Source organism: Streptomyces sp. NPDC058773, from assembly GCF_042746015.1.
Taxonomy (GTDB): Bacteria; Actinomycetota; Actinomycetes; order Streptomycetales; family Streptomycetaceae; genus Streptomyces.
Genome location: NZ_JBHYPE010000012.1, coordinates 1 through 86,463 on the forward strand (window position 1 = coordinate 1; position 86,463 = coordinate 86,463).

The 86,463-nt window shown below is 71.8% G+C and carries 71 protein-coding genes, 1 tRNA gene and 3 pseudogenes; 37 read left to right on the forward strand and 38 right to left on the reverse strand.

All coding sequences use genetic code 11. The features are described 5' to 3' along the window. Positions 1 to 263: 263 nt before the first annotated feature. The 7 genes and pseudogenes from ACFW5B_RS13245 (at position 264) to ACFW5B_RS13275 (ending at position 5,833) form a co-directional block, all read left to right on the forward strand. On the forward strand, positions 264 to 1,505 hold the full coding sequence (locus ACFW5B_RS13245; RefSeq protein WP_386437823.1) for a DNA polymerase III subunit delta': 1,242 nt from the start codon (positions 264 to 266) through the stop codon (positions 1,503 to 1,505). A gap of 274 nt (positions 1,506 to 1,779) precedes the next feature. Beyond that, complete coding sequence (locus ACFW5B_RS13250; protein WP_386437825.1) at positions 1,780 to 3,372, forward strand: alpha/beta hydrolase; 1,593 nt, start codon at positions 1,780 to 1,782, stop codon at positions 3,370 to 3,372. A 102-nt stretch (positions 3,373 to 3,474) separates the two neighbouring features. Beyond that, positions 3,475 to 3,548: transfer RNA gene (locus ACFW5B_RS13255), tRNA-Thr, on the forward strand. Between the two features lie 233 nt (positions 3,549 to 3,781). After that, a pseudogene (locus ACFW5B_RS13260) lies at positions 3,782 to 3,922 on the forward strand (IS481 family transposase); the annotation flags it as partial. 206 nt (positions 3,923 to 4,128) lie between these two features. Next, complete coding sequence (locus tag ACFW5B_RS13265) at positions 4,129 to 4,494, forward strand: hypothetical protein (RefSeq protein WP_386437828.1); 366 nt, start codon at positions 4,129 to 4,131, stop codon at positions 4,492 to 4,494. 3 nt (positions 4,495 to 4,497) lie between these two features. Further along, a complete protein-coding gene (locus ACFW5B_RS13270) occupies positions 4,498 to 5,550 on the forward strand; it encodes a caspase family protein (RefSeq protein ID WP_386437830.1) in 1,053 nt (350 codons plus the stop codon). Next, positions 5,543 to 5,833, forward strand: coding sequence for a hypothetical protein (locus tag ACFW5B_RS13275; protein WP_386437833.1), 291 nt, complete (start codon positions 5,543 to 5,545; stop codon positions 5,831 to 5,833). The genes ACFW5B_RS13270 and ACFW5B_RS13275 overlap by 8 nt, the downstream gene beginning before the upstream one ends. A 31-nt stretch (positions 5,834 to 5,864) precedes the next feature. Here ACFW5B_RS13275 and ACFW5B_RS13280 read toward each other — a convergent pair. The 3 genes and pseudogenes from ACFW5B_RS13280 to ACFW5B_RS13290 all read right to left on the reverse strand — a co-directional run. Then, positions 5,865 to 6,095, reverse strand: a pseudogene (locus ACFW5B_RS13280) (GNAT family N-acetyltransferase); the annotation flags it as partial. A 33-nt stretch (positions 6,096 to 6,128) separates the two neighbouring features. Then, positions 6,129 to 6,293 (reverse strand): hypothetical protein, encoded by a 165-nt coding sequence (locus tag ACFW5B_RS13285; protein ID WP_386437836.1) that lies wholly within the window; start codon positions 6,291 to 6,293, stop codon positions 6,129 to 6,131. After that, positions 6,290 to 7,045, reverse strand: a complete 756-nt coding sequence (locus tag ACFW5B_RS13290) for a class I SAM-dependent methyltransferase (RefSeq protein WP_386437839.1) — start codon at positions 7,043 to 7,045, stop codon at positions 6,290 to 6,292. The genes ACFW5B_RS13285 and ACFW5B_RS13290 overlap by 4 nt, the downstream gene beginning before the upstream one ends. Before the next feature lie 131 nt (positions 7,046 to 7,176). Between ACFW5B_RS13290 and ACFW5B_RS13295 the strand changes: the two genes are divergently transcribed. The 3 genes from ACFW5B_RS13295 to ilvA all read left to right on the forward strand — a co-directional run bounded on the left by ACFW5B_RS13295 (position 7,177) and on the right by ilvA (position 10,549). After that, positions 7,177 to 8,313 carry a sensor histidine kinase gene (locus ACFW5B_RS13295; RefSeq protein WP_386437842.1) on the forward strand — a complete coding sequence of 379 codons (1,137 nt, stop codon included), beginning with the start codon at positions 7,177 to 7,179 and terminating at the stop codon, positions 8,311 to 8,313. Next, positions 8,310 to 8,960, forward strand: coding sequence for a response regulator (locus ACFW5B_RS13300; RefSeq protein WP_386437845.1), 651 nt, complete (start codon positions 8,310 to 8,312; stop codon positions 8,958 to 8,960). The genes ACFW5B_RS13295 and ACFW5B_RS13300 overlap by 4 nt, the downstream gene beginning before the upstream one ends. A gap of 338 nt (positions 8,961 to 9,298) precedes the next feature. Further along, positions 9,299 to 10,549 carry a threonine ammonia-lyase IlvA gene (ilvA, locus tag ACFW5B_RS13305; protein WP_386437848.1) on the forward strand — a complete coding sequence of 417 codons (1,251 nt, stop codon included), beginning with the start codon at positions 9,299 to 9,301 and terminating at the stop codon, positions 10,547 to 10,549. 89 nt (positions 10,550 to 10,638) lie between these two features. On the opposite strand, the gene ACFW5B_RS13310 is transcribed toward ilvA, so the two are convergent. Further along, positions 10,639 to 11,847 carry an erythromycin esterase family protein gene (locus ACFW5B_RS13310; protein WP_386437851.1) on the reverse strand — a complete coding sequence of 403 codons (1,209 nt, stop codon included), beginning with the start codon at positions 11,845 to 11,847 and terminating at the stop codon, positions 10,639 to 10,641. A gap of 102 nt (positions 11,848 to 11,949) precedes the next feature. Between ACFW5B_RS13310 and ACFW5B_RS13315 the strand changes: the two genes are divergently transcribed. Further along, positions 11,950 to 12,801: a TioE family transcriptional regulator gene (locus ACFW5B_RS13315; RefSeq protein ID WP_386437854.1), complete on the forward strand. Its 852-nt coding sequence runs from the start codon at positions 11,950 to 11,952 to the stop codon at positions 12,799 to 12,801. Here ACFW5B_RS13315 and ACFW5B_RS13320 read toward each other — a convergent pair. Then, positions 12,714 to 13,913, reverse strand: coding sequence for an FAD-dependent oxidoreductase (locus ACFW5B_RS13320; RefSeq protein ID WP_386437857.1), 1,200 nt, complete (start codon positions 13,911 to 13,913; stop codon positions 12,714 to 12,716). The genes ACFW5B_RS13315 and ACFW5B_RS13320 overlap by 88 nt on opposite strands. A gap of 244 nt (positions 13,914 to 14,157) precedes the next feature. Here ACFW5B_RS13320 and ACFW5B_RS13325 point away from each other — a divergent pair, with 244 nt between their 5' ends. Continuing rightward, the gene (locus ACFW5B_RS13325; RefSeq protein ID WP_386437860.1) at positions 14,158 to 14,934 is read left to right on the forward strand and encodes a thioesterase II family protein; all 777 of its coding nucleotides are present in this window, start codon (positions 14,158 to 14,160) and stop codon (positions 14,932 to 14,934) included. Here ACFW5B_RS13325 and ACFW5B_RS13330 read toward each other — a convergent pair. The 7 genes from ACFW5B_RS13330 to ACFW5B_RS13360 form a co-directional block, all read right to left on the reverse strand. Further along, positions 14,874 to 15,650: an aspartate/glutamate racemase family protein gene (locus tag ACFW5B_RS13330; RefSeq protein ID WP_386437862.1), complete on the reverse strand. Its 777-nt coding sequence runs from the start codon at positions 15,648 to 15,650 to the stop codon at positions 14,874 to 14,876. The two genes, ACFW5B_RS13325 and ACFW5B_RS13330, sit on opposite strands and share 61 nt — an antisense overlap. Then, complete coding sequence (locus ACFW5B_RS13335; protein WP_386437865.1) at positions 15,647 to 21,316, reverse strand: amino acid adenylation domain-containing protein; 5,670 nt, start codon at positions 21,314 to 21,316, stop codon at positions 15,647 to 15,649. Before ACFW5B_RS13335 ends, ACFW5B_RS13330 begins: the two co-directional genes overlap by 4 nt. Further along, positions 21,316 to 29,205 (reverse strand): amino acid adenylation domain-containing protein, encoded by a 7,890-nt coding sequence (locus ACFW5B_RS13340; protein WP_386437868.1) that lies wholly within the window; start codon positions 29,203 to 29,205, stop codon positions 21,316 to 21,318. The genes ACFW5B_RS13335 and ACFW5B_RS13340 overlap by 1 nt, the downstream gene beginning before the upstream one ends. An 88-nt stretch (positions 29,206 to 29,293) precedes the next feature. Beyond that, positions 29,294 to 37,513: an amino acid adenylation domain-containing protein gene (locus tag ACFW5B_RS13345; RefSeq protein ID WP_386437871.1), complete on the reverse strand. Its 8,220-nt coding sequence runs from the start codon at positions 37,511 to 37,513 to the stop codon at positions 29,294 to 29,296. 191 nt (positions 37,514 to 37,704) lie between these two features. Beyond that, positions 37,705 to 37,902: a DUF397 domain-containing protein gene (locus ACFW5B_RS13350; RefSeq protein WP_386437874.1), complete on the reverse strand. Its 198-nt coding sequence runs from the start codon at positions 37,900 to 37,902 to the stop codon at positions 37,705 to 37,707. Between the two features lie 81 nt (positions 37,903 to 37,983). Further along, entirely contained in the window at positions 37,984 to 38,187 is a 204-nt protein-coding gene (locus ACFW5B_RS13355) for a DUF397 domain-containing protein (RefSeq protein ID WP_386437877.1), read from the reverse strand. Then, complete coding sequence (locus tag ACFW5B_RS13360) at positions 38,184 to 39,020, reverse strand: Scr1 family TA system antitoxin-like transcriptional regulator (RefSeq protein WP_386437879.1); 837 nt, start codon at positions 39,018 to 39,020, stop codon at positions 38,184 to 38,186. The genes ACFW5B_RS13355 and ACFW5B_RS13360 overlap by 4 nt, the downstream gene beginning before the upstream one ends. A 377-nt stretch (positions 39,021 to 39,397) precedes the next feature. On the opposite strand from ACFW5B_RS13360, the gene ACFW5B_RS13365 reads away from it, so the two are divergent. The 4 genes and pseudogenes from ACFW5B_RS13365 (at position 39,398) to ACFW5B_RS13380 (ending at position 41,321) form a co-directional block, all read left to right on the forward strand. Further along, entirely contained in the window at positions 39,398 to 39,676 is a 279-nt protein-coding gene (locus ACFW5B_RS13365; RefSeq protein WP_386438267.1) for a hypothetical protein, read from the forward strand. After that, entirely contained in the window at positions 39,657 to 40,175 is a 519-nt protein-coding gene (locus ACFW5B_RS13370; protein ID WP_386437882.1) for a DUF6879 family protein, read from the forward strand. Before ACFW5B_RS13365 ends, ACFW5B_RS13370 begins: the two co-directional genes overlap by 20 nt. Positions 40,176 to 40,187: 12 nt before the next feature. After that, positions 40,188 to 40,682 (forward strand): annotated as a pseudogene (locus tag ACFW5B_RS13375) (DUF5753 domain-containing protein); the annotation flags it as partial. Positions 40,683 to 41,144: 462 nt separating this feature from the next. After that, entirely contained in the window at positions 41,145 to 41,321 is a 177-nt protein-coding gene (locus ACFW5B_RS13380; RefSeq protein ID WP_235468077.1) for a hypothetical protein, read from the forward strand. Between the two features lie 57 nt (positions 41,322 to 41,378). On the opposite strand, the gene ACFW5B_RS13385 is transcribed toward ACFW5B_RS13380, so the two are convergent. The 13 genes from ACFW5B_RS13385 to ACFW5B_RS13445 all read right to left on the reverse strand — a co-directional run bounded on the left by ACFW5B_RS13385 (position 41,379) and on the right by ACFW5B_RS13445 (position 58,231). Continuing rightward, positions 41,379 to 42,137: an ABC transporter permease gene (locus tag ACFW5B_RS13385; protein ID WP_386437885.1), complete on the reverse strand. Its 759-nt coding sequence runs from the start codon at positions 42,135 to 42,137 to the stop codon at positions 41,379 to 41,381. Beyond that, a complete protein-coding gene (locus ACFW5B_RS13390; protein WP_386437888.1) occupies positions 42,134 to 43,105 on the reverse strand; it encodes an ATP-binding cassette domain-containing protein in 972 nt (323 codons plus the stop codon). The genes ACFW5B_RS13385 and ACFW5B_RS13390 overlap by 4 nt, the downstream gene beginning before the upstream one ends. Before the next feature lie 39 nt (positions 43,106 to 43,144). Beyond that, positions 43,145 to 44,128 (reverse strand): TauD/TfdA family dioxygenase, encoded by a 984-nt coding sequence (locus ACFW5B_RS13395; RefSeq protein WP_386437891.1) that lies wholly within the window; start codon positions 44,126 to 44,128, stop codon positions 43,145 to 43,147. Then, entirely contained in the window at positions 44,128 to 44,364 is a 237-nt protein-coding gene (locus ACFW5B_RS13400) for an MbtH family protein (RefSeq protein ID WP_386437893.1), read from the reverse strand. The genes ACFW5B_RS13395 and ACFW5B_RS13400 overlap by 1 nt, the downstream gene beginning before the upstream one ends. Then, positions 44,361 to 45,356 carry a 2,3-diaminopropionate biosynthesis protein SbnA gene (gene sbnA / locus ACFW5B_RS13405; protein ID WP_386437896.1) on the reverse strand — a complete coding sequence of 332 codons (996 nt, stop codon included), beginning with the start codon at positions 45,354 to 45,356 and terminating at the stop codon, positions 44,361 to 44,363. The genes ACFW5B_RS13400 and sbnA overlap by 4 nt, the downstream gene beginning before the upstream one ends. Before the next feature lie 15 nt (positions 45,357 to 45,371). Next, complete coding sequence (sbnB, locus tag ACFW5B_RS13410) at positions 45,372 to 46,409, reverse strand: 2,3-diaminopropionate biosynthesis protein SbnB (protein ID WP_386437898.1); 1,038 nt, start codon at positions 46,407 to 46,409, stop codon at positions 45,372 to 45,374. Positions 46,410 to 46,473: 64 nt separating this feature from the next. Beyond that, positions 46,474 to 47,469, reverse strand: a complete 996-nt coding sequence (locus ACFW5B_RS13415) for a TauD/TfdA family dioxygenase (protein WP_386437901.1) — start codon at positions 47,467 to 47,469, stop codon at positions 46,474 to 46,476. Then, positions 47,453 to 49,957, reverse strand: coding sequence for an amino acid adenylation domain-containing protein (locus tag ACFW5B_RS13420; RefSeq protein ID WP_386437904.1), 2,505 nt, complete (start codon positions 49,955 to 49,957; stop codon positions 47,453 to 47,455). The genes ACFW5B_RS13415 and ACFW5B_RS13420 overlap by 17 nt, the downstream gene beginning before the upstream one ends. A gap of 215 nt (positions 49,958 to 50,172) precedes the next feature. Then, on the reverse strand, positions 50,173 to 51,555 hold the full coding sequence (locus ACFW5B_RS13425) for a cation:proton antiporter (protein ID WP_386437907.1): 1,383 nt from the start codon (positions 51,553 to 51,555) through the stop codon (positions 50,173 to 50,175). Then, positions 51,549 to 52,127, reverse strand: coding sequence for a flavin reductase family protein (locus ACFW5B_RS13430; protein WP_386437910.1), 579 nt, complete (start codon positions 52,125 to 52,127; stop codon positions 51,549 to 51,551). Before ACFW5B_RS13430 ends, ACFW5B_RS13425 begins: the two co-directional genes overlap by 7 nt. A gap of 143 nt (positions 52,128 to 52,270) precedes the next feature. Beyond that, positions 52,271 to 53,815: a tryptophan halogenase family protein gene (locus tag ACFW5B_RS13435; RefSeq protein ID WP_386437913.1), complete on the reverse strand. Its 1,545-nt coding sequence runs from the start codon at positions 53,813 to 53,815 to the stop codon at positions 52,271 to 52,273. Between the two features lie 113 nt (positions 53,816 to 53,928). Continuing rightward, the gene (locus ACFW5B_RS13440; RefSeq protein ID WP_386437916.1) at positions 53,929 to 55,140 is read right to left on the reverse strand and encodes a cytochrome P450; all 1,212 of its coding nucleotides are present in this window, start codon (positions 55,138 to 55,140) and stop codon (positions 53,929 to 53,931) included. Between the two features lie 121 nt (positions 55,141 to 55,261). Then, complete coding sequence (locus tag ACFW5B_RS13445; RefSeq protein ID WP_386437919.1) at positions 55,262 to 58,231, reverse strand: BTAD domain-containing putative transcriptional regulator; 2,970 nt, start codon at positions 58,229 to 58,231, stop codon at positions 55,262 to 55,264. 557 nt (positions 58,232 to 58,788) lie between these two features. On the opposite strand from ACFW5B_RS13445, the gene ACFW5B_RS13450 reads away from it, so the two are divergent. The 4 genes from ACFW5B_RS13450 to ACFW5B_RS13465 all read left to right on the forward strand — a co-directional run bounded on the left by ACFW5B_RS13450 (position 58,789) and on the right by ACFW5B_RS13465 (position 62,260). Then, the gene (locus tag ACFW5B_RS13450) at positions 58,789 to 58,941 is read left to right on the forward strand and encodes a hypothetical protein (RefSeq protein ID WP_386437922.1); all 153 of its coding nucleotides are present in this window, start codon (positions 58,789 to 58,791) and stop codon (positions 58,939 to 58,941) included. 226 nt (positions 58,942 to 59,167) lie between these two features. Continuing rightward, positions 59,168 to 60,163: an alpha/beta hydrolase gene (locus ACFW5B_RS13455; protein ID WP_386437925.1), complete on the forward strand. Its 996-nt coding sequence runs from the start codon at positions 59,168 to 59,170 to the stop codon at positions 60,161 to 60,163. After that, on the forward strand, positions 60,156 to 61,460 hold the full coding sequence (locus ACFW5B_RS13460) for an acyltransferase (protein WP_386437928.1): 1,305 nt from the start codon (positions 60,156 to 60,158) through the stop codon (positions 61,458 to 61,460). The genes ACFW5B_RS13455 and ACFW5B_RS13460 overlap by 8 nt, the downstream gene beginning before the upstream one ends. 95 nt (positions 61,461 to 61,555) lie before the next feature. Beyond that, a complete protein-coding gene (locus tag ACFW5B_RS13465; protein WP_386437931.1) occupies positions 61,556 to 62,260 on the forward strand; it encodes a class I SAM-dependent methyltransferase in 705 nt (234 codons plus the stop codon). A gap of 108 nt (positions 62,261 to 62,368) precedes the next feature. Here ACFW5B_RS13465 and ACFW5B_RS13470 read toward each other — a convergent pair whose 3' ends face one another. The 5 genes from ACFW5B_RS13470 to ACFW5B_RS13490 form a co-directional block, all read right to left on the reverse strand. Further along, the gene (locus ACFW5B_RS13470; RefSeq protein ID WP_386437934.1) at positions 62,369 to 62,944 is read right to left on the reverse strand and encodes a hypothetical protein; all 576 of its coding nucleotides are present in this window, start codon (positions 62,942 to 62,944) and stop codon (positions 62,369 to 62,371) included. A 130-nt stretch (positions 62,945 to 63,074) separates the two neighbouring features. Further along, positions 63,075 to 64,277 (reverse strand): ATP-binding protein, encoded by a 1,203-nt coding sequence (locus ACFW5B_RS13475; protein WP_386437936.1) that lies wholly within the window; start codon positions 64,275 to 64,277, stop codon positions 63,075 to 63,077. A 5-nt stretch (positions 64,278 to 64,282) separates the two neighbouring features. After that, entirely contained in the window at positions 64,283 to 64,960 is a 678-nt protein-coding gene (cseB, locus tag ACFW5B_RS13480) for a two-component system response regulator CseB (protein WP_386437939.1), read from the reverse strand. Between the two features lie 11 nt (positions 64,961 to 64,971). Further along, positions 64,972 to 65,415: a hypothetical protein gene (locus ACFW5B_RS13485; protein ID WP_386437942.1), complete on the reverse strand. Its 444-nt coding sequence runs from the start codon at positions 65,413 to 65,415 to the stop codon at positions 64,972 to 64,974. Positions 65,416 to 65,430: 15 nt separating this feature from the next. Continuing rightward, the gene (locus ACFW5B_RS13490; protein ID WP_386437945.1) at positions 65,431 to 65,922 is read right to left on the reverse strand and encodes a hypothetical protein; all 492 of its coding nucleotides are present in this window, start codon (positions 65,920 to 65,922) and stop codon (positions 65,431 to 65,433) included. A 558-nt stretch (positions 65,923 to 66,480) separates the two neighbouring features. On the opposite strand from ACFW5B_RS13490, the gene ACFW5B_RS13495 reads away from it, so the two are divergent. The 3 genes from ACFW5B_RS13495 (at position 66,481) to ACFW5B_RS13505 (ending at position 70,243) form a co-directional block, all read left to right on the forward strand. Then, positions 66,481 to 67,365, forward strand: coding sequence for a glycerophosphodiester phosphodiesterase (locus ACFW5B_RS13495; protein ID WP_386437948.1), 885 nt, complete (start codon positions 66,481 to 66,483; stop codon positions 67,363 to 67,365). A gap of 302 nt (positions 67,366 to 67,667) precedes the next feature. Next, entirely contained in the window at positions 67,668 to 68,966 is a 1,299-nt protein-coding gene (locus ACFW5B_RS13500) for an acyltransferase family protein (RefSeq protein WP_386437951.1), read from the forward strand. A gap of 257 nt (positions 68,967 to 69,223) precedes the next feature. Next, on the forward strand, positions 69,224 to 70,243 hold the full coding sequence (locus ACFW5B_RS13505; RefSeq protein WP_386437954.1) for a hypothetical protein: 1,020 nt from the start codon (positions 69,224 to 69,226) through the stop codon (positions 70,241 to 70,243). A 188-nt stretch (positions 70,244 to 70,431) separates the two neighbouring features. On the opposite strand, the gene ACFW5B_RS13510 is transcribed toward ACFW5B_RS13505, so the two are convergent. Both ACFW5B_RS13510 and ACFW5B_RS13515 read right to left on the reverse strand, forming a co-directional pair. After that, entirely contained in the window at positions 70,432 to 70,815 is a 384-nt protein-coding gene (locus tag ACFW5B_RS13510; RefSeq protein ID WP_386438270.1) for a RidA family protein, read from the reverse strand. 728 nt (positions 70,816 to 71,543) lie between these two features. After that, positions 71,544 to 72,269, reverse strand: coding sequence for a spheroidene monooxygenase (locus ACFW5B_RS13515; RefSeq protein WP_386437957.1), 726 nt, complete (start codon positions 72,267 to 72,269; stop codon positions 71,544 to 71,546). A 100-nt stretch (positions 72,270 to 72,369) separates the two neighbouring features. On the opposite strand from ACFW5B_RS13515, the gene ACFW5B_RS13520 reads away from it, so the two are divergent. After that, on the forward strand, positions 72,370 to 72,999 hold the full coding sequence (locus ACFW5B_RS13520; RefSeq protein WP_386437960.1) for a TetR/AcrR family transcriptional regulator: 630 nt from the start codon (positions 72,370 to 72,372) through the stop codon (positions 72,997 to 72,999). A 209-nt stretch (positions 73,000 to 73,208) separates the two neighbouring features. Here the strand turns inward: ACFW5B_RS13520 and ACFW5B_RS13525 are convergent, their stop codons facing one another. Continuing rightward, complete coding sequence (locus ACFW5B_RS13525; RefSeq protein ID WP_386437963.1) at positions 73,209 to 74,240, reverse strand: alpha/beta hydrolase; 1,032 nt, start codon at positions 74,238 to 74,240, stop codon at positions 73,209 to 73,211. A gap of 123 nt (positions 74,241 to 74,363) precedes the next feature. Then, positions 74,364 to 76,040, reverse strand: a complete 1,677-nt coding sequence (locus ACFW5B_RS13530) for a bifunctional 3'-5' exonuclease/DNA polymerase (RefSeq protein ID WP_386437965.1) — start codon at positions 76,038 to 76,040, stop codon at positions 74,364 to 74,366. Positions 76,041 to 76,506: 466 nt separating this feature from the next. Here ACFW5B_RS13530 and ACFW5B_RS13535 point away from each other — a divergent pair, with 466 nt between their 5' ends. The 8 genes from ACFW5B_RS13535 to ACFW5B_RS13570 all read left to right on the forward strand — a co-directional run bounded on the left by ACFW5B_RS13535 (position 76,507) and on the right by ACFW5B_RS13570 (position 82,049). Further along, on the forward strand, positions 76,507 to 76,752 hold the full coding sequence (locus tag ACFW5B_RS13535) for a chaplin (RefSeq protein WP_386437968.1): 246 nt from the start codon (positions 76,507 to 76,509) through the stop codon (positions 76,750 to 76,752). A 240-nt stretch (positions 76,753 to 76,992) separates the two neighbouring features. After that, positions 76,993 to 77,391 carry a rodlin gene (locus tag ACFW5B_RS13540; protein ID WP_386437970.1) on the forward strand — a complete coding sequence of 133 codons (399 nt, stop codon included), beginning with the start codon at positions 76,993 to 76,995 and terminating at the stop codon, positions 77,389 to 77,391. Between the two features lie 365 nt (positions 77,392 to 77,756). Then, positions 77,757 to 77,990, forward strand: coding sequence for a chaplin (locus tag ACFW5B_RS13545; RefSeq protein ID WP_386437973.1), 234 nt, complete (start codon positions 77,757 to 77,759; stop codon positions 77,988 to 77,990). 271 nt (positions 77,991 to 78,261) lie between these two features. Then, a complete protein-coding gene (locus ACFW5B_RS13550) occupies positions 78,262 to 78,549 on the forward strand; it encodes a hypothetical protein (protein ID WP_386437975.1) in 288 nt (95 codons plus the stop codon). A gap of 195 nt (positions 78,550 to 78,744) precedes the next feature. Beyond that, positions 78,745 to 79,143 carry a rodlin gene (locus ACFW5B_RS13555; RefSeq protein ID WP_386437978.1) on the forward strand — a complete coding sequence of 133 codons (399 nt, stop codon included), beginning with the start codon at positions 78,745 to 78,747 and terminating at the stop codon, positions 79,141 to 79,143. A 454-nt stretch (positions 79,144 to 79,597) separates the two neighbouring features. Beyond that, entirely contained in the window at positions 79,598 to 79,993 is a 396-nt protein-coding gene (locus tag ACFW5B_RS13560) for a rodlin (protein ID WP_386437981.1), read from the forward strand. A gap of 139 nt (positions 79,994 to 80,132) precedes the next feature. After that, positions 80,133 to 80,807, forward strand: coding sequence for a chaplin family protein (locus ACFW5B_RS13565; protein WP_386437984.1), 675 nt, complete (start codon positions 80,133 to 80,135; stop codon positions 80,805 to 80,807). Between the two features lie 396 nt (positions 80,808 to 81,203). Next, positions 81,204 to 82,049 (forward strand): nitrilase-related carbon-nitrogen hydrolase, encoded by an 846-nt coding sequence (locus ACFW5B_RS13570; protein ID WP_386437987.1) that lies wholly within the window; start codon positions 81,204 to 81,206, stop codon positions 82,047 to 82,049. Positions 82,050 to 82,078: 29 nt separating this feature from the next. Here ACFW5B_RS13570 and tatA read toward each other — a convergent pair whose 3' ends face one another. From tatA to rpmB, 3 genes are all read right to left on the reverse strand, one after another. Next, positions 82,079 to 82,291, reverse strand: a complete 213-nt coding sequence (gene tatA / locus ACFW5B_RS13575; RefSeq protein ID WP_386437990.1) for a Sec-independent protein translocase subunit TatA — start codon at positions 82,289 to 82,291, stop codon at positions 82,079 to 82,081. A gap of 107 nt (positions 82,292 to 82,398) precedes the next feature. Further along, entirely contained in the window at positions 82,399 to 82,704 is a 306-nt protein-coding gene (gene rpsN, locus ACFW5B_RS13580; RefSeq protein ID WP_386437993.1) for a 30S ribosomal protein S14, read from the reverse strand. Continuing rightward, entirely contained in the window at positions 82,704 to 82,940 is a 237-nt protein-coding gene (gene rpmB, locus ACFW5B_RS13585) for a 50S ribosomal protein L28 (protein WP_042150378.1), read from the reverse strand. The genes rpsN and rpmB overlap by 1 nt, the downstream gene beginning before the upstream one ends. Before the next feature lie 74 nt (positions 82,941 to 83,014). Here rpmB and rpmG point away from each other — a divergent pair, with 74 nt between their 5' ends. The 5 genes from rpmG to ACFW5B_RS13610 all read left to right on the forward strand — a co-directional run bounded on the left by rpmG (position 83,015) and on the right by ACFW5B_RS13610 (position 85,504). After that, positions 83,015 to 83,179, forward strand: a complete 165-nt coding sequence (gene rpmG, locus ACFW5B_RS13590; RefSeq protein WP_018536469.1) for a 50S ribosomal protein L33 — start codon at positions 83,015 to 83,017, stop codon at positions 83,177 to 83,179. Between the two features lie 8 nt (positions 83,180 to 83,187). Further along, positions 83,188 to 83,442, forward strand: coding sequence for a type B 50S ribosomal protein L31 (locus tag ACFW5B_RS13595; protein ID WP_386437998.1), 255 nt, complete (start codon positions 83,188 to 83,190; stop codon positions 83,440 to 83,442). Next, the gene (locus ACFW5B_RS13600) at positions 83,442 to 84,590 is read left to right on the forward strand and encodes a CobW family GTP-binding protein (protein WP_386438001.1); all 1,149 of its coding nucleotides are present in this window, start codon (positions 83,442 to 83,444) and stop codon (positions 84,588 to 84,590) included. Before ACFW5B_RS13595 ends, ACFW5B_RS13600 begins: the two co-directional genes overlap by 1 nt. Before the next feature lie 58 nt (positions 84,591 to 84,648). Continuing rightward, complete coding sequence (rpsR, locus tag ACFW5B_RS13605) at positions 84,649 to 84,885, forward strand: 30S ribosomal protein S18 (protein WP_386438004.1); 237 nt, start codon at positions 84,649 to 84,651, stop codon at positions 84,883 to 84,885. 379 nt (positions 84,886 to 85,264) lie between these two features. Next, entirely contained in the window at positions 85,265 to 85,504 is a 240-nt protein-coding gene (locus ACFW5B_RS13610; RefSeq protein ID WP_362825758.1) for a DUF397 domain-containing protein, read from the forward strand. A 113-nt stretch (positions 85,505 to 85,617) separates the two neighbouring features. Here the strand turns inward: ACFW5B_RS13610 and ACFW5B_RS13615 are convergent, their stop codons facing one another. Beyond that, a complete protein-coding gene (locus ACFW5B_RS13615) occupies positions 85,618 to 86,100 on the reverse strand; it encodes an ATP-binding protein (protein ID WP_386438007.1) in 483 nt (160 codons plus the stop codon). Positions 86,101 to 86,463: the final 363 nt, after the last annotated feature.

Consider the following 86,463-nt stretch of genomic DNA (forward strand, 5'->3'; position numbering starts at 1 on the left):
GGGGGGGGGGGCGGGGGCTGGGGCCCCCCCCCCCACCCACCACCGCGGGGGGGGCGCGCGCCGCTACCGCCCCCCCCACGGCCGTTTTCCGCTTCCGGAGCGGCCGTCCGGGCGCCCGGCGCCGGCTTCAGGGATTCGTTTGTCAGTGGGTTGCACCACAATGGGTCGGGCGCGGCACACACCGCGCGGTGTGCGGGGCCGCACCCGCACCCGCGCCGGCCGGGCGGCACGGAACGGATCGGGAACAGGAACGGCGGACAGCGATGGCGGTATGGGACGACGTGGTCGGCCAGGACCGGGTGACGGCGCAGCTGGCCGCGGCCGCGCGCGATGCGGACGCCCTCGTCTCCGCGGAACAGGCGGGGCAGGAGCCCGGTGAGCGGCCGGAGCCGGTGTCCGTGGACCACGGCGCCTCCCAGATGACGCACGCCTGGCTGTTCACGGGCCCGCCCGGCTCCGGCCGGGCCACCGCGGCCCGCGCCTTCGCCGCCGCCCTCCAGTGCGTCAGCCCGGACCGCGCGCTCGGCGGCGCCCCCGGCTGCGGCTTCTGCGACGGCTGCCACACCGCCCTGATCGGCACCCACGCCGACGTCGAGATCGTCCGTACGGACCTGCTGTCCATCGGCGTCAAGGAGACCCGCGACCTGGTCCGCCGGTCCTCGCTCTCGCCGTCCGGCGGCCGCTGGCAGGTGATCGTCCTGGAGGACGCCGACCGCCTCACCGAAGGCGCCGGCAACGTCCTCCTCAAGGCCGTCGAGGAGCCCGCGCCCCGTACGGTCTGGCTGCTCTGCGCGCCCTCCGTGGAAGACGTGCTCCCCACCATCCGCTCGCGCTGCCGTCTGCTCTCGCTGCGTACGCCGCCGGTCGGCGCGGTCGCCGACGTCCTCGTCCGGCGGGACGGCATCGAGCCCGAGGCCGCCGACCGGGCCGCCCGCGCCACCCAGGGCCACATCGGCCGGGCCCGCCGCCTCGCCACCGACGAGCGCGCCCGCGCCCGCCGGGCGGCCGTACTGAAGCTTCCGCTGCGCGTCGACGACATCGGCGGCTGCCTCAAGGCCGCCCAGGAGCTGATCGACGCCGCGGGGGAGGACGCCAAGCAGGTCGCCGAGGAGGTCGACGCCAAGGAGACCGAGGAGCTGCGCGCCGCGCTCGGCGCCGCCGCCGGCACCGGCGGACGGATGCCGCGCGGCACGGCGGGCGCGATGAAGGAACTCGCGGACAAGCAGAAGCGCCGCTCGACCCGTACCCAGCGCGACAGCCTCGATCTCGCCCTGGTCGACCTCACCGGTTTCTACCGCGACGTCCTCGCCCTCCAGATGGGCGCCTCCGTCCCTCTCGCCAACGACGAGGTGCGCGACAGCGTCCAGCGCATCGCCTCCGCCTCCACCGCCGAGCGCACCCTCCGCCGGATAGAAGCCGTCATCGCCTGCCGTGAGGCCCTGGACCGCAATGTGGCCCCCCTCCTCGCGGTCGAGGCGATGACGGTGGCACTCCGCGCCGGCTGACCCCACCCACCCGGGGCTCCTGCCCACCACCGCCCATCCGGGGCTCCGACCACCGCCACCCACCAGCCCTCCCACACCAAGAGCCGCCCACACCACGCCCTCACCCGGATACTCTCCGTGCGGGACCCTTCACCCGCCCGCTCCGTGCCCGCCCGCTCTTCACGCACCCACCCACCCTTCACCGCCCGCCGCCACCCTCACCACCTCCAGGGACCGACACCGCGCTCCACACCCCGCACCCCACGCTCCAGGGACCGAGACCAAGGGACCGCCCATGGCCACCAGCCGCCCGTTCCGCACCTCTGCCGCCGCTCTCCTCGCGGCCACCGCTCTGCTGATCTCCGGCTGCTCCTCGGGGAGTTCGTCCCCCGGCAGTGCGGCGTCCCCGGCCGGCCGGACGGAGGCCGGCGCCCAGCGCCCCGCCGAGGACGCCACCCTCGCGCCCCTCCCGGCTTCCACCCCGGCCGCCCTCCGCCCGTATTACGACCAGAAGCTGAGCTGGCACCCCTGTGGGGTGGCGGGCTTCGAGTGCGCCACGATGCAGGCCCCCCTCGACTACGCCAAGCCCAGCGCGGACACCGACCTCAAGCTCGCGGTGGCCCGCAAGAAGGCCACCGGCCCCGGCAGCCGGATCGGCTCCCTCCTGGTCAACCCGGGCGGCCCCGGCGGTTCGGCGATCGACTACCTCCAGCAGTACGCGCCCCAGCCCGCCCAGGTCCGCGCGCGCTACGACATGGTGGCGATGGACCCGCGCGGCGTGGCCCGCAGCGCACCGGTCGAATGCCTCACCGACAAGCAGATGGACCGCTACACCCAGACCGATATGACCCCGGACTCACCGGCCGAGGTCAACCGGCTCGTCAGCGCCTACCGCAGCTTCTCCAAGGGCTGCGCGTCCCGGGCCGGCGCGCTGCTCCGGCATGTCTCCACCATCGAGGCCGCCCGCGACATGGACGTGCTGCGCGCCGTCCTGGACGACGACAAGCTCAACTTCGTCGGCGCCTCCTACGGCACCTTCCTCGGCGCGACCTACGCCGGCCTCTACCCCTCCCGCGTCGGCCGCATGGTCCTGGACGGCGCCATGAACCCGGCACTCGACTCCCGCCGGGTCAACATCGACCAGACCGCCGGCTTCGACACCGCCTTCCGGGCGTTCGCCGCGGACTGCATCAAGCACAAGGACTGCCCGCTCGGTACCACCGGCGTCGACGACGCCGGCCGGCAGCTCTCCGCCCTCTTCAGGAAGCTGGACGCCCATCCCGCGGCCACCGGCGAGGAGCGGAAGCTCACCGAGTCCCTCGCCACTACAGGCGTCATCGCCGCCATGTACGACCAGCGCGCCTGGCCCGTCCTGCGCGAATACCTCGCCCAGACCGAGGCCGGTAACGGCCGCGGGCTGCTCACCCTCTCCGACAGCTACTACGAGCGCGACCCGAACGGCACCTACGCCAACCAGATGTACGCCAACCCCGCCGTCAACTGCCTCGACCTCACCTCCGCCTTCACCAGCCCCGCCCAGGTCCGCGCCGCCCTCCCCACCTTCCGCAGGGCCTCCGCGGTCTTCGGCACAAACTTCGCCTGGACCGCCCTCAACTGCGCGTACTGGCCGGTCAAGCCCACCGGCACGGCCCACCGCATCGAGGCCAAGGGCGCCGCCCCGATCCTCGTCGTCGGCACCACCCGCGACCCTGCCACCCCCTACACCTGGGCCAAGGCCCTCGCCGCCCAGCTCTCCAGCGCCACCCTCCTCACCTATGACGGCGACGGCCACACCGCCTACGGCCGCGGCAGCGCCTGCATCGACCGAACGATCAACAACTACCTCCTCAACGGCACCGTCCCCCCCAAGGACAAACACTGCAAGTGACCCACACCACACCCACGCCCTCCCGTCCCGCAGCCCCCCTGCCCCCTCCCGAACTGGTTACAGAGCACCCCTCCACGATGTGTAGACTGGGCCGCGCACCAAGCCGCCTTAGCTCAGTTGGCCAGAGCAACGCACTCGTAATGCGTAGGTCTCGGGTTCGAATCCCGAAGGCGGCTCAAGGAAAGTCCAGGTCACATAGCCCGTGACCTGGGCTTTTTCTTATGTCGAGACCTTGCGGGGATGGAACGCGATGATCTTCGCTCCCTCGTGCGTGGCCATTGTGTGGCCATTGGACGTTCCAACCGTCTTGCACGAGCTGCGTAGCGATGGTGAGAGACCGTATGCGGCGGTTGCGGTCGCTCCACCGGACTCCGCACGTTTCACCGCCCCGCGAGGGCGTCGCCGCTTCCGGGCCTACCGCTCAACCTCCGAGCGGACCCAAGCCCTGGCAGACTTCCTCCACACCTACAACCACCACCGCTGCCACACCGCACTCGGCGGCCACCCGCCGATCAGCCGCGTGAACAACGCTCCAGGGCAGTACAGCTAGATCGGTACCGCGGCGGCAGTGCCGCCCGTCCTGACCTGACGTCGTGTCGGCCCGGCCAGGTTCACCGTGCTGTGGACACTCTGCGGAAAGCCACCTGTGCGTGCCAGGCTGAGTTCCTACGATGGTTCATCGCTGTAGATCAGGAGAAAGGCGGCGAGTTGGTGGCGGTCCATCCGACATTCGCAGACAGTACGGGGGGCACGGCCGTGGAGGGCATCAACCTCGTCGGCAATGCCGCGTCGCTGTGCCGTTGGCTGATCACTGATCCTGAACTACGTGGCCTTGCTGAGGTGTCCATCGCCCCAGTCCATCCGGGCCAGGGGCATAGGCGCGGGGCGCTGGAGCTCGTCAACGTCGCACTGGGCAATGCCATCGCCCTCAGCAACATCCTGGTCGCTGTGGCGGCCTGGCGCGAATCACGTCCACACGAAGCCCAAGTACGGCTCGAAAGCAACGGTGTGATCGTCACCCTCCAGGGCACCTCGCCCGAGGTGGTTGATCAGATCCTCGAGAGCCGAGATACCGACGACTCCGGCAGGGGGCCAGAAGCAGACCGCGGAGACAGGGACTAATCGGTGCCTGTACTGCCAGACCCCAACCGTTCCGAAGCGCTGTTGATCGGGGTGCACACCTACACGGCGCTGGACGACTTACCTGCCGTCTCCGGCAATCTGGATGGCCTGCGAGAGGTATTGACCGACCCCACGGTCTGGGGACTGCCGACAAAACAGTGCACCGTTCTCTCCCAGCCGGACAGCGCCCGCCGTGTGCTTGACGCCGTGCAGGACTCTGCGCGCCGGGCCCAGGACACACTGCTCGTCTACTACGCCGGGCATGGCCTAACCGATCCCTACACCGACGAGCTGTATCTGGCCTTGCCGGATTCGGACCGCGAACACGAGTACACGGCTCTGCGGTACGAGTATCTACGCCGGTCCGTTCTGCACCCTCAGGTCGGTGCCCAGCGCATCGTGGTAGTCCTGGACTGCTGCTACAGCGGACGTGCTTTGGTTGGCAAGATGAGCGCGAGTGATCATATCGCCGAACACGCCATGGTGGAGGGGGTCTGCCTCCTTACCGCCTCGGCTGAGACACGGCCGGCGTTGTCCCCACCTGGAGAGACCTACACGGCGTTCACCGGTGAACTGATCGCCGCGCTGACCGAGGGCATTCCGGGGGCCCCGGACCCCATCGACATGGACTCTCTCTACCAGCACCTTCACCGCGCCCTGGCGTCGAAGTCCCGTCCCCTGCCTCAGCAACGCAACCGCAATGCAGGGGGCCTCATCGCCCTCGGACGCAACCGCGCTGCCACGGTCAAAACCACTGCGCCTCAGCACGACCCCACGCCGCCACCTGCACCGATCCACAGGAGCCAACCACCGGCACCAACAGGGGAGCAGTCGCCCCCACCATCCTCCAGTCGTCGCGACGAATCGATCACGGGCCTTCCGGCCAGCTATTACCGGGAACCCATCGGTAGTTACGACTACTACCATAACGAACATCACCAACCACTTTTCAAGGATGGGCGGCTCAACCCACGTCACCGCGCCGGATGTGTCGGGGTCATCGGAATGTTCGCCTGGCTGGCTTTTGTGCTGGTTATCCTCTACAAGTTTGGCTGATGGGCTGCGGGTTACTGAGACGCGTCAGCCGGAGGCTATGGCGACCGATTGCAGAGCCTGCTTTGCCGGCCCCGAGGCGGGAAGAGACGGCGGCCTTCCGCACGTGGTCGAGGAAGCGCAGCCGGTCAGATTCGGGCAGTTCGACCGCGGCGTGCGCGGAAAAGACGTCTATCTGCTCACTGAGCAGGGCGGGGCATCGGTCGAGCTCGATTTGCCAATGGTCGACCTCGCGGTCGACGACGAGAATTCCGCAGACAGTGCTGGCAGATGTCCGAAGGAGTAATTGTCAAGAGTTGTGGATCACCGGAGAGCTTCTATTGGCGTTGCTCCCACGCGGTCCGGGTGACCTCGTAATCGACGTCGCCGTGCTCCGATCCCGGGATCGGTTCCGGCCAGTCCCCGGCGAAGCTCCGTAGGAAGGACAGGCCGGCCTTCTCCATCACTCGGCGGGAGCCAGTGTTAACCGCCATGGTGTGCGCGATGACCCGCCTCACCCCGAGCTCCGTGAACCCCTTGTCGATCAGGGCCCGTGATCCCGGCGGCGCCGGCCGCGGCGCAGGTGATGACGGCGGGCAGCGTCAGCGTGCCCGCGTACGCGAGGCCGCCGCGACCGGCAGCAGTCCGAGGGTGGGCACGAACGGGCCGAGGAAGAGCACCGACTCCAGAACCACCAGCGCGGTGATCACGGGGTACGCGGCTGCTCGCGGCACCGTCGTCAGCAGGTCGCCGGGCGTCATCGTCATCGCCGGCGGAGGGAGTCCGGGGCCGTGATGCCTGCAGACGGCTGGGGTGCTCTCAGGTGGGAAACCCGGGCGGGTGGCAGGTTTCGCCATATGACGCTGCCGGCATTCCCGTTGCCGTAGTGGGCGGAGAAGTCGGCCAGTACGGCCGCCACCGCGCGGTACCGGGCGGCTTCGGTGCGAGGGGCGAACCGGGTTCGTAGGGGCAGCGTGCCGAGATAGCTGAAGAAGGTCAGGTGGCCTCCGGGGACCAGGGCGGTCATGTACCGATCCAGCAGGGAGCGGACCATGTCGGGGGCAAAGTTCATGAAGGGCAGGGAAGAGACGATCATGTCGTAGCCGTGCACGGGCAGCGGTGTGCGGCAGATCGACTCCGGGACGATCCGGATGCGGCCGGACGCGGCGGCCAGCACCGGGTCCGTCCGCAGCGCCTCGGTCAGCAGCTGTACGAACCGGGGGTTGATCTCAACGGTGTCCAGCCGGTCGCCCGGCCCGATGCGCTCGGCCAGCGCGCGGGTGACCGTACCGGTGCCCGCGCCGACCTCCAGGACGCGCAGTGGGCTGCGACCGCGGGGGGCGGGCAGCGGCGCGGCGAGCCGCCGGGCGAGCGGGGAGCCGCTCGGGGCGACGGCGCCGGTGGTCTGCCGGGAACGGGCGGCCTCCCGGAAGAACGCGACGGCATCCTTGCGCTGTTGGGGGCCGGGCAGGGCGGTGATCGCGGGAGCGGGTGCGGCAGTGGCCGGTGTCTGGTCCATGGCCGCAACGCTAGGGAGCGGCCGAATCTGTTCCATCGGCCGTTCCGCCGCGGCCACCCCGTACGAAAGTAGGGGGTGACGATCGCCAACTGGCCGAGGTGGCAAGGGTGTTGCGTGCTTATGTTGGCCTGGTGAACAAGGCGAGGGGCCGGGCCTGGCCGTGGTGGGCCGAGGCGCTGATGACCTGCGTGGTCGGAGCGGGGACGGTACAGCAGGCGTATGTAGGTGCGGGTGGCACGCTCCTCAGCCTCCGTGTGGGGTTGGCCGTGGTGCTGACCCTTCCGATCCTGCTGCGACGCCGGAAGCCGGTGTTCGCCGTAGTGAGCACCACGGCCGGCGCGGTGCTACTGGGATCGTTCTTCCCGCTGCTGGTCGTGCTCTTCCATCGCGCCGCCCGGGGCCGGTTCGTCTTCGAGGGGCTGTGCGTGGTGGTCGCGATGGTCGGCAGTTCGCTGGCGCATCCGGGGGCCAGCCTGTGGATGACCCGTAAATACGGGCCGCTGGTGGTGCTGCTGCTCGTGGTGGTCATCGGACTGTGGACGGGTAACCGCCGCCGGCACGTCGCTTCGCTCGCCGAGCAGGTCAGTCGTCTGCGGGTGGAGCGCGAACTCCGGGCCGAGCAGGCCAGGTTGGAGGAACGCACCCGGATCGCCGCCGAGATGCACGATGTGCTCGCCCACCGGCTCACGGTCATCGCCCTGCACACCGGTGCCCTCAAGCAGCGGGCCGCCGACCTGCCCGAGCCGGTGGCCAACCGGATCGGCCTGCTGCGCACCGCGTCCACCGACGCGCTCGGGGATCTGCGGGACGTACTGGGAGTACTGCGCGGCCACGACACCGGGGAGACACCGGCCTCACGGGCACCCGGTCTGCCGGAACTCCCGACGGTGATCGACGAGGCGCGGGCGGCCGGACAGTCGGTCGAAGCGGTCGTCGAGGGCGACCCCGGCTCCGTACCGGCCAGCCATCGGCTCGCCATTCACCGACTGGCACAAGAAGCCCTGACCAACGCCCGTAAGCACGCCGCCGGGGCGACCGCACAGCTTGAAGTCCGCTACGGTCCGCCGCGGTCCACAGTGGTGATCCGCAACCCGGCCGGAGCCTCGTCCGAGGCCGCATCCGAGGGTTCCGGCTACGGCCTGGTCGGACTGGCCGAGCGGGTCGCCGCGCTCAACGGCCAACTGGAGTACGGTCCTACGGGATCGGGAGGCTGGCGGGTGGCCGCCACCATCCCGCTCGATGACCAGCGCAGCAGGGGGGCGGCGTGATCCGGACGATGATCGTCGACGACGACGGCCTGGTGCGGCTGGCGCTCGCCGACATCCTTCAGGACGCCCCCGGCATCGCCGTCGCGGCACAGGCCTCCGACGGCCGGGAGGCGCTCGAACGGGCTGCCGTACAGTGCCTGGACGTCGTGCTGATGGACGTGCGGATGCCGCACATGGACGGTATCGAGGCCACCAGGCGGCTGAGCGCGCTGGCCGAGCCGCCCAAGGTCGTGATGCTCACGACGTTCGACCTGGACCAGTACGTCTACGACGGGCTGGCGGCCGGCGCGGTCGGCTTCCTGCTCAAGGACACCGAACCCGCGGAGATCATCCGGGCCGTCGAGGTCGTCGCCGACGGGCAGGCGATGCTGCACCCCTCTGCCGCCCGGCGACTCATCGCGCACCATCACCACACGACGCACGGCGGCTCGGCCGCTGCGCGGGCCCGGATGGAGCGCTTGACGCCGCGCGAGACCGACGTGCTCGGGCTCTTGGCCGGCGGCGCGTCCAACGCTGAGATCGCCACCGGTCTGGGGATGCGGGAGAGCACGGTGAAGGCGCACGTCAGCCGCATTCTGGCGGCCCTTGAGGTCGACAACCGGGTGCAGGCCGCGCTGTGCGCGAAGGACGCCGGGTTGGCGCGCTGAGGCCGCCGCGACCGCGAAACGGCGACCGCGCCGTGCAGCTCGGCACGATCATGATCGACCTCGTCATGCGGGGGTCTCGGGGTTTCGCCCAGCGTGCCAGGACCGAGGCCGGTCGGTGTTGGAGAGGGAGCGGCACTGTCAGCGCCGCTGGGCTTTCCGGCGGGGAGTGCTGCGCCGGGAGGAGCTGACCCATTCGCCGCGATGTGCGCTTCGGGAATTCGGGGCTCAGAGGACTTCGAGCAGTGGCGACGTGCACATGGTGACCAGGCAGGTGAGTCCGGGTGTCCGCATTGTGGTCGGTGGAAAGGGGCGGCGGCGTGGAGCGTTAGCATTCCGAGATGCCAGCCACGTTGAAAGCAGCGGAAATTGAACAGGCGGCACGGCGGCTTGAGCCGGTGGTGCGGCGTACTGCGCTGGAGGGGAACGATCGGCTGTCGGCGCTGCTCGGGAGCCGGGTTCTGCTGAAGCGGGAAGACAGTCAGGTGTGTCGCTCGTACAAGGTGCGTGGCGCGTTCAATCTGATTTCCTCGCTCACGGCGGAGGAGCGGCGGCGCGGTGTCGTGTGCGCGAGCGCGGGCAATCACGGGCAGGGGGTCGCCTTCGCGTGCAGTCGGCTGGGCATACGGGGCCGGGTGTTCGTGCCGTCCAATACTCCGCGGCAGAAGCGGGAGCGGATCGCGGCGTTCGGTGGGGACGCGGTGGAGCTGGTGGTCGTCGGCAGTACGTATGACGAGGCCAGTGCTGCCGCGCACTGGGACAGCGAGGAAAGCGGCGCGGTGTATGTCCATCCCTTCGATGATGTGCGGACCATGGCGGGGCAGGGCACGGTCGCGCATGAGATCACCGGGCAGGCCGATGGTGCCGTGGACACGGTGGTGGTGCCGGTCGGTGGGGGTGGCCTGATCAGCGGGATCGCCGTATGGCTGCGGGAGCACTCGCCGCGTACCCGGATCATCGGTGCCGAGCCGGCCGGGGCCGCCAGCATGCGGGCCGCGCTTCGGAACGGCGGGCCGGTGGCGCTGCCCGAGCTCGACTCCTTTGTCGACGGGGCGGCCGTGGGGAAGGTGGGTGCGCAGGCGTATCCGCTGGTCAAGGAGCTGGTGGATGAGGTCGTCGCGGTGGACGAGGGGGCGTTGTGCACCGAGATGCTCGATCTTTACCAGACCGACGGGATCATCGCCGAGCCTGCCGGGGCGCTGGCGAGTGCGGCGGCCCGGGAGGTGCTGCCGGGGGCGGAGCCGGGCACCGTGGTGTGTGTGGTGTCCGGTGGCAACAATGATGTGAGCCGCTATGCCGAGGTGGTGGAGCGCTCACTGGTGCATGTGGGGCTGCGCCACTACTTCCTCGTGACGTTCCCGCAGCAGCCGGGTGCGCTGCGGCACTTCCTTGATGAAGTGCTCGACAAGGGCGAGGACATCGTCGCCTTCGAGTACGTCAAGAAGAACAACCGGGAGACGGGGCCGGCCCTCGTCGGAATTGAATTGGAGCGTCCGCAGGACCTCGACAGTCTGTTGCGGCGGATGAAGGACAGCCCGCTGTTGATCGACCGGATTTCTCCGGGATCGCCTTGGTTCTCCTTTCTTCTGTGAAATCCGGGGGAGTCGCTCCGGCGGTATTCTGGACGCTGTGACGATCATTTTCGGCCGGGAAAGCGGGGTGCTTTCCCGGCCGTCGTGCGTCAGAGGCGCCGGAGGGGTACGAGGGGCTCTTCCCGTTCGGTCCGGGACTGCTCAGCGCCCGGTGAGGACGGGCCGGCGTCGAGGTGGAGGATCGCGTCGGAGCCGTTGAGGGCGGCCCGGTCCAGGGGGAAGTAGCCCTGTTGCGGGGTGGTGTCGGTGCGGGTGCGGGCCGGGGAGACCGCGGCGGACGGGGTCAGGTACCAGGGGGTGGTGGCGTGGCGCTGCAGGGAGCCCTCGTAGGTGTCCGGGGCGGGCTCCTGGAGCCGGAGGGCTTCGCTGCGGCCCAGACTGCCGGCGATCACGGTGTACCGCTCGCCCAGCAGCGGCCCGAGGATGGCGCCGGCGCCGGACCAGCGGAGGTCCAGCGCGTCCGAGGACCAGTGGCCCGCGGCGCGCTGGAGGTGGAGGTTGTGGGCGAAGACCAGGGTCGGGCCCCGTTGGGCCTCGATGTCGCGGATGTCGAGGAGGTTCTGGGCCATGAGGACGTCCCGGGTGGCCAGCAGGCGGGAGACCCGGGCGCTCTCGTCGAGGCGCTGCGCCGACTGCTTGTGGTAGCGCAACAGGCCGAGACCGGCGGTGAGATGGGTCCTGGCCCGGAACCACGCGGCGTGTGACGTCGTCGCGATCAGCTCCGGTGCGCGCGCGAACAGCAGGGTGAGCATGTCGTCCGCGAGTGTGCGGAGCTTCTCGGCCTCGGGTGCCGCGCCGGGCGACGCGGCCGGGTCCATGACCGCCTCCGTACGGCTCCACCGTTCGTCGTCACCGGTGAGCTCCGCGAGGTCGAGGCCGGGGTCGAAGTCCAGGTAGGCGCGGGTGTGTTCGAGGTACGGGCGCGGGCTGGGGGCGCTGTAGTTCTCGGTCGGGGCGTCGAAGCCGTGGAACGTCAGCCGGTCCTCGGGCGGGCGGGTCCGGTTGGATGCGCGTAGCCAGGTGACCAGTTGGCGGTTGGCGGCCTGGGCGTCGAAGCCGTGGGAGAAGCCGTCGCGCAGGACGGTGTCGAGGTCTCCGGCTCCGCCCTGGACGTAGTCGTCCACGGTGAGCGCGGCGACGCGGTCGGTCTCCAGGGCGATCGAGCGGAAGCCGTGGTCGACCAGCCGGGCGAAGAGTTCGTTGCGGACCCGTCCGAAGGCCGGTTCCTGGTGGGTGGGTTCACCGAGCGCCAGCAGGTTGGCCGAAGCGGGCACGAAGTCGTGGATGTCCTGGGTCATGCGCCTCAAGCGTATCTTTGAAAGCTCGGTTGAGGCTTTTGGTGGGCTGGGTGCGGAGTTTCTGGCTAGAGTCTGTGGCAAGGTTTCCAATAGGTGAGAGGTATGCGACCAGCTGATCTCGCGCGTGAGCACGGCATCTCGGCCCAGGCGGTCCGCAACTACGAGCGCGACGGGTGCCTTCCGCCCGCCGAGCGCACCCCCAGCGGGTACCGGATCTATACCGAGGCGCATGCGGCCGCGCTCCGCGCCTACCTCGCGCTCATTCCGGCGTACGGCCATGCGGCGGCCGGCCGGATCATGAACGCGGTGCACGCGGACGACCTCGGCGAGGCCCTGGCGGTCATCGACCGCGGGCACGGCCAGTTGCTCCGCGACCGGGAGACCCTCGATGCGGTGCGGAGCGCGGTGGAGCACCTGATGGGGGAGGCTGTGGAGGGGGAGTCCGACGCCGCTTCGGCCCCCGTGGCGGACCGTGCGCCCCGTACGGCCTCCTCCGCGGCGGACCGTGCACCCCGGACCGTCGGTGAACTCGCCCGGCGGCTCGGTGTCACCCCGGCGACACTGCGCAACTGGGAAGACGCCGGCATCGTCGCCCCCGTACGGGACCCCCGTACGGGATACCGCGTCTACCGCGCCGACGACATCCGCGACGCCGAACTCGCGCATCTCCTCCGGCGCGGGGGCTATCCGCTGGAGCACATCGCGACCGTGGTGCGGCAGATCCGCACCGTCGGCGGCACCGGCACACTGGCCGGTGCCCTGGACGACTGGCGGCGGAAGCTCACCGCGCGGGGTGTGGCGATGCTCGACGCGGCGGCTCGGCTCAGCGGCTATCTGGGCCTGTGCGAGCCGTCTTCGGACACGCCCTACGGGTGCGTGAGTTCCGCGCGGGCGTGGAGGTCGGGGGTGAAGAATTCCTCCACGCCGATGACGCCTGCCAGGGTGGCGAAGTAGCGGTCCATGAGGTTCTGGTCCCCGGCGACGGTGCGCAGCATGGCGAGGCGGTGTTCGGCCACTTCGAGGGCCGCGACGGACAGCGTCGAGTGGTAGGCGTCGATGAGGAGTTCATCGCGCTGGTAGGCGTACTCCTCCAGCCCGTCGAGCAGCTTCTCCGGATCGCGCAGATCGGTGCCGACGCAGTCCACCAGCAGCTGTGCCTGGCGGAAGGCGTCGGTGATGCCGCGGGCGGTGATCGAGTCCTTGTGGTGTCCGGCGTCGCCGACCAGGGCCCAGCCCAGGCCGGCCGGCTCGCGGAAGAAGTTCCGCTGGTCGCCGGTGCCGTGCAGCCGCTCCAGCGGGTCCTTGGACTCGATCTTCGTGTACAGCTCCGGGGCGGTGGTGCGGACCGCCTCCAGGTAGGCGTCCATCGCGTCCTTGCGGACCCGCTCGAACTCGGACTGCGGGAAGTACGCCGCGATCAGCGTGGCGTTGTCGTTCGTGGGCACCGTGCCGACCCAGCGGCCCGGGGCCTCGTAGAGCTCGAAGCGGTCGGTGACGCCTTCCCAGTACGTGTAGTAGGCGCAGGTCGCGGCCGGGTCCTCGGTGGTGATGCGGGAGTCGACCATGGTGGCGAAACGGGAGCGCATCCCGTCGGCGCCGACCACCAGCCGGGCGTGCTCCTCCGTGGTGGTGCCGTCGGCGGTGCGGCAGCGCACCCCGATGGCCTGGCCCTCGTCGTCGGACAGCACCTCGGTCACCGTGCAGCCCTGGCGGAACTCCGCGCCCGCGGCGACCGCGGCGTCCGCGAGGATGCCGTCCAGCAGATAGCGGCGCGGCGCGTACGCGGCGCGGTGGCCGTCGACCGGGAGCGAGCAGCCCTCGATACGGATGTCCGCGATCCGGTAGACCGCCCGGTCCAGCGGCGGGCAGCCGGTGGCGAGCACCTTGTCGAGCAGCCCCCAGCGCCGCAGCAGCGCCACACCGGGCTGGTGGATGTAGAGCGTGCTGAGCGTGTCCCGGGGGAACTCGGCGCGGTCCACCATGAGCACCCGATATCCGGCGCGTGCGAAGAGCATGGCTGTCGAAGCCCCGGCGCAGCGCGCCCCGACCACGATGACGTCGTACACAGTCGACTCCCTGAACCCGCTCGTGCTGAACCCGCTGGTGACCCGCCCGGCGGGCCGTCCATCTGCTGGCGGACGTTAGGGAGGGCGGCAATCGCGGCGTCATTGTGTCGTTATCGCCCGCCCGGATCGGTGGGTTGCCGCCGGTGGATCGATACGGCGTCGATAGGGGTGTCCGCTAGCGTCCGGGCGGAGTCCGGCCCCGGGTCGTACCTCCCCCGTACCGTCTCTCCCCGAAGGGTTGACCATGACTGTTTCCCGCGCCGCGAACGGGCCGCTCCGGGCCCTTGACCAGGAGTGGTTCCGCCGGCCCCGGCCGGTGCCGGACGCCCGGCTGCGGCTGGTGTGCTTTCCGCACGCGGGCGGTGCGGCCAGCTTCTTCCGGGACTGGCCGCAGTGGCTGCCGGCGGACATCGAGCTGGCCGCGGTCTGTTATCCCGGCCGGGAGGACCGGATAACGCAGCCCGCCGTCGAGGTGATGGATGAGCTGGCCGACCGGATCGCCGAGGCGCTGGCGCCCGCCGTGGACCGGCCGCTCGCCTTCTTCGGGCACAGCATGGGTGCGTCGGTCGCGCATGAGGTGGCGCTGCGGATCGAGCGGCGGCACGGGCGGGTGCTGCGCCGGCTGCTGGTCTCCAGCCGCAGCGCACCGTCCCGGCTGCGGCCTTCCGGGATCTCCCGGGAGAGTGATGAGGTGCTGGTGGGGGATGTGCTGCGGCTCGGTGGGACGTTCTCCGCCGCGCTGGAACACCCGGATCTGCGGGAGCTGTTGCTGCCCGCCCTCCGCGCCGACTACCGGCTGATCGACGACTACGAGCCGTCCGGTCCGCCGCCCCGTCTCACGGCGCCGGTGACCGGTTTGCTCGGCGACCGTGACCCGCATGTCCAGGAAGCGGACATGCGGGCCTGGGCGGAGGTGACCGAGGGGGACTTCGGGCTGCGGGTGCTGCCCGGTGACCACTTCTACCTGCTGGAGCAGGCGCCCTCCCTGGTGGCCGAGGTGGGCAGGCTGCTGACCAGCTGAGGGGCCGGCAGCCCCGCCGGGAACCGGACGGCGAGGGTGCGCAGGGCGTCCACCGTCCGGTCCGGGCCGTACCGTTCCGTCAGCTCCCGGGACACCAGATGGAATTCGGTGCAGCCGAGGACGACGCCGGTGCAGTCGTGCCGCCGCATCAGGCGGTCCACCTCCGGCAGCGCCTCCTGGGGCAGCGGGCCGTGCCGCTTCATGCGGTAGATCAGCCGGTGGACGCGGGCCTGCTCGTCCTCGTCGGGGCGGACCACCCGGTGGGCGACGGATTCCCAGCCGGGCTGCGACTCGAAGATCCGCGCCCGGCGGGTGCCCTCGGTGGACAGCATCAGGAAGCGGCCGGGGGCGGCGGTCAGTTCCGCGGTGGTGGTCTCCACCAGGGACACCACCCGCGCGCGCAGCACCGGATCGATCAGCGGGAGGAAGTGGTGCGCCGTGAAGCACACCACGACCACCTGGTCGGCGCCCCGCTCCAGCAGCTGTGTCAGCCGGTCCGCCAGCCGCTCGCTCATCTCCCGGGTCCTGCCCTGCCGGATGGCCTCGGTGCGGTCCGGGAAGGCCGGGTCGGAGTCCAGCAGCACCCGCGGGCGGGACTGTTCGGGCCCGTGCCACTCGCCCGCGTACAGCGTCCGCAGGAACTCCGCCGAGGCCAGCGGGCCCATCCCGCCCAGGACGCCGAGGACCGCCGCGGCGGGCAGCACCGGGGTGGTCATCGGGCGCTGCCCACGATCACACCGGCCGTGGCACCCTGCGGCCCGGCGATCCGCGGTGCGAGGACGGCGCAGAGGTCGGCGGCCGGCTCCGGCTCCAGCATCCTGGCGTGCTCACAGTCCACCTCGTGGATCTCCAGCTCGCCGTCCAGGAACTCCTTCCAGGCCTCGGGGCTGGTCCACTCCTGCTGCTTCCGGGTGGCCACCACCAGCAGCATCGTGCCGCGGAAGCGGTCGAGCCGGCGGGCGTTGGTGAGCGTCACGTTGTTCACCATGATGTCCAGCGCCACGGCCCGCTGGGCGTCGTCGAGATGGCGCAGCTCGCTCTCGCCGCGGCCCAGCCAGTCGGTGATCCGGGCCCGCATCACGTCCGGGTCCGGCAGCTCCGGCGAGGCGCCCTCGGGCAGGCCGTAGATACCGGCGTAGCCCTCGTACATCTGCGTGAGGATCTCCGCGGGGCCGCCGGTGCCGGGGCCGTCGGCGGGTGCCGGGTAGGCGTCGAGCACGGCGAGCAGCGCCACCTCCTCGCCCTGTGCCTGGAGCGTGGTCGCCACCGCGTGCGCCATGATCCCGCCGAGCGACCAGCCCAGCAGGTGGTACGGCCCCTCCGGCTGCACCCGGCGCATCTCGCGGACGTAGTCCTCGGCCATCGCGTCGAGGGAGCGGGCGGGCGGCTCGGTGCCGTCCAGGCCCCGGGACTGCAGGGCGTACACCGGGTGTTCGGTGCCCAGCGCGCCGAGCAGCGCGGAGTAGCGCCAGCTGAAGCCGGCGACCGGGTGGACACAGAACAGCGGCGCGGTGCTGCCCGCCGTGCGCAGCGGCAGCAGCACCTCGAACGCGCTGCTGCCGCCCCCGGCGAGCTGCGCGGCGAGCCGGGCCGGGGTCGGCGCGGCGAAGACGTCCCGCAGCGCCGGGGTGCCGCCCAGCAGCGCCGCGAGCCGGCTCACCAGCCGGGTGGCCAGCAGCGAATGCCCGCCCAGCTCGAAGAAGTTGTCGTCCACGCCGACCTGTTCGGCCCCCAGGACCTCCGCGAAGAGCCGGCACAGCAGCTCCTCCTGCGGGGAGGCCGGCGGCCGGGTGGACCGCCCGGTGACCGGGGCGGGTGCCGGCAGCGCCCGGTGGTCGAGCTTGCCGTTCGGCGTCAGCGGCCAGCTGTCGACGACGACGAACGCGGACGGGGTCATGTACGAGGGGAGCCGCTCGGCGGTCTCGTCCCGCAGCGCCGCCGCGTCCAACGGCGGTGCGCCCTGCGCGTGTTGGACGTACGCCACCAGCCGGCGGTCGCCCGGCCGGTCCTCGCGGACCGTCACCACGGCGCGGCCCACCCCGGCGCACCGGCTCACCGCCTCCCGCACCTCCCCGAGTTCGATACGGAAACCGCGCACCTTGACCTGGCTGTCGGCCCGGCCGCAGAAACGGAGCTGCCCCTCGCCGTCCCAGTACGCCAGGTCCCCGGTGCGGTACATCCGGGACCCGGGAGCGCCGAACGGGTCGGCGACGAAGCGGTCCGCGGTCACCGCCGGCTGGTGCAGATAGCCGCGGGCCACCCCGGTGCCGGAGACGTACAACTCGCCGACCACACCGGCCGGTACCGGCTGCAGGGCCGGGTCGAGCAGATACACCCGGGCGCCGTCGACCGGGCGCCCGATGACCGCCGCCCCGTCCGCGGCGAGCGGGTCGCGGACCGCGAAGCTGACGTCGCAGGTGGCCTCGGTGGGCCCGTAGGCGTTGATCAGCATCCGGTCCCGGCCCCAGAACGCGGCCAGTTCGCCGGGCAGCACCTCGGCGCCGGTGATCATCACCCGCAGCTCCGGCAGCTCGGCACGCGGCACCTCGGCCAGCACCGACGGCGGGATCATCAGATGGCTGATCCGGCGCTCCCGGAGGACCTCGACCAGCTCCGCGCCCGTGGGCGTCGCCTCCGGCACGACCAGGCATCCGCCGCACAGCAGCGACCAGAAGAACTCCGCCACCGAGACGTCGAAGCTGGGCGAGGCGAGCTGGAGCGCCCGGCTGCCCTCCTCGATGCCGTAGTGCGCGGCCTGGTTGGCGGCGAACGCGGCCAGCCCGGTGTGGGTGACCACGACGCCCTTGGGGCGGCCCGTGGTGCCGGACGTGAAGATCGTGTACGCGGGGTGGCCCAGCCGCAGCGGGGCGGTCCGGTCCGCGTCGGTGAGGTCCGCACCGGACAGTCCGGCGCAGGCGTCCGCGACGGCGGCATCGTCCATCAGCAGCACCGGCAGCGCACCGGTCTCCGGCAGCCGCCCGGCGAGCGGGCCGGTGGTCAGCAGCAGGACGGGGGCGGCGTCCGCGACCATCGCGGCCAGCCGCTCCGCCGGGTAGCCCGGGTCCAGCGGAAGATAGACCGCACCGGCCTTCTGCACCGCGAGGACGGCCTCCGCCAGGTGGCCGGACGGCGGCAGCGCGACCGCGACCGCCCCCTCGGGGCCGGCGCCGCGCGCGACCAGCAGCCGCGCCAGGCGGTTGGCCCGCTCGTTGAGTTCCGCGTAGCCGAGGACGCGGTCGGTCTCCAGCGCGGGGCGGTCCGGGGCGCGGCGGACCTGGCGCTCGAACAGCTCGGGGAAGGTGGCCGCCGGCGGCGCGGTGCGCCGGTGCGGCCCGCTCTGGAGCAGCGCGTCCCGCTCGTCGGCGGAGAGCACCTCCAGGCGGCTGACCGGCAGGTCGGGGCCGTCGCAGGCGTGGGCCAGCAGCCGCGCCAGCCGTTCGGTGAGCAGCCGCGCGGTCGCCGGGTCGAAGAGGTCGGCGGCGAACTCCAGCTGTCCGCCGATGCCGGCCGGGCGGCCCTCGGAGGTACGGGACTCGCTCAGGTTGAACGCGAGGTCCACCTTGGCGGCCGCGTCGGCCTCGCCCTCGAAGGAGACGTCCAGGCCCGGCAGTTCGAGCCGGGTGGCGCCGGTGTTCTGGAGGATCAGCGCCACCTGGGCGAGCGGCGCGTGGGACAGCGTCCGGGTGGGGTTGACCGCCTCGACGACGCGCTCGAACGGCACGTCCTGGTGCGCGTACGCGGCCAGGTCGGTCTCCCGGACGCGCCCCAGCAGCTCCAGGAAGGTCGGGTCGCCGGACACATCGGTGCGCAGCACGAGGTTGTTGACGAAGTAGCCGACCAGCTCCTCCAGCGACTCGTCGGTGCGCCCCGCCACCACGGTGCTGACCGGGATGTCGCTGCCCGCGCCGAGCCGCGACAGCAGCACCGCCAGCCCGGCCTGGAGCACCATGAAGACCGTGGCGTCGGACCGCCGGGCCAGGTCGGTCAGCCGCTCGTGGGTGGCGGCGTCCAGGGTGAACGGCGCCGTCGCGCCGCGGTGCCCGGCGACCGCCGGGCGGGGCCGGTCGAGCGGCAGGTCCAGCACCTCCGGTACACCTGCCAACTGCTCGCGCCAGTAAGTGAGTTGGCGCGCCAGCAGGCTGTCCGGGTCGTCCTCGGAGCCCAGCAGCTCCCGCTGCCACAGCGCGTAGTCGGCGTACTGCACCGGCAGCGGCCGCCACCGGGGCGCACCGCCCCGCAGCCGCGCCCCGTACGCCACGGACAGGTCCCGGACCAGCGGCGCCAGCGAGGAGCCGTCGCTGACGATGTGGTGCATCAGGAGCAGCAGGACGTGCTCCTGCGCCGCCACCCCGTCGGCCGTGGCCGGTGCGTCGAGCTGCAGCAGCGTCACCCGCAGCGGAAGCTCCCCGGCCAGGTCGAAGCCGCGCCCGGTCCGCTCGGCCAGGGCGGCGGCCAACTGCTCCTCGCTGTCGACGCTGACGAACTCCGGCTCCGGGCGGGCCTCCTCGGCGGGGACCACGATCTGGCACGGCACCCCGGCCACGTCCGCGAACCGGGTGCGCAGCGCCTCGTGCCGCTCGGTCACGTCCCACACGGCGGCCCGCAGCGCGTCCCGGTCCAGCGTGCCGCGCAGGCGCAGCGGCAGCGGGATGTTGTACGTCGGTCCTGTCCCCTCCAGCTGGAAGGCGAACCACAGGCCGCGCTGGGCGTACGACATCGGCAGCCGCTCCGGGCGCACGGCCGGGGCCAGGGCCGGGCGGGTGGTGTCCGCCTGCGTCAGCCGGGCGGCCAGCCCGGCCACGGTCGGCGACTCGAAGACGGACCGCACCGGCAGCTCCACACCGAAGGCGGCACGGATGCGGCTGAGCAGCCGGATCGCGGTGAGCGACTGCCCGCCCAGCGCGAAGAAGCTGTCGTCCACCCCCGGGCACGGGTGGCCCAGCACGCTCTCGAAGAGGCCGCGGAGGATCTCCTCGGTGGCCGAGAGCGCCGTCCTGGTGACCGGGGGCAGCGCCCCGGCCGGGCCGGTCTCCGTGGCCGGCGTGCCGGAGCCCAGCCGCCGGAAGGCATCCGGCAGCGGGCAGGCCAGGCCGGCCACGGGACGGCCGGGTCCGGCGACGATCTCGCCCAGCACCCCTTCCAGCGCGCCGAGTACGGCCTCCGCCTCGTCCCGGTCGAAGAGGTCGGGGCGGTACTCCAGCTCGACCTGGAGCCGCTGCCCGGTGAGCCCGGCGACCACCCGCAGCGGGTAGTGCGCGGAGTCATGGCCCTCGGCGACCTCGACCCGCACCCCCGCGTACGAGGGCCGGGTGCCGTCGTCGCCGGGGGCGTTCTCGAACACCACGAAGGTGTCGAAGAGATCGCCGTCCCCGGCCTGCCGCTGGATGCGTGCGAGACCGAGGTGGTGCCGGCTGAGCAGCGCGGTCTGTTCGTCCTGGAGCCGGGCCAGGTTGTCCGCCACCGGGGCGTCCGGGTCGAGCCGCACCCGGACCGGGACGGTGTTGATGAACATCCCGACCATCGATTCGATCCCGGCGACCTCCGGCGGGCGGCCGGAGACCAGCGTGCCGAAGACCACGTCGTCGCGGCCGGTGAGCCGGCCGAGGACCACCGCCCAGGCCCCCTGGACCAGGGTGTTCACGGTCAGCCCGCGCTGCCGGGCGCAGCGGTCGAGGTCACCGCCGAAGCCGTCGGGGAACGCGGCCACCACCCGCTCCGGGGCGACCGGTGCCCGGCCCGGGTCGGCGGGCGCAACCAGCGAGGGGCCGGGCAGCCCGTCCAGCGCCTGCTGCCAGGCCCGTTCGCCCGCGGTGTCGTCCTGGGCGGCCAGCCAGCCGAAGTAGTTGCGGTGCGGGACGGCGGGCGGCAGGGTCCGGTCGTCGCCCCCGTGCTCGTAGAGGGTGAACAGCTCCCGTACGAGGATCGGGGTGGACCAGCCGTCCAGCAGCAGATGGTGATTGGAGAGCACCAGCCGGTGCCGGTCCGGGCCCAGCCGCACCAGCGTGAACCGCATCAGCGGCGGACGGTCCAGCGGGAAGCGGCGGGCGCGGTCGGCGGTGAGGAACTCCGCCAGCCGCCGCGGGGCGTCGTCGTGCCCGCCGAGGTCGAGCTCCTCCCAGGGGAGCGGCACCTCGCGGTGGATCACCTGGAACGGCTGGCCGTTGGCCCGCTGCCGGAAGCCCGCCCGCAGGTTGGGGTGGCGCTTGAGGAGCGCCGCCACCGAGGCCCGCAGCAGGTCCGGGCGCAGCGGTCCGTCGAGGGCGAGGACCATCTGGACGCCGTAGACGTCGACCGCCTCGTCGTCGTACCAGGAGTGGAAGAACATGCCTTCCTGGAGCGGCGTCAGCGGAAGGACGTCTTCCAGCGCGGACTGCTTCGTCATTAGAGCATCCCCAGTTCTGCTTCAAGTGCGTCGATCTCGTCCTGGGAGAGCCCGAGGGAGAGATCGGAGGGTGTGTGGCCGCCGGTCCCGGTGCCGGCGGTGTGGGCGGTCAGGGCGTCCAGCGCCTCGAACCAGAGCCCGGCGAGCTCGCGCACGTCCGGCTCCGCGAGCAGGCCGGCCGGCCAGGACCAGGTGGCGTTCAGCCGCGGACCGCCGGGCAGGTCCTCGGTGAGGGCGTTGACCTCCAGCGCGTGCGGGACCGCGGCCCCGGCGTCGCGCGGGGCGGGGGACGGCAGACCGCTCGCCATGGTCCACAGGCCGTCGCCGTCCCCGCCCGCCGCCGCGAACCGCCCCAGGTAGTTGAACCCCAGGCAGGGGGTGGGGAGTTGGGCGAGGACGGGCGCGGTGCGCGGGTTGAGGTAGCGCAGCATGCCGTACGAGACACCGTTGCCCGGCAGGGCGCGCAGCTGCTCCTTGACCGTCTTCAGCGCGGCGCCCACTCCGGGGCCGCCGGCCCGCAGCTCCGCCCAGTCGAGGGCCGCGGGGGCCAGCAGCGCCGGGTAGAGGCTGGTGAACCAGCCGACGGTGCCGGACAGGTCCGCGCCGTCCACGATGTCCTCGCGGCCGTGGCCCTCCAGGTCGACCAGCACGCCCGCCGCCGCGTGGTCGCCCCTCCGGCGGCGCCACTCCAGGACGGCGAGGGCGAAGCCGGTCAGCAGGACGTCGTTCACGTTCGCGTGGAAGGCGGCCGGGACCGTCGTCAGCAGCGGTTCCAGGCGCTCCGGCGGCAGGGTCAGGGTCAGATGGCGCACGGTCTCCGCGGTGTCGGTGCGCGGGTCCGGTGACCGTACGCCGGGCAGGGCGGCGGCGGCCGACGGGTCGCCGAGGACCGTGGTCCACTGCGTGAGGCCGTCCTCCCAGCGGGGCTGCTGCGCGCTCTCGGTCAGCTGCCGGGCCCACTGGCGGAACGAGGTGCGTACCTCGGCGAACGCCGGGGCCCGCCCGTCCGCGGCGGCCTCCCAGGCGGCCTGGAGATCGGGCAGCAGGATGCGCCAGGAGACGCCGTCCACCGCGAGGTGGTGGATCAGGACCTGGAGCAGCCCCGGTGTCGCGTCCCCGGCGTCGTACCAGACGAGCTGGACCACGCACCCGTCGTGCGGGGAGAGCCGCAGCCGGGCCTTCTCGCCGTGCTCGGCCAGCGCCAGGTCCCGTTCACCGGCGGCCAGTCCGGCGGTCGCCACCCGGCGCACGACGGAGTCCGCCGCCACCGATCCGGGCGGGCCGACCACCGGCCGTCCCGTGCCGTCCTCGTCGCGTGCCATCCGCAGCCGCAGGATGTCGTGGTGGTCGAGCCAGTGCTGTACGGCGTCGGTGAGCCGCCCTTCGCCGAGACCGGCCGGGACCCGGACCGTCACGGACTGGTTGAAGCCCGCCGTGGGGCCGTCCTGTCCGTCCAGCCAGTGCATGATCGGCGTCATGGGGAAGCCGCCCACGCCGTCGTCCGCCGGGCGGGCCGTGGCGTCCTGGGTGACCTCCGTGGCGACGGCGGCGAGCGCGGCGACCGTACGGCACTCGAAGACCTGCCGGACCGTCACCTCCAGCCCCGCGGCGCGTGCCTGGGAGACCAGCCGGATGGAGCTGATGCTGTCCCCGCCGAGCCCGAAGAAGCTGTCGTCGATGCCGAGGTGTGCCAGGGCGAGCACCTCGGCGAAGACCCGGCACAGCGTCTCCTCGCGGGCGGTGCGCGGGGCCCGCCCGGTGGTGCTGCCGGTGTATTCCGGGGCGGGCAGCGCCTTCTGGTCGAGCTTGCCGTTGGCCGTCAGCGGCAGTGCGTCCAGGGCGACGACGGCGGCCGGGAGCATGTGGTCGGGCAGCGTGCCGGAGACGTGCTCCCGCAGTTCGCCCGCGGCGGGCAGCCCGCCCGCCCCGGCCTCCGGGACCGCGTAGGCCACCAGCCGCTTCTCCCCGGGCGTGTCCTCCCGGACCACGACCCGGGCCTGCGCCACCGCCGCGTGGGACTCCAACGCCGCCTCGATCTCGCCGAGTTCGATCCGGAAGCCGCGCACCTTCACCTGGTCGTCGGCGCGCCCGAGGTATTCCAGCTGCCCGTCGGCCGTCCAGCGCGCCACATCCCCGGTGCGGTACATCCGGGCGCCCGGCGGGCCGAACGGGTCGGCCACGAACCGCGCGGCGCTCAGCGCGGGCTGGTGCAGATAGCCGCGGGCCGGTCCGGCGCCCGCCACATACATCTCACCGGGCACGTTCGGCGGCAGCGGCTCCAGCCGGTCGCCGAGCACATAGACCCGCAGGTCGGGGATGCCCCGGCCGATCAGGCTGCGGGTCTGTCCGGCCACCGCCCGCTCGTCCAGCGGCAGATGGCTGACGTGCACGGTGGTCTCGGTGATCCCGTACATGTTCACCAGGACCGGGGCGGTGTCCCCGTGCTGGCGGTACCACTCGGCCATCCGGCCCAGGTCCAGCGCCTCCCCGCCGAACACCACCCGGCGCAGGGCCAGTTGGCGGCCGAGCTCGGGCTGTTCCGCGTCGGCCTGCATCAGCTGGTAGAACGCCGACGGCGTCTGGTTGAGGACCGTCACCCGCTCGGTGACCAGCAGCCGCAGGAAGTCCTCCGGGGAGCGGCTCACCGCGTACGGCACCACCACCAGCCGGCCGCCGTACAGCAGCGGCCCCCACAGCTCCCACACCGAGAAGTCGAAGGCGTAGGAGTGGAACAGCGTCCACACGTCGTCCGGGCCGAACCCGAACCACTCCTCGGTCGCCGCGAACAGCCGCCCGACATTGCGGTGCGGGACGACGACGCCCTTGGGGCGGCCCGTCGAGCCGGAGGTGTAGATGACATACGCGGCGTTCGACGGCGACAGCGGGCCGCCGCGGTCCGCGTCGGTCAGGTCGCCGGCGGCGTACCCGGCCAGTGCGCGGACCGTGCCGGGGTCGTCCAGCAGCAGGGCCGGGGTCCCGGACTCCGGCAGTCCGGCCGCGGCGCCCTCGGTGCTCACCAGCAGCGCGGGGGCGGCGTCGGCGAGCATGTACGCGGTCCGGTCCGCCGGGTAGGACGGGTCAACCGGCACATAGGCCGCCCCGGACTTCACCACCGCCAGCAGCGCCACGACCAGGTCGGCGGTCCGCGGCAGCGCCAGCGCCACGAAGCGTTCCGGGCCGGCGCCGTGCGCCACCAGCAGCCGGGCCAGCCGGTTCGCCCGCGCGTTGAGCTCGCGGTACGTCAGCGACGTGCCCTCGTACACCACCGCCACGGCCTCGGGGGTACGCGCGGCCTGGGCCTCGAACAGCTGCGGCAGCGTGGCCGGGGCCGCCTCCTCGGCGTCGCCGTTCCACTCGACCAGCAGCCGGTGCCGTTCGCCGGGCGCCAGCAGGCCGATCTCGCCGACCGGGCGGTCCGGGGCGGCCGCGGCGGCCGTCAGCAGCCGCACCAGCCGGTCGGCGAGGGCCTGCGCCCCGTCGCGGCCGAAGAGGTCCTCGGCGTATTCGAGGGTGCCGGTCAGTCCGGCGGGCCGGCCGGATGCGGTGAACCGCTCGCGCAGGCCGAAGGACAGATCGGACTTGGCCGCCTCCAGCGTGGTCGGCTCGGTGGCCATCCGCAGACCGTCGTGCAGGCTGCCCGGCGCGTCCGCGGTGTTCTGCAGGTGCAGCATCACCTGGGCGAGCGGGATGTGCGAGAGCACCCGGGAGACCTGGGCCGCCTCGACGACGCGCTCGAAGGGGACGTCCTGGTGGGCGTAGGCGGCGAGGTCGGTCTCCCGGACCCGGGCGAGGAGTTCGCGGAAGGTGGGGTCGCCGGAGACATCGGTGCGCAGGACGAGGGTGTTGATGAACAGGCCGACGAGGTCGTCGAGGGCGTCGTCGGTGCGTCCGGCGACGGCGGTGCCCAGGGGGATGTCGGTGCCCGCGCCGAGCCGCGACAGCAGCGCGGCGACCGCCGTGTGCAGCACCATGAACAGCGTGGCGTCGGTGTCCTGCGCGAGCGCGGCCAGCCGCTGGTGCACCTCGGCGTCGACGGTCAGCTCGACGGTGCCGCCCCGGTGGGAGGCGACGGCCGGCCGCGGATGGTCGAGCGGCAGCTCCAGCAGCTCCGGGGCGCCCGTCAACTGGTCGCGCCAGTAGTCGAGTTGCCGGGATATCAGGCTCTCCGGGTCGTCCTCGGAGCCGAGGACCTCCTGCTGCCAGAGGGTGTAGTCGGCGTACTGGACGGCGAGCGGCCGCCAGGCGGGCGGGGTGCCGCGGTGGCGCGCGGTGTAGGCGGTGGCGAGGTCGGTGAGGAGCGGGCCCATGGACCAGCCGTCGCCCGCGATGTGGTGCATCAGGAGCAGCAGGACGTGGTCCTGCTCGCCGAGGCGGTAGAGCGTGGCGCGCAGCGGGTTCTCGTGGGTGAGGTCGAAGGCGTACGCGGCCTGCTCGGCGAGGCGGTGGGGGAGCTGGTCCTCGGTGGTGGGGACGAGGGGGAGGCCGGGGCGTGCCTCGTCGGCGGGCAGGACGGTCTGCCGCGGCTCGCCGTCGTGCTCGGTGATGCGGGTGCGCAGGGTCTCGTGCCGCTCGGTGAGATCGGCGAGCGCGGCGGCCAGGGCGGAGTGGTCCAGCGGCCCGGTCAGACGCAGGGCGTGCGGGATGTTGTAGGTGGGGCTGGGGCCTTCGAGCCGGTAGGCGAACCAGAGGCGGCGCTGCGCGGGGGAGAGGGGGAGGTGCTCCGGGCGCGGCGTGGTGGCGGTCAGCGGCGTGCGTGCGGTGCGCGCGGTGCCGATCCGGGGCGCGAGCGCGGCGACGGTGGGGTGCTCGAAGAGGGCCCGCAGCGGGAGTTCGGCGTGCAGGGCGGTGCGGATACGGCTCAGCAGGCGGGTGGCGAGCAGCGAGTGTCCGCCGAGGTGGAAGAAGTTGTCGTCGATGGTGACCGCGGGCAGGCCCAGGACCTCGGCGAAGAGCGCGATGAGGGTCTCTTCGGTGGCGTCGCGGGGCGCCCGGCCGTCGCCTTCGGCGTGCGAGGCGTAGTCGGGGGCGGGCAGGCGGTCCCGGTCCACCTTGCCGTTGGGGGTCAGCGGCCACTGCTCCAGGACGACGACGGCGGACGGGACCATGTAGTCGGGCAGCGACTCCGCGACCAGCTCCCGCAGCGCGGCCGGCTCGGGGGCCTCGGCGCCGCCCGTCCCCGTCGCCGTCCCCGTCACATAGGCGACCAGCCGGCGCCCGGCGGCAGCGTCGTCATGCACGGTGACCAGCGCCTCCGCCACCAGTCCGGTGGCGCTCAGGGCGGCTTCGATCTCGCCGAGTTCGATCCGGAAGCCCCGGATCTTCACCTGGTGGTCGGTGCGCCCGAGGAACTCCAGCTGGCCGTCGGCCCGCCACCGAGCCAGGTCGCCGGTGCGGTACATCCGGCTGCCCGGTGCGCCGTACGGGTCGGCGACGAAGCGTTCCGACGTCAGGCCCGGCCGCCCCAGATACCCCCGCGCGAGGCCCGGACCGGTGACGTACAGCTCGCCCGCGACCCCCGTGGGCACCGGGCGCAGCGCCGCGTCCAGGACGTAGACCCGGGCGTTGTGGATGGGGCCGCCGATCGGCGGTACTTGGGCGCCCGAGAGCGGTGCGCTCATGGTGGCGCACACCGTGGCCTCGGTCGGCCCGTAGGCGTTCACCATCCGGCGCCCGGCCGACCAGCGCCCCACCAGCTCCGGGGCGCAGGCCTCGCCCGCCACCACCAGCGTCATCCCGTCCGGCAGCGCGTCCGGGCCCAGTGCGCCGAGCGCGGCGGGCGGCAGCGTGGCGTGGGTGACCCGCTGTTCGGCCAGCAGCCGGGCCAGCGGCGCGCCGGGCGCCAGCCGGTGCGCGGGTGCCACCACGAGCGCGGCGCCGGTGGTGAGCGCCATGATCAGTTCCCAGGCCGCGGCGTCGAAGCTCAGCGAGGCGAACTGGAGCACCCGGGACCGGGGTCCCACCGCGAACGCCTCGGCGTGGGTGGCCGCCAGCGACGCCACTCCGGCGTGGGTGACCTCGACGCCCTTGGGGCGGCCGGTGGAGCCGGAGGTGTAGATGACGTACGCGGGGTGCTGGAGTGAGGCGCGGGCGTCGAGGGGTGTGGCGGGCCGGCCGTCGAGGTCGGCGGCCACGGCGGGGTCGTCGAGGAGGATGCGTGGGCAGCCGCTCTCGGGGAGGGCCACGCCGCCGACGGTGAGCAGGCAGGCGGGGCGGGCGTCGTCGAGCATGTACGCGATCCGCTCGGCGGGGTACTCCGGGTCGACGGGCAGATACGCCCCGCCCGCCTTGTGCACCGCCAGCGCCGCGACCACCATCTCCGGGGAGCGCGGCAGGGCGAGCGCCACCACCCGCTCCGGGCCCACGCCCCGCTCCACCAGCAGCCGGGCCAGCCGGTTCGCCCGCTGGGAGACCTCCGCATAACTCAGCACCCGGTCCTCGAACACCACGGCGGGCGCCTGCGGAGCGCGGTCCGCCCAGGTCTCGAAGAGCTCCGGCACGGTCGCCGCCGGAACCGTGCGCCCGGTGGCGTTGCGCTCCACGACCAGCTGCCGGTGCTCGGCCGCGTCGAGCACCGGAGCCTGGCTCACCGCGCGGTCCGGGTCCGCGGTCACCGCGTCGAGCACCCGGATCAGCCGCTGCGCCAGGACCTGTGCGCTCTCCTCCCGGAACAGGTCCACGGCGTACTGGATCTCGCCGGTCATGCCCGCCGGGGCCTGCTCCGGGGTGTACCGCTCCTCCAGGTAGAAGGTCAGATCCGTCTTGGCGACCCCGGTCGCCACATCGCCGAACGAGGCCTCGACGCCCGGGAGACAGAAGGTGCTGCCCGCGTTGCTCTGCAGGGTCAGCAGCACCTGGAAGAGCGGGGTGTGGGACAGCGACCGGTCCGGGTTGACGGCCTCGACGACCCGCTCGAACGGCACGTCCTGGTGGGCGTAGGCGGCGAGGTCGGTCTCCCGGACCCGGGCCACCAGCTCCCGGAAGGCCGGGTCGCCGGAGACATCGGTGCGCAGCACCAGGGTGTTGACGAAGAAGCCGACGAGGTCGTCCAGGGCCTCGTCGGTACGGCCCGCCACCGCGGTCCCGACCGGGATGTCCGCGCCGGCCCCCAGCCGCGACAGCAGCACCGCCAGCCCGGCCTGGACGACCATGAAGACCGTGGCGTCGCAGGCGCGGGCCAGCTCCACCAGCCGCCGGTGCAGACCGGCGTCCAGGGTGTAGCGCACGGTCGCGCCACGGTGGCTCGCCACCGCCGGGCGCGGGTGGTCCAGCGGCAGTTCGAGCAGCTCCGGCGCTCCGGCCAACTGCCGCTGCCAGTAGCCGAGTTGCTCGGACAGCAGGCTCTCCGGGTCGTCCTCGGAGCCCAGCACGTCCTGCTGCCACAGGGCGTAGTCGGCGTACTGGACCGGCAGCGGCTCCCACTGCGGGGCGGTGCCCGCGCACCGGGCGGCGTACGCCTCCGACAGATCGCGGGCCAGCGGTGCCATCGACCAGCCGTCGCCCGCGATGTGGTGCATCAGCAACAGCAGTACGTGCTCCCGCTCGGCGACCCGGTAGAGCGTGACCCGCAGCGGCACCTCGGCCGTGAGGTCGAAGCAGTACCGCGCCTGCTCCGACAGCGCCGCGGTCAGCGCCGCCTCCCCGTCGAGCTCCACGAACCGGACCTCCGGCCGCCCCTCCTCCGGCGACAGCACCACCTGGCGGGGCTCACCGGCCTCCTCGGCGAACCGGGTCCGCAGCACCTCGTGCCGGCCGGTCACCTCCCCGACCGCGGCGACCAGCGCGTCCCGGTTCAGCTCGCCCGACAGACGCACGTACAGGGGGCAGTTGTACGTCGGGCTGGGTCCCTCCAGCTGGAACGCGAACCACAGCCGGCGCTGGGCGAACGACATGGGGAACAACGGGACTCCTTCAGGGACGTGCGACGAAGAGGGATGGCCGGGCGGACGGCTCCGCCCGGCGGACGGCACCGCCGGTGGTTCAGGACGACGGCCTGCGGCGCATGGACCGGAGCGACGGACGGGCCTTGCGGGCGCCGTCGAGTTGCTGCGCGAGCTGGGCGACGGTCGGATTCTCGAAGATCGTCCGGACCGTGACCTCGGCGCCGAGCGCGGCCCGGATGCCGCTGATCAGCCTGGTCGCCAGCAGGGAGTGCCCGCCCAGCCGGAAGAAGCTGTCGTGGATGCCGACCTCCGGCAGCCCGAGCAGCTCGGCGAAGAGGGTGCAGAGCTTCTCCTCGCGCGGGGTGCGCGGCGCCTCGTGCCCGGCGGACGGCGCCGGACGGCCCGGCGCGGGCAGCGCCTTGCGGTCGACCTTGCCGTTCGGCGTCAGCGGCCACCGCTCCACCACGACGACCGCGGACGGCACCATGTGCCGGGGCAGGCTGCCGGAGATCTGCTCCAGCAGCTCGTCGGCGGGCGTCGGTCCGGACAGCTCCGGGAGCAGTTCGGTGTACGCCACGATGCGCCGGTCGCCGGGGGTGTCCTCGCGGACCAGCGCCACCGTCTGCTTGACCCGCGGGTGGGCGTCCAGCACGGCCTCGATCTCGCCGAGTTCGATGCGGAAGCCGCGCACCTTCACCTGGGCGTCGGTCCGGCCGACGTACTCCAGCTCGCCGTCGGCGCGCCAGCGCACCAGGTCCCCGGTGCGGTACATCCGCTCGCCGGGCACCCCGTACGGGTTCGCCACGAAGCGCTCCGCGGTCAGCGCCGCCCGGTTCCGGTAGCCGCGCGCGAGGCCGTGCCCGGCGAGGTACAGCTCACCGGGGACCCCGGCCGGCACCGGCCGCAGCCCCGCGTCCAGCACGTACACCCGGGTGTTGGCGACCGGGACGCCGATCGGCGGGACGCCCTCGCCGGACAGCGGGCGGCTCATGGTGGCGGCGACGGTGGACTCGGTCGGACCGTACGAGTTGATCATGCGGTGGCGGGTGGCCCAGCGGCCCGCCAGCTCCACGCTCACCGCGTCCGCGCCGGTCACCAGCGTGCGCAGCTCCGGCAGTTCGCCGTCCGGGACGGTCGCCAGCGTGGCCGGCGGGATCAGGGTGTGGGTGATCCGCTGGTCCCGCAGCAGCGCGGCCAGCTCCTCACCGGCCGGCGGCGGGCCGTCCGGGACCACCAGGGCGGCGCCCGTGGTGAGCGCCATGACCAGTTCGATCACCGAGGCGTCGAAGCTGGGCGAGGAGAGCTGGAGCACCCGGCTGTCGCCGTCGAGGAGGTAGTTCTCCCGGGCGGAGGCCGCCAGCGACGCCACTCCGGCGTGGGTGACCTCGACGCCCTTGGGGCGGCCGGTGGAGCCGGAGGTGTAGATGACGTACGCGGGGTGCTGGAGTGAGGCGCGGGCGTCGAGGGGCGTGGCGGGCCGGCCGTCGAGGTCGGCGGCCACGGCGGGGTCGTCGAGGAGGAGGCGGGGGCAGCCGGTCTCGGGCAGGGCGGTGCCGGTGAGGGTGAGCAGGCACGTGGGGCGGGCGTCGTCGAGCATGTACGCGATCCGCTCGGCCGGGTACTCCGGGTCGACCGGCAGATAGGCGCCGCCCGCCGTGACCACGGCCAGCATCGCCACGATCAGGTCCGCCGACTTCGGCAGCGCCAGCGCCACCACGTGCTCCGGGCCCACGCCCCGCTCGACCAGCAGCCGGGCCAGCCGGTTCACCCGCTCCGCCACCTCCGCGTAGCGGTACGTCCGGCCCCGGTGGACCAGCGCCGCGGCGTCCGGGGCCCGGTCCACCCGCTCCTCGAAGAGCGCGGGCAGGGTCGCGGCGGCCGTGCCGCGGGCGGTGTCGTTCCAGCCGGAGAGCAGCCGGTCGCGCTCCTGCGGGGCGAGGATCTCGAACGCCCCGACCCGGCGGTCCGGGTCGGCGACGGCCGCCCGCAGCACCCGCAGCAGCCGGTCCGCGATCTGCACCGCGGTCCCGTGGTCGAACAGGTCGGTCGCGTACTTCACTTCGAGACCGATCCCGTCCGGGGCCAGCTCCGCGTCCTGCCGCTCCTCCCAGAAGAAGATCAGGTCGAACTTGGCGATCTCGTTGGTGACCTTCGGTGCGGTCGCCTCCGTGCCGGGGAAGTCCAGGGCGCCCTGCCGGTAGCTCTGGAGCGTCGTCACGACCTGCACGAGCGGCGAATGCGACAGCACCCGGTCCGGGTTGACCGCCTCGACGACCCGCTCGAACGGCACGTCCTGGTGGGCGTATGCCGCCAGGTCGGTCTTCCGGGCGCGGGCCAGCAGCTCGCGGAACGTGGGGTCCCCGGACAGATCGGTGCGCAGCACCAGGGTGTTGATGAAGAAGCCGACCAGCTCGTCCAGCGCCTCGTCGGTACGGCCCGCCACGGCGGTGCCGACCGGGACGTCGGTGCCGGCGCCGAGCCGCGACAGCAGTGCGGCGATCGCCGCGTGCAGCACCATGAACAGCGTGGCGCCGGAACTCTGCGCCAGTGCGACCAGCTGCCGGTGCAGCTCCGGGTCCAGCTCCAGCTGCACACTGCCGCCGTGGTGGCCGGCCACCGCGGGGCGGGGCCGGTCCAGCGGCAGATCGATCAGCTCGGGGGCGCCGGCCAGCTCCCGTTCCCAGAACGCCAGCTGCTGGGAGATCACGCTGCCCGGGACGTCCTCCGATCCCAGCAGCTCCCGCTGCCACAGCGCGTAGTCGGCGTACTGGACGGGCAGCGCGTCCCGCGCCGGGCTCCGGCCCGCGAGGCGCGCGCCGTAGGCCTCCGACAGATCGCGGGCCAGCGGCGCCATGGACCAGCCGTCGCTGGCGATGTGGTGCATCACCACGGCCAGCACATGCTCCCGCTCGTTCAGCGAGAACACACTGACCTGAAGGGGGAGTTCACCGACCAGGCCGAACGGGTGCAGCGCCGCCTGCGCCAGCGCGCCGGCCAGCTCCGCCTCCCCCGCCACCGGGGCGAAGGTCACTTCCGGCGTCAGCGCGCCGACGGGCAGGACCTGCTGGTACGGCTCACCGGCCTCCTCCGGGTAGACGGTGCGCAGCACCTCGTGCCGGGCCACCAGGTCCGCGACCGCGGCCCGCAGCGCGTCCTGGTCCAGCGGGCCGGTCAGCCGTATCCAGGTGGGGATGTTGTAGGTGACGCTGGAGCCCTGGAGGCGGTGGATGAACCACAGCCGCCGCTGGGCGAACGACAGCGGTACCCGCTCCGGGCGCTCGGCCGCCACCAGCGCGGGTCGGGCCCGCTCCGCCTCGGCGAGCCGGGCCGCCAGCCCCGCCACCGTGGGCGTCTCGAACACCGCCCGGATGGACAGCTCCACGCCCAGCGCACCGCGCAGCCCGGCGATCAGCCGGGTCGCCAGCAGCGAATGGCCGCCCAGATCGAAGAAGTTGTCGTCCACGCCCACCCGCGGCAGGCCCAGCACCTCGGCGAACGCGCCGCTCAGGATCTCCTCCCGCGCGGTGCGCGGGCCCCGCCCGGGGCCGCGGGCGGCGCCGTAGTCGGGCACCGGCAGCGCCCGGCGGTCCAGCTTCCGGTTGACCGTCAGCGGCAGCCGGTCGAGCAGCACGAAGGCCACCGGCACCATGTAGTCGGGCAGTTGCGCGGCGGCGTACCGGCGCAGCTCCGCCGGGTCCGGGGAGCACCCGGGAGCCGGGACCACGTAACCGGCCAGCCGCTTGTCGCCGGGCCGGTCCTCCCGCACGATCACCGCGGCCTGGGCGAGTGCGGGGTGCGCGCCGAGCACGCCCTCGATCTCGCCGAGTTCGATCCGGAAGCCCCGGATCTTGACCTGGTCGTCGACCCGGGCGATGAACTCCAGCTGCCCGTCCGCCCGCCACCGGCCGAGGTCGCCGGACCGGTACATCCGGCTGCCGGGCGGCCCGAAGGGGTTGGCGACGAAGCGGGTGGAGGTCAGGTCGGGGCGCCGGTGGTAGCCGCGGGTCACCAGGTCCCCGGCGATGTACAGCTCTCCGGGGCTGCCCACCGGGACGGGCTGCAGCCGCGCGTCCAGCACGAACATCTGGGTGTTCCAGACGGGCCGGCCGATGGTGACGACACCCGCCGGGACGGTGTCGCCCGGCTCGATGCGGTACTCCGAGCAGCCGACCGTGGCCTCCGTCGGACCGTACTCGTTGATGACGGTCGCGCCCGGGTGCCGGGCCCGCCACTCGTCCAGCACCTCGCCCATCAGCGACTCCCCGCCGAGCACCAGCTGCTCGTCGGGCGAGAACGCGTCGGGCAGCTCGATCAGCAGCGGCAGATGGCTCGGGGTGGCCTTCACGAAGCTGGGGCTTTGCTCGCCCTCGGCCGCCGCGCTCGACGCGTCCAGCTCGATCAGCCGCACACAGCCGCCCGAGGTGAGCGGGGCGAACAGACCGGTCGCGGTGAGGTCGAAGGCGACCGGCGAGTGCACCAGCGCGGTCCCCGCGACCCCGGGGTAGGCGGACCGGGTCCAGGACAGATAGCCGTCGAGGGAGCGGTGCTGGACCGTGACGCCCTTGGGGCGGCCGGTGGAGCCCGAGGTGAAGATCACGAAGGCGGCGTTGTCCAGCGACAGCGGGCCGTTGCGGTCCGCGTCGGTGAGGTCGGCGGCGGACCGTGCCGCCACTCCGTCGGCCGTGGCGGGCTCGTCGAGCCGCAGCAGCGGGCAGGGGGCCGGGACCTCCTCGACCACTCCGCGCCCGGTCAGCACCAGCACCGGCGCCACATCCGCCAGCATGAAGCCGAGCCGCTCCGCCGGATAGGCCGGGTCCAGCGGCAGATACGCGCCGCCGGCCTTCAGCACCGCCATCAGCGCGACCACCAGCTCCACCGACCGGTGCATCGCCACCGCGACATAGCTCTCCGGTCCCACGCCCCGCGCGACCAGCTCCCGGGCCAGCCGGTTGGCCCGCTCGTTCAGCTCCCGGTAGGTCAGCGCACGGTCGTCGTGCACCACGGCGACGGCGTCCGGGTGCTGCGCGGCCCGGTCCTCGAACAGCTCCGGAACGGTCCGCCCGGACAGCTCCCGCCGCTCGCCCTGCCACGCGTGCAGCAGCCGGTCCCGCTCGCCGGAGGTCAGCAGGTCCAGCTGCCCGACCGGCAGACCGGGCCCGGCGACGGCCGCGCCGAGCAGCCGGACCAGCCGGGCCGCCAGCGCCTCGGCGGTGGCCGCGTCGAAGAGGTCGGTGGCGTACTCCAGCAGTCCGTCCACCCCCGCCGCCGCACCGTCGGCGGCCTGGCGCTCCCAGGTGTGGAAGGACAGGTCGAACCGCGCGGTCCGCCGCGGCACGTCCTCGGTCACCGCATCGAGACCGGCCGGGCCGGGGCCCCCGTCCAGGACGTTCTGCGAGGTCAGCATCGTCTGGAACAGCGGGGTGTGGGAGAGCGTACGGGCCGGGTTGACCGCCTCGACGACGCGCTCGAAGGGGACGTCCTGGTGGGCGTAGGCGGCGAGGCCGGTCTCCCGGACCCGGGCGAGGAGTTCGCGGAAGGTGGGGTCGCCGGAGACATCGGTGCGCAGGACGAGGGTGTTGACGAAGAAGCCGACGAGGTCGTCGAGGGCGTCGTCGGTGCGTCCGGCGACGGCGGTGCCCAGGGGGATGTCGGTGCCCGCGCCGAGCCGCGACAGCAGCGCGGCGACCGCGGCCTGGAAGACCATGAAGACCGTGACATCGCACTCGCGCGCCAGCCGCACCACGCCCTGGTGCAGCCCCGCGTCCAGCGCGAAGCGGACGCTCGCGCCGCGGTGCGAGGCGACGGCGGGCCGCGGCCGGTCGAGCGGCAGCTCCAGCAACTCCGGCAGCCCTCTCAACTGGCCCTGCCAGTAGTCGAGTTGGGTGCTCGCAAGGCTGCTGGGAACGTCCTCTGTGCCCAGGATCTCCCGCTGCCAGAGGGTGTAGTCGGCGTACTGGACGGCGAGCGGCCGCCAGGCGGGCGCGGTGCCGTCGCGGCGGGCGGTGTAGGCCGCGCCGAGGTCCTTCAGGAGCGGGGCCGTCGACCAGCCGTCGCCCGCGATGTGGTGCATCACCAGCAGCAGCACGTGCTCCTGCTCGCCCAGGCGGAAGAGGGCGGCGCGCAGCGGGTTCTCGTGGGTGAGGTCGAAGGCGTACGCGGCCTGCTCGGCGAGGAGGTACGGGAGTTGGTCCTCGGTGGTGGGGAGGAGAGGGAGCTCCGGGCGTGCCTGGTCGGCAGGTTGGACGGTCTGCCGGGGCTCGCCGTCGTGCTCGGTGATGCGGGTGCGGAGCGCTTCGTGCCGCTCGGTGAGGTCGGCCAGCGCGGCGGCCAGCGCGGCGTGGTCGAGGACGCCGCCGATCCGGAACGCCTGCGCGAGGTTGTAGGTGGGGCTGGGTCCTTCGAGCCGGTACGCGAACCAGAGGCGGCGCTGCGCGGGGGAGAGGGGAAGGTGCGCCGGGCGAGGATCGGCCGGTGTGAGCGGGCGGCGGGCGGTGGGCGCGCCGGGGAGCCGGGGCGCGAGCGCGGCGACCGTGGGGTGCTCGAAGAGGTCGCGGACGGTGAAGTCGGCGTGCAGCGCGGCGCGGACCCGGCTGATGAGGCGGGTGGCGAGCAGGGAGTGTCCGCCGAGGTGGAAGAAATTGTCGTCGATGGTGACCGCGGGCAGGCCCAGGACCTCGGCGAAGAGGGCGGCGAGGGTCTCCTCGGTGGCGTCGCGGGGCGCCCGGCCGCCGGTCTCGGCGTGCGAGGCGTAGTCGGGGGCGGGCAGTTGAGCCCGGTCGACCTTGCCGTTCGGGGTCAGCGGCCACTGCTCCAGGACCACGATGGCCGACGGGACCATGTAGTCGGGCAGCGACTCCGCGACCAGCTCCCGCAGCGCCGCCGGCTCGGGTGCCTGGGCATCGCCCGTCCCCGTCGTTGTCCCCGTCACGTAGGCGACGATCCGCTGATCGCCCGCACGGTCCTCGCGGACCAGCACCACGGTCCGGGAGACCCGCGGGTGCCGCATCAGCGCCGCCTCGATCTCCCCGGGCTCGACCCGGTGGCCGCGCACCTTCACCTGGTGGTCGGTGCGGCCCAGGAACTCCAGCTGCCCGTCGGCCCGCCAGCGCGCCAGGTCGCCCGTGCGGTACATCCGGCTGCCGGGCGCGCCGTACGGATCGGCCACGAACCGCTCCGACGTCAGCCCCGGTCGCCCCAGATACCCCCGCGCGAGCCCCGGCCCGGCGATGTAGAGCTCACCGGCGACACCCTCCCCGACCGGCCGCAGCGCGGTGTCGAGGACATAGCCGCGGGCGTTGTCCATCAGCCGGCCCAGCGGCAGCACCCCGTCGGGGGTCGGCTCGCCGGGTTCGAGCCGGAACTCGGCCGCGTTGACGGTCACTTCGGTCGGCCCGTAGACATTCAGCACGGTGGCCGCCGGGTTGCGCCGCCGCCACTCGTCCAGCACGGAGCCGATCAGCGCCTCACCGCCGAGCATGAGTTCCTCGGTGGGGGAGAAGCCCGCCGGGAGCACGTCGAGCAGCGGCAGATGGCTGGGGGTGGCCTTGAGGAAGGTGCACTCCGGCGTACCGCCGAACGCGTCCTCGTCCAGCGGCCCCGCCAGCACCCGGCCGCCGGTGACCAGCGGCACCCACAGCGAGGTGACGGTCATGTCGAAGGACACCGACGAGTGCCACAGCGAGGTGCCGCGGACGCTCGGGTAAGTCTGGCGCGACCAGCCGAGATAGTCGGCGAGCGCCCGGTGCTCGATCACGACGGCCTTGGGCACGCCGGTGGAGCCGGAGGTGTAGATGACATAGGCGGGATGTGCCGGACGCAGCGGGCCGGTCCGTTCCCCGTCGCCGAGGTCGGTCTCCGCGGCCCGCGACAGCGCCTGCGCCACGTCCGGAGCGTCCAGCAGCACGGCCCGCCCGTCGAAGTCCTCCGTCGTCGCCCCGGCCCCGGCCGTGGTGAGCAGGCAGGCCGGCCGCGCGTCGGCCAGCATGAAGGCGACGCGGTCCGCCGGGTAGTCGGTGTCCATGGGCAGATAGGCGGCCCCGGTCTTCGCCACCGCCAGCAGCGACACCACGAGATCGACGGACCGCGGCACCAGGACCGCCACGATCCGCTCGGGCCCCACGCCCCGCTCCGTCAGCAGCCGGGCCAGCCGGTTGGCGCGGGCGTTCAACTCCCGGTAGCTGAGCTGCTCGTCACCACAGCCGAGCGCCGGCGCGTCAGGAGTACGCCGCACCTGGTCCTCGAAGAGCTCGGGAAGCGTCAGCGCGGCGAACGTCCGCTCCACTCCCTGCCACTGCGCCTGGGCCTTCGGACCACTCATCGGGGAACTCCTTGTGCATCAGCAGAAACGCGGCACATCACCGACGGGAGGCTAAGAACCTCGGGTTTCAGTGCGCTATTGAAGCCATTTCGCTTGCTGAGCTGGGGTTTTCCGCGAGGGCGGAGGTCTGCCGACATGACAACGGCCCCCGCCGTGTGGCGAGGGCCGGTTACTCAGGGTCTGCTGCGGGTTCAGGCGGGGAATTCCCCACCCTTGACGGCAGCGACGAACGACGACCAGCCGTTCGCGGAGAAGCTGAGCGCCGGGCCGTTGGGGTCCTTGCTGTCGCGGACGGGTATGGCGCCGGGGATGTTGGCGGCGACCTCGATGCACTGGCCACCGTTACCGCTGTAGGAGGACTTGAACCAACGGGGGGATTCGGTCGTCACGGTGTGCCCTTTCGTAACCTGCTGATCATCGCCACGGCTGCCGCTTGCCACAGCGCTTCGGCCTCAGGGTCTGCTATGGGTTCAGGCAGGGAACTCCCCACCCTTGACGGCGGCGACGAACGACGACCAGCCGTTCGCGGTGAAGGTGAGCGCCGGGCCGTGCGGGGCCTTGCTGTCACGGACGGGAACGACGCCCGGGATATTGGCGGCAACCTCGATGCAGTCGCCGCCGTTCGCTGGGTTGCTGTAGGAGGACTTGAACCAGCGGGGGGAGTCGGTTGTCACGGGGTGCCCTTTCGTACCTGCTCGATCATGGCCACGGATGCCGCCTGCGATAGTGCTTCGGCCTGCAATTGATGGTATGCCGTCAACATGGGCACCACGGAGGTACTTTCCCGGTCCAGGTTTCCTTGCGCCTGAGATTCGGCGTAGCAAACCAGGGACCGGTCCGGCAGCGTCAAGAGGTTGACGGGCAGGTCAAACGTGCGGCGCTCCCCTATGTCGTACGGCGCCACCTGCAACAGCGTGTTCGGAAGGTCAGCAAACTCGACCAGCCGCGCCAACTGCGCGTCCATGACAGTGGAGCCGCCGACCGGCCGACGAATACAGCTTTCGTCCAGGGTCACAAACACCATGGGCGGCCGTGGCCGCTCCAGCGCCGCCTGACGCTCTGCCAGAAACGCGACACGTTCATCCGCCTGTTCGGGCGCGACGGCGCCCCGCCGCACGGCGCTGTCCGCCAGCACGCGTGCGTACTCCGGTGTCTGCAAGAGACCGGGGATGGTCCCAATGTTGTAGAGCCGGATCTCTACTGCCCGGCCCTCGTACCCGACGTACTCCGGAAATCCTTCCAACAGGCTGCCGTGTTTGATCTCGCGGTACGCACGCTCGAACGACTCCGCTGTGCCCTCAAGGCCGAAGACACGGTCCACGCTACGCGAGAACCGGAGGGTTGGAGGCTTCCGACCATTTTCGACTGCTGAAACATGCACACTGGAATACTCCGCACGTTCGCCCAGCTCCTCCTGCGTCCAGCCACGCGCCTCTCGCAGACTGCGCAATCGCGCTCCGTAGGCCGCTTCAGGGGAGGCGTCCGGGTTCAAGTCGTTGCGATTCAAAGGGCCTTCACTGTCCTTCCGTCCGCACGTGACACGTTGAATGGTCCCTGACTGTAGGCCACGCTGAGGACTCCTGGTAGTGGAATCACTACGGAGAGGAGTGGTCGTGTCCGGCAGTCTGACCCCACCCGTACATCTCGGCGAACCCCGGCCCGCCCCGAAGCCCGCGGCGGAGTGCGATATCTGCCAGGCGCTGCTAAACGAGCGGCAGTTGGCAGAGGCACGGGGTGACAAGAGCAAAGTTGTGGACCTGAACATCGAACTCAGGAACCACCCGAGTCACGCGGAACAGCAGCAATGACGGCCGAAGTGCGCAGGGGTGGTGGCCCTCTTGACGGCCTGCCCCGGTGGGGCGATGGTCGTGCAATTGGGCGCAATTGTGTCGGCAGGGGAGGACGGCATGTTTCTTAGGAATCATTCCGAACACGCCAGTTGACGACTCTCCAACCATCTGGCTCGACAAGGACAGCGGAGATCTACTGATCCAGTCCTATAAGGCCACAGACGACGAGGTCGCGGCGTGTCAGGAGATCGGTTCGATTCCCGGCCACTCCACGGACGTGCCGGATCACGAGACGATCATCCGGTTGCCGGCCGTGATGCTCCAGTACATCCCCCGACCGGAGGTAGGAGACGGTGAAGCACCCGGTACGTGACGGACTCGCCAAGGCGCAGCACTCCGCGGTGCACTTGGAGATGCGTGACATCTACACCCCGGACGACCCGGAATTCGCGCGTTGGCGGGCAGGGCACCGGTACGACAACGACCCGACGAAGCTGCCGGACTACTGGGGGGCGTGGGGTGACCTGGTGACCGAGACAACCAGGCGCGGAGTCGTCATGCGGCGAGCCCGCATCATCTCGGAGCCGGTGACCGACTACATCAAGTATGAGCACGATCTGACGTTCGCCAATGTGGCTGTCGGAGAGCAGGTCCGATGGCTGTCCCGCCGCAACGCCGCGGACCTGTCGCTGCCCGGGACCGACCTGTGGATGTTTGATGGGTCGTCGGTCCTGTTCACCTACTTCTCCGGCGTCGGTGAGGTCGTCGACCGAGAGTGGCGTACGGAACCAACCGTCACCGCGTTGGTGAGTTCGGCATTCGAAGCCGTGTGGGAGCGGGCTACCCCGCACGAGGAGTACAAGCTCGTCTGATCCATGGCAGCTTCGTCATGGCTTGTGCCTGGACTGCTCCAGACCTACAGCTATACGGAAGACGTCTTGCGGGCCGTTCAGCGAAGGCGGGTCGCGATTGATGACGTAGCCGATGCTGTCGCCGCTCGCATGGACCGTCAGCGGGTCCTGTACGAAGGCCAGAAGCGGTTCGCCTTCTTGATCGAGGAGTCGGTGTTGCACAACGGCCTTGGCAGCGCCGAGACGCAGAGGGAGCAGCTTGAGCACCTGCTGATGGTCGGCACGTTGCCCAACGTGAGCCTCGGAGTGATCCCGGCCAGGACCGGACGGGCCCGTATGCCGGTGGAAGGGTTCTGGATCTCCGACAGGTCTCAGGTCAACGTAGAGCTTGTCTCGGGCTATCTCACACTCACGCAGCCCAGTGAAGTAGGTGCCTATGCCGACACGTTCACCATGCTGGCCGACCTCGCCGTCTACGGTGCCAAGGCTCGTGCGCTGATCACATCGGCTATGGCCTCATTGAGGTGATTGCCCTGCAATCACGCGCAATCGACTGTGAGTTGAGCCCGACCTCTTCCTAGCGTTGTCGTCACCGAGATGACGCGCGAGGCGAACGGTGTGGAGGGTTCATGACCAGCCCGATTCGGTACAGCCAACCGCCCATTGAACTACCGCTGGACGGATGGCTACTCGATGGCGAGCCGGCGCCCGGCTGCAAGGTGTGTGGAGCCCTGGACCTCCAGCGGAGCCAGGCGCGGAAGCGAAACGACTGGGCGGCAGCATGCGCTGCTGCTCGGGAGATCCGGAGCCACGGCCATCGGCACGTAGAGGCGTCATGAGCGGCCCGAAGACTCCCGCCCCGGCGGCGGAACCTGGACAGTCGAGCAGCCGGGACGGGTGACCAACCGCGGAGGAAAACCTCTGCGGCCCTACGGGTCATGCCCTCGACGGTACGGCGGCATGGCCCCTTGCGAAAGAGGAGGCTGGTAGATGAGCGCCTTGGCTGTCGAGACCTATGAGACGCGCACGCCCGACGCGGAAGGCTGGCGCGGAGTCCCGTTCATGCACCCCGCGGACATGGAGGCGGACGGCGGCAAGCACGACGGCGGGCCCATGCCCCCGGAGGCCCCGCGCGAGCCGCAGCCGCAGGGCGGGGACGGCAAGTAGTCCCTGTGCGGGCGGGCCGTCGCCGGCCGGCAGCCGGCGCGGCCCGTCCGCCCCCCCTCACGTCCGAGCCCGGTACTTCCACACAGACAGCGGCAGGAACACCGCGATCAGCCCCGCGATCCACAGCAGGGCGCCCTGGGCGGAGGCCGCGACCGGGCCGCCGATCATCAGGTTGCGGGAGGCGTCGACGACCAGGGTCATCGGGTTGTGTTCGACGAAGACCCGTAGCCAGTCGGGCATGGTGTTGGGCGCGACGAAGACCGAACTGCCGAACTGGAGCGGGAGCATGGCGATGGTGCTCACGCTCTGCACCGTGTCGATGCTGCGGGCGGCCAGGCCGATGAAGGCGTTCACCCAGCACAGCGCGATGCCGTACAGCAGCAGCAGACCGAAGGCGGCGAGGGTGGGCAGCAGGCCGTTGTCCGCGCGGAAGCCGATGAGCAGGGCGAAGGCGAACACCGCGAGCTGGCTGATCAGCAGCCGGACCGAGTCGGCCGAGACCCGGCCGATGAGCACCGCGGAACGGGCGACGGGCATCGACCGGTAGCGGTCCATCACCCCGGAGGAAAAATCGGTGTTGAGCGCGATGCCCGCGGTGCGGGAGACGATGGTGTGGTTCAGGGCCATGATTCCCGGCATCAGATACTGCCGGTAGTCCGCGCTGTTGCCGGCGATCGCGCCGCCGAAGGCATAGATGAAGATGACCGACAGCACCACCGGCATCAGCGCGGTGTCCAGCACCTGCCCCGGGCTGGCCAGCGACTTGCGCAGATTGCGGCGCGAGAGCGCCAGCGAGTGACGTACCAGTGAACTCATGCCGCGCTCCTAGCGGCGACGGGTTCCCTGGCAGCCGCGGGTCCGGTGAGCTTGAGGAAGACCTCGTCAAGGCTCGGGATATGGGTGTCCAGTGAGGCGAGCGGGATACCGGTCTCGCCGAGGGTGCGGACCACGGCGGTGAGCTGGCTTCCCCCGCCGGTGAGGGGCAGTTGGAGCCGTCCCTCGTCCGTCATGACGGTCGCCTCGGTGTGGCCCGCCGTCACCAGGACCTGGCAGATCCGCGTCAGATCGCCGGGCTTCTCGGGCTGGATGCGGAGCATCTGGCCGCCCAGGCGCGCCCGCAGCTCGGCGGTGGAGCCGGAGGCGATGACCCGGCCGCTGTCGATCACCACCAGGGCGTCGGCGAGCGCCTCAGCCTCCTCCATGTACTGGGTGGTGAGCAGCACGGTCGTGCCCTGTTCCGCGAGCCGGTTCACCTCCGCCCAGAGGCTGTTGCGGCTGTGCGGGTCGAGGCCCGTGGTCGGTTCGTCGAGGACCAGGACGCGGGGGTCGCCGGTGAGGCTGGCCGCCAGGTCGAGCCGCCGGCGCATGCCGCCCGAGTAGCCGCCGACGGGCCGTTTGCCGGCCTCGGTGAGGCTGAAGCGTTCCAGCATTTCGTCGGCGCGGGCCCTGGCCTTGCGCCCGCGCAGATTGAACAGCCGGGCGATCAGATAGAGGTTCTCCCAGCCGGAGATGTCCTCGTCCACCGAGGCGTACTGGCCGGTGAGTCCGATCAGCGGGCGCACCTTGGCGGCCTCGCGCACGACATCGTGCCCGTGCACCAGGATGCGCCCACTGTCCGGCCGGATGAGCGTGGAGACCATGCGCACCAGCGTGGTCTTGCCGGCGCCGTTGGGGCCCAGCAGTCCGAGCACCCGGCCGGCCGGAACCTCCAGGCTGACCCCCCGGATCGCGGCCGTACTGCCGAAGTTCTTCGCCAGATTCTCGATCCGGATGGCAGGGGTCATGGGTGCCGGGTCCTTTCAGGAGTTGCGGTACGGAGGCTGTCAGTCAAGGACGTAACCGTCTCCGGACCGGGACCCGCGGGAGCGGCGCAGATCGGTGAGGACGAAGGTGCGCTGAAGCCAGCGGTCGCGGCCGTCGTAGCGCGGCTGGAAGGCGCTGCGCCCATGGGTGGTGACCCGGTTGTCCACGATCGCCAGATCGCCGGGGGCCAGCACCGTGCTCTGGCCGGTCCGCTCGAAGGCGTCGCCGAGCTCGTCCATCGCCCGGCGGGCCCGGTCGGTGACCGGCTCGGTGGCCGCGAAGTCGATCCGCAGATCCGGGTCCTCGGGTGCCCCGAAGATCACCGGGTGCGGCTCGGTGCCGCCGTCCGACCCGCCGAAGGACGGCGGGGGAGCGGTGACGAACTCCGGTGCGGCCAGCGCCGCCCGGGTCTCCTCGCTCAGCAGCGGCATCGCCGCGCGGATACCGGCGGTGCGCAGTGCGGCGACCTTCTCGTGGTCGGCGCGCAGGCACAGCAGCATGACGAAGTCGGGGCGGTGCGGATGGAAGGCGTTCTCGTTGTGGAACGTCAGCAGGACCGAGCCCGCGTTGCCCTGGAACTCCTCCTTCCCCGGCACCGGCACCACGTCCTGGACCAGGGCGCCGGTCTTCTCCGGCCGGAAGGCGGCCGGGTCGCCGAGACCGCAGGCCACCATCGTCAGCACCGCGGCCGAGACCGAGCCCGCCCGCTGCACGGAACCGGCGCCGGACGGGGTGTCCGGCAGCGCGGCCTCGTCCACCGGCAGACCGCGCAGCAGCAGCACGCCGCTGCGCCCGGAGTCACGGCGGAAGTCGTGCAGCGGCCGGCGCAGCCCGAGCGGCAGCTCCGACCAGCCGGAACGCGCGGCATCGACCCAGTCGGCGCTGTCCACCAGGGCGGCACCGGAGGCCACCACCCGGCGGGCGGCCTGCTCCGCCGCCACGGATTCGTCCGGGGTGAGCGACGTGACCCGCGCCGCCGCCCCGGTATCGAGGGTCACGGTCATCAGGAGGCCGCCTTCGCGGTACCGGCGGAGCCCTCCATCGCACGGACCAGACTCAGCGGACGCATATCGGTCCACTGCGCGGCGATGTACTCCAGGGCCTCGGCGCGGCCGGTCTCCGGCAGGGCGGCCTTCCAGCCGTCCGGGATCTCGGCGAACGCCGGCCAGAGGGAGTACTGGCCCTCGTCGTTGACCAGCGCCAGGTAGCGGCCCTCGGCGTCCTCGAACGGGTTGGTCATCGTAGTGCCTCTCTCGTCTCAGGGCTGGGGTGCGCGGGCCGGAGGGTGTCCTCGCCGTAGACGCCCTGCACCCAGTTGGTGTGGTAAACGGTGTCGAGATAGCGCTCGCCCATATCGGGCGAGAGGGCGACCGAGGAGAGCCCCGTCCGCCCGCCGTGCCCGGACAGCCAGCGGTCGGCGCCGCTGACGACCGTCCCGGTGGAGCCGCCGAACAGAAAGCCGCGCGCGGCCAGCCGGTGGCACATCCGCACGGTGTCCGGCTCCGGGACGAGCACCACGTCGTCGACGTAGTCCTCGTCCAGCAGCGCCGGGCGGACCCCGGACCCCAGGCCCGGGATCATCCGGGGCGCCGGCGGGTGGCCGAAGGCGACCGAGCCGACGCTGTCCACGGCCACGATGCGGACCCCGGGCCGGTGCTCCTTGAACCAGCGGGCGCAGCCCATCAGGGTCCCGGTCGTTCCCGCCCCGACGAAGAGCACGTCCAGGCCGGGGTGGCTCCGGTGGATGCCGGGCGCCGTGTGCCGGTAGTGCGCACGCCAGTTGGCGGGGTTGACGTACTGGTTGAGCCAGACGTACCGGGAGTCCTCCGCGCACAGCTGGCGTACGTGGGCGATCCGCGCGCCGAGGAAGCCGCCCTCGGGCGCCGGCTCGGTGATGGTGTGGACGGTGGCGCCGAGCGCCTCCATCAGCCGCTTGGAGGCCAGATTGCACCGGGAGTCGGTGACGCAGACGAAGCGGTAGCCCTTGCTGGCCGCGATGACGCTCAGCGCGACGCCCAGATTGCCGGACGAGGATTCCACCAGGACGGAACCGGGCGACAACTGCCCGGCCTCCTCGGCGGCCTCGACCATTTCCCGTGCGGCCTTCTGCTTCACCGACCCGGTGAAATTGAAGCCCTCGCACTTGAGGTGCAGCGGGATACCGAGGACGGCGTCGAGATCGACGTACAGGTCTTCCTCGTTGAATTCCTGGGGAGCCGAAATAGTCGGCACGGGTGGCCTCCCGCCCTAGCCGTAACGGCGCATCTCGTGGAAGAAATCGTCGACGACCCGCAGCTCGCCGGATTCCTTCACGGATTCGTAGACATGCCGGCCGAGCGCCAGGTCCAGCACCCCCAGGCCGAACGGGGAGAAGATCACCGGCCGGCCGGCGGGCGGCTGCACCTTCCCGGTCAGGACGTCGTGCAGGGTGCCGTCGAGGAAGTCCCGGTGGCCCACCCGCTGTTCGGCCAGGTGCACCGAGGTGTCCGCCTTGAGGCAGTGCTCCACGTCGTCCACGAAGTTGGCCGCGCCGAGCACCACCTCGGGCGACAGATCCCGCAGCGAGACATGCAGCACGAGCGGGTTGTGCGCGAACCAGCCGGGCTCGGTGACATGCGGGGTGCCCGCGACGGTCGCGAAGACCACCAGGTCGCAGGAGCGGATCAGCTCCTCGGCGGAGCCGTGCACGGTGACCGTGCCGGGCTCGCCGGACTCCCGGAGGTAGTCGGCGAAGCCGCCCGCGTGCGCCGCCGACAGGTCGTGCACCCCGATCTCGTCGAACCGCCAGCCGGTGCGCGCCAGATAGGTGTGGATGTAGCGGGCGATCAGCCCGACGCCGAAGAAGCCGATCCGGGCCGGCCGGCCGCCGCGGCCGGCGCTGATCCGGTCGGCGGCGAGCGCCGCGGACGCCGCGGTGCGGGCGGCGCTGATGATGGAGCTCTCCAGGCACGCCAGCGGGTAGCCGGTGGCAGGGTCGTTGAGGATCAGCACCGCCGAGGCGCGCGGAATGCCGGCCTCGACGTTCTCCGGGAAGCTGGAGATCCACTTCAGGCCGTCCGTGGGCAGCTCGCCGCCGATCGAGGCGGGCAGCGCGATGATCCGGGAGGACGGGCGGTCGGGGAAGCGGAGGAAGTACGACGGCGGGTTCACCGTCTCGCCTCCGCCGTGCAGCCGGTAGGCCGTCTCGATCAGGTCGACGACGCCCTGGTGGTGCGCGTCGAGGACCTGGTGCACCTGGGCTCCGGAGATGACGGAGAACGAAGGCGCGGCGTGCTGCTGGGGCATGGGAAGCTCCGTGGAACCGTAGAGGAGGGGGAGGGGCCGGTCGTTTCCGGACCGGCCCGGCCGGTCAGCCGGCGGCGGGCAGGACGTGCCCGGCCAGGCGCACCGGGTCGCCGAAGAGCGCGACGATCTCGCGGTCGCCCTCGTACGCCTCGCGGCTGTGCGCCGTCCGCAGGTTGTCGACCACGAGCAGATCGCCCGCCTGCCACGGCTCCCGCACGGTCGCCGCCGTGTACACCTCGTTGATGACCTCGACGACCTGCGCCGGGACGGGCTCGCCGTCGCCGTGGAAGGTGGTGAACGGCAGCGCGTTGGGCCCGTACAGCGACACCAGGTACTCGCGCACCGCCGGGTCCATGGTCAGCTCGTTGAGGAAGGCGATCTGGTTGAACCAGAGCCGCTCGCCGGTGGCGGGGTGGCGGACCACCGCCGCGCGGTGCTGCACGGTGCGCAGCGAGCCGTCGGGCAGCCAGGTGTGCTCCAGGGCGTGTGCCCGGCAGTACGCCTCGACCTGCCCGGCGTCGTCGGTGCCGAACGATGCGGTCCAGCTCACGCCGATGTCGCGGTAGTTGCGGGCCAGCCGCCAGCCGTCCCGCTCGAAGCGCGCCACGAGGTCCGCGGGCAGCGCCGCCAGCACCGTCCGGGCGTCGGCCACCGCGGTCGCACCGCCGGAGCGGGGCGCCGTCAGACAGCCGAACAGGGCGATACCGGGCACCTCGTCGCCGTAACTCCGCTCGTGGTGCATGCACATCGGCTCGTCGGCCGGCCACTCCGAGGCGCCGTACACCCCGTCGCCGAAGTCGGTCCGGCCGGTGAAGCCCTCCCGCTCGGTCATCGGCGTCACCCCGAGCGCCGCCGCGGCCCGGCCCAGATCGGCCGGTGCGGTAAGGCCCAGGCCCCGGACGAGCAGGGCGCCGTGCCGGCCGAGCAGGGCGCGCACGGTCTCGCCGGGGAGGTCCGGACCGGGCACCCGCAGGACCGGGGTCCGGCCTTCGGCGAGGACCAACTCGACGCCGTCGCCGAGGTTTTCGGATACGGCCGGGCCGTCACACGTGGCTGTCAACTGGCTGCCTTCCTGGATTCGGAGCCCCGGCGGCCCGGCGGTCGAGCAACGCCGCACAGTCCGCGAGAACAGGGTGCTGCTGGAGTTCGGCGGGCGTCAGCGCACGGTCCAGCGCGATCGCCAGCCGCAGCAGGGACAGCGAGGTCCCGCCGCTGTCGAAGAAATGGGAGGTCCGGCCGATCCGGCCGGCCGGCACCTTCAGGACCCCGGACCACAGCTGTGCGAGCCGCCGTTCGGTGTCCGTGCGCAGGTCCGCGCCGTCGCCGGCGGACTCCTCCTGCGCGGCGAGCCGGGTCAGCGCCTTGCGGTCGATCTTGCCGTTGGCGGTGAGCGGCAGTGCGTCGAGCCGGCGGAACCGGCTGGGGATCATGTAGCCGGGCAGCGCCGCGCCGAGCGACTCCAGGAGCTGCGCGTCGGACAGCTTCTCGCCGCTGTGGAAGGCCACCAGCTGCCGGCCCTCGCCCTCGCCGGTGACGACGACGGCGCTGTCCCGCACCCCGGCCACCCGGAGCAGCTGGTTCTCCACCTCGCCGATCTCGATCCGGAAGCCCCGGATCTTGACCTGGGCGTCCCGGCGGCCGAGGAACTCCAGCCGCCCGTCCGGCAGCCAGCGGCCGAAGTCGCCGGAGCGGTAGCTGCGTTCACCGGGCAGCAGGGGGTCGGGCAGGAACGCGGCGCGGGTGCGCTCCTCGTCGTTGACGTAGCCCCGTCCGACGCAGACGCCGGAGAAGAGGATCTCGCCCGGCGAGCCCAGCGGCACCGGCCGCAGCCGCTCGTCGACCACATGGATACGGACGTTGGCGACGGGGCGGCCCAGCGGCACCGAGGCCTGTTCCGGCACCCGGCGCATCACCTCGTGGTTGGTGTCGTCGGACGTCTCGGTCAGGCCGTACGCGTTGACCAGCGCGACGTCGGGAAACGTGGCGAACCAGCGCTCCACCAGCTCCTTCTTGAGCGCCTCGCCGGTCGCCGACACATGGCGCAGCCGGGGCAGCGCACGCGGGCTGCGCTCCAGCTCGGTCAGTACCACTTCGAGGTAGGAGGGCACGGCCTGGAGCACCTCGACGCCGCCGGTGGCGAGGGTGTCGAGGAAGCGCGCGGTGTCCAGGATGTCCGGCTGCCCGATGATGAGCGTACGGCCGCCGACGGCCAGTGCGGCCACCAGCTGCCACAGCGAGATGTCGAAGCACTGCGGAGCGGTCTGGGCGACCACCCGGCCTTCGGCGATCTCCAAGTCGTCGATCTTGGCGAGCAGATGGTTGAGGAAGCCCGCGTGCTCGCACACCGCGCCCTTGGGCGCACCGGTCGAACCGGAGGTGAAGTAGATGTACGCGCTCTGGCCCGCGGCCACCGGGACACCGGGGTCGGTGACCGGGTGGTCCCCGGCGAGCAGGGTCTCCAGCTGCTCGGCGCGCACCCCGGGCAGCGCGGTCAGCGCCTCGGCCAGGCCCGCGGAGGCGTCCCGTTCGGTCAGCACCCGGCGGCAGCCGGCGCGCTCCAGCATGCCGGTGATCCGGTCGGCCGGGAAGTGCGGTTCCACCGGCAGATAGACACCGCCGGCCTTGAAGACCGCCAGTACGGCGACCAGCCAGTGCAGCGTGCGCCCGGTGACCACCGCGACCACGTCCTCGTCGCGCAGTCCGCCGTCGCGCAGTGCGTGGGCGACGCGGTTGGCGCGCTCGTTGAGCTCGCGGTAGCTCCAGGACTCGGTGCCGTGCACGGCGGCGATGTCGTGCGGCCGCAACCGCACCTGGTCCTCGAAGAGTTCGTGCACCCGGCGGTCGGGCAGCTCCCGGTACGGGCCCGCGAACTCCGTCAGCTGCTGCGCCACCTCCCGCTCCGGCACCGGGGTCCACTCCTGGTGGTCCGCGTCGGGCCGCTCGGCCACCTCGGCCAGCGCGGCGAGCAGATAGCCGGCGAACCGGCCGGCCTGCGCCTCGTCCACGGCGCTCTGCCGGTGGCTCAGCACCAGCTCCAGCCGGCCGCCGGTCCGGGCCAGCCCGGCGGCGAGCACGGTGCCGTCCGTCAGGTCCTCGGGACCGGCCGCCCGCCCGGCGACCAGGACGGTGTCGAACAGCGGCGCCGTCCGCCCGGTCCCGGCACGCAGCGCGTCGAGGTCCGTCACGGAATGCCCCTGGACCTCGTCCGCGAGCCCGGCGGCCTCGGTGACCAGCTCCGCCCAGGAACCGCCGGACAGTGCGGCCCGCAGCGGCAACGGGCTTTTCCGCGTGGCCTTTTCGGGCAGAAATCCGGTCACCACGGCGGAGTCACCGGTCACCGCTGCCAGCACCCGCAGATGAGCGGCCAGCAGCAGGGTGTCCGGGGAAAGGCCCTGCCGTTCCGACCGGCGCAGCAATTCTCCGGCGGGGCCGGCCGGAATCGCGGTGCGGTGTACGGCGGGGAGGTCCGCCGGCGTCCCCGACCAGCGGGGCAGCGGTGTGAACCCGCCGCCGAGAACTCTTTGCCAGAATGCGCGGTCCGCAGCCATCACACCGCAACCTCCTTTGGGGCCAAGCCGGTTGTTCTCACGAACCGGTGCTGTTCATGAGCGAACAAGACGGTAGGGCGGCGGCTTATTGGCCAGATATCGCGCCGTCGGTGACCGGCGATAGTCCGTATTGCACGGGCCCTTGCGTGACCTCTCGCATGGCTTATTGCGGGGGCTATTGCAGGGCTTATTGCATGCCGGGGGTCACCCCGGGCTCAGGCGTCCGCCCGGACCGGAGCGCCCCGTGTGGCGGCGCCCGGGGAGCCGTCGGCGCCGCCCGGCGCGGGCTCCGGCGGCTTCGTGCCCAGCAGCTTGAGCATCGGGCCGGTCATCGCGGTGGTGCCGACGGCCATCAGGACCAGCACCGTCAGGCCCGTCGTGCTGATCAGATGGCGCTGCCAGCCGATCCCGGCCACCACCAGCTCGGTGACCCCGCGGCAGTTCATCAGCGCGCCGAAGCGCAGCGACTCCTTCGGCGGATGCCCCATGAGCCGGGCGGCGCCGCCCGCACCGACGAGCTTGGTCAGGGTCGCCACGATCACGACCCCGGCGAGCACCAGCCAGTGCCACGGGTCCCGCCCCAGCGCGCCGACCGAGACATTGAGCCCCACACCGGCGAAGAACAGCGGCAGCAGCACGGTCAGCGTGAAGCCCTGCAACTGCTGGTTCATCCGGTCGGTGACCGTGGAGTCCCGCGGGATCGCCGTCCCGAACAGGAATGCCCCGATGACCGCGTGCAGCCCCAGCAGATGCGTCAGCACGGCGTAGCTGATCGCGCCGACCAGCAGCAGCGGCAGCAGCGTCCCCTTGCCGGGCCGCTGCTCCGCCCGCCGCACCGCGGTCGCCAGCAGCGGACGCACCACGAGCACGGTGAACACCACCAGGGCCAGCACCAGAGCGATGGTGCTGCCCATGCCGATGGCGTCGCCGGACCCGGTCGCCGCGAGGATGACGGTCAGCGCGAGCCAGGCGATCCCGTCTCCCACCGCCGCGCTGGCCAGCGCGAACTGGCCGACCGGGGTGCGGTCCAGCCGCAGGTCGGTCAGAATCCGGGCGAGCACCGGCAGCGCGGTCACCGACAGCGCCAGCCCGAAGAAGCAGAGGTAGCCGAGGGCGTGCGGGGTCGAGCCGCGCAGCATCTCGGGGGCGGCCGCGGCGAGCCCCAGCCCGGCCACGAACGGCAGTCCCATCGCGCCGAGCACACTCACCCCGACCGTCCCGAGGGCCTTCTTCGGGTTCTCCAGACGCAGTTCGCAGCCGAGCAGGAACATGAAGACGATCAGCCCGAGCTGGGCCACCGTGTTGAGGGCGGAGACGACCTCGGGGGAGAGCAGCCAGGCCTGCCCGGACGGCCACACCCAGCCCAGCAGCGAGGGGCCGAGCAGCAGCCCGCCCAGGATCTCCCCGATCACCAGCGGCTGCCCGAGCCGGCTCAGCAGCGCACCCAGCAGATGGCTGAGCAGAATGATCACCATGACGGCGAGCAGGAACCGGGCCGTGGTGTCGACCTCGGCCGACGAGCCCCCGGAGCCCAGCCGGCCCCACCACAGCACCACGGCGGCGAGCAGCAGGACGACGCCCGCACCGATCTTCAGCATGACGACACCGGGGTACCGAAAGCGAGCGGCGCGGCGGGTACCTCGCCGCCCGGCCAGGACGCGAACCCCCGGGCCCCGTACAGCAGCGGCGTCCCCGACTGCTGGGTGACCCCCGTGACCGCGCCCAGCACGAGGGTGTGGTCGCTCACCTCGACCAGCCGCGTCACCCGGCACTCGGCGACCGCGAACGCGTCATCGGCCAGCCACGGCAGCCCGGCGTCCGGCGAGGGCCGCCAGCCGACCTGGCCGAACCGGTCCGCGACCGGGCGGGCGAACACCTCCCCGGCCCGCTCCCCCCGGTCGTGCAGCAGATTCACCGCGAAGGCGCCGTACTCGCGCAGCGCCTGAAGCGTCTCCCCACGGGTGGTCAGCCACACCGACAGGGTCGGCGGCGCGGTGGTCACGCTCGACAGCGAACTGCATGTCAGCCCGCGTGGCCGGTCGTCCGCCCCGTACGTGGTGATCACGGCGACGCCGGTGGGAAAAGCGCCCATCAGCGAACGGAAGGCGTCGGCCGGCACCGGGCGGGTGGCCGTGTCCGGCGCGGACGGGGGTGGGGGAAGGCTAGCCATTGAGGTCGTCCTCCGGTTGGGGTGCCGGCCGGCACGGGGCCCGCCCCGGGCTCCCGTGCCGCACGGGCAGGTGAAGCGCCGACGCCCGTACCCGCCGGGGGGACAGGGGCAGGGGCGCCGGCAGCGGAAGTGAGCCCGGTGGCTCAGCTGTTGAGGGAGGCGATGTACTCGTAGCAGCTGGGCAGGGCGGCGACCAGCTCGTCCGCGTCCGCCCGCAGCCGCGCGAGCTCGGCGCGCGCGTTCGCCGGGTCGATGTGCGCGAGCGAGGGGCGCGGGCGCGCCGGCTCGTGGCCGAGGCCCAGCATCATGGTGATCCACGAGTACTGCTCGAAGCCGTGGTACGGCTGGTAGATGGTGCGCTCGTCGAGCAGGTGCGAGGAGCCGATCGCGAGGCGCTCGGCGAGCCCGTCCGGCAGCGCCCGGGTCTTGGCCTCCTTCCAGTACGGGGTGTCCTCGCGCTGCGCCGCCTTGTAGTGCAGCACCAGGAACTCCTTGACCCCGTCCAGGACCTCGGCGACGCGGCTGTTGTAGTCGTCGGCAAGCGCCGGGTCCCAGCGCTCGTCCGGGAAGTTCTTCACCAGCTGCTCGATGCCGTGCTGGATGAAGAAGATGCCGGTGGACTCCAGCGGCTCGACGAACGCGCTGGACAGACCGATGGCCACACAGTTGTTGACCCACGAGCGGCGGTTGCGCCCGATGCGCATCCGGATGTGGTTGGCCTCCAGGTCGTCCTGCCCGGGCGCGACGTGGTTGCGCAGGGTGCGCTCCGCCTCCTCCGGGGTGCAGAACTCGTCGGAGTACACATAGCCGTTGCCGTTCCGCCCGAACAGCGGGATGTTCCAGATCCAGCCGGCGTCCATCGCGGTCGCGGTGGTGTACGGGTTCATGCCGGTGGTGGCCTGGTCGGGCTGCGGGACCCGCAGCGCGACGGCGCGGTTGTTCGGCAGCACGTCCTGGAAGGACTCGAACGGCTCGTCCAGGGTCTCGTTGATCAGCATGCCCTTGAAGCCGGTGCAGTCGATGAACAGGTCACCGGCGAGGTCACCGTGCTCACGGGTGGCGACATGGCTGATCCAGCCGCGCTCGTCGCGGGCCACCTCGGTCACGTCGTCGACGACGTGCCGGACACCGCGGTCGGTGCCGTACTTCGTCAGGTACTTCGCCAGCAGGGCCGCGTCGAAGTGGTACGCGTAGGGGAACTGGGCCCGCTGCTCCTCCAGCGTCGAGCGGCCCAGCGAGCCGTCCAGCCCGCCCGCGAACAGCGAGCCGTCCAGCAGCCGCGGCGAGCGCTTGGCCTCGCACAGCGCCGGCGTGATGAAGCAGGACCGGTCGAACGGCTCGCTGCGGTCGCCCTCCTGGAGCCACCAGTCGGCCAGGGTGTAGCCGTCGGAGGTCCGCAGCCGCTCGAACGGGTGGTAGAAGTGGTGCCCCGGCTGCCGCCAGTTCTCGAACCGGATTCCCAGCTTGTACGAACCGGAGCACTCCGGCATCCATTCGCGCTCGTCCAGGCCGAGATAGTCGAAGAAATGCCGGACCGTGCTGAAGGTCGCCTCCCCGACACCGATGGTCGCGACGCGGTCGGATTCCACCAGAGTGACGTTGATGCGGTCACCGTAGGCCGCCTTGAGGTACGAGGCGCTCATCCAACCGGCAGTGCCGCCGCCGACAATGACCACTGAATTAATCACGCTGTGACTCCTGTTGTTCGTGAACGGGCCGCAGAAGGGCGGGTGGGCTGATTCACGCAGAGAAGTTAGACAGGAGGATTTTTACTTCGTTATCGGGAAGCGCGTGATCTATATCAGTGTCGCCGGGCCGTCATCGGAAGATTCTTCGCGCCGTACATTCCGCGGGCGTGATAGGCCACCGGCCGGTCCCGGTCGACGCGCAGCTCAGCGAAGGTGTCCAGCAGGGCGTTGAGCGCCACCTCCGCCTCCAGGCGGGCCAGCGGGGCACCCACACAGAAGTGCCCGCCGCGGCCGAAGGCGATGTGCCGGTTGGGCGTGCGCCGGATGTCGAAGCGGTGCGCGTCCGGGAACTGCGCCTCGTCATGGTTCGCCGAAATCACCCACGGGGTGACCATCCGGTCCGCCGGAATGAGCCGGCCGCCCACCTCGACATCGGTCACGGTGACCCGGCTGACGGTGGTGAAAGGCGAACGGAATCGCAGCACTTCCTCCATCGCGGACGGAATCAGCGAGCGGTCCGCGCGGAGTTCTGCATAGGCGTCCGGATGGCTGTCCAGACACTGCATGGCATTGCCGATCAGCAGCGTCGTCGTGAGATGGCCGGTCAGGAAGAGAATTCCGGTGAATTTGACGACCTCGTCGTCGGTGAGCCGTTCCCCGTCGATCTCCGCGGTGGCCAGCTTGCTGATCAGGTCGTCCTTCGGGTCCGTCCGGCGCTTTCGGCAGTGCTCCAGCAGGTACGCGTCCATCTCGCGGGTCGCGTCCTGGAACGTGGCGACGAAGTCCTCCGGCGCGATCGGCTGGTCGCCGAGCGCGATGAACCGGTCCGCCCACACCCGGAACAGATCCCGGTCCGACGCCGGCACCCCCAGCAGCTCGCTGATGACGATCACCGGCAGCGGGTACGTCAGCACGTCCACCAGGTCGAACCGCTCCGCGTCGACCCCGGCCAGCAGCTCCTTCGTCACCGACACGATGCGGGGTCCGAGCCCGGCGACCGTCTTCGGGGTGAAGGCCTGGTTGACCAGCCGGCGCAGCTTGCCGTGGTCCGGCGGGTCCATCGAGTTGATGTGGCCCTCGGTCAGCGGCTTCAGATGGGGCATGACCCGGCTGGAGTCGTTGGAGAACGTCTTCGGGTCGGAGACGACCCGCTGGACGTCCTCGTAGCGGAAGACGTGATACGGCCCGTCCCCCTCCTGCCACACGGGATGCGCGGACCGCATCCTGCCGATCCAGTCGAACAGCTCGTTGCTGCCGTCGGCATCCGGGACGGCGATCTCATCGCGCACGGACTCGTCGCGCACGCTCTTGTCGCGCACAGTCATCTGAACCTCTATCGTGGTGCCGGCTCGAACGGCAGCGGACGCTAACCGGCACCGTTTTCCGTGCGTTATCGGCGCGCACGCACCGGCCGGCGTCCGGGCCGGGGTCCGGCCGCACCCCCGCTCACCGCCCCGGCAGCGGCCGTCCCCCGCACGCCTCGGCCGACAGCCGGCTGATGTCAGCGCTCGCCTGCAGCTCACCCCACACGGAGCCGATCTCGTGGAAGGTGTTGCGCGCGATCAGCAGATGCTGGCTCGCCCGGGTGAGCTGGTTCAGCTGCTGGCTGCAACTGCCCAGCGCCAGATGGACCTTGGCGAGCAGGAAGAGGTCGTCGACCCGCTCCGCGATCTCCAGGGCGTCCGTCAGAATGCTCTCGGCCTCGACGCACTGGCCCGACGCCACCAGGGTTTCGCCGATACCCATCAGCGCGTACGCCTCGCCCCGGGTGTCGCCCTTGCTGCGTACGATCCGCAGCACCCCGTCGTACGACTGCTTGGCGGCCTCGAACCGGCGCTGCTTCACATAGGCGGCGGCCAGCCGGTTGAGCGCCTGGGCGGCGCCGCGGGTCTCCCCGAGGGCGGTGGCGATCCGCACCGCCTCCAGCGAGAGCCGGACCGCGGCGTCCGGGTTCCCCCACTCCAGCTCGATCTGCGACATCTGGTTGAGGGTGTGCGCCTCGGCGGACGCGTCACCCACGACCCGGAAGGTGTTGCGCGCCTCGTCCAGCCGGCTCATGGCGGAGCGCAGACCGCCCTGTACCCGGTCGGTGATCGCCATGTTCCGCAGGGTCAGCGCGCGGCCGTGCACCTCCCGCACGCTGTCGAAGAGCTGGAAGGCCCGGGTGAAGAGCGGCATGGCGGCGTCGAAGCGCTGCTGGAACATCTCCACGGAGGCGAGTTGGTAGCACATCGCCGCCTCCCCGCGGACGTTCCCGGCGTTCCGGGTCGCCGCCAGTGCCTTCTCGCTGACGGAGCGCCAGTCGTCGTAGTAGTTGCGCGTCTCGAACAGCACCACACTGGACATCGCCAGGTCCCAGGCCAGCTCCTCCATCCGCAGCACACAGGCCTGGAGGATCGACGCCACCAGGGACGGGCGCTCGGCCTCGAACCAGTCGAGCGGCGAGCGCAGCAGCCTGCCGACGAGCGGTGCGTCCAGGTGCCGGCGCGGCGTCGTCCCGTGGATGATCGCGAAGTCGCCGCCGTACTCCCGGATGTGGCTCTGCTCGGCCAGCGTGAGGTACGTGCGGAACACCCGGTACAGCGCGGCGTGCCGCCCCTCCTCCGCCTCGTCGGACTCGGCCCGCTCCCGGGCGTAGAGCCGCAGCAGGTCGTGGAAGCGGTAGCGCATGGTGCCGGTGGTGTCGCTGCCGACCGGGGTGAGCAGATGGGCGTCGACCAGCCGCTCGATCATGTCCTCGGCCTCGGCCGTCGGGACATCGAGCAGCGCGCCGCCCACCCACGCCGGGAAGTCCGGTACGTCGAGCAGCCCGAGCAGCCGGTACATCCGGGCCACCTGCTCGGGCAGACCGCGGTAGCTGAGCGCGAAGCTGGCGCGCACCTCCAGGCCGCCGGTGCTGAGTTCATCGAGCCGACGGTGCTCGTCGCGGAGCCGGTCCACCAGGTGCTGGACGGACCAGTGCTGCTTGGCGACCAGCCGGGCCGCGGCGATCCGCAGCGCGAGCGGCAGCCCGTCGCACAGCCGGCAGAGCTCGTTGACCGCGGCCTTCTCCGAGGCCGCGCGGTCCGCACCGGCGATCTTGGTGATCAGGGTCTGGGACTCGTGCGAGGCCATCAGCCCCAGGTCGACCCGTACCGTGCCGGAGTCGGCGGCGAGCTGCTCCCGGCTCGCGGCCAGCACACAGCTGCGGCCGCTGCCCGGCAGCAACGGCGTGATCTGGCTCATCGTGCGAACGTTGTCGAGGACGATGAGCGACTTCCGGTCGGCCAGCACACTGCGGTAGAGCGAGGCGAGTTCGGCGGGCTCGGACGGTATCTGGTCCCCGGGCACCCCGAGCGCCCGCAGGAAACGTCCCAGCAGCGCACCCGCCACGAACGCCGGCTCCCGGCCGTCGTACTGCGCCAGATCGGCATAGAGCTGCCCGTCCGGGAATTCCCCGGCGACCTTGTGCGCCCAGTGCACGATGAGCCCGGTCTTGCCGACCCCGGCCACTCCGGTGATGAGCCCCATCCGCGGGGCCTGTTCGCCGAGCAGCCGGTCGAGTTTCCCGAGTTCCGCCGACCGGCCCTGGAAAAGGTCGACGTCCGGGGGCAGTTGGGCGGGAACCACCAGGGGCTTTACCTGGACCGGAAGAGTGAGACCGGGATCATCCTGAAGAATGGAGGCATGCAATTCCTTTATTGCCACGCTCGGTTCCAGGCCGAGTTCCTCGACGAAGTTCCGCCGCCACATCCGGAATCCCTCGCTGGCCTCGGCCCGTAGACCGGCGCGGTACTGGGCGAGCATGAGGTTGTACCGGAGCTGTTCGTGCAGCGGGGAGCTGTTCGCGATCGAGGTCAGCTCGGAGATGATTTCCTGGTGGTGGCCCAGGGCGAGTTCGACCTCGGACCAGGCCTCGTAGGCCGCGTAGCGCCGCTCGTCGAGCCGGGTCGCCTCGTCCTCGACCGGACGCCCCGTGACCCCCGCGAGCGCGGGCCCCTTCCACAGGTCGAGCGCCTGCCGGTAGAGGGCGCGGCCCTGTTCGTGGCGGCCCTGCTTGACGTGCGCGGCGGCGTCGGCGACGAGCGAGGTGAACCGCAGGGCGTCGAGAGCGCTGCCGGCGGTCTCCAGCCGGTAGCCGGGATGGGTGGTCAGGATGACATCGCCCTCGACACCCGCCTGTTTGAAGGACTTCCGCAGCGCCCCGATGCAGATCGCCACCTGCGTCCGGGCCGTGGCGGGGGGCTCGTCGCCCCATACCGCGTCGACCAGGCTGTCGACCGATACGACACGCCCCCACGCCAGGATGAGCATGGTCAGAATGGTGCGCTGCCGGGGGCCGTGAACCCCTACGATCCGGCCACTGTCGGTGATGACCAGGAGCGGTCGGAGTACGGAGTATTTGATTGCGCGAGGTATGGAACGGTCTTCTGGCATGGCTGTGTTACCCCCCGTGTAGCACGACCGCTAGGCCCGTGATCCAGCCACTATAGGGATCGTAACGCGATCACTGAGGGTGGCTCCGGCCGAGATCGGGGGCAGAGGTCTACTCCACCACTTTTGCGGCCTTTCGCACCGTGATTTTTGTTGCCGAACAGGGCATCGGGGCGGTCGGGGCGGTGGCCGGGAACCGCCGTTGCACGGCGCCGCCGATGGGGGGAGGGTGTCCAGCGGGCCCCGGGCGAGGAGACCGGCCGGAGGGCGGCGCCCGGCGCCGCCACGCTGACGGCACCTCACTTCCCGTGCGGGAAAGGCGCCCCGGGAAACGCATTGCGCTCAATCGGAGGGCGTCATTCCGTGGCGTCGTTGTTCCGGTGTTACCCGCCGGACGCCGGCGGACCGTCGCGGTGTGCCGGACCGGCCGCCCGCGCCTTCCACCCGCCGCCCCGAAAAGCAGGCCAATAACGATGTGAAGCCGTCCCTGGGTAAATTCGGCCTTCTTCAGGGCACCGACGGTCGACCACCGCTCGTGCACGTAGGAACTAGGGGGAATCATGACTGCGATACTTGGCGCCACCACCCGGCGTGTCATTCTCGCTCTTACGCCCACCCTTATCGTCTGCACCGCCTTAGACCTCCCCGATACCGCCCAGGTGACGGACCGGGCCCTTTCCGCACAACACCGCCAGAACCAGGACTGGGTGTGAGCGAAAGGAAATTGACGGCCCATCACCAAGGCGTTTCGGATCGCTCGCGGCCCGTCCGCGCGCCCCGTCCGTGCCCCGTCGGGCCCGGTGCCGCGGCACCGGACCGGGGGCAGACCCCCTACCTGAGAGCTACCGGGAAGAGCGCACCGCAGTGTGATTCCTCCCGCCGCCCGCGTCGTTAACCTCCTCTTCCGGATCTCCGAACGGACAGGAAGGAAGGCTGGCGATGCGCGCGGCACGTCTCAGGCGCGGGCTGGCGATGGCCCTCACCGCATGCTCCATCGTGGTGACGGTCGCCGCCGCGGCACGGTCCACCGTGCCCGGTACCCCGGTGCCGCCCCGGCTCCCCGCGATGCGCGCGGAGACACTGCCGGCGCGGTACGCCGCCAACCACCGCTTCATCACCGAATCCGAGCACGCGGCCCGCGCCCTGGGCGACGAGGGCCGGGCCGGGGTGCTCGCCCGACTGGCCCGCGGGGACCGGCACTTCCTCTCCTTCAGCCCGCGCGGCGACGGCCAGGTCGTGGAGGTCCTCGGCGACCTCGCGCACGCCGACCGGATCGCGGTCGTGGTGCCCGGCTCGGACACCACCGTCGACACCTTCGACGAACTGGGCACCGTCTACGCGTCGTTGAACGGTGGCGCCCGCTCCCTGCACGCCGAGATGCGCAAGCTCCAGCCGGACCGGAAGACCGCGGTGGTGGCCTGGTACGGCTATCCCGCGCCGCGCACCATGAGCCGGGACATCGTGACCACCGACCGCGCCCTGGACGGCGGACGCCGCCTGGCCGGGCTGGTCGGCGACCTGCGGAGGGTGAACGCCGCCGCCCCCGTGGCCGTGCTCTGCCACTCCTACGGATCGGTGGTGTGCGCCACCGCCCTGCGCCGCATGGACGCGCCGGCCGAGTCCTCGCTCTCGGACGTGGTGCTCTTCGGCAGCCCGGGTACGGGCGTGCGCTCCCGGGCCGAACTGCGCACCCGGGTCCCCGTGTGGGCGGGCCGGGGAGCCACCGACTGGATCGAGGGCGTCCCGCACGTCAGCCTCGATCTGCTGGGCGCACAGATCGGGTTCGGCACCGATCCCGTCGCCGCCCCGTTCGGCGCGCGGCTCTTCCCCGCGGGCGCCGGCAGCCACAGCGACTACCTCCGCCCCGGCGGACTCCCGCTGCGCAACATAGCCCTGATCGCCCTCGGCCGGGGCTCGGAGGTCTCCGATGACTGATCTGGAACTGCGCCCGCAGGCACCGGCCCGGCGCCCGCCGCTGCCCCCCGGCCCGCTGCGCCCCCGCCCCGGGCGGCGCACCCCCTGGCGGGCCCTGCACACGGCGGTGCTGCGGATCGACGCGGCGACCCCGGCGGAGCGGGACCGGGCGGTGGACGTGCTGCGCGCGCTCGCCCTCACCGGCGTCGTCCTGGGGCACTGGCTGGTGAGCGGCGTCGTCCTCCAGGCCGGCGGCCATCTCGTCGGCGGCAGCCCGCTCGGCGACCGCCCCGGCCTCGCCCCGGTGACCTGGATACTCCAGCCGCTGGCCGTGTTCTTCCTGGTGGGCGGCCGGGTCAGCGCCCAGGGCCACGCCGCGGCACGGGCCCGCGGCATCGGCTACCGGGCCTGGCTGGCCGCGCGGCTGGCGGGCCTGCTCCGCCCGGCGATGGCCTTCGCCCTCACCTGGGGACTCGTGTGGCTGGGCCTGGTGTTCGCCGGCACCGCACACGAGACGATCGGCACGCTGATGTGGCTGGCGTACTCCCCCCTCTGGTTCCTCGGTGTGTACGCCCTGCTGATCGCGGCAACTCCTCTGGTGCGCAAGGCCCCTGCCCGGATCGCGGTGGCGGCCTGCCTGCTGGTCGCCGCCCTGGACGCCCTGCGCGCGGTGTCCGGAGACAGCGGCTGGGCCGACGCCCTCCGGCTGCTGAACCTCCCGGCGGGCTGGCTGGTCCCGTACTGCCTCGGCGCGGTCTGGGCGGCCGGCGGGTTCGCCCGGCGGAGGCACGCGGCCGCGCTGCTGCTCGGCGGCGGCGCAGTCATGGCGGCGCTGATCCTCCGGGGCGGCTACCCCGCGAGCATGGTCGGCGTCCCGGGCGACACCCTCTCCAACCTCAACCCGCCCACCCTCGCGGCGGTCGCCTTCGCTCTGGCGCAGACGGGCGCGGCCCTGCTGCTGCGGGCCCCGCTGCGCCGCGCGGTGACCACCCCGGCCCGCACGGGCCGCACGCACCCCGGTCCCCAACACCGCGCCTCGCCGGCGCAGTTCCTCTGGGCGGCGGTGACGCTGCTCAACGTCACGGCCGTCACGGTCTTCCTCTGGCACCAGACCGCGATGCTCACCACCACCGTCATCCCGCTCGGCCTCGGGCACACCCTCGCCGGGCTGCACACCAGCCCCGGTGACCCGCTCTGGCTCGCGGCGCGGTGCGGCTGGCTCCCGGTGTTCGCGGCGGTCCTCACCGTGCTGGTGATCGCCCTCCGGGACCGCGACGGGGCCCGTACGAAACGGATCAATAACCGAACAATAACGTGATGTGAGAAGGTAGTTCGCCGCCGCGTCGACCGTAGAAGCCCACCGTCCGTCCGTACGTCTGCAGTACCCGCACTCGTCTCCCCTCCGGAGGATTGATGTCCACCCTCACGACCGAATCGATAAGCACGCTCTATGTGAAGTACGCGGATGACCTGCGGGCGGTGCGCGACGCACAGCGGAAGTTCCTCCTGGACAACAAGGACACGGTCAAGGCCCAGCTCGACGACTACGAGGCGGAGATCACCTACCTGCTGCTGCGCGACCTCAAGCCCGAGGTCGTCGTCGAGGTGGGCACCTTCCGCGGCTGGTCCACCACCTGGATCCTGAGCGCGCTGCGCGACAACGGAACGGGCCACCTCTACAGCTTCGACATCGTCGACAACGTCGTGAAGAACGTGCCGGCCGAACTCTCCGAGGGCCGCTGGACGTTCACCAAGGGCGACCTGCGGGACACCATCGCCAAGGTCCCCGCGGAGACCGACTACCTCTTCATCGACGCCGACCACGGTGCCCGCTTCGCGCGCTGGTACATCGACAACCTCTTCCCGGTGGTCCGCCCCGGCACCCCCACCAGCGTCCACGACGTCTTCCACGGCCGCCGTCCCAAGCCCATGAGCGAGGGCTCGGTCATCATCAAGTGGCTGGCCGCGCAGAACGTCGAGTACTTCACCCCGTCCGTGGCGAAGGCCCCCGAGGTGACGGCACGGCTGGCCGAGGTGAAGAAGGAGCTGAACCTCAGCGAGCCGGTCCGCGAGAGCCGCCACAACCCGATGATCTACTTCAGCCTCCCGCAGGGCTGAGCCCGGCGCGGCACACCACGAAGTCCCCCGTCTCGGCCGAGACGGGGGACTTCGGTGTTCCGGGGAGAGGTGGGAGATGGGGGCGGCCCGGGCGGCCGGGCCGCCGGGCTACGGCAGTTGGCGCACGAAGGCGACGACGAGGAGCAGGCCCAGCGCACAGGACACGGCCGCGGCCGGCAGCGCCCAGACCGGGCGGTGCTCGCCGCGCAGCGGAGCCGTCGTATGGCGGTTCAGCCGGGTCAGGCCGGTCAGTATCACCAGCGCGAGGGCGACGAAGGGCAGCGAGACGGCGAAGTGCGCCAGCCAGGCGCCGGCCAGTGAGGGGCCGCCCCAGGAGTTGTCGTGCGGGGCCCGGTCGACGAACCCGTACAGCAGCCCCCGGGCGATCGCCAGGGCGAGGCCGGCGGCCAGCAGCAGGGCGAGCACGCCGAGAAGTATGGTCAGCGCGCCGTGGAACACCAGCCGGACGGCGCCCGGTGCACGGGCGCCGCGCGGCAGCGGCCCGGCGCGCAGCCACCGCCGCAGGGCGGCCTCCCGGTGCCCGGTGAGTGTGGAGCAGACCGCCAGGGCACCGGCGGGGAACAGGGTCACCGCGAGACCGGCGTGCCGGGCCGCCTCGGCCAGGCGGGGCGGGCCCGCGGAGCCGTCCGGGCGCCGTACGACGGCGGGGGGTCGGTTCGTCATGCCGGGACAGTAAGTTCGCCCCGCGCCGAGCCGCGTCACTCCCCGGCGGTGTCTCCGCCCCCGTACCGCGGTAGGGCGCCGGGTACGGCCGTTCGGCCTACCGCCGTACAGCTGTCCCGGCGCCGGTCCGTCAGTCGCCGGGCGCGAGATCCACGACGGCCAGGGCGCCCCCGTCCGGCGGGTTCTCATACGTCACCCGGGCCCCCAGCACCCGTGCCTGGCCGGCCACGATGGTCAGCCCCAGACCGACCCCGGCACCCCGCTCACGGGCGCCGGTGCGGAAGCGCTGGGGGCCGTCCGCCAGCAGCTCGGCGGGAAATCCGGGGCCGTGGTCGCGCACCCGCACCGTGGCGCCCGCCACCTCCAGGGTCACCGGCGGGGCGCCGTGCAGCCGGGCGTTGGCGACCAGGTTGGCCAGGATGCGTTCGACGCGGCGGTGGTCGGTCGTCACCACGGTCTCGTCGGCCACCCGCACCTCCAGGTCCCCGCCCGCCAGGGCCGCCGCCCGGTGCGCCAGGGTGCTCGGCAGCACCTCCTCGCACTGCGCCTGCTCGACGCCCGGCACATCCAGCCGGGCCACCTCCAGGACGTTCTCCACCACACCGCGCAGCGTCTCCACCCCGCCGCTGACCAGCTCGGCCGGGCGGCCGGGCGGCAGCAGTCCGAGGGCGGTCACCAGCCCGGCCACCGGAGTGCGCAGCTCATGGGCGATATCGGCGGTGACCCGGCGCTCGGCCTCCAGACGGGCGCTCAGCGCGTCGGCCATGATGTTCACGGCGGCGCCGAGCCGGGCGATCTCGTCCTTGCCCCGGGGCCGGACCCGGTCGGTCAGATCGCCGTCCGCGATCCGCTGCGCGGTGCGCGCGGACGCGGTGATCCGCCGTCCCGCACCGGCCGCCGCGACCACGCCCAGCACACAGCCGAGCGCGGTGACGGCCGCACCGGAGCCGAGCAGCGCCCGGTCGAGCGCGGCGAGGGCCTGCTGCTGCGGCGCGTAGGAACGCCGGACCGCGACGATGTCCCGGCCGCTGCGGGTGGCCGCCCACAACACCGGGGCGGAGCCGCCCGCGTGCTGGAGACAGGTGGCCCGTACGGGGCGTTCGGTGACGGTCCTGCGGAGCGCGGCGGGCAGCTCACGCGGATTCACCAGGGCACCGTTGTCCACCCCGGAGGTGTACTCGCTCACCGCCTCGACGAGCCGGGCGTCGAGCAGCCGCGCCGCGCCGTTCCGCTGGTCCTCGGCGGTGAGCTGATGCACCAGCAGCCCGATGAGCGTGGCGACGAGCGCGGCGGTCCCGGCGATGACCAGGGCGGTCTTGGCACGGAGCCCCATGGCGGTCAGGGCGCCAGCTTGTAGCCGAAACCGCGGACGGTCACGATGCGGTCGTGGCCTATCTTGGCGCGCAGCCGGAGCACATGGACGTCGACGACCCGGGTGTCACCGCCGCACGCGTAGTCCCACACCCGCTCCAGCAGGGTGATCCGCGACAGCACCACCCCGGGCCCGGCCGCGAACTCCAGCAGCAGCCGGCGCTCGGTGGGGGTGAGGTCGACCAGCCGCCCCGCCCGGCGGACGTCCATGGACGCGGTGTCCACAGTGAGGTCGCCGAAGCGCAGCACCGTGTCGTTCCGGCGCGGCCGGTGCCGGGCCATGTCCGTGGCGCGCCGCAGCGCCGCGCGTATCCGGGCGACCAGCACCGGGATGTCGTACGGCTTGGTGAGGTAGTCGTCGGCGCCCGCCTCCAGGCCGAGGACGACGTCCACCGGATCGGTGCGCGCCGACACCATCAGCACCGGCAGCCGGCTCTCCGCCCGGATGAGCCGCACCAGACCGACCCCGTCGAGCCGGGGCAGCATCACGTCCAGCACGGCGACATCGGGCTCCCGCTCCCGGAACGCCGCAAGACCGGCCTGCCCGTCGGAGGCGGAGCGCACCCGGTATCCGTAGCGCTCCAGGGAGAGTTGGGTGGCCTCGCGCAACAGTGAGTCGTCCTCCACGAGCAGCACGTCGGTCATCGGTGGCGTTCCTAGGGCTCGGGGAGGGGCAGCCGCACCGCGCTCAGGTCATCCGAGCCGGCGGGCGGAAGGTGGGAGGACCGTACGGTGGCGCGGGTGTAGTACGAGACGTTCTCACGGCGCTCCAGACGGCTGAGTTCGAGGGTGGCCGGATAGCCGTCGCCGCAGTCGGGGATGCACCAGCTACCGCGCAGCCGGCCGGTGGCCACGGCCTTCGTCTCCCCCCAGGAGCGCCAGCTCAGCCGGGAGACCGAGGAGAACTCGGTGAGGCCGAATCCCGTGGGGCGGGTCAGCGGGTGCCCCAGGGTGTCGGGGACATAGACCGGGCCCCGGGCCCGGCTGGGGCTGGGCGCGGGGCCCTCGACCCGGAGCTGCCCGGGATCGCCGCACCCCGAGCAGCCCACGGCCGCCAGCACCAGTACGCAGACGGTGGCCAGGGCCGTGGGCTTGTTCATCGGGAGTCTTCTCCGTCAGAGGGTGGAGAGGGGGCGCTTGCCCTTGAGGTCCTCGACATCGTACGAACCGTTGCCGTCGGCCAGCTTCAGGGTGAAGGAGGAGTACACCTTCTTGCCGTGCACGGTCTTGGGGTCGGAGAGCGTCAGGGTCGCCTTCAGGGGCTTGTCCAGGCAGGTGTCCAGGCACCAGGAGCCGGTGACTTTGCCGGTGGCGACGGCCTTCTTGGCGTCCCACTGCTTCCAGTGCAGCTGCTGGGCCGAGGTGAACTCGGAGAGCACCAGGTTCGCCGGGCTGCGCTCGGCACGGCCCTTGTCGGCGTTCTCCTCGCCGTAGTGGTTGATGACGTAGGGGCCGCTGCCGGTGCGAGCGGCGCTCGCCGTCTGCGCCGGGGCGGAGGCGGCCTGCGCGCCGGTGGCGACGACGGCCGAACCGAGGACGGCGGCACAGGCCAGGGCCGCTCCGATGGCCGTCCGGCGGCGCCGGGTGGTGCTCGTGGTGCGCTTCATAACTCTCGCTCCATCGTGTTGATCATTGGGGCGGAACTGAAGCTATGAGGGACGCTTCTCGGTGTTCTGACAGCTGTGTAACAGCAGCTCATCGACCTCTGTAACCTGATCGACATACGGGGGAACGCCCCGGACAGCACCCCTCCGGCCAACGGGAAGGCCAGGTCAGCCGGTTGGGCGAGGGGGCGGGGCGAGGGGTTGGGGCGGGCGCCCGCTCCGTACCGGTCGGATGCGCCGCCCCCGTACGGGCCGCGTCAGGCCCGGCCGCCCCGGACCGGGCGTCCCGCCGCCCGAACCGGGCCCCCGCCGCCCGGATGGACGGCCGCCCGGGAAGTCGCCACCCACCCCCACCGCCGCCGACCCCGACCCACCTGACCTGCGAAAAGCTGACCATCAGGGCAAGCGCCGGGCACCGGACCGCCGCCTTCTCGCATGGCGGGTGACCGGGGATACCGGCATGTTGAGAAAACAGCGGCATTCCTGAACGGGAGGAAGGGCCCCAGGGGGCGTGCCCGGCGCGGCCGACGCCGTCGGGTGAGCGGACCAGGAGGCTGCCGCATGCTTCGGAGATCACTGCGGATACCCGCCGCCGGCTTCGCCTACCTGCTGATGGCCGCGGTGTCGTCGTCCGCGATGGCGTCCGGGCCGGACGAGTTCGCGGATGTCGCCGTGAGCCGCGGGACACGGGCCGGCCCCGGCACCGCGGCGACCCGGGTGATCGCCCACCGCGGCGCCTCCCGGTACGCGCCGGAGAACACCCTCGCCGCCGTCGACGCCGCACACCGCCGCGGCTTCATCTGGGTCGAGAACGATGTGCAGCGGACCAAGGACGGCCGGCTGATCGTGCTGCACGACACCACACTGCGGCGGACGACGGACGCCGCCCGGGTGTTTCCCGGCCGGGCGCCGTGGCGGGTGGGGGACTTCACCGCCGCCGAGATCGCGCGGCTGGACGCGGGCAGTTGGTTCGGCAAGCGCTTCAAGGGGGAGCGGGTGCCCACGCTCGCCGGCTACTTGCGCCGGCTGGACCACAACGGGCAGCGGCTCCTGCTGGAGATCAAGGCTCCCGAGAAGTATCCCGGAATCGAGGCACAGGTCCTGCGCGAACTTCGGACACATGGGTGGCTGGATCGCGCCCATGTCCGGAGCCGGCTGGTGGTCCAGAGTTTCTGTGCGCGATGCGTAAAAACTGTCCACGAGCTGGCGCCGCAGGTGCGTACGGGCATTCTCGGTGCGCCCGATGTGAGCGAACTGGCGCGCTGTGCGCAGTTCGCCGACCAGATCAACCCCCGTGTGTCCGCGCTCAGTTCACGCTGGCTGGCCGCCGTGCACCGGCTGCGCGGGCCGCACGGCCGCCGGTTGGAGGTCTATGCGTGGGACGTGGCGAAGAACACCACCGCCCGGTCCGTGCGGGCCAGAGGGGTCGAAGGTGTTATTCAATAGCGGGCAACAGCCGTAGATTAAGGCAGCATTGTCCAGGTCTCTCGGGGGCCGGGCCGCACTGCGGACCCGCCCCGCCGCCCGCCGCGCGTGAAGGAGCTGTGGAGGGCGGATGCGCCGCGGGTGGCCGCGACCGGCGGGGATTTACGTGATTCCCGCCGCGGGGCTAAGGTGCCTGAGATGTTCGACGCCGCCACACTCCCCGTAAAAGAACTAAGACGCAGGATTTGGCTTTTGGGTTCCGAAATGCGGCCCGGCGCGGGCCGGCGTCCAGTTCCTCCCCTGGGATCCTTTCGGGAGGCTCCTTGAAGAACGAATATCCGGCATACGGCGAACGGCGGGTGCCGCTTCCCCTGCCGCGGCAGATGTCGCATGACACGCCGAGTCGGACCGGTACACCGGCACCGTCGGACAGCGGCGGGGCCACGGCCACGGCCACGAGGGCACCGGCGGACAGCTCCGCCGGGGCGGCGGCCGGCCGTCCGGCTCCGGGCGGCACCACGCACGCCGAGCCCACAGGCCTTGCCAAGGGCCGGGGCAAGGGTGGCGCGACGAGCGGCGCCGCGGCCGATGCCAAGGCGAAGCCGCGCGATGCCTTCTTCGACAACGCGAAGTACCTGGCCATCGTGCTGGTGGCGATGGGGCACTCCTGGGAGCCACTGCGCGACGGCAGCCGTACCGCCGCGGCGCTCTACATCACCGTCTATGCCTTCCACATGCCGGCGTTCATCATCATCTCCGGCTATTTCTCGCGCAGTTTCGATATGCGCAAGGACCGGCTGCAGCGGCTGATTACCGGAGTCGCCGTCCCGTACATCCTCTTCGAGGTGGCATATACGCTCTTCAAGAGGTGGGCGGACGACGATCCGGGTTACCCGGTGAGCCTGACGGACCCCTGGTATCTGACGTGGTTCCTGCTGGCGCTGTTCGTCTGGCGGCTGACCACCCCGCTGTGGAAGATCGTGCGCTGGCCGGTCCCGCTGGCCCTCACCATCGCGGTACTCGCGTCGCTGTCCCCTGACATCGGGGACGACATGGACCTCCAGCGGGTGCTGCAGTTCCTGCCGTTCTTCGTGATCGGGCTGTCGCTGCGGCCGGAGCACTTCAAGCTCGTCCGCCGCAAGAAGGCGCGCATCCTGGCGGTGCCGGTCTTCGCGGCCGCGCTGGTCTTCGCGTACTGGGCGGCGCCGCGGATGAACGCCGCCTGGTTCTACCACCGGGACGCCGCCCAGGAACTCGCCGCCCCCTGGTGGAGCGGCGCCATCATGACGCTGGCGATGTTCGGCTGCTCGCTCGTGCTGGTGGCCTGCTTCTTCGCCTGGATCCCGGGCCGCACCATGTGGTGCACGGCGCTGGGCGCAGGCACCCTCTACGGCTATCTGCTGCACGGCTTCCTCGCCAAGGGCTCCCGCTTCTGGAACTGGTACGACCAGCCGTGGCTCCACACTCCCTGGGGCGCCATCCTGCTGACCCTGGTCGCGGGCACCGTCGTCACCGCCCTGTGCACCCCACCCGTCCAACGGCTCTTCCGCTGGGCCATGGAACCCAAAATGACCTGGGCCTTCAAAAAGGACCCGGTGGGAATGGCCCGCAGCCGCAACTGACCGACACCGGACCCCGCGGACGCGATCCACACGCAACGGGATGACGCGTCAGCGGGCACGGGACGGGGCGTACGGCACTGCCGTCCACGAACAGCGCCAAGGGCGCCCGCACCACTGGGAGACCGGTGGGGCGGGCGCCTTCGGTGTGTGTGGGCGGTGGTGGTGTGGCGGGGGCTGCGGCCTTGACGCTGACGCAGCGGCAACTCGGACGATGACGCCGTACGGCAGACACAGTCACCCCACCGGAGGTATGCGTCATGTTGCGCGGCAAGGGCATCCATTACGACACCGGCACCTTTCCCAACGGCGACACCTCGCGCCCCGACTACGACGTTCGGGACGCCGAACGGGACATGCGTGTCGTCGCGGAGGACCTGCACTGCACCGCTGTCCGTATCACCGGGGGCGATCCGGACCGTATCGAGACCACGGCGCGGTACGCGGCGGAGGCGGGCCTGGAGGTCTGGTTCTCGCCGTTTCCCTGCGAGCTGTCGAACGCCGAGATGCTGCCGCTGTTCACCGACTGCGCCGAGCGGGCGGAGCGACTGCGGCGCGACGGCGCCGAGGCCGTCCTCGTCACCGGCTGCGAACTCAGCGTCTTCGCCCGCGGCTACCTGCCCGGGGCCACACTGAACGAGCGCATTCCGGTCCTGGCGGGCCCCGGCCGCGAAGCCGCGCTCCAGGGCATCCCCGACAAGGTCAACGCCTTCCTGGGGGAGGTCGTCGACGTCGTGCGGCCCCTCTTCGGCGGCCGCGTGAGCTACGCCTCCTGCCCTCTGGACGGCGTGGACTGGGCTCCGTTCGACATCGTCGGCCTGGACGCCTTCCGCAGCCTGCGCAACGCGGCCACCTACCGCACCGACCTGCGCAAGGAATGCGGCCACGGCAAGCCCGTCGCCATCATGGAGGCCGGCTGCTGCACCTACCGGGGGGCGGGAGAGCACGGCGGCGCCGGCTGGTACCTGGCGCGGGAGGCCGACGGCGTCACCCTCAAACCCGGCCTGGTGCGCGACGAGGGCGAGCAGGTCCGCTACCTCGACGATCTCATGACCGTCTTCGAGGAGGAGGGCGTCGATTCCGCCTTCTGGTTCAGCTTCGCCGGCTTCAGCACACCCCACCGGACATCCGGACCCGACGAGGACCTCGCCTCCTACGGCATCGTCAAGGTCCTGGACGAACACAGCGGCTACCCCGCCGACAAGCGCACCTACCCCGACATGCCTTGGGAACCGAAGCAAGCGTTCCACGCACTCGCCACCCGCTACAGGGCCCACTGAGCTTCTTCTCAGTGGTCACCGGTCGAGCGATGACGCGGCCTGCTGCGCGGCCGGGGCCGGACAGTGGCGCGGGCGGCGCCGGCTTCATGCCGTTGCTGAACTGACCGGGGCCGCGGGCGACTGGCGGCCGGAGAACCGACCGCGGCCCGCGGGAGTCCCGGAGCCGTCGGGCCGTCGGGGCTCGTCCGCTAGCGCACGACCGCGACGCCCTCGAGCTCGACCAACGCGGTCTCGTCCCACAGGCGGGTGGTGCCGATCACGGCCATCGCCGGATAGTCGCCGCCGACCAGTCGTTTCCACACCCGGCCGATCTCGCGGGCATGCCGGCGGTAGTCCGCGACATCGACGGCGTAAACGGTGAGCTTGGCGAGGTCCGAGGGGCCGGCGCCGGACGCTGCCGCAACGTCCAGAAGGTTCGTCAGCGCCCGCTCGAACTGCTCGACGATGCCCTCGCCGACGATCCGCCCCGATCCGTCGAGAGCCGTCTGCCCGGCGAGGAAAACCAGAGTCCCCGGGGCGACGCGCACGGCATGACTGAACCCGGTAGGCGGCGCCAGGTGCGGCGGATTCACGCGCTCCGGCCCACCAGGGCCCCCGCCCGGCGTCGCCCCGGCGTCGGCCCCTGCCTCCGCGCCGCCGCCTGCCGCCGAGCCCGAGCCCTTGGCTGCCTCCGCGTCCAGGCCGGCGGACGCGCCATCGCCCGCGCCTGCCGCCCTGCCGACACCGTCCCCGGCAGGCTGCCCCGATCCAGCGTTCGTCCCGGTCCCGGCACTCATCCGGCCGACTCCCTCCGCCGCCAACTCATCTCACCCGTACAGGGATTGAAGCGCGCTCGCCTCCGCGTCGGGAAGCCCGCACCGGAGAGGCGAGCACCCACAGAGGACACGGCCCCTCGCAACTCTTCCGGCACGAAGGGCGAACCGCGCCTCGGCCGCCGAGGGCCACCCGCCGCTCACCGTCGCCACCTCCCGGCGAGTTTAGGCCGTACCGGACAGATCTCCAGGGGCGCGACGGCACGCCTACGACGTCCACGGATGCGGCAGCGCGCCCACAGCGGCACGGCCACGACGGCAGGCCGACGCCGGGACACCCACGACGGCACACTCACGACGGCACGGCCGTCACGGAAGGGCTTTGACGGCACGGCCGGACGGGTGGGGAAGGGCCGCCAGGGGCCGGGCCGGGACATGCCGGGCACGGCGCCCGGCTCAAGGGCGCGCGGGTCCACCCCCGTGGGACCCCCGCCGCCCGCAGTCCCGGCCCAAAACCCGCGGCCCGCCTCAACGCTCCGCCACCCGCCTCAACATATCCGCGGCACCTTCGCGGCCTCCGCCACCGGCTCGCGGCCGTCCAGCCTGCCCTGGGCGGCATAGGGCCGGCACCGCAGGAAGCCGGCCTCATGGTGGAACGGTTTCGTCCGGTGGTCCCTGATCACCTCCTTGTGCTCGGGCTGCGCGGCGCCGTAGGCGTAACGCTGCATCGCCGCCGCGCTCTGCCACAGGGAGAAGGTGCCGACGAAGCGGGGCGGCCGGGCCAGGGCGACCGAAGCGGTCATCGAGGGGTCGGCGGCGGCGCGGCCGGCGGCCCGGGAGTTGGCACGCAGGAACGACAGGGCACGGCGCAGCCGCAGTCGCCCGAGGGTGAGCACGGCAACCGGCCCGTCCTCCTGGTCCCGCGCGGCGCCGGGGCCGATCTCGACCGGCATCGGCCCCCAGGAACCGGAGAACCGGAGCGGCTGCAACCGCACCTGCCAGCCATCGGACAGCAGGCCCGCCAGCGGATCGTCGGCGAGAAATCGGTCGAGCGCGGCATCGTCGTCCCACGACGCCAGCAGCGCGGCGCGGCCGGGGCACACCTTGGGCGGCCCGGCGGCGATGGCGCCGGTGAGCGTGGTCTCCGCATACCGGAGGCCGGGAGTCGCCCCGGGCCGTGGGCAGGCACGGAGAACGCTGCGTACGGCGCGGACGCCGACATCGGCGATGTGCACGGAAAGGATCACGACGAGCCCCCGCTCTAAGTTACTCATGCGTATACCAAGTGGTACACGATCCAGTATCCTTCATGGCAACGGCCATGGCGAGCCGAATTCACACCGGATTCGAGCCAGATCGCAGGGAGGGGACCAGATGAGCGAGATCGACCGGGGACGCGCCGCGCGCGCCGCGGCCAGGACCCGTATCGAGGAGGCCGCGGCCCGGCTGTTCGCCGAGCGCGGCTTCGCGGGCACCACCATCGGGGAGATCGCCGCCGAGGCGGGCCTGAGCAAGCCGATGCTCTACCGCCACTTCGACTCCAAGCAGGAACTGCATCTCGCCCTGCTGGAGCGGCACCGCGACGCACTTGCCGCCGCCCCGCTCCGCGAACTCCTGCACGGCGAGGGCGATCTGGGCACGCGGATGGCCGCCATGTACGACGCCTGGTTCGGGTATGTGGAGAGCCATCCCTACACCTGGCGGATGATGTTCCGGGACACCACCGGAGACGCGCAGGTACAGGACTTCCACCGTGAGCTGCAGCGCCGGCAGCGCGAGACGGACATGGCGCTGCTGCGCGCATTCGTGCCCGGCCTCCCCGAGGCCGAATTGGAGCCCCTGGGGGAGGCGATCCGCAGCGCGCTGTACGGGCTCGCGCTGTGGTGGCTGGAGCGCCCCGACCAGCCTCGTGAGCTGCTGGTCGGGACGATGACGCGGATCACCCGTGGCCTGATCTCCACCGTCGGGGGCCCGGCCCCCGAGGCGCCGGACGCCACGGACTGAGCCCGACCTCCCGCTCAGAACGGGACACCGGCCCCGGTGCCCGATCCCTGCTCGGGGCAGGAGACCGCCCCCCGGTTTCCAGGCCACGACACAGAGGGGGCGACCGGCACCCGTTTCACCCCACCCTCCAGGACGTGGGCCCCGCCCGGACATCGCCGGCCGGCGCCCGATTCAGGCCCCCACGGAAGCCCAGGACGCCCACCCCCGCTTCACATCACCACCGGATACAGCGCCGCCCGCAACTGCCCCGTCCAGTGCGCCGTCATCTCCCTCGCCACCCGGGTCTCCGGGGCGTACAGCTCGAAGCCGTGCCAGGCGCCGGGCACATTGCGGACCGTGACCGGCACCCCGGCATCCATCAGCCGCCGGGCGTACGCCAGCCCCGCATCGCGCAGCGGATCGAGATCGCAGACCAGCACATGGGCCGGCGGCAGCCCGGACAGGTCGGTGGCGCGCGCCGCCGCGGCATACGCCTCCGCCGCGACCGTCCCCTCCGGCAGATAGTGCCGCCAGGCCCGCTGGATACTCCGCCCGGTGGCCACCCGCGCCTCCACGGGCCCCTCGGTCCCCGTCGTCACCTCGTCCGCCCCCACCCGGTCGTCCAGATCCGGGACGCACAACGACTGGTGGACGAGCGACGGGCCGCCACGGTCCCGGGCCATCAGGGCGACGGCGGCACTGAGCCCACCGCCCGCGGACTTGCCGGTGAGGGCGATCCGCGCGGGATCGATGCCCAGGTCGCCGGCTCGCCCCGCCACCCACTCCAGAGCGAGATAGCAGTCCTCCACCCCGGCCGGATAGCGGTGTTCAGGGGCGAGCCGGTATTCGACGGTGACGACGACGGCGGGCAGCTCACGGCAGAGCGCGATCGCCGCACGGTCCTGCCCCGGCAGCGACCGGCCGAGGGCGTACCCACCCCCGTGGAAGTGCAATACGGCGGGCAGCACGCGCCCCGCCTCCGCGCGGTCGGCCCTCCCCGCGCCCTCCCCGCTCGCTCCATCCGCCGGACGGTAGACCTCGACCATCAGGGCGCTGCCGTCGGCCCGTGGCACCTCGAACCGCTCGCTGCCCACCCCCGTACGGTCGGCCGGAAACGCGGCCAGCATCTCGTGGAACCCCGCGCGGGTGCCCTCGATGTCCTCGTACGGGTCAAAGACCGGCGGCAACGCCTCAAAGGCCGGGAGGAGTTCGGGATGCACCTGCATCGCCGACCGGAGCTGCATCTCGGGCTGGACGCTCATACGGGCACTCCTCGTTCGGCACGGACGGACAACGGCCTTCTGCTCACGATCGTCACTCCGCACGCGCCGCCACCGCCCCGCCGGACGGTGTTTCCCACCACGCCGCGCGCCACCCGCCCCGCCTCACTTCGCGTCCGCATAGCACTCCACCACCGCCGTGGTGAACGGAAAACGGACCGGAGTCTCCCCGAACGCGATGCGCCCCGCCGTATCGGCCGCCGCCGTGATCGCCTCGGAGACCGCCGCCGCCTCCCGGGCGGGGCAGTGCACGATCACCTCGTCGTGCTGGAAGAAGACCAGCTCGGCGCGGAGCCCACCGGCCCGCAGCGCATGCCGCAGCGCGGCCAGCATCAGCAACGCCCAGTCGGCGGCGCTGCCCTGCACGACGAAGTTGCGGGTGAACCGGCCGCGCGCCCGCGACGCCGCCGAGCTGCCGCCGTACCCCGTGGGCTCCTCCTGGGGCAGACCGGCCTCGTCGGGCGGTACCACGGACGCGGGCGGGCAGGTGCGGCCCATCCAGGTGCGCACCAGCCGGCCCTCCTCGCCCGCGCGGGCGGCCTCGTCCACATACGCCACCGCGGCCGGATAGCGGCGCCGCAGATCGGCCATGTGCTTGAGGGCGTCGCCGGACGTCTGTCCGTAAATGGCGCCCAGCAGACCGAGCTTGGCCCGGTCACGGTCCCCGCCGAACGCACGGGCCGCCAGATCCGCGTACAGATCCTCGCCGCTGCCGGCCACCTCCATCAGCCCCCGGTCACGGGAGACGGCCGCCAGCACCCGCGGCTCCATCTGGTCGGCGTCGGCCACCACCAGGCGCCACCCCGGATCGGCGCGTACGGCCTGCCGGATGACCTTGGGGATCTGCAGCGCGCCGCCCCCATTGGCGGTCCAGCGGCCGGAGACCGTGCCACCGGGCAGATACTCGGGGCGGAACCGGCCGTCGTGCACCCACTGCTGGAGCCAGGACCACCCATGGGCGGTGTGCAGACGGTAGAGCTTCTTGTACTCCAGCAGCGGTGCCACCGCCGGGTGGTCGATCTGCTGGAGCTCCCATTTGCGGGTCGAGGTGAGGGAAATCCCCACCCGGGCAAAGGCCTTGATGATCTCGTTCGGCAGGTCCGGGCGCACCCGGGCACCCGTCCCGAAGGCCCGGGACACCTCATCGGCCAGCTCCGCCATCCGGCGCGGCTCCAGTCCGCCCGGATACCGCTCGCCCAGCAGTCCGTCGAGCAGCTCGCGGTGCACCTCCGCGCGCCACGGCACCCCGGCCCGCCCCATCTCCGTCGCGACCAGCATGCCCGCGGACTCCGAGGCCAGCAGCAGCCGCATCCGGTCGGGGTGTTCGGCCCGCCCCGCCCGCGCCACCTGGCCGGCATAGACCTCCAGCAGCGCCGTCAGCTCGTCCGTCCCGGGCGGCAGCGGCACCGGTCCTGGCTCGAACAGCGACGGCTGGGTCTCGGCCGTACGGACCGGCGCATCAACGGGGACGGGCAGGCCGCGCAGCCGCGCCCAGGCGGCGGCCAGCGAACGCGGCTGCCCCGACTGCCCCTCCTCATGGCCGATCAGCAGCGCCTCCGCGGCCTCCACGTCATAGCAGCGCTCGACCCGCACCCCCGCTGCCAGCAGCCGCCGGTAGATCCCCGCGGTGGACCGCCACACCCACCGCTCGACCTCGGGCCGCTCGCACACCGCCGCCGCGAGCGAGCGCTCCCGCAGCACCGGCCCGGCGGCCCGCCCGTCCGCTCCGAGCGGGCAGAGACGAGCACCCCCGTCGCCCGTCTCCACCACCGCCCATCTCATGCTCCCGAGTCTCGCACCGGCCACTGACAATCGCCCTGACCAGCACGAACGACACGATGCCGAGCCCGCGGGGGCCGGCCGCTCCGGACCGTTCACGGCCGGACACGGCCGGCTCCCTCCCGAACCGTCCCCACGACGCCCGCCGCCCGCTCCCCGCACGCCCGCCGAGATCCACCGCCCTCCCCAACCGGTGCCCTCCCCAACCACCGCCCCATTACCGGCACATGCATCACTGCGAAGGCGCCCTCACACCCATCCCAATGACAATCTGCTTTGCACGGCGCCCTGTTGCGAGTGCCTTTCGCCACGAAAATGCCCCGTCGCCAATCCCGCCCCACCCCACCGGACTCGACCCAGCCATTCACCCGAATGAACCGCTACCTTCGGCAGGGTTGGTGAGTTGAGCAGCTTGTCGCCTTAAGGCGGCGCACAGATTTCTGCTTGCTGCTCAGTGAAGAGGTTCACCGTGAAGTTTGTTTCCAAGGCCGTCGTCCTGTCCGCTGCCGCCGGCGTCGCCGTGCTGGGCGGAGCCGGTGTGGCCGGTGCGCACGGCGGCGCCGGCGCGGCGGGAGTCGCCCAGAACTCCCCCGGCGTCATCTCCGGCAACCTCATCCAGGTCCCGGTCGACATCCCGGTCAACGTCTGCGGCAACACCGTCAACATCGGCGGCCTGCTCAACCCGGCGTTCGGCAACATCTGCGCCAACGTCTGAGAAGTTTCAGGCCTTTGAGGGCCGGCCGTACGCGGACGGCCTCTCGCCGGAAGGCCGGTACGCGTTTTGCGTACCGGCTTTTCGTATGCCCAAAGCCCCCTGAATGCAGTCGAGTCGAGCGGGCGGTGATATGTATCCATAGCTTCGTGGCATTCGGGTGAAAGGGCGAAACCGCACTCTCAGAAGCGAGTTGACCAGTGCGCTCCGGATACGGGCACTCCGCTTCGAGAAGGGTAAATCGTGATCAAGAAGGTCCTGGCCACGACGGCGGTAGCCGCGTCCGTCGTCGGAATCTCGGCGACGGCCGCCCCCCAGGCGATGGCGATCGGGAACCACAACGGCACGTCCACGGTCAACGGGAACGGTGCCAAGAGCGCGTTCGGCAACTCCACCACGGTGGGCCGGATGAGCCCGCAGCTGGAGCTCATCCAGGGCTCGCTGAACAAGCCGTGCCTCGCTGCGGGCAAGGTGCCCGTGCAGCTCCTGGGCGGGATTCAGGCGCAGGACATCAACCTGCTGTCCAACCCGCAGAACCAGCAGTGCACGGAGAACTCCACGCAGGCCAAGGGTGACGAGCCGCTGTCGCACATCCTCAGCGAGATCCCGATCCTCTCGGGCAACGGCGTCGGCAACCACTGAGCCGGCCATCGGCCGCAGGTCCGGACCGCCGGCTCTCGTTCCATGAGCGGTCCGGGGCCTGCGGCACCCCGTCATGAACCGTAGGGACGGAATTTCGCGTTCCCTCTGCGGGCAGGAATTTGCATTCGGCGGGTGCCTCGTCCGTTCGAACTCCGGTGTTTTTTCCGCGTCGTATGCATGGTGGCAATCTCCCGAAACGGTCTTGCACCCATCGGGCGATTCCTCCGAAAACCTCCTGGCGAGAGTTTCGTCCAGGAGGGGCAATCGTTACCAATATCGTCAGCGGTGTTACGGGCGAGCAGCTCAGCGCCCGAGCGACACGACGGTCGTGTTCGCTACGGACCCGCTGCAAGGAAGGGCTGAAAGTGAAGTACGCAAAGGTCGCAGCGATCACCGCCGGCACGCTCATGGCGGTGGGCTCGGCAGCGCCGGCGTTCGCCGACGCGGGTGCCGCCGGCGGTGCCAAGAACTCCCCCGGTGTCATCTCCGGCAACGCCATCCAGGTTCCGGTGCACATCCCGATCAACCTGTGCGGCAACACCATCAACATCGTTGCTCTGCTGAACCCGGCGTTCGGCAACACCTGCCTGAACCACTGACTCGAAGCAATTCGAGCCGTGTCCATGTGGCCCGGCCCCGGTGCGCAGTTCACTGCGAGCCGGGGCCGGTCGCCCTTAGCCTCCGGTGGGCACACGCACAACGCGCTTGATTTTCGGGCGGATTGGCCGAGAAGAAAACCCTTCAGGGTTTCTCCGGGCGGAGGCACTCGTTAGTCACGCTGAAAGCGGTGGGCCGAGCAGCGAAGTGATTGCTCGCGCGGCGCTGATGTCGCCGGACCGTGGAAGCACCGCCCGAGAAGGGACAGTTGAAGTGAAGTACGCAAAGTCTGCCGCGGTTGTCGCCGGATCCGTGATGGCGCTGGCCGCCGCCGCGCCCGCTTTCGCCGCGCAGCCCAAAACTCCCACCATGAGCCTCAACGGCGGGCTGAATGACGCGCTGAGCAGCAAGCAGTTGGACGGTCACCAGATCACGCCCCTGGTCAAAACGGTCAGGACCACGGAGGGCAAGGTCAGGTCGACCAACGCGAAGAAGCTGCTCCGTGGCGTCACCGGAGCGACGAAGAAGACCTCGCTGCTCGGCGGGCTTCCGCTCAAGTAGTCGCGAGGCCCGCCGACGAGGCGCGGCAGCACACCTCGATGATTTCTCATTCCGAGTGCCGGGCGCGATCGGATGCCTCGGGAAACGCGGTTCAGGGCACGCGGCTGTTTGAGTGAATGAGAACAACCAAAAACCTCCTTGCGAGTTGGGCAGATTGCCCGGCCCAAGGGCAATCCCGAAACACGAAGGACCAAAATGATCAAGAAGGTTCTGGCGACCGCGGCCGCGGCTGCTTCCATTGTTGGTGTGGCCGCCGCTGCCGCCCCTGGAGCGATGGCGATCGGTAACCACCACGGTACGTCTTCCGTCAACGGTAATGGCGCTGCGGAGGCCTTCGGGAATTCGACCACGTACGGCTACATGAGCCCGCAGATCGGCCTGATCCAGGGCTCGCTGAACAAGCCGTGCCTCGCGGTGGGCAAGCTGCCCATTCAGGGTGGTGCCCTGGGTCAGATCCAGGACATCAACATTCTGTCGTCGCCGCAGAACCAGCAGTGCACCGAAAACTCCACCCAGGCCAAGGGCGACGAGGCGCTGTCGCACATCCTGGACAACATCCCGATCCTCTCGGGGAACGGCGCTCACAACCACTGAGCTGCCGAACAGCACCCGGGCCGCCCGGTCCTCCTTCTTCCGGGCGGCCCGGGTTTCTGCTGTCCGGCGCCGGGGCGGAAATGTTATTCCCTCGTGACCGAACTCCGGTGCGCCGGATCGTTAGGAATGATGTGTGGAGGGAAGCGTGCCAGTGCCCTTGCGAGTTTGATGGGGCTGCCAGGGCATTGGCACGCCGTCCGTAACGAAACAGGGCCTGCGTATCCGTTCATTGGCGGGGCAGGCCCTGTGGCATGTCCGGGAATTGGCGCGCCGATCCGACAAGTCGCACTGGCCGTAAGCGAATTGGGGCGTGGTCGCCGCCGCGATGAGGGTGATGCCTTTTCGGGAGCTTCATGCCTGCTATTCGGGTGATGGTGCAGAACTCAAGCCGGTATGGCGGGTTGTTCAAACAGGGCTCCCGTGTCGGGAGTTCCTTCTCCTGAAGGGTTTCGTGATGAAGAAGATTTTCGCGGGCGCGGCCGTGGCGGCTTCGCTGGTCGGAATTTCCGCTGCGGCCGCTCCGCAGGCCATGGCGATCGGTGACCACGAGGGCACCAGGACGGTCAACGGCAACGGGGCGCGCTCGTTTTTCGGCAACTCCACCACGCGCGGCAGCCTGAGCCCCCAGCTCGGCCTCGTCCAGGGCTCGCTGAACGAGCTGTGCCTCGCCGCGGGCAAGGTGCCCGTGCAGCTCCTGGGCGGACTTCAGGTCCAGGACATCAACCTGCTGTCCAACCCGCAGAACCAGCAGTGCACCAAGAACTCGACGCAGGCCAAGGGCGACGAGCCGCTGTCGCACATCGCCGACGGCATCCCGATCCTCTCCGGGAACGGTGTCGGCAACCACTGACCGGCCCACGGCCTCGGGCCGTTCACGCTTGTGCCCCCGGGCGGCCGGCGCCGCGTATGCGCTGCCGGCCGCCCGGTCGTGTGAGCAGCGGGGTGCGGGCGGCGGTCCGTACGCCACGACTGCAGATGAGGGATGACAGATGCGACAGAGCCTGAAGGCGTGTGTGTTCGTGGCGGCGTCGGGTGTGCTCGGCGCGGGCGGCGGCGCGGCGTACGCGGATGCCGGAGCCGCAGGGGGCGCGAGGAACTCTCCCGGGGTGCTGTCCGGGAACAGTGTGCAGGTGTCCGTGGACACCCCGGTCAATGTGTGCGGCAATTCGGTGGACGGGGGAGCGGCGCTCAACCCGGCCATGGGCAATGCGTGCGGGAACGGTGCGCCGCCGGTGTCGGGGCCGCACCAGCCGCCGCCGGGGCAGCAGGGCCCGATGCCCCAGCGGCCGCCGGGAGCGGAGCAGGCCCCGGGCGTGCACTGGAACGCCCCGCGGCCGGAGCAGCGCCCGGCCCCGGAGCAGTGGCCGGCCCCGCGGCGGGCCGAGCACCCGGTCACGGCGCCGGTGCAGCACGCCCCCGGGCACCCCCACGGGCACGTTCACGCGCACGCTCGCGGCCAGACCCCCGGGCACGTCCCCGGACCTGCCGCTCGGCCCGCGCAGGAGGCGCGGGTGGGCGCGGTGGCGCACGCCGGGGCGTCGGCGGGCTCGCGGCTGCTGGCGGCCACCGGGGCCGAGGAGCTGGCCGCATTGGCCGGGACGGGTGGTGGGCTGCTGGTGGGCGGGGCGCTGCTGCTGCGCCGGTCCCGTACGCGACGCAGATGAGCGGGCGGGCCGCCGCGGTCGGCCGGCGGTCGGCCTCCTTCGGGGGGCCGGCGGCCGGCCGAGCGGGTCCGGCGGGCCGCTCGGCCGGGGCCGCCCGGTCGAGACGGCCGTCGGCATCGCCGGCGACTCGACCGTGGACCGTCGTGCCCTTGTTCGCCGGGCGGCGCTGCGGCTGGAAGCGGCCCTGCGGGGCGTACGACGGATCGTGCGGATCAACGTGTGAAAACCCGTGTCCGGTACGGGAAGGATCGTTCTTTCGCTCATTGGTGGGGACCCGTCTCCGGGGGGTTTGAAGCGGGACGGAACGGGATGTTCCGCCGGGCCGTGCCGCCACCTCCGGGCTCTGGCAAAATTGGGGTGAAGGCCGCAAAAGTGATGAGGCGATGAGGTGGGGCCATGCTCATTGCGCTGGCGCAGACCGACTGTGTGCTGGGTGGGGTGGAGGAGAACCTCGATATCGCCCGCGAGCAGATCGGGCAGGCGGCGGCGCAGGCCGTGGATCTGGTGGTCTTCCCCGAACTGAGCCTGCACGGCTATCACTTGGGCGCGCTCAGCCGTGATGAGTCCCTGGAGGCGAACGACCCGCGGCTGCTGGCGCTCAGCACCCGCGGCCCCGATGTGCTGGTCGGCTTCCATGAGCACACCAGTCTGCGGGCGTACAACACCGCGGCGCACTATGCGGCCGGTGAGCTGGTGCATGCGCACCGCAAGCTGTATCTGCCCAACTACCTGGCCTGGGAGGAGCGCAAGCACGTCAGCCCGGGGCAGTCGCTGCGGGCGTACGAGCTGACGCGGGCCAGGAGCGGCGGCCGGGGGGCCACGCTGGTGTGCAATGACGCCTGGCAGCCGGCGCTGCCGTGGCTGGCGGTGCAGGACGGCGCCGAGGTGCTGTTCGTGCCGACCAACAGCGCGGCGAGCCTGGACCCTGAGGCGATGGACACCGGTCTGTACTGGGACACCCTGCTGTCCTATACGGCGAAGATGCTCCAGTGCTGGGTGGTCTTCGTGAACCGGGTGGGCAATGAGCACGGCGCGGCGTTCTGGGGCGGCTCGCGGGTGGTGGACCCGCGGGGAGCCGTGGTGGCGCAGGCGCCCAAGTGGGAGCCCGCGCTGGTCGCCGTGGAGATCGATCTCGCCGAGGCACGGCGGCAGCGCCGCGCGGTGCCGCTGGTCGCCGAGGCCCGGCTGGGGCTGATCGACCGCGAGGTGCGGCGGCTGATCGACGAGGGCGGCGACCACTGAGGGGCCGGTGAGGGGCCGGCGCCCCGGTGTCAGTGCCGGGCGGCGGACTCCGTACGGGGCGCCTCGGCCGGTGCGTCGTCCTTCCGCGCGGCGTCCTTGAGGGCGCTCGCCTCGGACTTGAGGATGCGCATCGAGCGGCCCAGGCCGCGCGCCATGTCGGGCAGCTTCTTCGAGCCGAAGAGCAGCACCAGGACCGCGATGATCAGGATCAGGTGCCAGGGCTCGAAGGCGTTGCGGAGCACGGGGCTGCTCGCTTTCGTCGGGGGCGACGGGCGTTCTGTCCAGTATGACCCGAACGGTCCGGCCGTCCGGTCCAGGGGGCTGCCCCGGGCCGGACGGCCGGTGGTGGCTACCAGCTGGACTTGCGGACGCCCGGCAGATACCCGGCGTGCGCCTGATCGCGCAGCCGTACGCGGGACAGGCCGAAGGTGCGGAAGTAGCCGCGGGGGCGCCCGTCGACGGCGTCGCGGTTGCGGACCCGGGTGGCGCTGGCGTCCCGCGGCTGGCGGGACAGCTCGCGCCGGGCGGCGGTGCGCTCCTCCTCCGGTGTGTGCGGGCTGCGGATCAGGGCCTTGAGGACGGCGCGCCGGGCCGCGTAGCGGGCGACCGTCGCGCGGCGCTTCTCGTTCTTGGCGATCTTGCTCAGCTTGGCCATCAGACCTTTCCTCCTCGTGCGCGGATGCGGGCGACCGCCGCCTCGATCCCGATCGTGTCCACGGTCTTGATCCCCTTGGCGCTCAGCGTGAGCCGGATGTGCCGGCCCTCGCTCTCCAGCCAGTAGCGCTTGCGCTGGATGTTCGGGTCGAAGCGGCGGGGCGTGCGGCGGTGCGAGTGGGAGACGGCTTTGCCGAAGCCCGGTGAGCGGCCGGTCAGCTGGCAATGGGCGGACACGGTGCGATCCCTTCGGTCGTCGGCCCTGGTGAGAGCCTATTGAAAATGGAAACCATTTCCGTATACTACCTGGCATGGCCCGCAACGAAATACGCCCGGTCGTCAAGCTCCGGTCCACCGCCGGCACCGGGTTCACCTACGTGACCCGCAAGAACCGCCGTAACGACCCCGACCGCCTGGAACTGCGCAAGTACGACCCGGTCGCCGGTCGTCACGTGACCTTCCGAGAGGAGCGCTGAGGACCGTCATGAAGCCTGGAATCCACCCCGCCTACGGGCCGGTCGTCTTCCGCGACCGGGCCGCCGACTTCGCCTTCCTGACCCGCTCGACCGCGACCAGCGACAAGACGGTCGAGTGGGAGGACGGCAATACCTATCCCGTCATCGACGTCGAGACCTCCTCGGCGAGCCACCCCTTCTACACGGGCACTGCCCGGGTGCTGGACACCGCGGGCCGCGTCGAGCGGTTCGAGCGTCGCTACGGCAACCGCGGGGCCCGCTGATGGAGCGGCTCGACGTGGTGCTCGTGGGCGGCCTGCACGCGGAGGCGCGGCAGGCCGCCGTCGAGCGGCTGCTGCGGACCGTGCCGGGCAGCGTCGCGCTCCACCACGACCTCGCCCTGTCCGCCGACGGCACCGTCCGGCGCACCGTCCGCGACGCCGGCGGTGTGCTCGACGCCGGTGACGCACCGCTGGTCAACGACTGCGCCTGCTGTGCGCTGCGCGAGGACCTGGTGCCCGAGCTGGAGCGGCTGGCCGCCGGGCGGACCTGCCGGCTGGCGGTCGTCGAACTGTGGGACTCGGTCGAGCCCAAGGCGATGGCCGAGGTGGTCACCGCCTGCGGCAGCGAGAACCTCGCGCTGACCGGCGTGCTCACCGCCGTCGACCTGGCGCTGCTGCTGCCGTACCTCGGCTGCGGTGACGACCTCGCGGAGGCGGGCCTGGCCGCCGCGGCCTCCGATCAGCGCACGGTCGCCGACACCTTCGCACGGCAGCTGGAGTACGCGCCGGTGCTGGCCATCGCGACGGGGGAGGAGCGGGCGGAACCGGCCGACCTGGCGCTGCTCGGGCAGTTGCACCCGACGGCACACCAGGTGCCGGTGGAATCCGGGGAGTTGGCGGCCGCCGCGACGGCCGGATTCGATGTGGGCGCGGCCGCGGACCGGCAGCACCCGGCCTGTGCGCTGCTGCCGCAGGAGGCCGACGCGGAGGGGGTCGGCACGCTCGTCTGGCGGCGGAGCCGGCCCTTCCACCCCGAGCGGCTCCATGCCGCGCTGGAGGACCTGACCTGTGCGGCCGCGCGCAGCCGGGGCCGGTTCTGGCTCGCCGACCGCCCGGACACGCTGCTGTCCTGGGACGCGGCCGGCGGTGCGCTGTGTGTGGAGAACGCCGGGCCGTGGCTGGCCGCACTGCCGGACGCCGCCTGGGAGATGGTGCCGCCGGCGCGCCGGGCCGCGGCCGCCCTGGACTGGCACCCCGAGCACGGTGACCGCACCCAGCACCTGGTCTTCGTCTCACCCGGCCTGGACCGCGACGGCCTGCGGTCCCTGCTGGACTCCTGTCTGCTCACCGACGCCGAGTACGCGGGCGGCCCGCCGGCCTGGAAGAGCCTGCCGCCTGCCTTCGACGCGCTCCTCGACCCCGTTCCGTAAGCCGGCCCGCGTCCGTACGCGCCGGACCGGCCCCCAGTACGCACAAGGAAATCTCCCCATGCCCCGACGGCACGACCCGCGGCAAACGCCCAAGCCCCGCCGCAATCCGCTGGACGCGGCGGGCATCAGCTACATCGACTACAAGGACACCGATCTGCTGCGGAAGTTCCTCTCGGACCGCGGCAAGATCCGCAGCCGCCGGATCACCCGGGTCACCGCGCAGCAGCAGCGGCAGCTGGCCCGTGCGGTCAAGAACGCGCGGGAGATGGCGCTGCTGCCCTACGCGTCCCGGTGACGGCCACCGTCCGGTGACGGGCCGGAGGCTCCCTACGTCCGATGCGTGGGGAGCCTCCGTCGTTTGTCCGGGGAGGTGCTCGGTGCCGGACCCTGCCGGCGGGCGGACGGATCGCCCCGATCCGGAACCCGGAGGGCGTGGCATACGTCTCTTGGGTGTCCCTGAGGGCCGCGGTCCTGTCGGTCCGTACCAGGTGACGGCGTATCGCGTCCGCGGCGGCGGCCGGCCGGCGACCGTGTGTGAGGGGCCGGTGACCGTGCTCGACGAGCTGTGACGGCCTCGGCACCCGGTGTCGTGCACGTGCATCTGCGCATGCATCCGCATGTGAACGCAGCTATGATCCCGGGCAGTTGACACCATTTATCACCGGGAGACCCCTGTGCCCCACGCATACAACGGCATGGCCGCCACAGATCTCCGTGATGTGGCATGGCAGAAGAGCAGGCACAGCAACTCGCAGGGCTCCTGCGTGGAGTTCGCCAAGCTGCCCGGCGGTGACATCGCGGTGCGCAACTCGCGCTTCCCGGACGGCCCGGCGCTCGTCTACACCCCGGCCGAGGTGCAGGCGATGCTGCTCGGCATCAAGGACGGCGAGTTCGACCATCTCGTACGGGACTGAGCGCCCGGACGCGGTCCGGCGGCCGCGGGGGAGTGCGCGCCCGTAGGCGGTGATGCGTGCGCAACGGGAAACCGGGCGCCCGCAGTTCGCGGTGCGCCCGGTGTACGGCACGGCTACGGCAGCCGGAAGAGGGCCCACACGATCTTGCCGTGCGCGGCGCCGGCCAGCGGATGCCAGCCCCAGCTGTCGCTGAAGGAGTCGACGAGGTAGAGCCCGCGCCCCGATTCCGCGGCGGAGTCCGCCTCCCCGGCGACCGGTGAGTCATCGCTCGGGTCCCGTACGGCACAGACCAGCCGGGAGGACCAGCGCATCAGATGGAGCCGGGCGGGCGGGGTGCTGTCGGCGTGCTCCGGCGCCGCGAGGATCGCGTGCCGCAGGGCGTTGGTGACGAGTTCGGAGACGACCAGGGCGACCGAGTCGAAGAGCTCGTCCAGCTCCCAGCCCTGCAGTGTCTCGCGGGTGAACGCCCGTGCACAGCGCACCGATTCATAGCGCGGCGGGAGTGTGCGGGACGCGGATCCGGAGACAGCCAGGGGGTCGACGGGAGGGAAGCCCTGCCATAACGGCTCGAGCATGGTCAAAACCTTGGTCCCCATGCGAGGCACTCCTGGCGTTCGCGGACGTCATGACCCCGGCCGGGCAGCCGGATCCGGCGGATCTTTCACGAGCGTGCATGCGTGCGACGCCTATGGTTCCCAATGCGCGAGACAGATGCAAGGGCAGATGCACGTGCACGTGCCGCAATTGCCCCTGCTCGCGCCGCTTTACCAGGAATTCTTCCTACCACTTCTTGTGGAGGCCTTGCGGGGGCCGCACGTATCAGTAACCGGATGAGCACTCAACGAAGCCCGAACGTGGCAGACTGCGGCCCACTGTTGGACGGGGTGGGGTCACAGGAGGGTCTGAGAGGTGTCCGCAAGTGAGTCGAGCGGGTCGGTGGTGCGGCGAATCCTGCTCGG

What these genes read in the sequence shown, in the direction of transcription:
- ACFW5B_RS13595 (WP_386437998.1), top strand. Translation starts at nt 83,188, where the DNA reads ATGAAGCCTGGAATCCACCCCGCCTACGGGCCGGTCGTCTTCCGCGAC.
- ACFW5B_RS13460 (WP_386437928.1), top strand. Translation starts at nt 60,156, where the DNA reads ATGACTGATCTGGAACTGCGCCCGCAGGCACCGGCCCGGCGCCCGCCG.
- ACFW5B_RS13440 (WP_386437916.1), bottom strand. Translation starts at nt 55,140, where the DNA reads ATGACTGTGCGCGACAAGAGCGTGCGCGACGAGTCCGTGCGCGATGAG.
- ACFW5B_RS13340 (WP_386437868.1), bottom strand. Translation starts at nt 29,205, where the DNA reads ATGTCGTTCGCCCAGCGCCGGCTGTGGTTCGCGTTCCAGCTGGAGGGA.
- ACFW5B_RS13250 (WP_386437825.1), top strand. Translation starts at nt 1,780, where the DNA reads ATGGCCACCAGCCGCCCGTTCCGCACCTCTGCCGCCGCTCTCCTCGCG.
- ACFW5B_RS13565 (WP_386437984.1), top strand. Translation starts at nt 80,133, where the DNA reads ATGCGACAGAGCCTGAAGGCGTGTGTGTTCGTGGCGGCGTCGGGTGTG.
- ACFW5B_RS13505 (WP_386437954.1), top strand. Translation starts at nt 69,224, where the DNA reads ATGTTGCGCGGCAAGGGCATCCATTACGACACCGGCACCTTTCCCAAC.
- ACFW5B_RS13485 (WP_386437942.1), bottom strand. Translation starts at nt 65,415, where the DNA reads ATGAACAAGCCCACGGCCCTGGCCACCGTCTGCGTACTGGTGCTGGCG.
- ACFW5B_RS13525 (WP_386437963.1), bottom strand. Translation starts at nt 74,240, where the DNA reads ATGAGCGTCCAGCCCGAGATGCAGCTCCGGTCGGCGATGCAGGTGCAT.
- ACFW5B_RS13515 (WP_386437957.1), bottom strand. Translation starts at nt 72,269, where the DNA reads ATGAGTAACTTAGAGCGGGGGCTCGTCGTGATCCTTTCCGTGCACATC.
- ACFW5B_RS13420 (WP_386437904.1), bottom strand. Translation starts at nt 49,957, where the DNA reads ATGGCTGCGGACCGCGCATTCTGGCAAAGAGTTCTCGGCGGCGGGTTC.
- ACFW5B_RS13395 (WP_386437891.1), bottom strand. Translation starts at nt 44,128, where the DNA reads ATGACCGTGACCCTCGATACCGGGGCGGCGGCGCGGGTCACGTCGCTC.
- ACFW5B_RS13555 (WP_386437978.1), top strand. Translation starts at nt 78,745, where the DNA reads ATGATCAAGAAGGTTCTGGCGACCGCGGCCGCGGCTGCTTCCATTGTT.
- ACFW5B_RS13425 (WP_386437907.1), bottom strand. Translation starts at nt 51,555, where the DNA reads ATGCTGAAGATCGGTGCGGGCGTCGTCCTGCTGCTCGCCGCCGTGGTG.
- ACFW5B_RS13245 (WP_386437823.1), top strand. Translation starts at nt 264, where the DNA reads ATGGCGGTATGGGACGACGTGGTCGGCCAGGACCGGGTGACGGCGCAG.
- ACFW5B_RS13530 (WP_386437965.1), bottom strand. Translation starts at nt 76,040, where the DNA reads ATGAGATGGGCGGTGGTGGAGACGGGCGACGGGGGTGCTCGTCTCTGC.
- ACFW5B_RS13560 (WP_386437981.1), top strand. Translation starts at nt 79,598, where the DNA reads ATGAAGAAGATTTTCGCGGGCGCGGCCGTGGCGGCTTCGCTGGTCGGA.
- ACFW5B_RS13285 (WP_386437836.1), bottom strand. Translation starts at nt 6,293, where the DNA reads ATGACGATGACGCCCGGCGACCTGCTGACGACGGTGCCGCGAGCAGCC.
- ACFW5B_RS13475 (WP_386437936.1), bottom strand. Translation starts at nt 64,277, where the DNA reads ATGGGGCTCCGTGCCAAGACCGCCCTGGTCATCGCCGGGACCGCCGCG.
- cseB (WP_386437939.1), bottom strand. Translation starts at nt 64,960, where the DNA reads ATGACCGACGTGCTGCTCGTGGAGGACGACTCACTGTTGCGCGAGGCC.
- rpmG (WP_018536469.1), top strand. Translation starts at nt 83,015, where the DNA reads ATGGCCCGCAACGAAATACGCCCGGTCGTCAAGCTCCGGTCCACCGCC.
- rpsR (WP_386438004.1), top strand. Translation starts at nt 84,649, where the DNA reads ATGCCCCGACGGCACGACCCGCGGCAAACGCCCAAGCCCCGCCGCAAT.
- ACFW5B_RS13390 (WP_386437888.1), bottom strand. Translation starts at nt 43,105, where the DNA reads ATGACCCCTGCCATCCGGATCGAGAATCTGGCGAAGAACTTCGGCAGT.
- ilvA (WP_386437848.1), top strand. Translation starts at nt 9,299, where the DNA reads ATGCCAGCCACGTTGAAAGCAGCGGAAATTGAACAGGCGGCACGGCGG.
- ACFW5B_RS13325 (WP_386437860.1), top strand. Translation starts at nt 14,158, where the DNA reads ATGACTGTTTCCCGCGCCGCGAACGGGCCGCTCCGGGCCCTTGACCAG.
- ACFW5B_RS13495 (WP_386437948.1), top strand. Translation starts at nt 66,481, where the DNA reads ATGCTTCGGAGATCACTGCGGATACCCGCCGCCGGCTTCGCCTACCTG.
- ACFW5B_RS13520 (WP_386437960.1), top strand. Translation starts at nt 72,370, where the DNA reads ATGAGCGAGATCGACCGGGGACGCGCCGCGCGCGCCGCGGCCAGGACC.
- ACFW5B_RS13490 (WP_386437945.1), bottom strand. Translation starts at nt 65,922, where the DNA reads ATGAAGCGCACCACGAGCACCACCCGGCGCCGCCGGACGGCCATCGGA.
- ACFW5B_RS13315 (WP_386437854.1), top strand. Translation starts at nt 11,950, where the DNA reads ATGCGACCAGCTGATCTCGCGCGTGAGCACGGCATCTCGGCCCAGGCG.
- ACFW5B_RS13470 (WP_386437934.1), bottom strand. Translation starts at nt 62,944, where the DNA reads ATGACGAACCGACCCCCCGCCGTCGTACGGCGCCCGGACGGCTCCGCG.
- ACFW5B_RS13430 (WP_386437910.1), bottom strand. Translation starts at nt 52,127, where the DNA reads ATGGCTAGCCTTCCCCCACCCCCGTCCGCGCCGGACACGGCCACCCGC.
- ACFW5B_RS13330 (WP_386437862.1), bottom strand. Translation starts at nt 15,650, where the DNA reads ATGACCACCCCGGTGCTGCCCGCCGCGGCGGTCCTCGGCGTCCTGGGC.
- rpsN (WP_386437993.1), bottom strand. Translation starts at nt 82,704, where the DNA reads ATGGCCAAGCTGAGCAAGATCGCCAAGAACGAGAAGCGCCGCGCGACG.
- ACFW5B_RS13465 (WP_386437931.1), top strand. Translation starts at nt 61,556, where the DNA reads ATGTCCACCCTCACGACCGAATCGATAAGCACGCTCTATGTGAAGTAC.
- ACFW5B_RS13310 (WP_386437851.1), bottom strand. Translation starts at nt 11,847, where the DNA reads ATGACCCAGGACATCCACGACTTCGTGCCCGCTTCGGCCAACCTGCTG.
- ACFW5B_RS13400 (WP_386437893.1), bottom strand. Translation starts at nt 44,364, where the DNA reads ATGACCAACCCGTTCGAGGACGCCGAGGGCCGCTACCTGGCGCTGGTC.
- ACFW5B_RS13380 (WP_235468077.1), top strand. Translation starts at nt 41,145, where the DNA reads ATGAGCGCCTTGGCTGTCGAGACCTATGAGACGCGCACGCCCGACGCG.
- ACFW5B_RS13385 (WP_386437885.1), bottom strand. Translation starts at nt 42,137, where the DNA reads ATGAGTTCACTGGTACGTCACTCGCTGGCGCTCTCGCGCCGCAATCTG.
- ACFW5B_RS13335 (WP_386437865.1), bottom strand. Translation starts at nt 21,316, where the DNA reads ATGACGAAGCAGTCCGCGCTGGAAGACGTCCTTCCGCTGACGCCGCTC.
- sbnB (WP_386437898.1), bottom strand. Translation starts at nt 46,409, where the DNA reads ATGCCCCAGCAGCACGCCGCGCCTTCGTTCTCCGTCATCTCCGGAGCC.
- ACFW5B_RS13615 (WP_386438007.1), bottom strand. Translation starts at nt 86,100, where the DNA reads ATGGGGACCAAGGTTTTGACCATGCTCGAGCCGTTATGGCAGGGCTTC.
- ACFW5B_RS13570 (WP_386437987.1), top strand. Translation starts at nt 81,204, where the DNA reads ATGCTCATTGCGCTGGCGCAGACCGACTGTGTGCTGGGTGGGGTGGAG.
- ACFW5B_RS13455 (WP_386437925.1), top strand. Translation starts at nt 59,168, where the DNA reads ATGCGCGCGGCACGTCTCAGGCGCGGGCTGGCGATGGCCCTCACCGCA.
- ACFW5B_RS13345 (WP_386437871.1), bottom strand. Translation starts at nt 37,513, where the DNA reads ATGAGTGGTCCGAAGGCCCAGGCGCAGTGGCAGGGAGTGGAGCGGACG.
- ACFW5B_RS13445 (WP_386437919.1), bottom strand. Translation starts at nt 58,231, where the DNA reads ATGCCAGAAGACCGTTCCATACCTCGCGCAATCAAATACTCCGTACTC.
- ACFW5B_RS13600 (WP_386438001.1), top strand. Translation starts at nt 83,442, where the DNA reads ATGGAGCGGCTCGACGTGGTGCTCGTGGGCGGCCTGCACGCGGAGGCG.
- ACFW5B_RS13450 (WP_386437922.1), top strand. Translation starts at nt 58,789, where the DNA reads ATGACTGCGATACTTGGCGCCACCACCCGGCGTGTCATTCTCGCTCTT.
- ACFW5B_RS13290 (WP_386437839.1), bottom strand. Translation starts at nt 7,045, where the DNA reads ATGGACCAGACACCGGCCACTGCCGCACCCGCTCCCGCGATCACCGCC.